This window comes from Streptomyces sp. NPDC017676 (assembly GCF_044329325.1).
Taxonomy (GTDB): Bacteria; Actinomycetota; Actinomycetes; order Streptomycetales; family Streptomycetaceae; genus Streptomyces.
Map to the genome: position 1 here is coordinate 68,045 of NZ_JBIRJA010000018.1, position 115,343 is coordinate 183,387.

General features: G+C 71.0%; 86 protein-coding genes and 15 pseudogenes. 39 read left to right on the forward strand and 62 right to left on the reverse strand.

The genetic code is table 11. The annotated features are described in order from the left end of the window. Positions 1–211: 211 nt before the first annotated feature. The 4 genes from ACH4LD_RS33020 to ACH4LD_RS33035 are packed head-to-tail and all read right to left on the reverse strand — an operon-like array spanning position 212 to position 15,227. On the reverse strand, positions 212–451 hold the full coding sequence (locus ACH4LD_RS33020; protein WP_398057878.1) for a hypothetical protein: 240 nt from the start codon (positions 449–451) through the stop codon (positions 212–214). 37 nt (positions 452–488) lie between these two features. Continuing rightward, complete coding sequence (locus ACH4LD_RS33025) at positions 489–7,784, reverse strand: amino acid adenylation domain-containing protein (RefSeq protein ID WP_398057877.1); 7,296 nt, start codon at positions 7,782–7,784, stop codon at positions 489–491. Next, a complete protein-coding gene (locus ACH4LD_RS33030) occupies positions 7,781–14,212 on the reverse strand; it encodes an amino acid adenylation domain-containing protein (protein ID WP_398057876.1) in 6,432 nt (2,143 codons plus the stop codon). Before ACH4LD_RS33030 ends, ACH4LD_RS33025 begins: the two co-directional genes overlap by 4 nt. Then, positions 14,199–15,227: a TauD/TfdA family dioxygenase gene (locus tag ACH4LD_RS33035; protein WP_398057875.1), complete on the reverse strand. Its 1,029-nt coding sequence runs from the start codon at positions 15,225–15,227 to the stop codon at positions 14,199–14,201. The genes ACH4LD_RS33030 and ACH4LD_RS33035 overlap by 14 nt, the downstream gene beginning before the upstream one ends. A gap of 191 nt (positions 15,228–15,418) precedes the next feature. Between ACH4LD_RS33035 and ACH4LD_RS33040 the strand changes: the two genes are divergently transcribed. The 4 genes from ACH4LD_RS33040 to sbnB all read left to right on the forward strand — a co-directional run bounded on the left by ACH4LD_RS33040 (position 15,419) and on the right by sbnB (position 19,157). Then, positions 15,419–15,637: an MbtH family protein gene (locus ACH4LD_RS33040; protein ID WP_398057874.1), complete on the forward strand. Its 219-nt coding sequence runs from the start codon at positions 15,419–15,421 to the stop codon at positions 15,635–15,637. 33 nt (positions 15,638–15,670) lie between these two features. Further along, a complete protein-coding gene (locus ACH4LD_RS33045) occupies positions 15,671–16,954 on the forward strand; it encodes an MFS transporter (RefSeq protein ID WP_398057873.1) in 1,284 nt (427 codons plus the stop codon). Between the two features lie 176 nt (positions 16,955–17,130). Continuing rightward, positions 17,131–18,150 carry a 2,3-diaminopropionate biosynthesis protein SbnA gene (sbnA, locus tag ACH4LD_RS33050; RefSeq protein WP_398057872.1) on the forward strand — a complete coding sequence of 340 codons (1,020 nt, stop codon included), beginning with the start codon at positions 17,131–17,133 and terminating at the stop codon, positions 18,148–18,150. Continuing rightward, positions 18,144–19,157, forward strand: a complete 1,014-nt coding sequence (gene sbnB, locus ACH4LD_RS33055) for a 2,3-diaminopropionate biosynthesis protein SbnB (RefSeq protein WP_398057871.1) — start codon at positions 18,144–18,146, stop codon at positions 19,155–19,157. Before sbnA ends, sbnB begins: the two co-directional genes overlap by 7 nt. Positions 19,158–19,900: 743 nt before the next feature. On the opposite strand, the gene ACH4LD_RS33060 is transcribed toward sbnB, so the two are convergent. Beyond that, positions 19,901–20,689, reverse strand: a complete 789-nt coding sequence (locus ACH4LD_RS33060) for an alpha/beta hydrolase (RefSeq protein WP_398057870.1) — start codon at positions 20,687–20,689, stop codon at positions 19,901–19,903. 12 nt (positions 20,690–20,701) lie between these two features. Here ACH4LD_RS33060 and ACH4LD_RS33065 point away from each other — a divergent pair, with 12 nt between their 5' ends. After that, positions 20,702–21,034, forward strand: coding sequence for a hypothetical protein (locus ACH4LD_RS33065; RefSeq protein WP_398057869.1), 333 nt, complete (start codon positions 20,702–20,704; stop codon positions 21,032–21,034). A gap of 147 nt (positions 21,035–21,181) precedes the next feature. Then, a pseudogene (locus ACH4LD_RS33070) lies at positions 21,182–21,329 on the forward strand (IS3 family transposase); the annotation flags it as partial. Positions 21,330–21,787: 458 nt separating this feature from the next. Here ACH4LD_RS33070 and ACH4LD_RS33075 read toward each other — a convergent pair. The 9 genes from ACH4LD_RS33075 to ACH4LD_RS33115 all read right to left on the reverse strand — a co-directional run bounded on the left by ACH4LD_RS33075 (position 21,788) and on the right by ACH4LD_RS33115 (position 31,444). Beyond that, a complete protein-coding gene (locus ACH4LD_RS33075) occupies positions 21,788–22,720 on the reverse strand; it encodes an SDR family oxidoreductase (protein WP_398057868.1) in 933 nt (310 codons plus the stop codon). 147 nt (positions 22,721–22,867) lie between these two features. Continuing rightward, complete coding sequence (locus tag ACH4LD_RS33080; RefSeq protein ID WP_398057867.1) at positions 22,868–23,701, reverse strand: amidohydrolase family protein; 834 nt, start codon at positions 23,699–23,701, stop codon at positions 22,868–22,870. A gap of 53 nt (positions 23,702–23,754) precedes the next feature. Next, positions 23,755–24,537: an SDR family NAD(P)-dependent oxidoreductase gene (locus ACH4LD_RS33085; RefSeq protein WP_398057866.1), complete on the reverse strand. Its 783-nt coding sequence runs from the start codon at positions 24,535–24,537 to the stop codon at positions 23,755–23,757. Between the two features lie 49 nt (positions 24,538–24,586). Then, positions 24,587–25,531, reverse strand: coding sequence for an aldo/keto reductase (locus tag ACH4LD_RS33090; protein WP_398057865.1), 945 nt, complete (start codon positions 25,529–25,531; stop codon positions 24,587–24,589). Beyond that, positions 25,507–26,316 carry a ribonuclease activity regulator RraA gene (locus tag ACH4LD_RS33095; RefSeq protein WP_398057864.1) on the reverse strand — a complete coding sequence of 270 codons (810 nt, stop codon included), beginning with the start codon at positions 26,314–26,316 and terminating at the stop codon, positions 25,507–25,509. Before ACH4LD_RS33095 ends, ACH4LD_RS33090 begins: the two co-directional genes overlap by 25 nt. Next, a complete protein-coding gene (locus tag ACH4LD_RS33100) occupies positions 26,316–28,280 on the reverse strand; it encodes a hypothetical protein (RefSeq protein ID WP_398057863.1) in 1,965 nt (654 codons plus the stop codon). The genes ACH4LD_RS33095 and ACH4LD_RS33100 overlap by 1 nt, the downstream gene beginning before the upstream one ends. Before the next feature lie 7 nt (positions 28,281–28,287). Continuing rightward, on the reverse strand, positions 28,288–29,238 hold the full coding sequence (locus ACH4LD_RS33105) for a carbohydrate ABC transporter permease (protein ID WP_398057862.1): 951 nt from the start codon (positions 29,236–29,238) through the stop codon (positions 28,288–28,290). 2 nt (positions 29,239–29,240) lie between these two features. Then, complete coding sequence (locus tag ACH4LD_RS33110; RefSeq protein WP_398057861.1) at positions 29,241–30,173, reverse strand: carbohydrate ABC transporter permease; 933 nt, start codon at positions 30,171–30,173, stop codon at positions 29,241–29,243. After that, positions 30,170–31,444, reverse strand: a complete 1,275-nt coding sequence (locus ACH4LD_RS33115) for an ABC transporter substrate-binding protein (RefSeq protein WP_398057860.1) — start codon at positions 31,442–31,444, stop codon at positions 30,170–30,172. The genes ACH4LD_RS33110 and ACH4LD_RS33115 overlap by 4 nt, the downstream gene beginning before the upstream one ends. 134 nt (positions 31,445–31,578) lie before the next feature. On the opposite strand from ACH4LD_RS33115, the gene ACH4LD_RS33120 reads away from it, so the two are divergent. Beyond that, entirely contained in the window at positions 31,579–32,235 is a 657-nt protein-coding gene (locus tag ACH4LD_RS33120) for a GntR family transcriptional regulator (protein WP_398057859.1), read from the forward strand. 201 nt (positions 32,236–32,436) lie between these two features. Here ACH4LD_RS33120 and ACH4LD_RS33125 read toward each other — a convergent pair. Continuing rightward, positions 32,437–33,208 (reverse strand): annotated as a pseudogene (locus ACH4LD_RS33125) (IS5 family transposase); the annotation flags it as partial. Positions 33,209–33,436: 228 nt separating this feature from the next. Here ACH4LD_RS33125 and ACH4LD_RS33130 point away from each other — a divergent pair. The 3 genes from ACH4LD_RS33130 (at position 33,437) to ACH4LD_RS33140 (ending at position 37,830) form a co-directional block, all read left to right on the forward strand. Further along, complete coding sequence (locus ACH4LD_RS33130; protein WP_398057858.1) at positions 33,437–33,613, forward strand: hypothetical protein; 177 nt, start codon at positions 33,437–33,439, stop codon at positions 33,611–33,613. A gap of 680 nt (positions 33,614–34,293) precedes the next feature. Beyond that, positions 34,294–36,651: a carbohydrate-binding protein gene (locus ACH4LD_RS33135; protein ID WP_398057857.1), complete on the forward strand. Its 2,358-nt coding sequence runs from the start codon at positions 34,294–34,296 to the stop codon at positions 36,649–36,651. A 471-nt stretch (positions 36,652–37,122) separates the two neighbouring features. Next, positions 37,123–37,830, forward strand: a complete 708-nt coding sequence (locus ACH4LD_RS33140; RefSeq protein WP_398057928.1) for a class I SAM-dependent methyltransferase — start codon at positions 37,123–37,125, stop codon at positions 37,828–37,830. Between the two features lie 1,749 nt (positions 37,831–39,579). Here the strand turns inward: ACH4LD_RS33140 and ACH4LD_RS33145 are convergent. Continuing rightward, positions 39,580–40,257 (reverse strand): alpha/beta fold hydrolase, encoded by a 678-nt coding sequence (locus ACH4LD_RS33145; protein WP_398057855.1) that lies wholly within the window; start codon positions 40,255–40,257, stop codon positions 39,580–39,582. A gap of 185 nt (positions 40,258–40,442) precedes the next feature. Here ACH4LD_RS33145 and ACH4LD_RS33150 point away from each other — a divergent pair. After that, positions 40,443–40,535: pseudogene (locus ACH4LD_RS33150) on the forward strand (IS5/IS1182 family transposase); the annotation flags it as partial. Between the two features lie 70 nt (positions 40,536–40,605). Here the strand turns inward: ACH4LD_RS33150 and ACH4LD_RS33155 are convergent. The 3 genes from ACH4LD_RS33155 to ACH4LD_RS33165 all read right to left on the reverse strand — a co-directional run bounded on the left by ACH4LD_RS33155 (position 40,606) and on the right by ACH4LD_RS33165 (position 43,841). Continuing rightward, complete coding sequence (locus tag ACH4LD_RS33155) at positions 40,606–41,529, reverse strand: RNA polymerase sigma-70 factor (protein ID WP_398057927.1); 924 nt, start codon at positions 41,527–41,529, stop codon at positions 40,606–40,608. A gap of 775 nt (positions 41,530–42,304) precedes the next feature. Next, a complete protein-coding gene (locus tag ACH4LD_RS33160) occupies positions 42,305–43,021 on the reverse strand; it encodes a hypothetical protein (protein WP_398057854.1) in 717 nt (238 codons plus the stop codon). Positions 43,022–43,472: 451 nt separating this feature from the next. Continuing rightward, positions 43,473–43,841, reverse strand: a complete 369-nt coding sequence (locus ACH4LD_RS33165) for a VOC family protein (RefSeq protein WP_398057853.1) — start codon at positions 43,839–43,841, stop codon at positions 43,473–43,475. Between the two features lie 700 nt (positions 43,842–44,541). Between ACH4LD_RS33165 and ACH4LD_RS33170 the strand changes: the two genes are divergently transcribed. After that, positions 44,542–45,081 carry a hypothetical protein gene (locus ACH4LD_RS33170; RefSeq protein ID WP_398057852.1) on the forward strand — a complete coding sequence of 180 codons (540 nt, stop codon included), beginning with the start codon at positions 44,542–44,544 and terminating at the stop codon, positions 45,079–45,081. Positions 45,082–45,293: 212 nt separating this feature from the next. Continuing rightward, positions 45,294–46,067, forward strand: coding sequence for an XRE family transcriptional regulator (locus ACH4LD_RS33175; protein ID WP_398057851.1), 774 nt, complete (start codon positions 45,294–45,296; stop codon positions 46,065–46,067). A gap of 107 nt (positions 46,068–46,174) precedes the next feature. Here ACH4LD_RS33175 and ACH4LD_RS33180 read toward each other — a convergent pair. Beyond that, a pseudogene (locus tag ACH4LD_RS33180) lies at positions 46,175–46,435 on the reverse strand (PIG-L family deacetylase); the annotation flags it as partial. Between the two features lie 157 nt (positions 46,436–46,592). Here ACH4LD_RS33180 and ACH4LD_RS33185 point away from each other — a divergent pair. Continuing rightward, a complete protein-coding gene (locus ACH4LD_RS33185; RefSeq protein WP_398057850.1) occupies positions 46,593–46,958 on the forward strand; it encodes a DUF1963 domain-containing protein in 366 nt (121 codons plus the stop codon). Positions 46,959–47,161: 203 nt separating this feature from the next. Here the strand turns inward: ACH4LD_RS33185 and ACH4LD_RS33190 are convergent, their stop codons facing one another. Beyond that, the gene (locus ACH4LD_RS33190; RefSeq protein WP_398057849.1) at positions 47,162–48,040 is read right to left on the reverse strand and encodes an alpha/beta fold hydrolase; all 879 of its coding nucleotides are present in this window, start codon (positions 48,038–48,040) and stop codon (positions 47,162–47,164) included. A 138-nt stretch (positions 48,041–48,178) separates the two neighbouring features. On the opposite strand from ACH4LD_RS33190, the gene ACH4LD_RS33195 reads away from it, so the two are divergent. The 3 genes from ACH4LD_RS33195 to ACH4LD_RS33205 all read left to right on the forward strand — a co-directional run bounded on the left by ACH4LD_RS33195 (position 48,179) and on the right by ACH4LD_RS33205 (position 52,110). Then, positions 48,179–50,116: a BTAD domain-containing putative transcriptional regulator gene (locus ACH4LD_RS33195; RefSeq protein WP_398057848.1), complete on the forward strand. Its 1,938-nt coding sequence runs from the start codon at positions 48,179–48,181 to the stop codon at positions 50,114–50,116. Beyond that, positions 50,113–51,003 carry a DUF4240 domain-containing protein gene (locus ACH4LD_RS33200; RefSeq protein WP_398057847.1) on the forward strand — a complete coding sequence of 297 codons (891 nt, stop codon included), beginning with the start codon at positions 50,113–50,115 and terminating at the stop codon, positions 51,001–51,003. Before ACH4LD_RS33195 ends, ACH4LD_RS33200 begins: the two co-directional genes overlap by 4 nt. 333 nt (positions 51,004–51,336) lie before the next feature. Continuing rightward, positions 51,337–52,110 (forward strand): hypothetical protein, encoded by a 774-nt coding sequence (locus tag ACH4LD_RS33205; protein WP_398106206.1) that lies wholly within the window; start codon positions 51,337–51,339, stop codon positions 52,108–52,110. Between the two features lie 100 nt (positions 52,111–52,210). Here ACH4LD_RS33205 and ACH4LD_RS33210 read toward each other — a convergent pair. The 7 genes and pseudogenes from ACH4LD_RS33210 to ACH4LD_RS33240 form a co-directional block, all read right to left on the reverse strand. Further along, positions 52,211–52,732 (reverse strand): annotated as a pseudogene (locus ACH4LD_RS33210) (lamin tail domain-containing protein). A 1,855-nt stretch (positions 52,733–54,587) separates the two neighbouring features. Continuing rightward, a complete protein-coding gene (locus ACH4LD_RS33215; RefSeq protein ID WP_398057845.1) occupies positions 54,588–55,154 on the reverse strand; it encodes a DUF305 domain-containing protein in 567 nt (188 codons plus the stop codon). A gap of 195 nt (positions 55,155–55,349) precedes the next feature. Then, positions 55,350–56,657 (reverse strand): LVIVD repeat-containing protein, encoded by a 1,308-nt coding sequence (locus ACH4LD_RS33220; RefSeq protein WP_398057844.1) that lies wholly within the window; start codon positions 56,655–56,657, stop codon positions 55,350–55,352. 390 nt (positions 56,658–57,047) lie between these two features. Next, positions 57,048–59,819, reverse strand: a complete 2,772-nt coding sequence (locus ACH4LD_RS33225) for an AAA family ATPase (RefSeq protein WP_398057843.1) — start codon at positions 59,817–59,819, stop codon at positions 57,048–57,050. Positions 59,820–60,557: 738 nt separating this feature from the next. Continuing rightward, positions 60,558–61,115, reverse strand: a complete 558-nt coding sequence (locus ACH4LD_RS33230; protein ID WP_398057842.1) for a hypothetical protein — start codon at positions 61,113–61,115, stop codon at positions 60,558–60,560. Between the two features lie 57 nt (positions 61,116–61,172). Continuing rightward, positions 61,173–62,144: an alpha/beta hydrolase gene (locus tag ACH4LD_RS33235; RefSeq protein ID WP_398057841.1), complete on the reverse strand. Its 972-nt coding sequence runs from the start codon at positions 62,142–62,144 to the stop codon at positions 61,173–61,175. 352 nt (positions 62,145–62,496) lie between these two features. Continuing rightward, positions 62,497–63,498 (reverse strand): LacI family DNA-binding transcriptional regulator, encoded by a 1,002-nt coding sequence (locus ACH4LD_RS33240; RefSeq protein WP_398057840.1) that lies wholly within the window; start codon positions 63,496–63,498, stop codon positions 62,497–62,499. A 264-nt stretch (positions 63,499–63,762) separates the two neighbouring features. On the opposite strand from ACH4LD_RS33240, the gene ACH4LD_RS33245 reads away from it, so the two are divergent. Next, a complete protein-coding gene (locus ACH4LD_RS33245) occupies positions 63,763–64,698 on the forward strand; it encodes a DUF1996 domain-containing protein (protein WP_398057839.1) in 936 nt (311 codons plus the stop codon). 85 nt (positions 64,699–64,783) lie between these two features. Continuing rightward, the gene (locus ACH4LD_RS33250) at positions 64,784–65,428 is read left to right on the forward strand and encodes a DUF305 domain-containing protein (protein WP_398057838.1); all 645 of its coding nucleotides are present in this window, start codon (positions 64,784–64,786) and stop codon (positions 65,426–65,428) included. A gap of 113 nt (positions 65,429–65,541) precedes the next feature. Here ACH4LD_RS33250 and ACH4LD_RS33255 read toward each other — a convergent pair whose 3' ends face one another. Both ACH4LD_RS33255 and ACH4LD_RS33260 read right to left on the reverse strand, forming a co-directional pair. Beyond that, positions 65,542–66,516 carry an NAD(P)H-quinone oxidoreductase gene (locus ACH4LD_RS33255; RefSeq protein ID WP_398057926.1) on the reverse strand — a complete coding sequence of 325 codons (975 nt, stop codon included), beginning with the start codon at positions 66,514–66,516 and terminating at the stop codon, positions 65,542–65,544. A gap of 270 nt (positions 66,517–66,786) precedes the next feature. After that, positions 66,787–67,155 (reverse strand): annotated as a pseudogene (locus tag ACH4LD_RS33260) (carotenoid oxygenase family protein); the annotation flags it as partial. Positions 67,156–67,582: 427 nt separating this feature from the next. Here ACH4LD_RS33260 and ACH4LD_RS33265 point away from each other — a divergent pair. Continuing rightward, entirely contained in the window at positions 67,583–68,350 is a 768-nt protein-coding gene (locus ACH4LD_RS33265; RefSeq protein WP_398057837.1) for an SAM-dependent methyltransferase, read from the forward strand. Between the two features lie 584 nt (positions 68,351–68,934). Further along, entirely contained in the window at positions 68,935–70,056 is a 1,122-nt protein-coding gene (locus ACH4LD_RS33270) for an epoxide hydrolase family protein (RefSeq protein WP_398057836.1), read from the forward strand. A 121-nt stretch (positions 70,057–70,177) separates the two neighbouring features. Here ACH4LD_RS33270 and ACH4LD_RS33275 read toward each other — a convergent pair whose 3' ends face one another. Together ACH4LD_RS33275 and ACH4LD_RS33280 are read right to left on the reverse strand one after the other, a co-directional pair. After that, on the reverse strand, positions 70,178–71,113 hold the full coding sequence (locus tag ACH4LD_RS33275; protein WP_398057835.1) for a M56 family metallopeptidase: 936 nt from the start codon (positions 71,111–71,113) through the stop codon (positions 70,178–70,180). A 6-nt stretch (positions 71,114–71,119) separates the two neighbouring features. After that, the gene (locus ACH4LD_RS33280) at positions 71,120–71,509 is read right to left on the reverse strand and encodes a BlaI/MecI/CopY family transcriptional regulator (protein ID WP_132788107.1); all 390 of its coding nucleotides are present in this window, start codon (positions 71,507–71,509) and stop codon (positions 71,120–71,122) included. Between the two features lie 184 nt (positions 71,510–71,693). Here ACH4LD_RS33280 and ACH4LD_RS33285 point away from each other — a divergent pair, with 184 nt between their 5' ends. Then, entirely contained in the window at positions 71,694–71,960 is a 267-nt protein-coding gene (locus ACH4LD_RS33285; protein ID WP_398057834.1) for a GlsB/YeaQ/YmgE family stress response membrane protein, read from the forward strand. Positions 71,961–72,001: 41 nt separating this feature from the next. On the opposite strand, the gene ACH4LD_RS33290 is transcribed toward ACH4LD_RS33285, so the two are convergent. Next, complete coding sequence (locus ACH4LD_RS33290) at positions 72,002–72,223, reverse strand: twin-arginine translocase TatA/TatE family subunit (protein WP_398057833.1); 222 nt, start codon at positions 72,221–72,223, stop codon at positions 72,002–72,004. Positions 72,224–72,385: 162 nt separating this feature from the next. Here ACH4LD_RS33290 and ACH4LD_RS33295 point away from each other — a divergent pair, with 162 nt between their 5' ends. Both ACH4LD_RS33295 and ACH4LD_RS33300 read left to right on the forward strand, forming a co-directional pair. Beyond that, the gene (locus tag ACH4LD_RS33295; protein WP_398057832.1) at positions 72,386–73,309 is read left to right on the forward strand and encodes an ion transporter; all 924 of its coding nucleotides are present in this window, start codon (positions 72,386–72,388) and stop codon (positions 73,307–73,309) included. Positions 73,310–73,428: 119 nt separating this feature from the next. Beyond that, positions 73,429–73,715: pseudogene (locus tag ACH4LD_RS33300) on the forward strand (transposase); the annotation flags it as partial. A 48-nt stretch (positions 73,716–73,763) separates the two neighbouring features. Here the strand turns inward: ACH4LD_RS33300 and ACH4LD_RS33305 are convergent. Continuing rightward, positions 73,764–73,958, reverse strand: a pseudogene (locus tag ACH4LD_RS33305) (transporter); the annotation flags it as partial. Positions 73,959–74,094: 136 nt separating this feature from the next. On the opposite strand from ACH4LD_RS33305, the gene ACH4LD_RS33310 reads away from it, so the two are divergent. Continuing rightward, complete coding sequence (locus ACH4LD_RS33310) at positions 74,095–74,946, forward strand: MarR family transcriptional regulator (RefSeq protein WP_398057831.1); 852 nt, start codon at positions 74,095–74,097, stop codon at positions 74,944–74,946. 798 nt (positions 74,947–75,744) lie between these two features. Here the strand turns inward: ACH4LD_RS33310 and ACH4LD_RS33315 are convergent. The 5 genes from ACH4LD_RS33315 to ACH4LD_RS33335 form a co-directional block, all read right to left on the reverse strand. Next, the gene (locus ACH4LD_RS33315; RefSeq protein ID WP_398057830.1) at positions 75,745–76,392 is read right to left on the reverse strand and encodes a hypothetical protein; all 648 of its coding nucleotides are present in this window, start codon (positions 76,390–76,392) and stop codon (positions 75,745–75,747) included. A 93-nt stretch (positions 76,393–76,485) separates the two neighbouring features. Continuing rightward, positions 76,486–78,045: a carboxylesterase/lipase family protein gene (locus ACH4LD_RS33320; protein ID WP_398057829.1), complete on the reverse strand. Its 1,560-nt coding sequence runs from the start codon at positions 78,043–78,045 to the stop codon at positions 76,486–76,488. 13 nt (positions 78,046–78,058) lie between these two features. After that, entirely contained in the window at positions 78,059–78,697 is a 639-nt protein-coding gene (locus ACH4LD_RS33325) for a GPP34 family phosphoprotein (protein WP_398057828.1), read from the reverse strand. 113 nt (positions 78,698–78,810) lie between these two features. Then, entirely contained in the window at positions 78,811–79,470 is a 660-nt protein-coding gene (locus ACH4LD_RS33330; RefSeq protein WP_398057827.1) for a response regulator, read from the reverse strand. A gap of 22 nt (positions 79,471–79,492) precedes the next feature. Further along, a complete protein-coding gene (locus tag ACH4LD_RS33335; protein WP_398057826.1) occupies positions 79,493–80,659 on the reverse strand; it encodes a sensor histidine kinase in 1,167 nt (388 codons plus the stop codon). 575 nt (positions 80,660–81,234) lie between these two features. On the opposite strand from ACH4LD_RS33335, the gene ACH4LD_RS33340 reads away from it, so the two are divergent. Further along, complete coding sequence (locus ACH4LD_RS33340) at positions 81,235–82,056, forward strand: DUF1963 domain-containing protein (RefSeq protein ID WP_398057825.1); 822 nt, start codon at positions 81,235–81,237, stop codon at positions 82,054–82,056. Positions 82,057–82,540: 484 nt separating this feature from the next. Here ACH4LD_RS33340 and ACH4LD_RS33345 read toward each other — a convergent pair. Beyond that, positions 82,541–82,880: pseudogene (locus ACH4LD_RS33345) on the reverse strand (transposase); the annotation flags it as partial. Between the two features lie 1,325 nt (positions 82,881–84,205). On the opposite strand from ACH4LD_RS33345, the gene ACH4LD_RS33350 reads away from it, so the two are divergent. After that, positions 84,206–84,892, forward strand: coding sequence for an esterase/lipase family protein (locus ACH4LD_RS33350; RefSeq protein ID WP_398106203.1), 687 nt, complete (start codon positions 84,206–84,208; stop codon positions 84,890–84,892). Between the two features lie 561 nt (positions 84,893–85,453). Here the strand turns inward: ACH4LD_RS33350 and ACH4LD_RS33355 are convergent. From ACH4LD_RS33355 to ACH4LD_RS33375, 5 genes and pseudogenes are all read right to left on the reverse strand, one after another. Continuing rightward, a complete protein-coding gene (locus tag ACH4LD_RS33355) occupies positions 85,454–85,738 on the reverse strand; it encodes a hypothetical protein (protein ID WP_398057823.1) in 285 nt (94 codons plus the stop codon). A 69-nt stretch (positions 85,739–85,807) separates the two neighbouring features. Beyond that, a pseudogene (locus ACH4LD_RS33360) lies at positions 85,808–85,915 on the reverse strand (IS481 family transposase); the annotation flags it as partial. Next, positions 85,912–87,090, reverse strand: coding sequence for a Cmx/CmrA family chloramphenicol efflux MFS transporter (locus tag ACH4LD_RS33365; RefSeq protein ID WP_398057822.1), 1,179 nt, complete (start codon positions 87,088–87,090; stop codon positions 85,912–85,914). The gene ACH4LD_RS33365 and the pseudogene ACH4LD_RS33360, both read right to left, overlap by 4 nt. Positions 87,091–87,547: 457 nt before the next feature. Beyond that, positions 87,548–88,213, reverse strand: a pseudogene (locus ACH4LD_RS33370) (2-phosphosulfolactate phosphatase); the annotation flags it as partial. A gap of 470 nt (positions 88,214–88,683) precedes the next feature. Then, positions 88,684–89,277, reverse strand: a complete 594-nt coding sequence (locus ACH4LD_RS33375) for an RICIN domain-containing protein (protein WP_398057821.1) — start codon at positions 89,275–89,277, stop codon at positions 88,684–88,686. A 387-nt stretch (positions 89,278–89,664) separates the two neighbouring features. Here ACH4LD_RS33375 and ACH4LD_RS33380 point away from each other — a divergent pair, with 387 nt between their 5' ends. Both ACH4LD_RS33380 and ACH4LD_RS33385 read left to right on the forward strand, forming a co-directional pair. Further along, on the forward strand, positions 89,665–90,882 hold the full coding sequence (locus ACH4LD_RS33380; protein ID WP_398057925.1) for an acyltransferase family protein: 1,218 nt from the start codon (positions 89,665–89,667) through the stop codon (positions 90,880–90,882). A 72-nt stretch (positions 90,883–90,954) separates the two neighbouring features. After that, positions 90,955–91,086 (forward strand): annotated as a pseudogene (locus ACH4LD_RS33385) (IS5/IS1182 family transposase); the annotation flags it as partial. 3 nt (positions 91,087–91,089) lie between these two features. Here ACH4LD_RS33385 and ACH4LD_RS33390 read toward each other — a convergent pair. Then, positions 91,090–91,344 carry an exonuclease domain-containing protein gene (locus ACH4LD_RS33390; protein ID WP_398057820.1) on the reverse strand — a complete coding sequence of 85 codons (255 nt, stop codon included), beginning with the start codon at positions 91,342–91,344 and terminating at the stop codon, positions 91,090–91,092. Positions 91,345–91,523: 179 nt separating this feature from the next. On the opposite strand from ACH4LD_RS33390, the gene ACH4LD_RS33395 reads away from it, so the two are divergent. Together ACH4LD_RS33395 and ACH4LD_RS33400 are read left to right on the forward strand one after the other, a co-directional pair. Continuing rightward, positions 91,524–91,817 (forward strand): DUF1778 domain-containing protein, encoded by a 294-nt coding sequence (locus ACH4LD_RS33395; protein ID WP_398057818.1) that lies wholly within the window; start codon positions 91,524–91,526, stop codon positions 91,815–91,817. Continuing rightward, positions 91,814–92,197 (forward strand): fic family toxin-antitoxin system, toxin component, encoded by a 384-nt coding sequence (locus tag ACH4LD_RS33400; RefSeq protein WP_398057817.1) that lies wholly within the window; start codon positions 91,814–91,816, stop codon positions 92,195–92,197. Before ACH4LD_RS33395 ends, ACH4LD_RS33400 begins: the two co-directional genes overlap by 4 nt. Before the next feature lie 198 nt (positions 92,198–92,395). Here ACH4LD_RS33400 and ACH4LD_RS33405 read toward each other — a convergent pair whose 3' ends face one another. Together ACH4LD_RS33405 and ACH4LD_RS33410 are read right to left on the reverse strand one after the other, a co-directional pair. Beyond that, entirely contained in the window at positions 92,396–92,929 is a 534-nt protein-coding gene (locus tag ACH4LD_RS33405) for an SMI1/KNR4 family protein (RefSeq protein WP_398057816.1), read from the reverse strand. A gap of 227 nt (positions 92,930–93,156) precedes the next feature. Further along, positions 93,157–96,312, reverse strand: coding sequence for an NACHT domain-containing protein (locus ACH4LD_RS33410; RefSeq protein ID WP_398057815.1), 3,156 nt, complete (start codon positions 96,310–96,312; stop codon positions 93,157–93,159). Between the two features lie 961 nt (positions 96,313–97,273). Here ACH4LD_RS33410 and ACH4LD_RS33415 point away from each other — a divergent pair. Then, a pseudogene (locus tag ACH4LD_RS33415) lies at positions 97,274–97,450 on the forward strand (transposase); the annotation flags it as partial. Positions 97,451–97,537: 87 nt separating this feature from the next. Here the strand turns inward: ACH4LD_RS33415 and coaD are convergent. Continuing rightward, the gene (coaD, locus tag ACH4LD_RS33420; RefSeq protein WP_398057814.1) at positions 97,538–97,945 is read right to left on the reverse strand and encodes a pantetheine-phosphate adenylyltransferase; all 408 of its coding nucleotides are present in this window, start codon (positions 97,943–97,945) and stop codon (positions 97,538–97,540) included. Between the two features lie 245 nt (positions 97,946–98,190). Between coaD and ACH4LD_RS33425 the strand changes: the two genes are divergently transcribed. Further along, positions 98,191–98,751: a DUF4240 domain-containing protein gene (locus ACH4LD_RS33425; protein WP_398057813.1), complete on the forward strand. Its 561-nt coding sequence runs from the start codon at positions 98,191–98,193 to the stop codon at positions 98,749–98,751. A gap of 357 nt (positions 98,752–99,108) precedes the next feature. On the opposite strand, the gene ACH4LD_RS33430 is transcribed toward ACH4LD_RS33425, so the two are convergent. Genes ACH4LD_RS33430 through ACH4LD_RS33440 form a run of 3 tightly spaced genes read right to left on the reverse strand, consistent with a single transcriptional unit; the run spans position 99,109 to position 101,904 of the window. Beyond that, a complete protein-coding gene (locus tag ACH4LD_RS33430; protein WP_398057812.1) occupies positions 99,109–100,131 on the reverse strand; it encodes an SDR family oxidoreductase in 1,023 nt (340 codons plus the stop codon). Positions 100,132–100,141: 10 nt separating this feature from the next. Continuing rightward, positions 100,142–100,858 carry a DUF998 domain-containing protein gene (locus ACH4LD_RS33435; RefSeq protein WP_398057811.1) on the reverse strand — a complete coding sequence of 239 codons (717 nt, stop codon included), beginning with the start codon at positions 100,856–100,858 and terminating at the stop codon, positions 100,142–100,144. Then, positions 100,855–101,904 (reverse strand): aldo/keto reductase, encoded by a 1,050-nt coding sequence (locus ACH4LD_RS33440; protein ID WP_398057810.1) that lies wholly within the window; start codon positions 101,902–101,904, stop codon positions 100,855–100,857. The genes ACH4LD_RS33435 and ACH4LD_RS33440 overlap by 4 nt, the downstream gene beginning before the upstream one ends. A 76-nt stretch (positions 101,905–101,980) precedes the next feature. Here ACH4LD_RS33440 and ACH4LD_RS33445 point away from each other — a divergent pair, with 76 nt between their 5' ends. After that, positions 101,981–102,523: a TetR/AcrR family transcriptional regulator gene (locus ACH4LD_RS33445; RefSeq protein ID WP_398057809.1), complete on the forward strand. Its 543-nt coding sequence runs from the start codon at positions 101,981–101,983 to the stop codon at positions 102,521–102,523. A gap of 328 nt (positions 102,524–102,851) precedes the next feature. Here ACH4LD_RS33445 and ACH4LD_RS33450 read toward each other — a convergent pair whose 3' ends face one another. Continuing rightward, entirely contained in the window at positions 102,852–102,974 is a 123-nt protein-coding gene (locus ACH4LD_RS33450) for a hypothetical protein (protein ID WP_398057808.1), read from the reverse strand. A gap of 16 nt (positions 102,975–102,990) precedes the next feature. Continuing rightward, positions 102,991–103,182, reverse strand: coding sequence for a hypothetical protein (locus ACH4LD_RS33455; protein ID WP_398057807.1), 192 nt, complete (start codon positions 103,180–103,182; stop codon positions 102,991–102,993). Between the two features lie 447 nt (positions 103,183–103,629). Between ACH4LD_RS33455 and ACH4LD_RS33460 the strand changes: the two genes are divergently transcribed. Together ACH4LD_RS33460 and ACH4LD_RS33465 are read left to right on the forward strand one after the other, a co-directional pair. Beyond that, complete coding sequence (locus tag ACH4LD_RS33460) at positions 103,630–103,857, forward strand: hypothetical protein (protein ID WP_398057806.1); 228 nt, start codon at positions 103,630–103,632, stop codon at positions 103,855–103,857. 39 nt (positions 103,858–103,896) lie between these two features. Beyond that, positions 103,897–104,142, forward strand: a pseudogene (locus ACH4LD_RS33465) (hypothetical protein); the annotation flags it as partial. Between the two features lie 64 nt (positions 104,143–104,206). Here the strand turns inward: ACH4LD_RS33465 and ACH4LD_RS33470 are convergent. Continuing rightward, on the reverse strand, positions 104,207–104,548 hold the full coding sequence (locus tag ACH4LD_RS33470) for a hypothetical protein (protein WP_398057805.1): 342 nt from the start codon (positions 104,546–104,548) through the stop codon (positions 104,207–104,209). A 595-nt stretch (positions 104,549–105,143) separates the two neighbouring features. Beyond that, complete coding sequence (locus tag ACH4LD_RS33475) at positions 105,144–105,305, reverse strand: hypothetical protein (protein ID WP_398057804.1); 162 nt, start codon at positions 105,303–105,305, stop codon at positions 105,144–105,146. A 54-nt stretch (positions 105,306–105,359) separates the two neighbouring features. Here ACH4LD_RS33475 and ACH4LD_RS33480 point away from each other — a divergent pair, with 54 nt between their 5' ends. Beyond that, positions 105,360–106,001 (forward strand): TetR/AcrR family transcriptional regulator, encoded by a 642-nt coding sequence (locus tag ACH4LD_RS33480; protein WP_398057803.1) that lies wholly within the window; start codon positions 105,360–105,362, stop codon positions 105,999–106,001. Positions 106,002–106,394: 393 nt separating this feature from the next. Beyond that, positions 106,395–107,414 carry a GlxA family transcriptional regulator gene (locus ACH4LD_RS33485; RefSeq protein WP_398057802.1) on the forward strand — a complete coding sequence of 340 codons (1,020 nt, stop codon included), beginning with the start codon at positions 106,395–106,397 and terminating at the stop codon, positions 107,412–107,414. Positions 107,415–107,485: 71 nt separating this feature from the next. On the opposite strand, the gene ACH4LD_RS33490 is transcribed toward ACH4LD_RS33485, so the two are convergent. The 4 genes and pseudogenes from ACH4LD_RS33490 to ACH4LD_RS33505 form a co-directional block, all read right to left on the reverse strand. After that, positions 107,486–109,009, reverse strand: coding sequence for a DUF488 family protein (locus ACH4LD_RS33490; RefSeq protein WP_398057801.1), 1,524 nt, complete (start codon positions 109,007–109,009; stop codon positions 107,486–107,488). A gap of 44 nt (positions 109,010–109,053) precedes the next feature. Next, positions 109,054–109,374, reverse strand: a complete 321-nt coding sequence (locus ACH4LD_RS33495; protein WP_398057800.1) for a transketolase C-terminal domain-containing protein — start codon at positions 109,372–109,374, stop codon at positions 109,054–109,056. A gap of 49 nt (positions 109,375–109,423) precedes the next feature. Further along, positions 109,424–109,735, reverse strand: a pseudogene (locus tag ACH4LD_RS33500) (1-deoxy-D-xylulose-5-phosphate synthase N-terminal domain-containing protein); the annotation flags it as partial. A gap of 441 nt (positions 109,736–110,176) precedes the next feature. Continuing rightward, positions 110,177–111,325, reverse strand: coding sequence for a hypothetical protein (locus ACH4LD_RS33505; protein WP_398057799.1), 1,149 nt, complete (start codon positions 111,323–111,325; stop codon positions 110,177–110,179). Positions 111,326–111,815: 490 nt separating this feature from the next. Between ACH4LD_RS33505 and ACH4LD_RS33510 the strand changes: the two genes are divergently transcribed. Continuing rightward, on the forward strand, positions 111,816–112,967 hold the full coding sequence (locus ACH4LD_RS33510; RefSeq protein ID WP_398057798.1) for a TDT family transporter: 1,152 nt from the start codon (positions 111,816–111,818) through the stop codon (positions 112,965–112,967). Between the two features lie 128 nt (positions 112,968–113,095). Here the strand turns inward: ACH4LD_RS33510 and ACH4LD_RS33515 are convergent, their stop codons facing one another. Continuing rightward, entirely contained in the window at positions 113,096–113,269 is a 174-nt protein-coding gene (locus ACH4LD_RS33515; protein ID WP_398057797.1) for a hypothetical protein, read from the reverse strand. Positions 113,270–113,731: 462 nt separating this feature from the next. Continuing rightward, the gene (locus ACH4LD_RS33520; RefSeq protein WP_398057796.1) at positions 113,732–114,151 is read right to left on the reverse strand and encodes an ester cyclase; all 420 of its coding nucleotides are present in this window, start codon (positions 114,149–114,151) and stop codon (positions 113,732–113,734) included. Positions 114,152–115,343: the final 1,192 nt, after the last annotated feature.

The following is a 115,343-nucleotide window of genomic DNA, read 5'->3' on the forward strand; positions in this document are numbered from 1 at the left end:
ACGGCACCGGGATGCGGTAGCCGCACCGTTCCACACGGTCGTGAGCAGGGCCTGAACCCCCTCCGGCCCGGCCATGAGGAGGCGCGCCGCGCGTCACACCGGCCCGGCACTCGCCTTACTCGCGGCCACCGGGCTGCCACAAGGTCGTACAGCTGTCCACCCTGCCCGACTTCACGGATGTCCCGTCCGCGTCCACAACGTCCCGGTGGGATCAGGCGCAGCTCCGCCGGCGGACGACCCTCCGGGCCTGCGGGACCGCGGCCGGATCGCCCGCGATCCGCCGGTGGGCGGTGTCGTCCGGGCCCTTCCCCCCCGGGGGCCGGCGGCGCAGGTGCCCGGGCCGCGCGGCGTCCTCGTCCAGGACCGCTCGGCCCGGTGGGGTGATGAGCACGGCGCGCGCCCCGGGGCCGGCGGCCGGCGCGGCCGACGACGGGAGGGCGGGGGCGCCCACGGCGCCCCCGCCCTCCCGGCCGTCCCGTCCGGCGCCGTCAGCCGGCGCCCCCGGCTTCGGCTTCGGCTTCGGCTTCGGCTTCGGCTTCGGCTTCGGCTTCGGCTTCGGCTTCGGCTTCGGCTTCGGCTTCGGCTTCGGCGAGGATGCCCGTGACGGTATCGGCGAGTCGGCCGAGGTGCGGCGGCTTCATCACGCCGAAGTGGTCACCGGGGATCCGGTGCAGTGTCACGTCCCCCGTGAGCTCGCGCCAGCGGGCGAGGTAGTCGGGGAACGACTGCCCGGAGGCCACCTCGTGCTTCCCGTCCGCCAGTTCGTCGCTGGCGATCAGGTGCAGCCGGCCGCCGTAGGGGCGGTGGCGGTAGGTCAGGCACATCTCCATGACCTCCCGCCACATCTTCGCGGAGGGCAGCCACACGTCGCCGGCGCCGTGTTCCGGCAGGGTGATCCCCACCTCCGGGTCGACGTCGTCCACGAGGTGTTCGAGCAGTGCCAGGGTCTGCGCCCGCAGCGCCGAGGTGTCCTCTTCGGGCGGCGCGGCGGCCAGCTCCGTCAGCTTGGCCACGCAGCTCTCGATCAGCCAGTACTCCCGCCACAGCTCGATCCGCTCGTGGTTGTCCAGGCCCGGGTCGAGGAGGATGAAGGTGACCTCCTCGCCGTCGGCGGCGAGCCTGTGCGCCATCTCGCTCGCGATGCCGCTGCCGCCGCACCAGCCGAACAGCCGGTAGGGGCCGTGCGGCGCCTCGGCCCGCAGCTCGGCCAGGTAGCGCTCCGCCATCTGTTCCGTCGAGGGCACGGGCCCGTGCTCGGCCTGGAGGCCGGGCCAGGCGAACGCCGCGACCGGCTGGTCGGGGTGGAGGTGCCGTACCAGCGGGCGGTACCAGTGGGCGCTGCCGCCTCCGGGGTGCACGCAGAACAGCGGCGGCCTGCCGCCCTCGCGCCGCAGCCACAGCAGGGACCGGGTCTGGGGCGCGCCGGCCTCGGCGACCGCGGCGAGCCCGGCTACGGTGGGGTGCTCCAGGAACGAGCGCACGGTCAGTTCGATGCCGTGCCGTTCGCGTAGCAGGGCGATGATCCGGAGGATGGCCAGGGAGTGACCGCCGAGGACGTGGAAGTCGTCGTCCACGCCGATGTCCTCCACACCGAGGACCTCGCCCCAGACCTCGGCCAGGGCGCGCTCGGCGGGGGTGCGCGGGGCCGTGTGGTCCGGTGCCGTGGCGGGCCGGGCGGGCTCGGGCAGCGCGGCCCGGTCGATCTTGCCGTTGCCGGTGAGCGGGAGGGCGGCCAGTTCCACCCAGGCGCCGGGCACCAGATGGTCGGGCACCCGCCGCCGGAGCTCGGCGCGCAGTGCGGCGACGTCGAGCGGGCCGTTCCCGGGTTCGAGGACGACGTAGCCGGTGAGCCGTTTGTGGCCGTCCGGCCCGGGGTGGACGGCGACCGCCGCGGCCCGGACGGACGGCAGGTCGCCGAGCGCGGCCTCCACCTCGGCCGGCTCCACCCGGTGGCCGCGGATCTTCACCTGGCCGTCGCGCCGGCCGAGGAAGGACAGCGTTCCGTCGGCGTCGCGGCGGGTGATGTCCCCGGTGCGGTACATGCGCGCCCCGGGGACGGTCCCGGAGGGGTCCGGCACGAAGCGGTCCGCGGTCAGGTCGGGACGCCCCAGGTAGCCGCGGGCGAGTCCGGGGCCGCCGATGAGGAGTTCGCCGGGCACCCCGACGGGCACGGGGTCGAGGTCCTCGTCGACGACCAGCACCCGGGTGTCGGTGATCGGCGTGCCGATCGGCACGCCCCGGTCGGCGTCGGCCTCGGTCACCCCGCGCAGCGCGGTGCTGAAGGTGGTGCACTCGGTGGGGCCGTAGCCGTTGGTCAGCGCCACGCCGTGCGCCAGGGCCGTGCGCACGTGCGAGGGTGAGAGCGCGTCGCCGCCGGCGAGCACCTGTCGTACGCCGGCCAGCGCCTCCGGGCGGGCCTCCACCATGTGCTGGAACAGTCCGGCGGTGAGCCACAGCAGTGTCACGCCGTGCCGGCGGACCACCTCGGCCAGTTCGTCGGCCGTGGTCGCCCCGGGCGGGCACACGGCGAGCCGGGCTCCGTTGGCCAGTGCTCCCCAGACCTCCAGGGTGGACGCGTCGAAGGCGAGCGGCGCGTGCAGCAGCAGGACCTGTTCCGGGTCGAGGTCGGCGTAGTTCGCGTCGTGCACCAGCCGGACGATCGCCCGGTGCGTGACCTGCACGCCCTTGGGCCGGCCGGTGGAGCCCGAGGTGTAGGTGACGTACGCCAGGTTGTCGGGGACCGTGCCCGCCCGCACCGGGGTGTCGGGCAGCCCGTCGAGTACGGCGCACCGTGCGTCCAGGGGCACGCCGCGGACGCCGGTGAACCCGGACAGGCGGGTGGTGTCCTGCGGGCGGCACAGCACCACGTCTGCGCCGACGTCGGCCAGGACGTAGCCGATGCGCGCGTCCGGGTAGGCGGGGTCGAGCGGCACGTAGTACCCGCCGGCCTTGAGGACGGCGAGCATGGCCACCACGGCTTCGGCACCGCGGTCCAGGCAGAGCCCGACCGGCTTCTCCGGGCCGGTGCCGAGCCCGCGCAGCAGGTGGGCCAGCTGGTTGGCGCGGGCGTCGAGTTCACGGTAGGTCATCCGCCGCGGCCCGTCCTCCAACGCGGTCGCGTCGGGGCGGGCGCGGGCGGCGAGCAGCTCGGGCACGCAGACCTCGGGCAGCGGCCGGGTGCCGGCCGGCGTCGCGCTCGTCTGCTCCAGGGCGCGGGCGCGGAACGCGCGCGGGTCCCCGTCGGCGTCGTCGGCCATGGCGGTGAGGATGTCCAGGAAGGTGTCCGCGATGGCCGACAGCCGGTCCTCGTCCGCCCAGCCGGGACGGCAGGTCATGCGCAGCTCGCCGGGGAAGGTCCACACGTCGAAGGTGAACTCGTTGGGGCTGTGGTCGTCGATCGTGCCGATGTCCGTGCGCTGCTCGTCGAGCACGTGGAAGTCCAGGTAGGCGAAGACCACCTCGACGAGGGGTTCGCCGCCGCCCCACTCGTGCTGCATGGCGGGCAGCGGGTAGCGCCGGTGGGGCCACAGGGCCAGTTCCTCGGCGAACACGGACCGCACCAGTTCGCGCCAGCTCGGCGCCCGCAGGTCGACGGCGAACGGCACCGTGTTGAGGTACATGCCGCGCACCCGGTCGCCGCCGGGCAGTTCGGGCCGGCCGTTGGTGACGGCGCCGGCGAGGAAGCGGTGCTGGCCGCTGAGGAGACCGAGCACCTTCAGGTGCGCGGTGTACAGGACGCTCTTGAGCGAGGTCTGGGTCTCGGCGGCGAGGCGCCGCAGCCGCGGTTCGAGGTCGCGCCAGGGCAGCCGTACCTCGGGGGCCGGCGAGCCGGCCGCGGCGGGGGCGCTGTCGGCGGGCAGCCGGAGCCGTTCGTGACCGGTGATCCGCTGCTGCCAGAACGCGCGGTCCGCCGGCGAGGCCAGGGCCTGCTTCTCCAGCCGGACGAAGTCGGCGTAGCGGACCCGTGGCGGGGCGGCGGGCGGGCTCACGGCGCCCCGGGACAGCTCGCGGTAGGCGGCCCGCAGTTCACCGATGACCGAGTGGTGGCTCCAGCCGTCCAGGATGGCGTGGCATTCGATGTGCGTCAGCAGCCACTCCCGGTCGCCGGTCAGGTGGGCGTGGTAGCGCAGCAGGGGCGCCCGGCCGATGTCGAACGGGGTGCGCTGGGCCGCGGCGCGGAATTCCCGTACGCGTGCCCGCTGTTCCTCGGCCGGCAGGCCGCGCAGGTCGGTGACGCCGATCTCCACCTCCAGGCCGTCCGGGGCGTGCACGAACTGGAGCGGTTCGGAGTAGCCGGTGAGGTGGAAGGAGGTGCGCAGGATCTCGTGCCGTTCGATCAGCAGGCGGACCGCGCCGGTGAACGCGTCCGCGGAGAACGGGCCGTCGTCCAGGATCTGGAAGGTGCTGACGTTCTGGTAGGTGTTGCGCCCGGGGTCGGCGAGCATCTCGTAGACCATGCCCGTCTGGACCTGCCCCATGGGGTAGGCGTCGGCCAGTCCTTCGGGGAGCCGGGCCCGGTCGTCCGGGGCCAGCAGCTCGAAGCGGCCGGCGAGGGTGGTCTCCTGCGGCTCGGCCGCCGGCCGGGCGGCCGCGAGGGGGGCCAGCTCGGCGACGGTCTGCCGGGCGAAGACGTCCTGCACGGTGAGGGACAGCCCCTGGTCGCGCAGTGCTCCGACGGCCCGGATGGCGCGCATGGAGTCCCCGCCGAGCTGGAAGAAGCCGTCGTGCACCCCGACCTTGTCGACGCCGAGGGCGGCGGCGAAGGCGTCCGCGAGGGTCCGCTCGGTGTCCGTGGTGGGGGCGACGAACGCGCCTACCAGGTCGGTCCGCCGTGTACGGTCGGGTGCGGGCAGCGCCGTGCGGTCGGTCTTGCCGCTGGGCGTCAGGGGCAGTGCCTCCAGCAGGGTCCAGTGCACGGGCCGCATGTGTTCCGGGAGCCGAGCGCGCAGGTGTTCCCGGGCGGCCTCCACATCGGCCGAGGGCGGTACCAGGTATCCCACGAGCTGTTCGTCGTGCACGGCGACGGCCGCGGCCGCGACACCGGGGGCCTCGGCCAGTACGGCCTCGATCTCGCCGAGCTCGACCCGCTGGCCGCGGATCTTCACCTGGTGGTCCAGCCGGCCCAGGTACTCGATCGTGCCGTCCGCCCGGTATCGTGCCAGGTCGCCGGTGCGGTACAGCCGCCCGCCGGGTTCGGCGGCGAAGGGGTCGGGCACGAAGCGGTCGGCGGTGAGCGCCGGGCGGTTCAGGTAGCCGCGGGCGAGCTGGACGCCCCCGAGGAGGAGTTCGCCGGGCACGCCGATCGGCACCGGCCGCAGGGCGGCGTCGAGGATGTAGGCGCGGGTGTTGGCGATCGGGCGGCCGATGGTGACGGGAAGGCCCGGCTCGCACCGGGTCGCGGTGACGTCGACCGCGGCCTCGGTCGGCCCGTACAGGTTGTGCAGCTCGCAGCCGATCCGTTCGTGCACAGCGGTGACGAGGTCGGCGGGGAGCGCCTCGCCGCTGCACACCATGCGGCGCAGCGAGGGCAGCGGCGGCAGCGGTTCGGCGAGGAAGGCCCGCAGCATCGACGGGACGAAGTGGACGGTCGTGATGGCCTCGGCGCCGATCAGCCCGGCCAGGTAGGCCGGGTCGCGGTGGCCGCCGGGGCGGGCGAGCACCAGGGTCGCGCCGGTGAGCAGGGGCCAGAAGAACTCCCACACCGAGACGTCGAAGCTGTAGGGCGTCTTCTGGAGCACCCGGTCGTCGGCGCCGAGTCCGTAGGCCTCCTGCATCCAGTGCAGCCGGTTGACGATGGCGCGGTGCTCGACGAGCACGCCCTTGGGGCGGCCGGTGGAGCCCGATGTGTAGATCAGGTAGGCCGGGTGCCCGGGGGCGGCCGCGACGGCCGGGGCGGTGTGCGTGCTGCCTTCGGGGACGCCCGCGGTGATGTCGACCAGGTGCGGCGCGCGGTCGCGCAGCAGGGGGGCCGGCCCGGGTTCGGTGATCACGGCGCGGGCGCCGGAGTCCTCCAGCATGAAGGCGAGCCGGTCGGCGGGGTAGTCCGGGTCGAGCGGCAGGTAGGCGCCGCCGGCCTTGAGGACCGCCAGCAGCGCCACCACGAGGTCGGTGCCGCGGTGCAGGCAGACCCCGACCACGGACTCGGGTCCGACGCCGAGGGTGCGCAGGTGGCGGGCGAGCAGGCCGGCCCGCTCGTTCAGCTCCCGGTAGCTGAGGGCGGCGCCCTCGAAGCGCACGGCGTCGGCGTCGGGGGTGCGGGCGGCCTGGGCCTCGAACAGCAGCGGGAGGGTGCCGGCCGGGTAGTGCCGTCCGGTCGCGTTCCAGTCGAGGAGCTGGCGGTCGCGTTCCGCCGCGGGCAGGATCTCCAGTTCGTCGACGGGGGTGTCGGGCGAGGCGACCGCGCTCAGGAGGAGGCGGGCGAACTGTGCGGCGAACCGCTCGGCCGTCGCGTGGTCGAACAGCGCCGTGGCGTAGTTGACGCCTCCGGACAGCGAACCGTCGGGCCGCGCGGCGAGGCCCACGGTGAGGTCGAACTTGGCGCTGCTCTCGCCGACCGGCAGTCGCTCGGCCGTCAGGGGGCCCATGGCCGTCGGCGCCGCCGAGCCGTCCGCGTCCTGCCACAGCAGCATGGAGGAGAACAGCGGCGTGCGGGACGGGTCCCGCTGCGGCGCCAGTTCCTCGACCAGCCGCTCGAAGGGGATCTCCTGGTGGGCGTATGCGTCGAGGGCGCGTTCGCGGACCTGTCGCAGCAGGTGCGCGAACGACGGCCCCCCGGACAGGTCGACCCGCAGCACCAGCGTGTTGAGGAAGAGGCCGACCACGTCGTCGAGTTCCGCGCGGTCGCGTCCGGCCACCGGGAAGCCGACGGCGACGTCGCGCCGTCCGCTCCAGCGGCCGAGCAGGACGGCGTGCGCGGCCAGCAGCGCCATGAAGGGGGTGGCGCCGTTCTCCCGGGCGAGCGCCGTGAGCCGCCGGGCGGTGCCGGCCGGCACGGTGAGCGGTGCGAGACCGCCCGCCGCGTCGCGCACGGCGGGGCGGGGCCGGTCGGTGGGCAGATCCAGGGGCGGCAGGCCGGCCAGCCGTTCGCGCCAGTGCTCCAGCGGGCCGCGTAGCGCCGCGCCGGAGAGCCGTTCGCGCTGCCACAGCGCGAAGTCGGCGTAGCGCACAGGCGGTTCGGGCGTGCGGGTGGGCCGTCCGGCGACCGCGTCCGCGTAGCGTTCCGCCAGTTCGCGGACGAGGATGTCCTCGGACCGTCCGTCGCAGGCGATGTGGTGGACGGTGAGCAGGAGGACGTGCTCGTGCGGTGCCAGCCGGGCCAGCACGGCGGCGAACACCGGGCCCTCGGCGAGGTCGACGGGCCGGCGCGCGACGGTGGTCAGGGCGGCGACGCGGGCGTCGGCGGCCGTGCGGTCGAGTGCGCTGAGGTCCTCCTCGTCGAGGGGGACGCTCCCCGGCTCGTCGACGAACTGCACGGGTTCGCCGTCGACCAGCGGGTAGCGGGTGCGCAGCACCTCGTGCCGGTGCTGCACGCCGTCCAGCGCGGTGCGCAGTGCGGCCCGGTCGAGAGGGCCGCGCAGTCGGAGCGCCACGGTCATCAGGTACTCGGTGGTGCCGGGCCGGAGCCGGTCGAGGATCCACAGGCGGCGCTGGGCGAAGGAGAGCGGGAGCGGGCCGCCGCGCGGCGCTCGGGCGATGCCCTCCGCCGGGGCGGGGGCGGCCCGGCCGGCGAGGCGCCGGCGGAGCAGTTCCTGCCTGAGCTGGTCGCGGTCCCTGGTGTCGGTCATCGCGGGCCTTCCTCGGCGAGCAGGCCCGCCACTTCTTGGTCGGAGAGGGCGGCGACGTCGGCCTCCACGGCCTCGGACACCGCTTCGGAGAGCCGGGCCACGGTGGTGGCCTCGAACAGCAGGCGCAGCGGCAGCTCGACGGCGAAGGCCTCGCGGAGCCGGGCCAGCACCCGGGTGGCCAGCAGTGAGTGGCCGCCGAGGGCGAAGAAGTCGTCCTGGGCGCCGATCCGCTCCACACCCAGGACCTCGGACCAGATTCCGGCGACGGCCTCCTCGACGGGATCGCGGGGGTCGAGGTGATCGCGGGCGGCGCCGGCCAGGGCGGCGGAGGCGTCCGGCAGGGCCTTGCGGTCGATCTTCTTGCTGGCCGTCAGCGGGAACGCGTCGAGCGGCACCCACACCGAGGGGATCATGTACTCGGGCAGGAGGGCGCCCAGGTGTGCGCGCAGTTCGGCCACGTCGGGCACCGGGCTGCCGGGGCGTGCCACCAGGTAGGCGGCGAGCCGTCGTTCGCCCGGGGCGGTCTCCGGGGCGGTGACGACCGCCTCCTGGAGGGCCGGGTGGCGGGCGAGCGCGGCCTCGATCTCGCCAAGTTCGATGCGCAGGCCGCGGACCTTGACCTGGTGGTCGATGCGGCCGAGGAACTCGATGGTGCCGTCCGGCCGGTGGCGGGTGAGGTCGCCGGTGCGGTAGAGGCGCCGGCCGGGCTCGGTGGCGAAGGGGTCGGGGACGAACCGCTCCGCGGTGAGGTCGGGCCGCCGGTGGTAGCCGCGGGCCAGCCGGACCCCGCCGAGGTAGAGCTCGCCGGGCACGCCGACCGGGACGGGGCGCAGGTCCGCGTCCAGGATGTGCGCCCGGGTGCCGGGGACGGGCCGGCCCAGCGGCAGGGCGCCGGCCGCGTCGCCCTCGGCGGGGGTGTCGGGGACGGGGTGCAGCAGGCAGGTGACGGTGGCCTCGGTCGGCCCGTAGTTGCACAGGAAGCGTGCGGGCAGGCCGGTCTCGGCCCAGCGTCGCGCGTCCAGGCCGGTGACCACGTCGCTGCCGACGTTCATCAGTTTCAGGGAGTCGAGCAGGGGGAGGTCGGGCGACTCCAGGACGGCCCGGTAGTAGGACGGGGTGATCTCCAGGACGGTGACGCCGTGCTCGGCGAGCCGGGCGGGCAGTTCCTCCGGGGTCCAGAACACCGGGTCGGCGACGACGACGGTGGCGCCGGCCACCAGGGTCGCCGCGATCTGGTCCATCGCCACGTCGAAGGTGAGCGCGGACAGCAGTGCCACGCGTTCGCCGGGGGCGATCCCGTAAGCGTCGGCGATGATACGGCAGTGGTGGGCGTAGGCACGGTGCTCGATCATCACGCCCTTGGGACGGCCGGTCGAGCCGGAGGTGTAGATGACGTAGGCGAGGTTCCCCGGCCGGGCCGGGACGGGCGCGGGCGCGCCGGTCGGGGCGCCCGTCTCCTCCTGGGCGTCGGCGTCGGCCAGGACCACCCGGTGCGCGCCGGTCAGCCGGCCGGCGAACGCGCGGGTGGTGACGACGAGTCCGGGGCCGGCGTCGGCGAGCATCAGCTCCAGCCGCTCGGCCGGGTGCCGGGGGTCGAACGGCACGTACACGCCGCCGGCCTTGAGCACGGCGAGCAGCACCACGACGGCCTCGACACCGCGTTCCAGGCAGGAGCCGACGACCGTCTCAGCGGTGACCCCGAGGGACCGCAGCCGGGCGGCGAACCGGTCGGACCGCGCGTCGAGTTCGGCGTAGCTGACCTGCTGGTCGCCGAAGACGACGGCGATCGCGTCCGGGGAGCGGCGCACCTGCCGGGCGAACAGTTCCGGTACGCACAGCCCGTGTTCCTCGGGCGGGTCGAGCACGCCGGCCCGTTCGGACTCCGGGTCCGCCCAGACGGTGAGGGCGCGGTGCCGCTCGTCCTCGGTGAGCATGGCGAGGTCGCCGATGCGCGCGCCGGGGGTGGCGGTGACGCTGCCGATGAGCGTCAGGTAGTGACCGGCCATCCGCTCGACGGTCTCGCGGTCGAAGAGCGCGGTCGCGTACTCGAACCAGCAGTACATGCGTCCGCCGCGTTCCTTGACGGTCACGGTGAGGTCGAACTTGGCGGTCTCCAGTCCGGCGCGGACCGGCTCCACGGCCACGGCACCGAGCCGGTCGGGAACGCCCGCCAGGTGCTGGTGCTCGAACATGATCTGGAACAGCGGGTTGCGGGAGAGGTCCCGCTCGGGCTGGAGCGCGTCGACCAGGTGCTCGAAGGGCACGTCCTGGTGGGCGAAGGCGTCGAGGACGGTGCCGCGGACCTGCTCCAGCAGATCGGTGAAGACGGGGTCGCCGCCGAGGTCGCTGCGGATGACCAGGCTGTTGGTGAAGAACCCGACCAGGTCCTCGGTCTCCTGGCGCGTGCGTCCGGCGACCGGGGTCCCCACCGCGAGGTCGTCGCGGCCGGTCCAGCGCCGCAGCAGCACCTGGAAGGCGGCGAGCATCACCATGAAGGGGGTCGCTCCGTGCCGGCCGGCCAGTTCGGCGACGGCGCGGGCCGTCTCCGGCGCCACCTCGACGACGACGTTGTCGCCCCGGGTGTCGCGGACGGCCGAGCGGACCCGGTCGGTGGGCAGTTCGACGGGAGTGAGGCCGGTCAGGCGGTCGCGCCAGTAGGCGAGCTGGTGGTCCAGCCGGCCGGCCCGCTGCTGGGCGCGCTGCCACACCGCGAAGTCGGCGTAGCGCACGGGCTGCGGTGCGTGCGGCACCGGTTCTCCCGCGGCGAGGGCCCGGTAGGCGAGGTCCAGGTCGCGCAGGTAGACGTTGGTCGACCAGGCGTCGAAGGCGATGTGGTGCAGGGCGAGGACGAGGAGATGCTGCTGCGGGGCGGTGCGGATCAGGGTCGCCCGCAGCGGGTGCTCGCGTTCGAGGTCGAACGGACGGCGGGCCAGCTCCTCCAGCAGGGTCCGGGCCCGGTCCTCGGTGTCCGGCGCGTCCGTCAGGTCGACGAGGACGAAGTCGACCGGCCCGGCGGGGTCGACGACCTGGGCGGGTTCGCCGTCCTCGGAGCGGTATCTGGTGCGCAGTACCTCGTGCCGTTCGGACAGGGCGTCCAGCGCGTGGCGCAGCGCCACGGTGTCGAGCGCTCCGGTGAGTCGCAGCGCCAGCGGGACGACGTACTCGTTCGTGCCGGGTTCGAGCTGATCGAGGAACCACATCCGCTGCTGACCGAAGGAGAGCGGCAGCGGGCGGCCCCGGCCCGCCGGCAGGATCGCGTCCGGGTCCGTGCCCGGGTCGGTCCGCGCGACCCGCGCGGCCAGGGCGGCGACCGTCCTGGCCTGGAACAGCTCGCCGACGGTCAGTTCGGTGCCGAAGGCGCGCCGCAGCCGCAGCACGAGCTTGATGGCGAGCAGGGAGTGCCCGCCGAGCAGGAAGAAGTCGTCTTCGGCGCCGACGTGTCCGACGCCGAGGATCTCGGCCATCAGCTCCGCCACGGTCTCCTCCGCGGCGGTGCGCGGTGCCCGCCGGACGCCGGCGGCGGGCCGGTCCGGTTCGGCGGGGGCCGGCAGCCGGCGGCGGTCCACCTTTCCGTTGGGTGTGAGCGGCAGCTCGGCGAGTTCGACGAGGGCGGCCGGCAGCATCGCCTCCGGGAGCGCGGCGGCCAGGTGGGCGCGCAGCGCCTCCGGGTCGAGCCGCTCCCCCGCGACGGGCACCGCGTAGCCGGTCAGCCGCGCGTCGCCGGTGCCGGAGCGGTGCACGGCCACCACGGCGGCGGCCACCGACGGGTGGGCCGCCAGCAGGACCTCGATCTCGCCGGGCTCGATCCGCACTCCGCCGATCTTGACCTGGTCGTCGACACGTCCGACGTACTCCAGCGCGCCGTCCGCGCGGCGCCGCACCAGGTCCCCGGTGCGGTAGCGGCGGGCGCCGGGCTCGGTCGCGTCCGGGTCGGGCACGAACCGGTCGGCGGTGAGGTCGCCCCGGCCGGCGTACCCGCGGGCGAGGCCGATGCCGCCGACATGCAGCTCGCCGGTCACCCCGAGGGGCACCTGCCGGCCCTCGGCGTCCACCACGTACGTGCGCGCGTTGGGCAGCGGCAGGCCGATCGGCACCAGGTCACCCGGCTCGTTCGGGTCGAACCGCCAGGCGGTGGAGTCCACGGCGCACTCGGTGGGGCCGTAGGTGTTGACCACCTCCGCGTCGAACGCGCGGCGCAGCCGGCCGGCCAGCTCGGCGGTCAGCGGCTCGCCCGCCGAGCACACGAGGCGCAGCGAGGCGCAGTCGGCGACGGCCGGCTCCTCCAGCAGCAGGCGCAGCATCGAGGGCACGCCCTGGAGCACGGTGACCCGGTGGTCGGCCACGGCGCGGAGCATCACCGCCGGGTCTCGGTGGGCGTCCTGCGGGCCGGTCACCACCGCGGCACCGCACACCAGCGGGGAGAGGAACTCCCACAGTGCGGCGTCGAAACCGATGGTGGTCTTCTGCAGCACCCGGTCGCCGGGGCCGAGGCCGAAGCGTTCCACCGACCACAGGACGCGGTTGCGGATGGCGGCCTCCGGTACGACGACGCCCTTGGGCCGGCCGGTCGAGCCGGAGGTGTACATCACGTAGGCGGCCCGCGTGCCAGGCGCGCCCGCGGGTTCCAGGGCCGGGGCCTCCTCGTCCGCCGCGGGCCGGACGGCGTCGAGGACGAGGGTGTTCGGGTGGGCCGGCAGCCGCCCCGCGAGGGACTGTTCGGTGACCAGCAGGGTCACTCGGGCGTCGGTGACCAGGTGGGCGAGCCGGTCCTCCGGGTGTTCCGGGGCGAGCGGCACGTACACGCCGCCGGCGGTGAGCACCGCGAGGACGGTGGCGACCAGGTCGGTCCCGCGGTGCAGCGCGACGCCCACCGCGTGCTCGGGGCCTACGCCGCGCGCACGCAGCACGCCGGCCAGACGCCGTACCCGGTCGGCGAGGTCGGCGTAGCGGGTCTCCTCCGTGCCGGACACCACGGCCACGGCGTCCGGGGTGGCCAGGGCCTGGGCGAAGAAGAGCTCGGCGAGCGACTGCCGCGGGCGCTCGGTCTCGGTGCGGTTCCAGCGCTGGAAAGCCGCCAGTTCCGCGTCGGGGACGGTCTCCAGCGTGTGCGCGGGGATGTCCGGGTGCTCGGCGATGCCGGCGAGCAGGCGCAAGTGGCTCGCCGCCATCCGTTCGATCCGCGCGCGGTCGAACAGCGCGGTGGGGAAGATGAGCCGGGCCGCCATCGAGCCGTCGGGGAGGTCGGACAGGTGCAGGGACAGGTCGAAGGCGGAGCGGTCGGTCGCGGGCGCGATCTTCGCGACGTCGAGTCCGGGCAGCCGCAGTGGGCGGCGTTCGGCGTTGTGCAGCGCGAAGCCCACCTGGAACACCGGGTTGCGGGAGGGGTCCCGTTCGGGCGCGAGGTCGGCCACCACCCAGCCGAAGGGGACGTCCTGGTGCTCGTAGGCGTCCAGGGTGGTGTCCCTGACCCGCGCGAGCAGGTCGAGGAACGAGTGGTGGCCGGACAGGTCGGTGCGCAGCACCACGGTGTTGAGGAACAGGCCGACGAGCGGCTCCAGTTCCACCTCGCCGCGGTCCGAGACGGACACGCCGACCGCCACGTCGGTCCGGCCGGACCAGCGGGCGAGCAGGAGCTGGAACGCTGCCAGGTGCACCATGAACGGGGTCGCGCCCGCGTCCCGGCCGAGCACCGCCAGCCGCTCGGCCAGCTCCGCCGGCACCGTGAACGCGACGCTGTCCCCGGCCGGGTCCCACTGCGACGGGCGACGGCGGTCGGCGGGCAGCTCCAGCGGCTCCAGGCCCGCCAGCCGCTCCCGCCAGTAGCCGCGCCGCCGCTCGGCCCGTGCGGGGGCGGTCGCCCAGGTGTCGCGCTGCCACTGCGCGAAGTCCGCGTACTGCACCGCCGGCGGTGCGAGCGGCGAGGGCCGGCCGGCCGTGAACGCGGTGTACAGCTCGTGCAGTTCCCGGGCCAGGACCCCCCAGGACCAGCCGTCGAAGGCGATGTGGTGGACCGTCACCAGCAGGGCGGCGTCGTCCTCGGCGAACCGGACCAGCGTCAGCCGCCAGGGCGCCCGGGCGCAGAGGTCGATCGGTGTGCGCAGCTCGGCCGCGTGGAGTTCGCGCACGCGCGCCTCGCGGTCCGCCGGCGCGGTGCCGGTCAGGTCCAGCCGGGCGAGCCGGACCGGGCCGGGCTCGTCCACGTACTGGACCCCGGCGCCCGCGGCGGTGCCGTAACGGGTGCGCAGTACCTCGTGCCGCGCCGAGATCTCGGTGAACGCCGCTTCCAGTGCCCGCGCGTCGAGCGGGCCGCCGATGCGGAACGCCTCGCACATCAGGTACTCGGTGGAAGCGCCGGAGCGGAGTTGGTCCAGGAACCACAGCTGTTCCTGGGCGAACGAGAGCGGCAGGCCGCTGTCACCGGCGGACATCGGTCACCTCCGCGGACGGGGCGGAGCGCCGCACGGCGGCCGAGAACGGCTCGGCCATGGCAACGGCGATCCGGCGCGGCCCGGTGAACGGCTCGCGGGCGTGCGCGGACAGCATGTTGTCGACGAGGAGCACGTCGTCGCGCTGCCAGTCGAAGCGCCGCTGTTCGGCGCGGTAGCAGGACCGCAGGTGCGCGACCACCTCGTCCGGGACGGGGCTGCCGTCGCCGTAGTAGGTGTTGGTCGGCAGCCGCGTGTCGTCGTACATCTCGCGCAGCGCGCCGCACACCTCCTCGGACAGCGTGGTCACGTGGAAGAAGGTGAGGTGGTTGAACCAGACCGTCTCGCCGGTCACCGGGTGGCGGTGCACCGCCCGGCGGCGCGCGCGGGTCCGCAGGCCGTCCGCGGTCCACTCCGTCTGGACACCGTTGCGGGCGCAGTACGCCTCCACCTCGCCGCGGTCGCCGGTGTTGAAGGCCTGCTGCCAGGGCACGCCGAAGCCGTCGGAGAAGTTGCGCACGACCATCCAGCCCCGGGCGGCGAACTCCTCCCGGACGGCGGGGTCGATCGCCTCGTACACCCGGCGGGTGTCGGCGAGCGGTGTGGCGCCGAGGGTGTCGGGCGGCTGCACGCAGTGGAAGAACAGGGTCAGCGGCCAGTCCGCCTGGTAGGAGTTCTCATTGTGGAGGAAGATCTCCTCGTCCGGCGGGTAATCGGTCGAGGTGTACACCTGTCCCTTGATGGTGCTGCGCGGCGAGGACCGCTCCGCGTAGGGCAGCGGCGCGCCGGAGACCGCCCGCACCGCGGCCTCGAAGCCGTCCACACCGCCGACATCGAAACCACGCAGCAGCACCGCACCGTGTTCGAGCAGCCGGGCCCGGACGAGCGGCCGGGCGTCCGACAGGTATGCGGACAGGGGCGTACCGGGCGACTCGGCCGACAGCGTCAGGGGCAGGGCGCGGCTCGCGTCGCGCTGCTGGGCGCGGCCGGCCGGCGCGAGGGAGGGGTTCGCAGTCATGCGCCTCAGCGTCGCCGCCGGGCCGTCGCCGCTCCGAGAGAACAACCGGCAGTCACACCGGCAGCATCGGCGCGGCGGTGACTGCGCCTCCTTCTCTGTGGGCGCGGGGTGCCGTTGCGGCAGGCTCTCCGGCGCCGCCACCGGTCACGTGAGGTTCGTGACGCGGCAGTTCACCCGAGGGAGGCCCCGCCGTGGCCGAGGAAGACATCGACGAGCGCACGTACCGCGTCGTCCTCAACGACGAGGAGCAGTACTCCGTCTGGCTCGCCGACCGCGAGCTGCCGCTCGGCTGGCGCGCCGAGGGCACCGAAGGCACCCGGGCCGAGTGCCTGGCCCACATCGGCGCCGTCTGGACCGACATGCGACCGCTCAGTCTGCGCCGGCAGATGGAGCAGGCGGCACGCGGCTAGCGTCCGGCCCCGGCCGGACTGGGAGTGTGACAGATGACGAGCCCCGACACGAGGGCGCCGGCCGATCCGCGCCCGCCCGAACCACCGGACCCGGCCGCCGCCGAACCGGTCGTGCCGCTGCACCGCAACCGCGACTTCCTGCTGCTGTGGGGCGGCTCGGCGGTCTCCCTGCTCGGATCCACGGCCACCACCATCGCCTACCCGCTGCTGGTCCTGGCGCTGACCGGCTCGCCGTTCGCCGCCGGGCTGGCCGGGTTCGTGGCGCTACTGCCCGGGTTGCTCCTCCCGCTGCCGGCGGGCGCCCTGGTGGACCGCTGGCCGCGCCGGCGACTGATGATCTGGTGCGACGGGCTGCGTGCGCTCGGCGCCGCGGCCATCGCGGTCGCCGCCGCCCTCGACGTCCTGGGCCTGCCGCTGGTGCTGGCCGTGGGATTCGCCGAGGGAGCGCTCACGGTGTTCCACGGGCTCGCCGCGCACGCGGCCGTCCCGAACGTCGTGCCGCGCGGCCAGCTCTCGCTGGCCCTGTCCCGCAACGAGGCGCGCGGGCGGGCCGCCGTGATGCTCGGCACGCCGCTCGGCGGTGCGCTGTTCGGTCTCGGCCGGGCCGTCCCGTTCCTGGCCGACGCGGTGAGCTACCTGGTCTCGCTGACCGGACTGCTCCTCATCCGCAAGGAGTTCGAGGCCGAGCGGTCCGACCGCCGCGACGGCATGGGCGCGCAGGTCCGGGAGGGTCTGGGGTGGCTGTGGCGCCAGCCCTTCCTGCGCACCACCGCCCTGCTGGTGGCCGGCAGCAACCTGATGTTCCGGGCGCTCTTCCTGGTCGCCATCGTGCTGGCGGGCGACCTCGGCGCCTCCTCGGCCGGGGTGGGCCTGATGGTGGGGGTCGCGGGGGGCGGCGGGCTCCTCGGCTCGCTGGCGGCGCCCTGGTTCGCCCGCCGGGTGGGACTGGGCGCCCTGGTGATCGGGGCGAACTGGGCGTGGGCGGTGCTGATGGCCGTGATAGCGCTCAGCCGCGATCCCTTCTCGCTCGCCGCCGCCTACGCCGCGATGTGGTTCGTCGGACCGCTGTGGAACGTGGCGGTCGGCGGCTACCAACTGGACATCACCCCTGACCGGTTGCGCGGCCGGGTGCTCGCGGCGACGAGCACCCTGTCCAGCGGGGCGCTGCCGATCGGCTCGCTGCTCGGCGGCCTGCTGCTCGACCGGGCCGGCGCGCGCACCGCCGCGCTGGCCCTGGCGGGCTGGATGGTGCTCGTCGCCGGCGCCGCGTCCCTTGCCCGCTCCGTTCGCACCACGCCCGGCCCGCCAACGCGGTGACCCGCCGCGGCCCGGCGGGTCACCGCCTGGCGACGGCGGCCGGGCCGTCCCCGGTCCAGTGCGGACAGTGCAGGCAGTGGAGTCCGTGCAGCCAGTACAGACAGTACAGACAGGAGGAACCAGCGTGTTCCGCACCATGCTCGGGCCGTGCCCCGATCCGACTGGGCGAGGCCGCCATGCCGGAACCTGACGACGGGCCCCCCGGTATTCTGGGCACGATCGGCGGCACTCCGCTGGTCGAACTCACCAAGCTGGCGCCGGGGCGGCGCTTCACCACCTACGCCAAGCTGGAGGCTTTCAACCCCGGCGGCAGCATGAAGGACCGCTCGGCCCTGGGGATGCTGCGCCGGCTCATCCGGTGCGGCGCCCTCGTACCCGGCCGCTCGGTGGTCGTCGAGTCCAGCTCCGGCAACCTCGGCATCGGGCTCGCGCAGGTGTGCGCCTACTACGGGCTCCGGTTCATCTGCGTGGTGGACCCCCGCACCAACCGGCAGAACGTCGCCGTCATGCGGGCCCTCGGAGCGGAGGTCGAGGTGGTGAACGAGCGCGACCCCGAGACCGGCGAGTACCTGCCCGTCCGGATCCGCCGCATCCAGGCGCTGGTCGACCGGATCCCGGGCGCCTACTGGCCCAACCAGTACGCCAATCCGCTCAACCCGCAGGCGCACCGGCGGACCATGCGGGAGGTGTGGGAGGCGGTGCCGGGCGGGGTCGACTACCTGTTCTGCGCGACGGGTTCGTGCGGCACCCTGCGCGGCTGCGCGGAGTACGTCCGCGAACGGCGACTGCCGGTGACCGTGGTCGCGGTGGACGCCCGGGGCAGCGCCATCTTCGGCGACGTCCCGATGCCCCGGCTGATCCCGGGCCACGGCGCGGCCGTGCGGCCGGCGCTCCACCGCGACGGGCTCGCCGACGAGGTGGTCCACGTGACGGACCTCGACTGCGTGGTGGGCTGCCGGCGGCTCGCCGCCCGGGAGGCCGTCCTCGCGGGCGGCTCCTCCGGGGCCCTGGTGGCGGCCGTCGAGCAGATGGCCGACCGCATCCCGGCGGGCGCGCGCTGCGCGATGGTGCTGCCCGACCGCGGGGAGCGCTACCTCGACACGATCTACGACGACGAATGGGTCGCCCGCCACTTCGGCGACGTGTCCCACCTGTGGAAAGAGCCGAAGCCGGCGATGAAGGAGGCACCATGCTGATCCTGGGAGCCGCAGAGGTCCACCAGGTCCTCGACGACGCCGAGGCCGAGATCGTCGCGGCGGTGCGCCGCGCGTACCTGCTGCACGACGAGGGCCGTACGGCCCTGCCCCACTCGGTCTTCCTCCGGTTCCCCGAAGATCCGCGCAACCGGATCATCGGGCTGCCGGCCTATCTCGGCGAGGACGAGCCGGTGGCGGGCATCAAGTGGATCGCCTCGTTCCCCGGCAACACCGCGCGCGGCCTGGAACGGGCCTCCGCCGCGGTGATCCTCAACTCGATGGTCACCGGGCAGCCGGAGGCGCTGCTGGAGGGCTCGGTGATCTCGGCCCGGCGTACCGCGGCGAGCGCCGCGCTCGCGGCGGCCACGCTGGCCCCGTCCGTCCCCGACACCGGCGTCTCCCTGGTCGGCTGCGGTGTGATCGGCTTCGAGATCCTCGCCTGCCTCAGGGCCGTTCTGCCCGACCTGGCCGCGGTCACCGTGTTCGACCTCGACGACGCCCGCGCGGAGGCCTTCGCCGCCCGTTGCCAGGAGCGCTGGCCCGATCTGAAGACCGAGGTCGCCCTGAGCGTCGAGGAGGCGCTCTCCGCGCACCGGCTGGTCTGTCTGGCGACCACCGCGTCCGCCCCGCACCTGACCACCGACGCCTGCCGGCGCGGCACCCTGGTCCTGCACGTGTCGCTGCGCGACCTCACGCCGGGGAGCATCCTGACCTCCGTCAACGTGGTCGACGACGCGGACCACGTGTGCCGCGAGTCGACTTCCCTGCACCTGGCCGAACAGCTCTGCGGCAACCGGGACTTCATCGCCACCTCGCTCGGTTCCGTGCTGCGCTCCGGGAAGCCGTTCAGACGCGCCGAGGACCGTGTCACGGTGTTCTCCCCGTTCGGCCTGGGCATCCTCGACCTCGCCCTCGCCGACCTCGTCCGCCGTCGTGCCGAATCCCTGGGGCTGGGCACGCGAGCACCGGACTTCCTGCCGGCCGCGGCCGACGCGGCGGCAGGCTGACCGGGGGCCGGGGGACCGTCCAGGCCGCGCGGGGGGCGGCCCGGACGGTCCGGACGCCCCGGCGGCAGCGAGCGCGCCCGTCACGGTGACCGCCGGAGTCCGCCCCGGAGGGCGAGATCACCGACCGCCTCGACCATGTCCACGATCACCGGCATGTCTCCACGGCTCGGCAGCCCGGGACAGGCCCGGGGGACCATGAAGCGCCGGCCCGGCCTGTCAAACGCCCTGGCGAACACGCCCCCACAGGCGGCAACCAGCAGCCCAAACGCGCGATGCTCCTCTCCGCGCTCGCCACCCCGCACGACCCCGTCTCCCGCACCCACTACGACCGATGCCGGGCCCGCGCAAGGACACACACCCAGGCACCCCTCCGCCCAACCCGACAACAGATCAACATACTGCTCGCGACGCCCCGCGACGGCACCTCCTACAAACCCAGAACCCCACACCTCACCTGACGAAAAACACAGAGGCACCCCCCACGAGCACATCGTCCGTGGCCGGCGTCCGGCCGACGTACGAGTCCGGTTGGACCTTCTACGCGGCATCCGTCACGGCGGCGCTTGTTTCGCCAAGCCGCGTGGCACAAGACCGAGTACTGGTGGGCCAAGGCGACCACCTGCATCCACGGCGCGACACACAACACCTGGCTGATGTTCTGCGAATTCTGAGGCCAGGACGTACGGCGTCGGCCGCTGTGGCGGTCGGCGCCACCTGTCTGGCGACCCGGCGCCGCGGGTGGATCAGGAGCCGTTGTGCAGGCTGTCGCACAGGAACTCGTTGACCTGCTTGATGGCGGCCTTGGCGGCGTTGGTGTTCGCCACCGGGTTGAGCATGAGGAAGTCGTGGATGGCGCCCTGGTAGCGGACGGTGGTGATGTCGTTGCCCGCCCCACGGAGCCTGGCGGCGTAGGCCTCGCCCTCGTCGCGCAGCACGTCACCCTCGTCGGTGATGAGCAGCGTCTTGGGCAGGCCCTTGATCTGCTTGTCGCTGGCCTGCAACGGGGACGCGTACGGGTTCTTGCGGTCCTTCTTGTTCGGGGCGTAGTTGTCCCAGAACCACTCCATGGCCGTACGCGTCAGCCAGGGGCCGTTGGCGAAGGTGTGGTAGGAGTCGGTGTTGAAGTCCGCGTTGGTGACGGGATACATCAGTACCTGCGCGTCGATCTGCGGGCCGCGCCGGTCCTTGGCCATGAGGGCGACGGCGGCGGTCATGTCGCCACCGACGCTGTCACCGGCGATGGCGAGGTGAGAAGAGTCGACGTTGATCTCGTCACCGTGCTCGGCCACCCACTTGGTGACGGAGTAGGCCTGCTCGACCGGGATGGGGAACTGTGCCTCGGGCGAGGGCGTGTAGTCGACGAAAATCACGGCGGCATGGGCGCCGTTCGCGATCTGACGCACCTCCCGGTCGTGGGTGTTCTCGCTGCCCAGGACCCAGCCGCCGCCGTGCGTGTACACGATGGCGGGGAGCTTGCTGTTGTCCCCGGCGGGGCGGACGATACGGATGTCGACCTTGCCGGTCGGACCCACGTTCAGGGTGCGGTGGCTGATGTCGGCCGGCAGCTTGTCGATCGGGCCGGACTGGACGTCTTCGAGGGCCTGGCGGGCGTCGGCGGGGGACAGCTTGTAGATGGGTGTGCCCTGGGCCGCGGCGTCGGCGAACGCCTTGGCGTCGGGCTCAAGGGTGAGCGGCCACTCGATGGCCTTGGTCTGGAGGGCGCGGCCAGTGCATTGGTGGCGGCAACGGTTCCCATGGCGAGGGTGAAGGCGGCGGCGACTGCGACCTTGCGGCTGAAACGGCGTTCAATGTTCGAAGACATGGTGATTTCTCCTTGTGCACGGATGACTCGGTGCGCCGATGGCGCCGCACCGTGATGACGGGTGGCTGCTCCCGGAATTCGACGGGATTCCGTGAGGGGGATACCGAATCGCAGGCAAAAGATGGGCGATTCGAAAGGCACAGGAGGTCGGAGAGCTGCATCGCGCTACAAGTGGCTGGCCGGCAGGCAGGCGAGGGCGGCGAGGCAGTGGGAGGACCAGTTCCTGGCCGAGCGGATCCGCCAGGTCCACGCGGATTCCGGTGGTGCCTACGGATCGCCGCGGGTGACCGCCGAACTTCGCGACGCCGGAGTGCTGGTCGACGAGAAGAGGGTCGCCCGCGTCATGCGCGAGAGCGCGATCGCCGGGGTCCGCTGCGCAGACGGGTCCGCACCACCCTGGCGGAACCGGTATCACCGTTGGTGCCGGACCTGTTCCAGCAGGACTGCACCGCCCCGGAGCCCGGACGACATCACATATCTGCCGCTTGCCGGAGGAGAGTTCCTGTATCTGGCGACCGTGCTGGACTGCTTCAGCCGCAAGGTCGTCGGCTGGTCCGTCACCGACCACATGCGCACCAATCGCACAGCGCCGCCACCTCCTCCCGGTGCAGCCCTCCGGTGCGCCGGCGGCGTCTCCTGTGGCAGACCCACGTCCTCCGCGGTTGCAGCGTCTTCCGGCACGCCCGTAGAAACGCCGCCGGCGCGGCGCGAAATCGCCTGTCTCCCCTGTCTGTCGTCCTTCTGTCTTTCCGTCCCTCATATGTGCTGTTCGCGCGCGAGCGGGTGCTCAGCCCGCGCGATGGGTGTCTCACACGGCCGGGAACGCCACGCCGGTCAGCTCCTCGCTCACCCGCCACATCCGGGCCGCCGTCGCCTCGTCGCGGGCCGACTTGTAGACCGCGAGCCGGGTGGGACCACCCGTGAACTGCCCCAGGCCGTCCGGGCCGTACAGTTGCCCGCCGCCCGCCTCCGGGCTGGTGGCCGCGTACAGCAGGGGCAGCAGCCCCGCGTCCACGGACTGCACCAGCAGACCCCAGCGGGCCAGCCGCCGCACGATCGCCTCGTGCGGCGAGGGCCGGGCCCGGCCCAGGTTGGGCCCGGACGCGTACAGGTTGGTGAGGGTCGTACCGGGGTGCGCGGCGTTGCTGACGATGCCCCAGCCACCCGCCGTACTACGGCGGTCCAGCTCCAGCGCGAACAGGAGGTTGGCCAGCTTCGACAGGTTGTACGCCCGTACCGGCGCATACCGCCGCTCGCCCTGGAGGTCGTCCCAGTCCGGCTTGCCGCTGCGCGCGGCGCTGCTGGTGACCGTGGTCACCCGGGCCCGCCCCTCCCGCAGCAGGGGCAGCAGCCGACCGGTGAGCGCCATGTGCCCGAGATGGTTGGTGCCGAACTGCAGCTCGAAGCCGTCCGCGGTGGTGTGCCGGGTCGGCGGTGCCATCACCCCCGCGTTGTTGATCAGGATGTGGACGGGCCGGCCCTCCGCCTCCAGGGTGGCGGCGAGCTTCTCGACCGAGGCCAGCGACGCCAGGTCCAGGGCGCGGGTGGACACCTCGGCGTCCGGCTCCGCCGCCCGGATCCGCTCCACGGCGGCAGCGCCCTTGGCCTCATTGCGCACCGGCAGGACCAGCTCCGCGCCGGCGGCGGCCAGCCGCCGGGCCAGGCCGAGACCGACGCCGTCGCTCGCGCCGGTCACGACGACGCGTTTGCCTCGTACGCCGGTCACGGTCACTTCCTTCATCACGGGCTCCCTGTTGTGCGGTGGACTGTGCGAACCTCAAGGGTCGCCGTCCCCGGCGCGTGGATCCATGTCATGTCGGACCATGGATCCGCGCCGGTGAGGTCGATGGTGTCCTGGACACCAGCTGACCGGCCGTAGCCGCTTGGCTCACGGAGCGATGTCGTACCAGCGCAGGGCCGTTCCACCGAACACCGCTTCGTGTTCGGTGGTGCCCAGGCCCTCGGTGAGGGCCTCGGCGACCGCCAGCACCTCGTCGTATCCGGCGGCCGTCAGACACACCGGCCAGTCCGAGCCGTACATGAGGCGATGCGGTCCGAAGGCCGACATCAGTACCTGGGTGTACGGACGCAGCGCGGCAACCGGGGGTTCGATGGTCCGGGTGACCAGGCCGGACAGTTTGACGGCGACATTGGGACACGCGGCCAGCTCCGTCATCGACCGCGTCCAGACGCGCAGGCCGTCCGCGTCGATCACGGGATTGCCGGCGTGGTCCAGGACGAAGCGGAGTTCGGGCAACGCGCGCACGGTCCGGACCGTGGCGGGCAACTGGTCCGGACCGACGAGCAGGTCGTAGACCAAACCTGCCTCGGCAACCGCCCGCAGGCCACGGCGGACCTCGGACCGCGACAGCCACTCGGGGTCCGCCTCCCCCTGCACGCCGTGCCGGATGCCGACGAGCGCGGCGCCTGCGGCGCCGTCGCGCAGTCGTGCGAGGTGGTCGGCGACGGCGGCGTCGGTGAGGTCGGTCCAGCCGACGACGGCCGCCACGTGCGGGTCCCCGGCGGCCAGGGCGAGCAGCTCCGCGGTCTCCGCCGAAGAGGCGGTCGTCTGCACGACGACGGTGGCGTCGATCCCGTTCCTGCACAACGCCGGCCGCAGCTCGTCGGCTGTGAAGGTGCGGTTCAGGGCGGGGATGCCATAGGTCCACGGCTGGTCCCGCTCAGCGAGGTCCCACACGTGGTGATGGGCGTCCAGTCGCACGATCGATCCCTCGGGTCATGGGGGTGGCGGAGTCCGTTTGCCGTTCCGGGCGGTCAGCCCTCCTTGCGCAGCCGCAGGCCCTCCATGCCACCATCCACCGCGAGGCACGATCCGGTGGTCGACCCGGCGGCGGGCGAGGCCAGATGGGCGATCGCGGCGGCGACCTCGTCGGCGCCGACCAGGCGGCCGTGCGGCTGGCGCGCCGCCAGTGCCGCGTACTCGGCTGCCGGATCCGGCGTGCGGTCGAGGAGCCGGCCGATCCAGGGGGTGTCCGCGGTGCCGGGGTTCACCGCGTTGACCCGGATGCCGTCGCGGAGCAGGTCCGCGGCCATGGCCCGGGTCATGGCCAGCACCGCGCCCTTGCTGGCCGAGTACAGCACCCGCTGCGGCAGCCCGGCCGTGGCGGCGATCGAGCCGACGTTGACGATCGCCGCGTGCGCAGAGGCCCGCAGGGCCGGCAGGGCCGCCCTGGTGACCCGGACCATGCCGACGACGTTTGTGTCCAGGACCCGGTGCCACTCCTCGTCGGTGTTGTCGGGCACTCCACCCTGTGCCCCGATTCCGGCGTTGTTGACCAGGACGTCGAGACCGCCGAGCGCCGAGACCGCCTCTTCGACGGCGGTCACGACCGAGGCGTCGTCGCGGATGTCCGCGCGGAGGTGGGCGGCGAACTCCGTGGAGTCCTGTCCGGCCAGGTCGAGTACGGCCACACGTGCCCCTTCGGCAGTGAGCAGGCGGGCGGTGGCCAGGCCGATGCCGGAAGCTCCGCCGGTGACCAGCGCGGTGAGGCCGTCGAAGGGGCCCCGGTCGGCTCGTGCGGAACCGGTGGTTGTCATGTCACCTGTCTCCCTTGCTCCTGTGCCGTCAGTGCCCGGACGAACCGTCTCATGGCACGGGGACGTCCTGCGGCAACAGTCCCGCGCCGCGCAGCTCCGCCCACATGCCGTCCGGGATGGGGTGACGGGCCAGTTCCACGTTGTCCGTCACCTCCTCGGGCGATACGGCGCCCACCACGACGGAGACCACGGCCGGGTGTCCGAACGGGAACTGCTGGGCCGCGGCCCGCAGCGGCACGTCGTATCGTGCGCACACCTCCCGGACGGCGAGCGCCCGCCGCAGTACGGCGTCCGGGACGGGCTGGTAGTCGTACGGCGCGCCGGGCCGCGGGTCCGCCAGCAGCCCGGAGTTGAAGACACCGCCGGCGATGACTCCGACGCCCCGGTCGGCGCACAGGGGCAGCAGGTCCGCCAGTGCCGACTGCTCCAGCAGCGTGTACCGTCCGGCGACCAGTACCACGTCCAGGTCGGTGCGCCGCACCAGCTCCGCGAGCGGCCGGCTGTGGTTCATCCCGGCGCCGACTGCCCCGACGACGCCTTCGTCCCGCAGCCGCAGCAGCGCGGGCACGGCGTGCCGTACCGCGTCGTCGAGGTGCTCGTCGGGGTCGTGCACGTGGACGACGTCGAACCGGTCGACGCCCAGGCGTTCCATGCTGGCGTCGAGGCTGCGCAGGACGTCGTCGCGGCCGAACGCGGGCCGGGGGGCGGTCCCCTCCGCGACCAGCCACCCGACCTTGGTCGACAACTGGACGCGGGTGCGGTCCACGGTCGCCAGCGCCCGCCCGACCCGCTGCTCGGACAGACCGTCGCCGTACAGCGGGGCAGTGTCCAGCAGCGTCGCGCCGTGTTCGACGGCGGCGTGGACGGTGGCCACGGCGGTGTCCGGGTCCACGGCGCCGTACAGGTCCCCGATCGGGGCGCAGCCGAGTCCGAAGCGGGGCAGCGTGATTCCGCGGGCCCCGCCGGTGCTCAGTTCTCCCTCGTGGCGCGCCACCGCTCGAACTCCTCTCTGCTGTCCGGGCTCAGGGGGTAGTAGTCCGACAGCCGTGCCCCCTGGTCGATGCGCATGCGGCTGAACTCCTCCCACTGTTCGTGGTCGGAGGCGCTGTCGACGATCTGCTGGGCCTTGGACACCGGGACCACCACGGCGCCGTCGTCGTCGGCCACGACCAGGTCACCCGGCAGGGTGAGCACCCCGCCGGCGGCCACGGGCACGTCGTAGGCCCACGGGAACAGTTCGGACTGCGACGCGTAGTGCGGGGTGGTTCCGGTGCACCAGATCGGGACGCCGAGCCGACGGACGCGGGGAGCGTCGCGGATGCGTCCGTCGACGACGATGCCGGCACCGCCCTTGCGCTTGAAGTAGCGCACCAGCATGTCGCCGAGGCATCCGGTGAAGGCGCTGCCGTAGGCCTGCACGACGAGGATGTCGCCGGGCTGGACGGTTTCGAGGACCGCCCACAGGGCCGTGCTGCGTTCGACGTACTCCTGGGCCAGGCCACTGGCCACGTCCTCGCGCTGTGGCATGAACTGGAGGGTGAGGGCCGGGCCGGTGACCTTGTTGCCGGATTCCAGGGCGGTGGGTCCGGACATGTAGGTGCGCCGGATGCCGAGTTCGTGGAGCTTGGCGCAGGCGGTGGCCGAGCTCACCCGGTGGAGGCCCCGGACCAGTTCGTCGTCGGGCCGTTCCCAGCCACCGCCGTGCACCGGGAGGTCCCACACGGGCGGGGTGTCCTGGCGGGCCTCGGGGCCGGAGGGGTCGGGGAGGGTGGCGGTCATCAAAGTCTCCGTGACGTGGTGGGGGAAGAGTGGTGTGTGGCAGGACGGGCGTGGAGCCGCATGTCCAGTCGGAGCCGGACGCGGCGCCCGGGCGGCAGGGTGATGTGGAGGTTGTTGTCGTCCACGCGGGCCGAGTTGTCGGTCTCCTCACCGGCGGGAAGGTGGTGGTCGTGGGAGTCGCCCGGGTACCGGCCGCCGCCACTGTTCCAGTGCACCGATGTGATCAGGTGTTCGCCGAAGCCGCCGGCGAGCAGGCGCAGCCGTCGGGTGTGCACCGTGCTGAGGTTGACCAGACTCACCGTGGTACTTTCCGCGTCGAGGTGTTCGACGAGGGCGGCGACGTCGGGCGGCAGGCCGGGCCGGGCGGCGTCCAGGTCGTCGTAGCGGACCCGGGCCAAGGGAAGACCGCCGTTGTACAGGGTCTGGGGTGCGCCGGTGGTGAGCTGGGTGAGCACTTCGGTGACCACCGGGTTGACCCGCTGCCATTTGTGCAGGTCCAGGTCGTCGGTGCCGGATGTGTCGGCCGTCATCAGGGCCATGCGGTGCGCCACCTGGGCCAGGGCCACCCGCAGTGCCCGCTCGGGGTAGTCGGGGTTGTCGCCGTCGAGGTGGGCGAGCCACGGGGCTTCGTGTCCGGCCTCCTCCTTGTCGCGGAAGGTGTGCACCTCGCGCCAGTCGTAGCCGCAGTGGACGCGGATCTCCTCCAGCCGGCCGCGGTCCTGCTCCTGCATGCCGAACCACCACAGCCATGTCCAGTACGCCACCTGTGCGGGCTGGTGGTCGAACCATCCGTCCGGGCCCAGGCGGGTGGGCAGCGCGTTGACGATGCTCCCTTCGCCCAGGCCCAGGGCATGGGCCCAGCCGGGGCGGCGGGTGGCGCCGGTGTCGTAGGGCATGCCGGTACGGCGCTGTTCCCAGACCTGGTCCAGCGGTCGCCGGGCAAGGTCCAGTCGTTCGGTTCCCCCGCCCACCACGCCGGCGCTGATCGCGCCCACCAGGGCGGCGGCGCCGATCGAATGCACCCCGTGCGGCCAGGTCCAGCCGTAGTGGCCGCCGTACCAGCGGCCGTCGTGGTACTCGCCGACAGCGCCGGAGAGCCCGACGTTGTCGGGCATGGCACCGAGGACGGCCGCTCGTTCGCGCCAGGCGTCGACGTACTCCAGCACCCACGCCGCCAGGCGCGGATCGTGGTCGTAGAGCCAGGCGTTGGCGACCAGGGCGGTGACGGCGAGGTTGACGGCGGTGTCCCCGCGTCCGAGCCGGTCGCGCATCCGGTGGCCCATCCGGACGGCGTTGTCCTCGTCGGCCAGATCGTCCCACGTCCGGATGCCGGGGACATCGTGCAGGGGCAGGCCGTAGGGCCGCATGTTCTCCTGCTCGTGGCCGAACCGGTCGTCCCACTGGGGGCCGAGGCCCGGCCGCGGGCCGTCCGAGCCGTTGTGCGGGGCCCGCAGGGCGCGGATGGCGGGGTCGTAGTTGTGGGTGGCGCTTCCGGCGAGGTACTGCTCCGCGAAGCGGACGGCCCGTTCCTGGAACTTCCCGTCCGCGGGATCGGCGGCGCAGATCCCGTAGAACATCAGCAGTGCCTCACCCTGATGGAACCAGTCGTATCCGCGTTCGAACTCGTCGCGGTACAAGCCGAGTTCGGTCAACTGGCGCGTGACGCCCTCCCAGTGGCGCTTGACGGTCGGAAGCAGGTCGGCGGCGCCGCCCAGGCGGTACAGCGCGGGCCAGTTGAAGAACGCCTCGTAGAAGTCGTCCGCGCCGTCACGGTCGACAAGGGTGCCGCTGAACCGCAGTCGGCCGTCGGGCTCGGTGTAGCGGTCGCTGAACAGCCGCCAGGCAGCGTCGAGTTCGTCGAAGAGACGGCGCTGCAGCACGGCCCACACCGGCGGTGGGCCGGTGGGAACGGAGGCGGTGATCTCGGTGGGGCCGGGAGTGTTGCCCGCGGCGTCGTGGAACACGGTCAGGTCAGCCCTTCAGAGCACCGGAGGTCAGGCCGCTGATGATGTGACGCTGCATGATCGCGAAGAAGACGAGGGCCGGCGCCACGGCCAGGAGCAGGTTGGGGAAGACCACCGCATAGTGCGTCGAATACTTGCCGACGGCCGCGTAGACGCCGGTGGTGACGGTGTACAGTCCGCTCCCGGGCCCCAGGATGATCTGCGGGTTGGCGAAGTCGTTCCACACGCTGAGGCTGTGCAGGATCACCGCGGTCGCCACCATCGGCCGCATCAGTGGGAGTACGACGAGCTGGAAAGTCCGCAGCCTGCCCAGTCCGTCCACGGCCGCGGCCTGGTCGAGCTCACGGGGGATGGTCCGGATGTAGGCGCTGTACAGGAACACTGACAGCGGAAGTGTCAGGGCGGTCTCGAACAGGACGAAGCCGGTGATGGTGCCCATCAGCCCCAGGTACTTCAGGACGTAGACGACCGGGATCAACAGGACCTGGCTGGGCACGAAGGTCCCGGCCACGAAGAGCAGCAGCAGCGCGGTGTGCCGGCGGGTCGTCCCACGGGCGATCACGTACGACACCGGCGCGGAGACCGCCAGGGAGAGGACGTTGACCAGCAGCACGAAGAGAAGGGTGATGCCGTAGGCCCGCAGGACCTCGAAGTCCGGGTTGGAGAAGGCCTCGCGCAGTGGGTCCAGGGTCAGACGGGTCAGCGGCAGACCGAAGGGGGCGCTGCGGATGTCCTGCTCGGACTTGAAGGCGTTGACCACCAGCAGCCACAGCGGGATCACCATGAAGGAGGCGGACACGATGAGCAGCGGCATCCGACACAGGGAGGTGCCCGGCGCGGAGCCGTGGGCGCGGAGCCGGTGCGCGGTCGCGGGCCGCGGCCGGTCCGAGACCGGGGTGATGGCGGACGCCTCGGCGGAAGGGGTCGGGGGCAGGCCCGTGGTGGGTTCGGTGGCCATGGTCAGGCACTCGCTCTCTCATCGGCGCGGCGCCGCAGAAATGTGATCACCAGCGCGGCGATGCCGGTCACGAGCGTCAGGACCATCGACTGGGCGGAGCCGTAGCCCAGGGCGTTGTTCTGGAACGACTGGGCCAGGATCAGGTAGGCGGCGGTCTGAGTGGAGCCCGCGGGTCCACCTCCCGTCAGGGAGAGCACCAGATCGTAGGAGCGCAGCAGGGTCACCAGGGTGAGGACGACGTTGACGGTGACGACCGGCGCGATCATCGGCAAGGTCACGCTGCGCAGGGTCCGCCAGCGGCCGGCGCCGTCGATCCGAGCGGCTTCGAGCAGGGACTCGGGGACGGTGTGCAGCCCGGCGATGTAGAGGACCAGCGTGAACCCGAAGCCGGACCAGACCACGACACCGATCAGACTCGCCAGTGCCCACCCCGGCTGGGAGAGGAACGGCAGCCCGGCGTGTCCGGCGGAGCGCAGCACGTTGTTGACCGCTCCGTTCGTGGACAGCAGGGCCGACCACAGGAAGCCGATGATCAGCGCGCTGATGACGTACGGGTAGAAGAACACGGTCCGCAGCACGGTGTTGGTGCGGCTCGGCGCGGAGATGGCGAGGGCCAGCGCGAGTCCCACGGCGTTCACGGCGAGGGTGCCGATCACCGCCAGGAGTACGGTGATCCAGGCGGCCTGACGGACCTCGGGATCCTCCAGGAGGGTCCGGTAGTGGTCCAGGCCGACCATCGCCGGGTGCGCCGTGTAGCCGTCCCAGTCGGTCAGACTGAGGTACCCCGACAGCGCCAGCGGGACAATCATCATGACGGCGAAGAGCACGACCGCCGGAGCGCCCATGAGCAGCCCCGTGAGGCGGTCCCGGCCGCGGGCGGTGGCGAACAGGTCGCGTACGGCCCGGGCCGGCCGGGAGGTGGTCGGCAGGCTCATCCCGTGTGCGCCTTCAGCCAGATGTCCAGGTTCTTCAGCCCGGTCGCCGCGTCACCTCCGGTGTAGAGGCTCTGCACCTGCTTGTTCTGCTCGGCCTCGAAACCGGCGGGCATCTGGTACTCGCCGCCGCCGGCGATGGCCTGACGGCCGGTGGACTCGTCGACGAGCGCCTGCACCAAGTCGGCCAGCGGGGAGAGCTTGTAGGGGTATCCGGTGCGGAACGAGGAGTCCTGCTTGAGCTGGCCGACCACCGCGGTGCGGTCCGTGGTCAGGAACCGGACGAGCTTCTCCGACGCCTTCTGGTGCTTGCCCGCCTTGAAGATGCGGTAGTTGGCGCCCGGCGTCACCGCGAGCCGCGGTGCGGACGCGTCGTTCAGCTGGGGCGAGGGGAAGACGCCCACTTCGAAGTCCTTCTTCGCCTGCGCCTCCGCGGCGACGAACCAGCAGCCCATGGGGTACATCGCCGCTTCGCCGGACAGGAAGTCGGTCTCGGCGTCGGCGTACTTGGTCCCCAGTGCCTGCTTGTCGAGGTATCCCTTGTCCAGCCACGACTCGTACAGATCCATGGACGGACCGAGGTCGGCGTCCAGGGAGCGCTCGCCGGCGGCGGCCTGCTTGAACCACTCCGGTTCCGACGTGGTCACCGTCGGCGCGAAGAGCATCATCACCTGGGCCTGGGTGACCCACTCCCCCGCCGTCTGCATGGGCAGGTATCCGGCGGCCTTGAGCTTCTTCATCGCCGCCGTGAGTTCCCGCATGGTGGCGGGCGGTTCGGTGATGCCCGCCTTCGCGAACGCCTTCTTGTTGTAGAAGATGAGGGACTGCACCTGCTGCCCGATCGCGGCGTCGTACAGGTGCCCGTCCAGACGCTGCGCGTCCGCCATCGGCCCTCCCGCGGCCCAGGGCAGGTCCGACAGGTCCCTCAGGTACGGGACGACCTTGTCGTTGTGGGAGCCTTCGACGACATCGGGCGCGTTCCCGGCCGCCAGCTGCTGCTGCAGCGTACTGTCCACGGAGCCGTCCGCGGCCGTGGGCGAGTCGATCTGCACCTTGATGCCGGGGTTCGCCTTCTCGAAGGGGGCGACGAGGTCGCGCCAGTACGCCTTGGTCAGGTTGGGCGTGATGTTCACCAGCATCCGCACGGTTCCGGTGGCGCCCGAGCCCGGGTCACCGGCCGAGTCCGCCTCGAACCCTCCGCCTCCGCACGCTGTCGTCAGACTCAGGCCCAGAAGGACGCCTACCGCGACGTTGATGGATCTTCTTCGGGCCACATCGGCCTCCTATCGATTATCTATTATCGATAGCCGCTATGATGGTCAGCGTGAGGCGGTTGTCAAGAGGTGCTGACCATGACGCACGATCATCGATACGATGCGAAGAAGTTCTGGGATCCGAGGGGGCTGTCATGACGGGCATCGGTGAGCCGCTGACGCGGGCCCTGCTGTCCGATCAGGTGTACACCCGCGTCCGGAGCCTGATCGTCAGCGGGGACCTGCGGGCCGGGGACCGACTGGTCGAGGCGGAGATCGCGCGCGACCTCGGCGTCAGCCAGGCCCCTGTCCGGGAAGCGGTCAAGCGGCTGGTGCACGAAGGACTGGCCGACCACATCCCGCGGCGCGGCAGCTTCGTCGCCGACGTGTCCTCGCAGGACGCGGACGCCGCACGTGCCGTACGCGTCATCATCGAGGAGTTCGCGGCGCGCGCCGTCGCCGAGCACCCCACGGCCGAGGCCCTCGAAGCTCTCCGCGCCCAGGTGCACGCCATGCGCGAGGCCGCCGGCGCCGGTGACATCGGACGCTTCAGAGACGCCGACATCGCCTTCCACCGGGTGCTGTGCGAGGCGAGCGGCAACCCCTTCCTGTCGCGAATCTGGAGCCTGATGGAACCGAGCCTCCGCGCCCTGCGGGTGGTCTCCGACCCTCTGTTCACCGGCGACTGGGCCGAGATGGCGGAGCATCACGGCGTGCTATTGGGGATCCTCGAGTCGGCGGACGCCGACGGTGCCGCCGCGGCGTTCGCGGCCCACGCCCGCGGTGACGACGGCATCCTCGACCACCACTGAGCCCGCCCGGCGGCGCCGACGGAAACCCGATCGTCCACAGTGCCGCCCCTTCTCCACACGGTGCGGCACTCTGAGGCCCCTCGCACGGAGGGCTTCCGCGAGGGCTCGCGAGACCCCTGGAATGTGAGGGCGGGACGGGTCGGCCGGGCAGGCGTAGCGCTGGAGGTTGTAGCCGCCGACGATGCCGATCAGGGTGAAGTCGGCGAGTTCGTCGGTTCGCGTGGCCAGGCCGCGCCACTGCTTGAGCCGGTTGACGCACCGCTCGACGGTGTTCCGCTGCTTGTGGACCTCGCGGTCGAAGCCGGGTGGGCGGCCGCCTTGTCGGCGCCGCCGCGGGCGGTGGCCGAACTGGTCGGAAGGCTGCGGGATCACCGCCCGGACTCCCCGGCGCCGAAGGCGGCTGCGGATGACGCGGGAGGAGCAGGCCCGGTCGGCCGGCACCGCAGACGCCGGGTCCGTGGCCTTCCCGGGCCGCTGCGCGGAACGCGGATGCGAGACATCACGGTCTCGAAGGCAGGTGCGCCACCGGCCTGACCAGCGGTGATGGTGAAGGCCAGAGGCCGCGCCCCGCCGTCCGCGGCCAGGTGGTCCTTCGCGCTCAGCCCGCCGCGGGAGCGTCCGAGAGCGTGGTCGCCGGGCTCATCGAAGCGGGCCGCCCCCTTGTACGTGCGCCGACGGCGTGCTGATGGGCCCGGATGACCGTGGAGTCAACCGACACCGTCCAGACGATGTCGTCGTCGGCGTCCGCCGCCGACAGGACAGCGGCGAGGATCATCTCCCACGTGCCGTCGACGGCCCACCTGGATCAGCCGTTTGTGGGCGGTCTGGAACGGGCCGGGCTCGCCGGGGAGGTCCCGCCAGGGCGAGTTGGTGCGGTACTTCCACGCGATGGCCTCCAGAGTGCGCCGGTGGTCGGCCCACGCCGTCCACGGACCGGATCGGCCGGCATCAGCGGCTCGACCCGGTCCCACATCGCATCAGTGATCACCACAGGACCTGGAGGAGGTCCGCGTCGGGCGGGCACGGTAAGGGGAGGTCAGGGGCGTAGAGCGGGGCGACAGGGAGGAGGGCGATCGGGCCGTCCACCACGGGCGGCCCGCGCTGCACCGCTGCGGGGTTGCCAGTTCCTCGGGGGTCCACTGGGCGCGCCCCGGGGTCGAGGCACAGGACCGCTGCGGCACGGACGCGGCGGAGGAGCCGTATGTCGTCCCGTAAGCCGACCACCGGCGCCACCCGGAGGTCGTACGGCTCGTCGCAGTACGACGACGGCTCGTCGGCGGGTCACAGCAGCGCCCCCGCGACGGAGCTGCCCTGCACGGTCGGCGCCCCGGGGCACGGGTGCGGCCTGGTCGCTGTGCGTGCCGGCGAGGCCGGTTGAGGGAAGGGCACCTCACGCCGACCGGCTGCGGCGGGATGGTACGGGGGTGGCGTTCATGGTGGTGATGCCGCCGGCTGCGTCTGACCGTGGACGTGCGCGCAGATGGCCGCGGCCTTCTCGTAGCGTCCGGCGGTGCCGCGTCACTGCTTCAGACGGTTGACGCAGCGTTCGCACGTCGGCGGTGTCCCGCCCCGGCTGCCGCGACCGAGGCCGTTGGCCACGTTGATCTGCCGGCACGGGGACCGCTGCTCGGATGCCGCGCTTGCTCAGGTGGTCGTGGATCGCGCCCGCCTGGCCGCCGGTCACGACGAACGCGAGAGACCGACAGCGGCAGTCGGCGGCGATCAGCTTCGTCGCAGGTCCCCGCGCGTCCGCCCGGTGGCGTCGTCGTGCGGCGCGGCCGTTGGGGTCTCCCTTTCTTCGCAGGCGCCGGCGGCGTGCTGATGAGCACGCGCAAGCGTGGAGTCCCACCGAGACGACCTGGGCCCCGCCAGTTCTCGTGACTCCTCCGGCAGTTGGACCAGTGTGTTCCCGTCGACCACCGGCCGCTGTCCCTGCCTGCCTGGCAGCGTGCCGATGCGCGTACCGGTCGTCTCTCACTGCTTACGCGTTCCCGTCACAGGGTCCTATATTGGTCGCCGATTCGCGATTATCGATAGGCGATAGGCGATAGGAGAGCCATGCACTGGAGACGTCGCGCGCTGGCCCTGACAACCGTGGCAGCGACCGTGCTGACCGCGTTCACGACCGCCCTCCCGGCATCGGCCAAGGCGGGCACCACCCGATACGTGAGCCCTACGGGCTCCGACACGAACCCCGGCACCGCACGGTCCCCGTACCGCACGGTGCAGAAGTGCGCCACCGTCGCCGTACCCGGCGACACCTGTCTGATCGGAACAGGCACGTACCGGGAGACCATCACCCCCGCCCGCAGCGGAACCGCGTCCGCCCGAATCACCTACCGCGCCGCGCCCGGTGCGGATGTCGTGATCGACGGAAGCGACCCGGTCACCGGATGGTCCCCGGTCACCGCATCGGATCTGTCGGAGCTCCAGGACGCGGACCCGACACTGGCCGGCTCGGACTTCGCCTCGGCCGTGTCCGCCGGCTACATCCACCGGACCGACATCGTCCTCAACCTCTCGCTGCCGGGCAACCAACTGTTCGTCGACGGCACCATGCTCGGCGAGGCGCAGTGGCCCTACCCGGGCACCGACCCGACGCGCCCCGTCTACAACTCCGCAGACGCCGGCACCGATGACACTCTGTACGACGACGCCTTGACGCAGCCCGCCGGCTACTGGGACGGAGCAAGGCTGACGTCGCACAATTGGTTCGTCAGCCAGACCGGCACCGTCACCTCATCCGGCGTCGGCTCGGTGACCGCGACGGGACTGTCCACCGCGTGCGTGGGTCTCAGCCCCAATCAGCAGAACCTGTACTCCCTCACCGGCAAACTCCAATCGTTCAGCCATGCCGGCCAGTGGTTCTACGACAAGGCCGCGCACCGGCTGTACCTGTGGATGCCGGACGACGGCAGCCCGGCCACGCACACCATCGAGGCCAAGCAGCGCAATGTGGCCTTCGATCTGTCGGGACGTTCCCACATCTCCGTCATCGGCATGGGCATCAGGGCCGCGACGGCCCAGACCTCCTCGACGTCGACCCACAACGTGCTGGACGGCATCGAGGCCACCTACGTGTCCCACTACATGGACCTCACGGTGGACCCCGGCAAGGTGACGCCCACCGACCCGTGCGATGTACTGACCGCGGGTGAGACGACCAGCGGCATCCTCCTTCGCGGCACGGCCAACGCACTGCGCAACAGCCGGATCGACTACAGCGCGGGCAACGGCGTCCTGGTCTCGGGCTCCCACAACACGGTCACCAACAACCTCATCACACGCGTCGACTACCGAGGCAGCTACGCCGCGGGGATCAACCTGCTCGGCAGCGACCACGACGTCACGCACAACACCGTCGCCAACAGCGGCCGGAGCGACATCAACATCGACGACAAGGTCGCCGGAGCCACGGCCTCCGGCCACCACATCGCCTACAACGACCTCTCGGACTACGGGAACCTGGTCGTCGACGTCGGGGCGATCTACATCTGCTGCCGGGTGAACCTGACGGGAACGGAGATCCACCACAACCTCCTGCACGACGCCGCGCTCTTCGCGGCCAGCGCCCCGGCACCCGGTGTGTACCTGGACCTGTCGACCTACAACGCCACCGTGTACGACAACGTCGCGTGGAACCGCACGACATACGGTGTCGTACTGATCAACCCCAACGGCAGCAGCACCTCCGGCAACCGCGTCCACAACAACACCAGCGGCACCGACCGCAAGTCGGTCAGCCTCTTCGGCGGCACCTACTCGGACACCGAGGTGGCCAACAACATCGGCGACGCCGACACCATGGAGGGCGTGTCGTCGACCAACAACCTGCCCCAGTCGGCCGGGCCGCAGTTCGTGGACCCCGCGGTCCACGACTACACCCTCAAGTCGACCTCTCCCGCCCGCAACTACGCGCTGGTGCGGCCCCCGGCCACCGACGGGTACACGGATCCGCAGCCCAGCGCCGGTGCCTACCAGTACGGCGCGACTGCCTGGAAGGCAGGCGTGGCCGCAGAGACCACGAAGGTCGAGGCCGAGTCGTACGCGGAGGGCAGTGGGGTCGCCACCCACAGCGCCGGCACCGGCACCGTGCTCGGCAGCTTCGACGGTGGTGACTGGGTCCGCTACGAGGACGTCGACTTCGGAGACGGACGGAACCTCCTCATCGCGAGCATCGGCAGTGAACGACCATACTCCGGGGGCCGGTTCGAGATCCGCGTCGACTCCGCGACCGGCCCTGTCATCGGTACGGTCACAGTGGAGAGCACCGGCGCGTGGGACACCTACCTGGACCAGACGTTCACGATCGTCCCCGCCAGCGGCAGCCATGACGTCTACATCAAGGCCCTCGGCAGCGCGCCCGGCGTCGGCAACATCGACCACTTCTCGATGGCGAGGATGACCCCCCGGTAGGGAAAGACCGACACCTGGTGGTGGCCGCACGGCTGGGTGTGGCCACCACGCAGTCCGCCCGGAACCCGTTGCGCGCTCCCCTGAGTGCCGGCAGCAGCGCCTCACGCAGGCGGGCCGCCTGGTCGACGAACGCGCTCGTAGACAGGCGCCTCGCGGACACCTCGCCGTACCGGCCGAGGTGATCGAACACCTCATGGTCGTCCTACGCGGCACGGTCACTCGAAGCTGATCTTCAACGAACAGCAGGTGACGAAAAGACTGATCACATCCCGCAGGTGGCAAGAATCCTGAGCAGACAGTGCCAACCGTCGTGCTCCGCCCTACGGAGACGCCCAGGCAGACGCGCAACCCCGTGACAGGAAACGCGCTCCGGCACATGTGGTGTGGCCGAGCGCTTCAGTGGCCGCTCCGCGTGTCACAGTCGGCCACGTCCCGTGCCCTCAGCCAGCAGGAGTGTGCTTGGTGAACTCGATGGTGCAGCCGGACGGAGTCGCGGGCGGGTGGCGGGATCGAGTGGCCGCCGTACGCCGCGAGCTCGCCGAGCACGGCCCTCCCCGGAGCCCCGATGGCGCTCCGGACTTCGCCACCGTCACGCTGCCGGAGCGCGACTGTGATCAGGTACGGGACCTCCTGGTCGATGAGCGGGTCGCCACGGTCGTCGAGATCGGGCTCGCCTATGCCAGCTCGGCGCTGGCGATCGGTGAGGCGCTCCTGCGCACCGGTTCACGCAACCCGCGGCACGTGGTGATCGACCCGTACCAGTACGCGGCGTACGACGGCGTCGGGTGGGAGCTGCTGCGCAGCGCCGGCCTGCACGACATCGCCGAGCTGGTGACCGAACCATCGCAGCGGTTCCTTGCCCGGTTGGCCGACGCGGGTTTCGCCGCGGACGCGGCGTTCGTCGACGGCAGCCACCACTTCCACAACGTGTTCGTCGATCTCCACTTCCTGGGCGAGATCGTCCGGCCTGGCGGCGTCGTGCTGCTCGACGATGTCTGGTGGCCATCCGTCAGCGCCGCCGTGGCGTACTTCGAGACCAATCTGGGGTGGTGTTCGATACCGGGCGTTCTGGCCGACGGGACCGCCGGCCCGGCCAGCGGCCGGCCCCGGATCGGCGCCTACCGGCTGCCCGATCCACGCCCGACGCCGGACTTCAAGGAGTTCCGACCGTTCTGCTGATTCGGGTGGGCTCGCGAGGCCCACCCGAACCGGACCGTCGCCGTCAGTCACAGCGATGGCACGCGTTGAGCTTGGAGTGCCCAACTCGGGTGCTCACTGGCCAGCTGAAGTGCTCGGACCACATGTGGTCGGGGTCGCCCCCGGGCGGGGTCGGCCTCATGGCCGGGCCTGTGTTCGGTCCCACCACGGCGTCCGGTCCGGGGCGGGCAGCGCCGCCCGACCCCCGTAGACCGGCGATGCGCTCCCTCGGCATCGATGACCAGCGAAGGGACCGCCGTCACCCAACGGCCGGCCGCGAGGCGAAACAGGCGGCAGGCACAGCATCCGTCCGGCACGTCAGGCGGGCGGGGCTGTACTCGTGAGCGGGACCACCGCGCCACTCCACCCACTGCGGGTCGTCCAGGAACGCATCGGGGGTCGGCGACGCCGGCGATTTCGAGGAACACCACCGGGCCGGGCCGTGGTCGCTGTAGGCGGTGCCGAGGAACTCGTCCTGGCCGTGGCGGTGCACGGTGACCCTCCGGCCGCCCGACAGGGAGGGCCGGTGCACGACGACCGGCGCCCGGGTCACGCCACCCAGCCTGCGCCGAGCCGGTCGAGCAGCAGGCCTTTCAGCAGACCGCCGGTCAGTTCCGTCTAGCGCCTGTCGGGTCGCGGGCCCGGCTGGTCGTTGCCGCTGCCCGCCGAACCGGTATTCGGGACCGGGACGGGGGCGAGCGGGGACGGGAGGAGACCGGCGCTCCAGCGGGACCACGACACCGGCGCGCAGCAAGGACCACAGGGGACCGGCACAGCCCGACGGCCGGACGGCGGGGACCGGCAGGGGGGACGAGCGGGACGGCGCGGGGAGGCGGCGGCCCCCGGCGCGGGGCGGCACGGACCACGGGCAGCGGACCGGATGCGACGAAGCCCGGCTGGACCAGCTCGGGATGCGCTGCTGGCTCGATGACCGGCGAGGGTACGTCCGTGCCTTCCGCGCGCGGCCTCTGTACCGACCGCTTCTCAGCCGGTGGAGCGCTCACGGGCGCGCCGGCTGAGAGCCTGTTCGTCTCGTCCCGCCCGCAGTGCTGTGAGCTGGGCGTTCAGTTCCGCCAGCCATCTGGCGGCATGGGCTCCCACGAGACGCGCTCCCCATCCCCCGCGGGACCCGGTACGTGCCATGTGTAGACCCGTTGCTCCGGTTCCCGTTCGTCGTCGTCGAGGATCCGGACGGTGTTGCCCGGGTAGGCACTGGGTGGGTTGGTGATCGGGGGTGACGAGATGGCGGGCGAAGAGGTCGCGGATGCGCTTGTGCCACCGTGCAAGGGAGTCCTGGGGTGAGTTGTGCCCGGGGCGTCTTGGGAAAGGGCGACGGCGTCCATGGCGCCCGAGCGTCTGATGGTCTCCGAGATGTCGTGATGTGCCTTCGTCGGGCGGGGACGGCGGGCCGGCTTTGTGTTCCGCTGCGGTACGGGCCGGGCGGGCAGGTGTGCTTCTTGGCCCGGACAATCCTGCATCCCCCTACGCGGCAGGCGGTGCGAAGACGCCGGGTCCACGATCGTGCCCCGTCCGGGGTGTCGCCGAGTTCGCGGAGCCCGGGGCAGACATCGCACAGGCGCAGGACGATGCCGGCGCGGTCGCGTATGTGGGGTCGGGCCACCAGGACCGCAGTTCGGCGGAGGTGCGGCCGTTCTCGGCGAGGTTCGCCCACTACACCTCGCCGCACCAGGTGCACGGCACCGTGACCCCGCAGGAGCGGGTGGCTGGGCGTCAGGCGGGGCCGGGCGGCAACGCGCCGAGAAGGGCAGCGAGGCTATGCGGGTCTCGGCGGGCGATGTTGTGACCGACGGGGATCTCGTGAACCCGCCAGCCTGGGTCGTTGCGCAACCGTTCGGTCAGGGCCGCGAACGGGCTACCCGACCACGCGCCACCACTGATGAACGTTCGTTTGAGGGCGCGGCCGGTATTGTCTTCCAGCCTGATCGACTGGACGAAACTCGCCAGGGGGTGCGGTCGCGCGCGAGGGTCGAGTCCTTCGGGGACTGCGACCCATCGACCGTCGGCGCGTGCGCCAGCTATGAACAACTCCCGGAAAGTGTCGCTGGTCAAAGACCAACACGAATCCCCGTCGTCCGGGACATAGGCGTCGATGAAGACGAGCTGATCGAGGCGGTCGCCGAGCCGATCCGCGACACCGGCGATCACCATCCCGCCGTAGCTGTGCCCGCACAACGCGACGGGCGTTCCGTCGCCACGGCCGATGATGTCGGCCACCTGGGCAATATGAGTGTCGAGGTTCGGCGGACAGTCCACATCGACCGGACCGTCCGATTCCAACCCCGACAGGGTCACCGCCTCGACGTCGTGACCGGCTCGGCGCAGTTCAGCAGCCACCGAGTCGAAAACCCATCCGCCTTGCCAACCGCCGGGCACCATCACGAACTTCACCGCGTCATCGTAGGTCAAGCGGAACCGGGCGAGTACGACCGGTGAGCACACGCCTCGCCAACGCTCAAGGCCGGCGACAGCGAGCCGTGAGGCGAGTCCGTACGCGGCGGCCGACTTCGGCGATGAAGCCCAACAGGACCTCACTGCCGCGGTTCCGACGAACGGCCATTGCGTGAGCAAGATCAAAACGGCTGCGCGACTGCCGACAGCGCGGCGACGGCGTCCCACACGCAATACGAGGGATCGCCCGCCTGCACGACCTCGACCTCGCCGGATGAACGAACCGGCCCGCCCCTGCACGCTGCCATGAGCCGCCGGTGAACGAGTCGGTCCATGCCGGTCCCGAGGTCACTTCATCCGCCCGCGGGCCTGCTTCACCTCGCGGTCAACGGCCCAGGCGTCGGCGACCGGCCCGAGGTGGCCGAGCTTGTCGGGATTGATCACTGAGCGAATGATCTGGATCTGCCCGTCGAGCACCTCCAGGGCGAGAATGTGGAGCACCTTGCCCTCCCGGTCGCGGAAGATCGCGCCAGGCTGCCCGTTGATCTCATGCGGCTCGAACGTCACGTCGATCCGAGCCATCAGGGGGAACACGGAGGCGAGCAGCCTGGCCACGTTCTCGTTGCCGCTGACGGCCTTGGCAAGCTGCGGGGCCTTGCCGCCGCCATCCCCAACCAGCTGGACGCCGGCGGCCAGCAGATCTCGCAGCCCGCCCACGTCACCGTCCTTCAGTGCGTCGAAGAACCGCGTCGCCAGCTCCCGCCGCTCCTGACGGCCCGCTTCGAACCGTGGCCGCCCGGCCTGCATGTGCCGCCGTGCCCGTACCAGCAGCTGTCGGCACGCCGCCTCCGACCGCCCCACCGCCGCGGCGACCTCGTCGAACCCGAAGCCGAAGACCTCACGCAGGACGAACACCGACCGCTCCAGAGGGCTGAGCCGCTCCAGGAGGAGCAGCGCCGCCATCGACACCGAGTCGGCCAGCTCCGCCGAGCGCGCCGGATCCTGATACGGATCGCTGAGCAGCGGCTCGGGGAACCGCGGGCCCACGTACTGCTCCCGCCTCACTCGCGCGGAGCGCAGCACGTCGATCGAGATCCGCGTCACCGTGGCCGACAAGAACGCCTTGGCCGACGCGATCCGGGTCGCCGAGCCGTCGAAGCGCAGCCACGTCTCCTGCACCGCGTCCTCGGCCTCGCCCACGCTGCCCAGGATCCGGTAGGCGATCGAGAACAGCAGCGGCCGCAGCTCCTCGAACTCCTCGACCTTGTTCACGACGAAACCCCTCCCCGTGCGCCTTCCCGCCCAACCGCACTCGCCGGCGCAGACATCTTCCGTGATCACCCGGACCACCGGTGGTCACGCCAACGCCACTGAGCCCGGGCCCGGAGCCCGTCCCAGTGGCTGCACGTACGTGAACAAAAACTCGATACGGCGCCCCAGCCGCTCCGCCTCAGGGTCCGTCGGCCGCTCCTCCGCCTCCGCCGCGTCCTCGCCGCTCGGCTCGCCCACCTGCATCGCACCTACGTCACGGACCCGCTCGCCTCTCGCCGGTATCCTTCCCTCTCCTGGAGCCACGGAGCATCCGGCCCTCCCCCTGGAGGCTGCCGCCGGCGACGGGCTCGGCGAACTCGCCGGACTCGGGTCGTACTTCCCGTACGTGCGGGGGTGGCGGGTCGGTCCACAGCCGTCTGTGTCGTCCTGCGTCGGGCCAGACCGTCCACTCGCCGGCCGTGAGGAGCCAAGTCGAGAGGCCGGCGCCGCTGTTCCCCAGCCCGTGCAGTAGACGCAGCTGATCAGGGAGACGAACCACTCGCGTGGCTTGCTGTCCGGCTTGCGAGCGTGCCAGTCGAAGACGGCACCGCGCGTCGGCTCCCTGATGGTGTCGTGGGCGGCCGGTTGCGCCCGGTACCCGGCGGCAGCGTGGACCACAAGCACGCTCGCCCAGGGCGCGCAGTGCCTCGCCCAGCTCGGTCACTTTCTCGGTCATGCGGTGTTGGCCTCTTGGCCCCGCCGCCTCGTGAGGAAGAGGCCTGAGCCACGCGGCCGGTCAGTGCAGGATGCTGACGGCTCGGGCGATCACGAGGAGCGAGGTGCACAGGGCGGAGACGCTCTGGATGCTCATCAGGAGCTTGGCGCGGGTCGACAGCGGCATCGTGTCGGTCGGGCTGAACGCCGTGGAGTTCGTGACGGACACGTAGAGGTAGTCCGCGAGGGTGGGGACCCAGTCCGACCTGCCGCTGGCGCCGTCGGCCACTTCCTGGACGGCGTCGTCGTTCTCGTCCTGCGAGAAACGGAAATCCGCCAGGGGCAGGGCCGAGCGGGGCGCCTGCGTGCGGCTGACCGGGCCGCCGCGGTCCAGCTCCCAGTAGGCCAGGCCGAATACGATGATGTTGGTGAGCCACACCTGCAGCGCCGCCACCAGCAAGGACCGGCCGTCCTTCACCCCGGCGTACACCAGCTCGTGGATCAGGATGACCAGCGCCACCAGATTGCTGACGGCGATGACCGCCACGAGCGTGAGGGAAAGCACCCGGAACGCCTTCGTCTGCCGGGTCAAACGCTTCGGGTTGATCGCGATCAGCGGAACGAGCAGAAGGCACTCCAGGGCGGGCAGTACATAGCGCGGAGCGACCAGCAGCCGTTGCGGCAGGAACAGGTACAGGGCGATCGCGGCGAGCGTCGCGACGACCGCAGGCAGTCGTACTTCGCCCCTGCGTTCGTGCCGGGGATGCCTGGTGCTCGCCTCCGCACGCGTACGTGCCATACCGACTGGTCCTTCCGGTCGCGCCACTGACAGCGCCACGCCGCCTGCGTACTTCAGCGGTGCAGGCTACCGGGCACCTCCACCATCTACCCCGAGTACGGCTCTCCCCCGCCTGCCTGGCCCGGCGCGCGGGGCCGGCGGGACTTGTGTCAGCGCGGGAGGACAGCACGCGCCCGTCCCGCTGGCCCGCGAACAGACCACTCCGTGGGCACAGCTCCACCCCCACCAACCAACCGAACGCTGATTTCCTGTCGCAGTGTGTCGCCGGGACGACCGTCTCGGCGCCGGTCGGGGCATCCATCGACGCACGGAAGACTGTCAGACCCAGACCTCGTGTTCCTCGGTGAAGTACGGCCAGGGCCGGCAGCCGGGCCCTCAGCAGGTCTGGCGTGAACCGGCTCCTACGAGGCGAGTTCGTCAGGCCGACGCACGCCGTCGACGTCAGCGTCCATCAGCCTCTGACCAGGCAGAAGGGGTGCCCGGCCGGATCGGTGAGGACCCGCCACCTGTCCTCGTTCGGCTGATGATCGGGCTTGCTCGCCCCCAGCTCAAGCAGCCGGGCCTCGGCTTCGTCCAGGTCATCGACCGCGAAGTCGAGGTGGAACTGCTGGGGAACAGTTTGGTCAGGCCAGCGGGGAGCCCGGTAGTCGTCGACCCGTTGGAAGCCGATGAAGAGTCCGTCCTCACGATTGAGACCGGCGAAGTCAACGTCGGATTTCGGGTGAGGTTCGAGGCCGGTGGCCTGCTGATAGAACGCTGCCAGAGCCAGCGGATCAGAGCAGTCGAGTGTTATCGCGCACAGCTTCATCTGCAGGGGCATGACATCTCCGGATCGATCGGTGGACGTTCGCGAGGCACACCATAGAGGCGGTCACCCACTGCCTTCGCGATCATTTCCACGGCAGAGCCGCACCCGAACGAGTCGCCTCCCACCAGAACACCGCCCCCGGACGGGAGGTGGCACGTGGCCAGATCAAGATCGGGGTGCGGTTGGCCTGGCTCAGTGAGCAGCGTGCGCTGGAGGTTCATCGCCGTGTCGCGCACCTGCGCGTCGGCGCGGGCATGCCGGAGATGGACGGCGGCCAGAGCCGGCGAGCTGGATACCGGGAATGCAGAAACGGATCCTCCCAGCCCATCCACCTCAGCCTCGCCGAGATACGACGGCTGATCACCCACCTCGCCGACCGCCGACCCACACCCGTCGAGCACCTCCTGCGCTGGTCGACCCGGCGCCGACGACGACAACACCAAGCCCGCACCAGCCACTGCGAACGACGCGCACACATGAACTGGCCATCAGTCACGGCACGTACCGTTGCAGTACCAGGACGCCGTCGCCGGGGCGGCGCGCCGGGGCGGCTCGGCACCGCCGGTGCCCCGTCCCCCGCGCCCCGCCCGTTCCCGGGGACGTCCCCGGTGTCCCACGGGACGTGGGAACGGCATTCTGACAGCTCGTCACGGAAACGCTGGCTGTCGTGATCACGGTGCGTGGTCACGAGAACGACAGCCCGGAGGTTTCCATGATCCGACGGACCCTGCAGAGCGGCCTGCTGGCCGCGGTCGCGGTGCTCGCCATCCTGCCCACGGCGGCCGGTGCCGCCCCGGCGGGCGGCACCACCCCGTACCCCACGCCCGCCGCCGGCGTACGGCACACCCTCCCCTCGCTGCTGCCCGCTCCGACCCGGCACCAGTCGGCGAAGCACCACACCGCCCGCCACCACCGCAGCGTCCACCGCGTGCACCACGCCGGGCGCCGCCTCCACTCGGCGCACCGCACCCACCGGCTCGGCCGCGTCATCGTGCAGACCGCGTCGTACCGGCGTGGCGTCCCCGCCGTGGGCCGCGTGGTCACGCACCGCCTCGCGCTGAACGTCCGCTCCGGCCCGGGCACCGGTTACCGGGTGGTCGGCCACCGGCACCACCACCGGCTCGTGGCCCTGACCTGCAAGCGCTACGGCACCGGGGTGTTCGGCAACCACACGTGGTACCGGCTGTCCCACCACAGGGGCTATGTCTCCGCCCGGTACGTCAGGGTCAACGCCGCGCTCCCGTGGTGCTGACGGTCCCCCACCGCCGTACCCCCTGAACCACCGCCCACCCCGACCGTCGCGGCCTGTTCGAGGACCACGCATCCCCGAACAGGCCTTCGACGTGCTCATGTGCCTCACCCTCCTCACACCTCACTGAGTGTTGCAACCGCCTTCCCCTCGGGAAGCCATTCCGGCATCAAGGGCGAAGCGCCCATAGTGGATGAGGAGTCGAGGGACGCACCATGCCCCACCCCGAAAAACCGACCGCGCCCGACGAACCGTTGCTGGTCAGACTGCGGGAACTGAAGGACGGTACGGGGCTGAGCCTGGCGGCGCTGGCAGCGCGCACCCCGTACAGCAAGTCCGCCTGGCACCGCTACCTGACCGGTGCACAGCGGCCACCGCGGCCGGCCGTGGAGGCGCTCACCCGGCTGGCCCGCGTCGATCCCGACGCGGTACTGGCCCTGTGGGAAGCCACCGAGCACACCGCCGACGGGCCATCGCCCGCGAGCACCCCGGATGGGACCGGACCCCGGCGCTCGGGCGGGCGGCGGTGGCTGCCACTGTGCGTGCTCGCGCTGGCGGGGGTGACGGCCGTGGTGGCCGCCGTCGCCGCGCACGACCAGGGCGGTTCGACCGGTACGCCGGTCGTGTTGGCGGTCCCGCACTGTCACAGGCCTTCCTGCCGGGGCGAGTTGCCCGACGCGACGGCCTGCGCACGCGACGCGCGGACCACCAGCACCGTCGCCGACCCCGCCTACACCGTCCGGCTGCGCTTCTCCCCGGCCTGCGGTACCGCCTGGTCGGAGGTGCGGGTGCGCTCCCCGCACGCCCGCGAGGTCTCGGTACGCGCGGGCCGGGACGTCCTCTCCACGACCTACCCGGCCGACGACACCACCGGCTACACGAGCCCGATGCTCTCCGTACGCTCCCCCCGGGGCGTCGAGGCCTGCGCGGAGGTGGCCGAACAACTGGCCTGCACCGGCATGGACGTACAGGATCCGGACGAGGGCTGATCCCCTGCCCGGGGGCGGGCCGCGGTCCGCCCGCCGAGCCGTTGGCCGGGACCGCCCGAGGACGGCAGGCGGCGGGCGACCGGAGTACGGCAGGTGGCGGGCGGCCGGAGTACGGCAGGGGCGCTGAGCGGGTAGTCGTCGGCGCCGAAGAAGCGGACCGGGGCGCCGAGGGTGGCGGCGGCCTGCTCCGCCTCCTCGCGGCGTACCGCCTTGATCTCCGCCGTCGTCCTGCCCTCGCGCCACGCCTTGGCGGACTCGCCGCGCTCGCCGAAGGTCAGGGAGGCGATGGTGACCTTTCGCCCCGGGAGGCGGCCAAGGGCGATCGCTTCGCCCGCCCGCCATACGGAGTCCCCGGCGTGCGCGGCCACGACAGGGTGGCCCGGTGACCGACGCGAGCGTGGACAGGATGAACCGCTTCCGTGCCGAGGCGGTATCCGGCCGGTCCCAAGCCCTCTCGAACACAGCCGGCCCGAGCCGTACCGGCCCCGTGAAATCCGCACCGTCTGGCACCAGCCGAGCCCGCAGATGCCGGAGAGCTTCGCCCTCGACAGATGGGGCGAGTTCCCCGAGGACGAACAGTTCGAACTCGCCGACGCCTGGGCGGACATGGGCGGCTACCGTCCTTCCTGGGCCTTGCAGATCGGCGGCCACCCGGTCTCGCCCCAGAACGACCCCGTCCACCACGCCCGTGGTCCCGAGGAGGCCGGCTCCCCCGAGCAGGGCGGTACGGCCCACGGAGAGGGCGCCGACGACTGGGCTCTCCTGGCCACCTGGAGGTGCGGCGACGACGTCACGGAACTGGACTCCGGCGTGGCCCACTGGGTGGTCCGCCGCCGGGACGTGGCGGCCCGGCGCTTCGACCGGGTCCACCGCTACGTCGAAATGGCATGACCGTGTGGGACGGGGACGGCCGGTTTCCCCGGGCGCTCGTCGGTCGCCCTCCCCGCCCACGCCCACCCGCTCCGTGCCGCCACCGTTGCTGAACGTCGCTCGGTGTTCCCCCGGGCCGCGGCAGTGGCCGTAGACACGCGGGCCGGTCAGTGGTCGCCGGTTCGCGGGGCTCGCCCGCCACCGCCCGTGGCCGGGTGGAGGGCTCAGCGGAGCAGCAGGTCGCGGATCGCCTGCGTGATCTCTTCGGGCGCCTCCTCGGCCATGAAATGCCCCGCGCCGGTCAGCCGGTGGTCCAGGTCCGGTGCCCACGCGTGCCAGAGGGCGGCGGCGTCGTAGCCCAGCCGCGCGCCCCAGTCCTGCTGGACGACCGTCACGGGCATGGCCAGCTGGGAACCGGCGTCCCGGTCCGCCTGGTCGTGCGTGACGTCGATGCCCGCCGAGGCCCGGTAGTCCGCGACGATGGACGGCACGGCCGCGGCGCTCGCCCGCAGGTACGCGGCCCGGACCGGTTGCGGCATGGCGGCCGGATCGCCGGCCCAGGCGTCGAGGAAGGAGCCGAAGTAGGCGTCCGCGCTGTTGGCGATCATCGTCTCCGGCAGTCCCGGCGGCTGCGCCATGAGGAACAGGTGGTAGCCGACCGCCGCGGGGACACCGTGCAGGACGTTCCACATGTCCAGCGTCGGCAGGACATCGAGGATGCCGAGGTGTGTGAGGGTTTCGGGATGGTCCAGTCCCGCCCGGAAGGCGACCAGGGCGCCCCGGTCGTGGCCGACCAGGGCGAAACGCTCATGGCCGAGCGCCGCCGCCAGGGCGACGACATCGGCGGCCATGGTGCGCTTGGAGTACACCTCGGGGCCGGTGGCCGCCGGCTTGTCGCTGGCGCCGTAGCCACGCAGGTCGGGACAGATCACCGTGTGCTCGCCGGCCAGCCGCTCTGCGACGTGCCGCCACATCAGGTGGGTCTGCGGAAAGCCGTGCAGGAGCACGACCGGGCTGCCGCTGCCGCCGACGGCGGCAGCCAGCTCCACTCCGTCGGCGCCGGGCAGACGGACGTGGTCGAAACCGGGCATGGCGAGCGTCATGAAAAAGTCCCTTCCTGGGGTCGGTGGACCGACGAAAGCCTTGGTCCGAGGGCTGACGGGATCAGCGTGGGCGTCGGCGATCAGCAGCTGATCAGTGCGCTTCGACGCCGCGGACCCGCGGCACGGAAGATGGAGGGCATGCGAATCGACGTACTCGGTGCGGTGCGGGCCCTCCGCGACGACGGCACACCGGTCGGCCTGGGCGGACCCCGCCACCGCGAGGTGCTCGCCCGGCTCGTCGCCGCCGAGGGCCGGATGGTCGCCACGGACACCCTCGTGGACGACCTGTGGGCCGAGCCGCCGGTGCGCGCCGTGGGTGCGTTGCGCACGTTCGTCGCCGCGCTGCGCCGCGCCATCGAACCCGACCGGCCGCCCCGCACCCCGCCGCGCATCCTCGTCACGGAAGGCCCCGGCTACGCGCTGCGCCTCCCGCGCGACAACGTGGACGTCCACAGGTTCGAGGACGCCCTGGCCCGCGCCCGGCGTACACCCGTTGCGCTGACCGACCTCGACGCGGCCCTCGCGGCCTGGCGCGGCCTCGCCTACGCCGACGTGACCGGCTCCACCTGGGCCCAGCGCGAGCGGACCCGGTTGGAGGAGCTGAGGCTGGAGGGGGTGGAGCTGCGCGCCCGCCTCCTCCTCGACTCCGGTGCAGGAGCCGAACTGGTCGCCGAACTGGGCGCCCACGTCACCGAACACCCCTGGCGCGAGCCGGCCTGGGGGCTGCTGGCCCGCGCACTGCACCGGGCGGGTCGTCAGGCGGACGCGCTGGCCACCCTCCGCCGCGCCCGCACGATACTCGTGGACCAGCTCGGGCTCGACCCCGGTGCCGACCTGCGGCGCCTGGAGATGGACATCCTCCACGGAGCTTCGACGCTCCAGCCCGCGCGTACCGTGTGGACCGCCGGAGTGCGGCTCGGCCCGCGCACCACGGTCGAGCTGGCCCGCACCCTGGCCCTGGCCGGTGGTGACGCCCTCGTCCACTCGCGGCGCGACCGCCTCGCCGCCGTCCAGGCAGCGGAGCGCACCGGAGACATCGCCCTGACCGCCCGGGTCATCGGCGCCTACGACGTGCCTGCCCTGTGGAGCCGGGCCGACGATCCCGAGCAGTCCCGCGCCGTCGTCGCGGCGGCCGAGCGGACACTCACCGCGCTCGGCACCGACGGTTCCGCCGAACTGCGCGCCCGCCTGCTGGCCACCGTCGCGGTCGAGAGCCGCAGCGCCGATCTGTCCGGCACCGCACCGATGCGCGCAGGACAGGCGGCGCGCGAGGCCGAGGCGCTGGCCCGGGAGCTGGGCGATCCCGCCCTGCTGATGTTCGCCCTCAACGGCGTGTTCCTCCAGTCCTTCACCCGGCCCGGCCTCGCGGCGGCGCGGGACGTGATCGGCGCCGAGATGCTCGACCTGGCCACCCGGCACGAGCTGCCGAACTTCGCCGTGCTCGGCCGGCTCATCCGTCTTCAGTCCGCCTCCGCTCTCGGCGACCTCGCCGCCGCGACCGCACACGCCGAGGCCGCCGAGCAGCTCGCCATCAGCACCGAGGCCTCCCTCGTCCCCGTACTCACCGCCTGGTTCCGGGCCCGGGTCACGGCCGCCCGCAGCGCCGCACCGGGCGGGCCGGCCGCCGCCACGGCCGCGGCGCACTACCGCGCCGCCGAGGACGCCCTCGCCGAAAGTGCGGGCATGCCGGGGCTGCACCGGGGCCTGTTCGCCCTCGCCCTCCTGGGCCTTCGTCTCCTGCACGACCGTCCCGCGCCCACCGATCCCGCCCTCGACTGGGGCCCGTACCACCCCTGGACGCAGCCCTTGGTGCTGCTCGCCCAGAACCGGGCCGAGGAGGCCCGTGCCGCCCTGGCCACAGCACCCGAGCCACCTCTTGATCACATGCAGGAGGCACTGTGGTGCCTGTCCGCCCACGCCGCCGCCCGCCTCGGCGAGCGCCCGGTCGCCGCCCGCGCCGCGGTGGCCCTGCGCCCCGCCCGCACCGAACACGCGGGCGGAGCGAGCGGGATGCTGACACTGGGGCCGGTGGCGCGGTACCTGGCGGAGGCGGAGGCATGCGCTGACGGGAGATGACCGACATCGTCCGCGGACCCGCTCCCACGCGGCTGCGGACCCGCGCCGCCCCGGGGCACCAGCTCGGACATCGGCTCGACCTGATCAGCAACAGGCAACTGACGGAACGGATCACCGAGCTGACCGAAGCCAATCGTCGGCTCGAACAGGAAATCTCCACCCTCAGAAGCCTGCAACCGCGTCGAGTAGTTGGAAAAGGATCTGTCGGCGGCCCGAACCTGTCCCCGACAGATGATCCGGGACGAGAGCCGCCGCTGACGGGAGAAACCTCCGGGCTGCCGTTGAGGAAGCTGTCCTTGGGCACTGGCAGACTGCCCGCCATGGATACCGACGCGTTCTGGCGCGTGCTCGACGCCGCAGGGGACAGTGACGGGTCGCTCGATGTCGCCGTCGCCGCCCTTTTGTCGGGACGGACCGCGGAAGAGGTCCTCGCGTTCGAATATCGCTTCGCCCGACTGCGCAGCGATGTCCATCGCTGGGACGTATGGGCTGCTGCCTACCTCATCGGCGGCGGTTGCTCTGACGACCGGTTCAACGACTTCGCGGCGGGTCTGGTGGCGCTCGGGCGCGAGTGGTACGAACGGGCGGCTACCTGCCCGGACGCGCTCGCAGAGCATCCCACCGTGCGTGCCGCAGCAGCCACTGGAGACCAGGACGTCGTATTCGCCGAAGAGTTCAATTTCGTATCCTCCCGCGCCTACGAGCGGCTGACCGATGACGAGGACGCCTTCTGGGAGGCCTGGGAGGCCTACAGCGACGCTCGCGCCACGACCGACGAAGCCAGCGGCGATGGCATGGGTGAGTCATTTGACTTCGACGATGCCCTGCAGATGCGCCGACGTCTGCCCCAACTGGCCGAGCTCTGTCTCGGCCCCGCACTGGGCTGACCCGCGCGGGGCCCGTGGCTCGCGTTGACCCTCATCGTTGACGCCCGCTACCTAACGTCCCTCGTTGAGGAGAGTGCTCCTGACCTGCAATCGCGGACGACATCTAGATGAACACCGTGACCAGCCCGAAGGTGATCACGCCTGTCCAGATCGCCCGCACCATGATCGTGCTCCGCCTCTTCCGCCCCGGCATGCACAGGTGCCGGGGTCACGCCCTGTTGTCTTCACGCGTCGCACCGCTGTCCGTGCCCGCTGGGCCGCCGGTGCAGGCACCCGAACGGCGGGCGGCCGGGGTGGAAGGCATCGGACATGACGTGGACGCTGCCCGAGCCGATGCTCGCCGCCCCCGTGCCGGACCCGGCTCTGCCTGCGGGCTGGGCGGCAGAGGTGAAGTGGGACGGATGGCGGGCCGCGGTATCGGTGGAGGCGGCCCACATCGTGCTGCGCTCGCGCCGGGGAACCAACTTGCTGCCGGCGTTCCCGGAAGTGCGGGCCGGGTGCGAGCAGCTGCCGGACGCGACCGCGCTGGACGGCGAGTTGGTCGTGTGGGAGGCCGGGCGGCTGGCGTTCGAGCGGCTCCAGGGCCGCTTGCGGGCCCGTGGGGCCGGTGCGGCCCGGCTCGCCGGTGAGTGGCCGGCGCACTTCGTCGCCTTCGACGGACGCCTTCAGTACACCGGTCGCACGACGAAGCCCCCCAGGCTGCCGCACGCAGTGTCGCCGTTCTCCTGGCCCCGTGCAGAGGCGAGCACCCGTGGACGGGCTGGACCTTCTCCGCCGGATGGGGCAGCCGGGAAGTCCTGGACGTCACCCTGGTACGACCGGAGCTCGTCGTGGAAGTCGGGGTCGACGTCGCCCGCGACAGCGCCGGCCGGTGGCGGCACCCGGCACGATGGCATCGCCCGCGCCCCGACCTCTCTCCCGGCGATGTCGCACCCTTCGGCAACGCTGGATAGGCCGGCGCGTCGGTCAGGGGCTGTCGCCGGACCAGTCGAAGCGGCCGCGGTCGCCCGGGGGCGGGCCGTACCGCGCCCAGCCGCCCGGCCGGAATTGCCCGAAGTCCGTCGCGCGCGTTTGAACGGGCCGAAGCGGTTACCGCACTCCGGCTGACCACGCTACGTGCGTACGGAAGGTGGGCCGCCCCCGCACGAGGCGAGCCACCCTGGACACCTCCCGCTCATGGACCGGCGTCATCGACCTCCGCGTGAGATCAGTCGCCGTGTCCTTCGCGGTGGTCACCGCCATGACGCCAGTCGTCGCCGCGGTGGTCACCACGGTGATCGCGGTGATCGCGGTGATCGCGGTGATCGCGGTGATCGCGGTCGTAGCCCCAGGACACCTCGTCGGCGAACCGGCCACGGTGGTTACGCAGGGTCGCGGTGTCGGAGTGGTTGTCCCGCACGTACGCCCGCCGGTCCTGGTACAGGTCCGTCCTGGTGTCGCGGCCGATGCCGGTGTGGACGCGAACCGTGGCCCGGCCGTTGAGCCCGCAGTGGTCGATGGTGTGGGTGTGGCCGTCCTCGTCGGAGAGGGGCCAGCCGTCCAGGTTCACCGCCCGCCGGGAGACGTTGGTGATCTCCACCCACTCGGCGTTCAGCGAGCGGTTGGAGCGGTCGTCCCGGCCCGGGGGAGTCGTGCTGCACGTCGCTGATGCACACCATCGGGCGGTACTGGCGGTGGTGGTGGCGGCCGACGCCGGCAGCGCCACCGCCCCCACCACCGCAACGGCCACACCGGCGACGGCGGTCAGACGACGGACGGAAGAAGAAACGGACACGAAGGTCCCCCGTCAGGTGCGCACACCCGGCCGAACCCGCGACATCAAGACCGCAGCCCAGCCAGGCGCGTTGCGCTCTTGCGCAGCCGGTCGGCAGCACACCCACACCTTCTAGCAGTAAGCTTCCAGGCAAGTGGTATTCGAGCAATGACAGGATGAGCCGCGTCGACGTGACTGTTTCGGAAATCTGCGGTCTTTACGTCAGGGCCTATTCCACGTGCGACCACGACTCGACCAGGGATTGCCCCTGGGACAACGGTCGGACGAAGAAGCTGACCCCCAGCAAGTACGTCCCGGGCGCCTGAATCGGGATTCGAACTACTTGTCAGTTCAGGATCACATTGAATGGAATTCCGGCAGGGTGGAAAACTTCACGGTACGCATGTCCGGGTGATCGCCGACAACGCTGCCGTGTGCCACTACGCGACCGGCCGGACGCTGTGGCTTCGGCGCGCCGCTTTTACCCTCGCGATGTGAACCTGTCGCGCTTCTGGCACGCGGCCACTGATCACCAGACAAGACAACAAGACCCAGATGTCTGACCTGGGCCTTCAGTATGAAGGGAGTGACAAGAACCGAACTCGCGCTCTCGGCTTGGGAAGTTGCCGTTCCGGGCGCTGATTCGAAGAATGCGACCGGCCGGTCTGGCCCTGATGTCGAGGGCCTCGCGGCGCCCCGTGCCGCTCGGCTTGCGGCCGGGCCGGTGTCCTTGATCGGCGACGCGTTCCTGTACACGCGTGCGGATGTCGTCGCCGACGGCCGCGAAGCTCGTCCAGGGGTAGTTCCTCGTCGTGCAGGCACTGCTGGAGGAGGCCCACTGGCGTCTTCGTCCACCCCGGGCTCGGCCTAGCTGTGGTGGGGGGACCGTCAGCGGAGTGCGTGTCCTTGACTTGCTGTCCGAAGGAGGAAGTCGCGCGTCTCGTAGCGGGTGGCCCGGCCACGAGTCAACGGTCGGTGTGGTGCTGCGCGGCTTCGTCCAGGCGCTGGCCGAGGGCGGCACGATGCTGGACAGTCGACGGCGGCGTTCACGCGGTGGAGGCCCAGGCTGTACGGCCGCGAGTGCCGGGGATAGGGGCTGCTCGGCGTCGGGCGCGGGCGGGAGAGGACCAGCGGACGGAGGACCGAAGCAGCGGTGCGTGCCGCGGATGGCGTGCCACCGTGCGGGCGAGGTGCCGTTCAGTACCCGCCAGATGCTCGTCACGTTCGGGGAGGATGCCGTGCGCGATGAGGAGGCTGCCGCGGTACTCCGTGCTGCGCGCCGCCCCGTCCCGTTGTGATGGCGAGGTTGTCGGGGTCGGCATGGGTGAGGCGGGGTTCAAGCTGGGCTCCGGCCGAGCACACCCATCCCCATGCTTCCGGAAGGTGCGGGGCCGCGAAACGCCAAAGCCGCGGTCCCGGCATACTCACGGCTGCACGTCCGGCCGACGTGGTTCTGCGGCCATACACGACACCACACACGGCGTTCGAAGCGGCCGGGCCTGGCTATTCGAACCTGTTCTCCCCTGCGGAAGCACAGGCCGCACCACCTTGTGAGGTGTTCCGTCGAACGGGCTGCTGTCGAGACGGTGGGCAGCAATGACCCCGCGGCATCACAAGGCGGCGGCACCCCCACGGAACGAATGCCGCCGCTTCATGATCGCGTGTGCCGTTGACGCGAAAGGCCCAACACCCATCGTCGAAGTCGCCGCGCACCCAGCCCTTGACGCCCTTGTTCGGCCCAGACGTGACCTTGATGTAGTCCCAGGGGGTATTGGTGGGGGATGCTCCGATAGCAGTAGACGTAGGTGCACGTGCTCTTGGCGAGCAGGACCTACGTCTTGTCGTCCAGCATCCGCTGCATCATCTGGACCTGGGCGTACTGAGTGGCCAGCATGTCGGTCGCCCACGTCTGCATGGTCTCGTCTGTGCCGTTGGTGAGCACCTCCGTCAGCATGCCGATCGCGCCGTTGTGGTGTTTGATCATCAGTCGCAGGAACTGCACGTCGAAGGCGTTGCCGGTCGCCGCGCTCAACTGGTCCAGCTCCTCGGGGGTGGCCATCCCCATCGCCTCGACCATCATCGGATCCCGCAGCATCTCCTCGTACGACTGCTGGGGGTCCGTCTTCTCTAGGCCGTTCCACTCCTGCCATGACTGCATCATGTAGATCTCAAGGCCCTGCTCGACGTCGATCCGGTCGGCGAGCGCACGCAGCTCGCTGTCGCCGGACCTCGACGTGGCCAGCCGGCTCAGGATGAGCGCCTGCTGATGATGCGGGATCATCATGGCGACGAAGTCCGCATCGGCGTTGTTCGACTCGACCTGCGGATTCGTCGACGCCGGGGCGGGGTCGGCCGCCGCGGCCGGGGGCGTCCGCCCAGCCTCCGCGCTGGCGGACACAGTTGCGACGCCGAGCAGGCAGGCTGCTGTCAGCAGCGCACTTGCAACTCTGCGGTACCTCACTGTGCGCCTGTTCCCTTCTGCCTCGCCACGCGGCACCCTGGGAGCCACGCACGCGGCGGGCTGAACTTGTGGCTTGCTGCATGTGTGGGTGCGGCCCCGGCGGACGTGTCGCCCGCCGGGCCATGGGCAGGATCAGGGCTTGTAGCTGTACTGGGTCTGCGTGTTCAAGAAGTCCAGCCGGACCCGGTTGGCGCTGTTCGGCGCTCCGGTGAGCTGGAGCACGTCCAGGCCCTTAGTGATGTCGCTGGAGTAGATGCGACCGTTGTACCAGTACGCCGACCAGGAGCCGCCGAGCTGCAAGGTCTCTTTGGACAGCGGGCCGCGCTCGAAGTAGCCGATCTCCCTGGGATGGTCGGGGTCGGTGAAGTCGATGACCGACACGCCGCCCTGGTACCAGGACTGCACCATCATGTCGCGGTGCTTGGCCGGTATCAGCGAGCCGTTGTGGGCGACGCAGTTCTCCGTCTGCTGCTGCATGCGCGGAATCTTGAAGTAGCTGCGGAACACCAGCTCGCGGTTGTCGCCCTTCCCCTTGATGTCGTAGATGGCGTCGGCGCCGCGGTTCGGCCCGATCTGCTCGTTGCAGGTCGGCGCGCTGCCGCCCCCGAGCTCATCGGTGAAGACCACGCGGTTCCCGTCGTTGGTGAACGTCGCCGAGTGCCAGAAGGCGAAGTTCGCGTCGGTGGCGCTCGTGATCACGTACGGCTTGGTGGGATCCGAGATGTCGATCAGAGCACCCTCGCCCATGCAGGCGCCGGCGGCCAGATCCTTCTCGGGGAAGACGGTGATGTCGTGGCAGCCCGCGGTGGCGCCCGCGCCGCCGTCGGGGAAGAGCACGGGCGTGGCGACCACGGACGCGGAGTCCGGGTCGTCCAGGGGAACCTTCACGATCGAGATCGAGTCGTGCGGAGGCTGGCAGTGCGGGAACGCCGGGGACGGGCCGTATGAGGAGATGTAGAGGTAGGCCGTGTCCCCGCCGTCAGCGGGAACGTACGTGTGCGTGTGGGAACCGCAGTCGGTCCGCACCGACTTCAGGTACGTGGGGTTCTGTTTGTCGCTGATGTCGAAGATGCGGATGCCTTCCCAGGCATCCGGGTTGGCCGCATTGGAGTTCGTGCTCGCACAGGACGGATTCGACTGCGGACCGTCGACCGACACGAACAGCAGCTTCCCGTCCTCGGAGACGGTGGGGTCGCCCTGGCTGCCGTTGCACGCCATCTGGGAGACGATCTTCGGCTTCGCAGGGTTCTGGATGTTGTAGATCGTGAACCCGGCGTAGCTGCCCTGGATGGCGTAGTTGCCGTAGAACGCCAGGTCGCTGTGGGTGGCATTGGCGAGCGGGCCCTGCCTCGGGACGTTCGCCAGGGGCTTGATGTTCGCACTGTGTGATATCTCGTCGACGCCGAGGTCACCGTCGTGAGCGGTGGACGGGCCGACCATTCCGAACGACGTGACTACGAGTACGCCGGCGAGTAGGGCCGCCTCAAGTGCGCGGCGCGCTCTTCGCGCGAGTGTCGAGCCTTGCAACGCGGGGCCTCCTGTCAGAGGGGCGTTACGGACTCACGCAATATAGAGAGCTTGTCATGATCACATCTAGCCATGGTCATGACATTTTCAAAATGACACGAGCGCCAGGGTGGACCCGGCCCCGCGGTCGGTCGGCGGGCAGGTCCGGCGCCACGGCCGCTTTTCATGAGCGGTGGCGTCGGACCAGCCCGCGCGGAGCAGGCCGGACCAGTCGGCGTAGCGGCCAGCTTGTGCGCCGGTCGGGGTGGGCAGGCAGACATGCGCGGTCATCCGCACGGGCACCGGCTGTGGCGCGTTGGGGTGTTACCGGGGCTCACCGCTGCCGATCGCGTCCCGCAGCGCCGCCCGCTTGGTGATGCCCAGCTTGGGGAAGACATGGGACAAGTGACTGCTCACCGTTCTGGGTGAGACGAACAGCCGCTCGGCAATCTCCTTGTTCGTCATGCCGGAGGCGGCCAGTCGAGCGACTTCGAGTTCCTGGGGTGTCAGGGCTGCTGCTCCCCGCGCTCCGGAGGAGTTTCTCGTGGCTTGGCCAGCTGCCCTCAATTCCCGTTCGGCGCGGACGGTCCAGGGAACGGCCCCCAACTTCTCGAACGCTGTGAGCGCGGATTTCAATTGGGCCTTCGCCTCGGTCGTGGCCCTTGTCCGGCGCAGCCGTTCGCCGTACAGCAGCCGGACATGGGCCGTGTCGAACGGCCACTCGTCGACCGTCGGCAGGCTCAGCGCCCTGTCGAAATGCCGCACTGCCTCGCGGTCCTGTGCGACGAGCCCCTCGCACGCCGCCTCCATGAGCATCAGCCGCGGAGAGAGCGCGGCCACGCCCGCCTCGCGCAGGACGAGCGCGTGTCGCTCCGCCTCGGCCGTCCGGCCGGTGCGCACCGCGGCCTCCACGAGATCGAGGGCCACCCACAGACTGTGCGGCATGTGCGAGGGGAGCGTCCCCGCGGGACTGATCGCCGTCGCGTGCCGGTAGGCCTCCTCGTAGTCACCCTCTCCTGCGGCTGCCAGCGCCAGGGCCTGCCGGGCATAGGCCCGGGCCATGCCCAGGCCCCGCGGGCCACCCCAGCCGATGATCTGGTTGGCCAGCGCTCTGCTGGTCTCGAAACTGCCCTGGACGGCAGCCAAGAGGGCCTGGACGTAACGGAAGCACCAGCCGAATGATGTGGCAGCGAATTCCTCACAGACGCTGAGTCCCTCGGCAGCCAGTTCCGCCGCCTCCGCCCATTCGCCCCGGTGGAAGTCGTCGATGCAGACGTTCATCAGGGCGACGATCCGCTGCCTGCCGGGTCCGCCGGCGCGTCCGTCCTGAATGATCCGCCACAGCGGCTCACGCACTTCGACGATGCGGTCGGCATACATCGCGCTCGACGCCAGGGCCTGCACTCTCGTCAGGTCGGTCTCATGGTGCGCGTCGGCCAGAGCGGCATCCAGGCGGGGCAGCGCGGCCACCCCCGTGCGAGCGGTGTCCGCCGACATGTCCACGCACAGCACGAGCAGCTCGGGCAACGAGGTGAGTCGAGACGCTTCCTCGTAGAAGGCTGTCCACAGCTCAGCCCGGCCACCGATGAAGCACAGCATCACGAGGGTCCGCAGTGCGTGCAGCAGTTCCTGCTCGTCACCGTCCGCGGAGCGGACATGGTTGCGCATGGCGCCGGTCAGAAGCTGGTGAGCGATGTCGATCTGCCCGTCGGAGTCGAGCAGCAGCAGCGCGGCGGCCGAGGCGTAGTGCAGGGAGGCGTGCGCGTGCCGCCCCTCCTGGCGGACGCCCTCAAGCAGCCCCGCCGTGTGGTGCGTTGTCGCCAGGCCCTCCGCGCCCATGTACGCGGCGGCGGCCATGCGCCGGCTGCGAGCCGCAGCTGAGGGGCTAAGATCGGCGGCCCGGCACAGCAGGGAGATCACCGCCTGGTAGTCCCCCCGCCTCGCGACGTCGTGCGCCGCCGTCTCCAGCAGCGCCGCGACCGCCTCGTCGGGTTCCACGGTGGCCTCCCCCAGATGCCATGCCTGGCGCTCGGGGTCCGCTGCGAGGGCCTCCGCCAGGGTCTGGTGCACCCGTCGGCGCTCTGCGGACGTCGATTCAGCGACGACGGCGGAGCGGATCAACGGGTGCCGGAACATCACCTGGTGCGAGTCCGTGTCGACCCGCACGAGCCGGTCCTGCTCGGCGGGGGCGAGGTCGTCCAGGTGGTAGCCGAGTCCCGCCGCCGTGCTCAGCAACCTGAGATCACAGGTGCTCTCCAGCGCAGCTGTCAGCAGCAGAGTCCTGGTGCGCGCCGGCAGGGCCCGCACCTGGGAGGCGAACAACCGTTGCAGGCGTGTGCCAAGTGGCAGGATCCGTGGCACGGACTGCGGGGGTCCGCGCCATCCCGCGTGCAACGCCTGTGGCAGTTCCAGCAGGGCGAGGGGGTTGCCCTGGGCAGTGGCCAGCACCCGTGCGCGCACTTCCGGATCGAGACGGGGGAACCTGTCCGCGAGCAGCCGGGCGGCGGCCCCGTCGTCCAGAGCGGAGATCGCTCTTTCAGGTAGCCCGGAGGTGTCGAAAAAGCCCACCTCGCCGGTGCGGCACGCGGCCAGCATTCCAGCCCTGCTGCCGACGAGCCGGCGCGCGACGAAGCTCAGTACTCCGGCGCTGGCCCGGTCGAGCCACTGGAGATCGTCGATGATCAGCAGCAGCGGGGTGCGGGCGGCTGCCTTGCGGAGCAGCAAGGTGGCGGCGCTGGCGAGGAGCAACCGGTCCGGCGCGGCACCGGATTCGCACCCCAGCGCCACGCTGAGTGCCCTGGCATGTTCGTCACCGAGTTCGCCGAAATCGTCGATCAGGGGCAACAGCGCCTGGTTGAGTGCGCCGAAGCTGACCTGGGCCTCGAATTCCGTGCCGATGACACGGAGAACGGTCATCTCGGCAGGATGCGCAAATTCGGCGGTCGCTTCCAAGAGGGCCGACTTACCGACGCCTGGGTCACCGGACAGCAGTAATGCGCCGCCGTTCACACCGATGTGACGGACGAAGTGCTGAAGGAATCTGAGTTCCTCCAGGCGTCCCACGAGGGTTTCGGCTTCGGCACCTGGCTCGATCACCCACGAAGTTTCCCTCACTGGGTCAGTGGCAGCAAGACGATCGATTCACTTGGGGCCACCGAGTCTGACTCCCAGGGAAAGTCTTTGCGGTTGCCGGCTCGTCCGGTGCGATGTGAGTCCGCGTAGGCGGCCTCGTGCGGCGTCAGGAAATCGACAACGCCAGGTACCGACATGGCATGAGGCCCATCGCGGTGGCGGCCGGGGTGAACGTCAACCCAGCCTCCCGCGCACCTGAGTAGGAACACGGGAGCGACCCACCGCCGTTGCCGTTGCCGCTGCCGCTGCCGCTGCCGCAAGGAGACGTGTTCGGTGATCGTCTTGACGCGTCCTTCTCGTTCCTGCCCGCGTGATGATTCGCGTACCTCATGGCTCAGGGACCGGCAACCTCCCTGTCCGGTGTCACGGATACCGAAGCCGCCGGGGCCGCCGCGTGCGTGGCCGGTGCCACGGGGTGGGTGATGACGTGCGGTTCGGTGAAGTCCAGCCGGCCGTCCGGTCCCATGTCACGGCCCACGCCGCTCTGGCGGAACCCGCCGAAGGGGGCCGGTCGTCACACGCGGCGGCGTTCGCCCGGTTGAGCCAGGTGGTCCCGGTGCGCAGCCGGCGGGCGACGACGTCGGCTCGCTCGGGGGCCGCCGACCACACCGACGAATACAGTCCGGACCATTCGCACATGTGGCGGTGGGCGGGCCTGGACAGTGGACACCGTCCGGGCCCGCCCACCGTGTAGGCACCGCGTCACGGTCGGCTCTTGGCCCGGGCGTGGCGTGCGATGCTCGCCGCGTACAGCGGTGTCTCGCGCCGGCAGTGGTCACCGGAGGCGGCCTGCCGTGCGGCGGCGGCCTCCTCGAAGGTGGTGCCGTTCTTCTCGATGAAGTCCATGAACTCCTGGGTGGGGTGGCTGGTGACCTGGTTGGTGTAGGTGAGGGTGCCGTCGCCGTTGTCCTTGACCGACAGGTCCCAGATCACCTGGACGGTCGTCCAGCCGTTCGGGGTGAGCACATCGGAGAGGGACACCATGTGGCAGTGGTGCTTCTCGGCGATCTCGGCGACGTAGTGCTGGATCACCAGCCCGGTGCCGATCATCTCCACGTTGATCGACATCGGCCTGCCGTCGTCGGTCGTGGTGTAACCCGCCGCCTTGTGATCGGGCGGGGCACACCGCTGGTACTCCTTGTCCGGCAGGTTCAGCAGCCAGTCGGCGATGTCGATCGCGTCCCAGGGCGCGTCGACCGGCGCGTGCTCGGTCGAGGTGGACAGCACCAGATCGGACAGGACCTTCTTCGAGTCACTCATGGTTTGTCCTCTGGAGGGGGCGGTGGGCCGGCGTCAGGTGGCCGCAGGCCGGTTGGATCAGGCGGTGCCGAGTGCGGTGCGCAGTGCGGCGACGGCCTGGCTGATGGCGCCTTCGGCGGCGTGGGTGCCGCGCAGGGCGTTGAGCATCACGAAGTCGTGGATGATGCCCTGGTAGCGGACGGCGGTGACGGGCACGCCGGCCTCGCGGAGCTTGTTGGCGTAGGCCTCGCCCTCGTCGCGCAGCACGTCGGCCTCGCCGGTGATGACCAGCGCGGGGGGCAGGCCGGTGAGCTGTTCGGTGGTGGCGCGCAGCGGGGAGGCGGTGATCCGGGCGCGCTCGGTTTCGTCGGTGGTGTACTGGTCCCAGAACCACTGCATGGCGTCGCGGCGCAGGAAGTAGCCGGTGGCGAACTGGTGGTAGGACGGGGTGTCGAAGTTGGCGTCGGTGACCGGGTAGAACAGGACCTGGAACGTCACCGGTACGTCGCCGCGCTCCTTGGCCATCAGGGTCAGCGCGGCGGTCATGTTGCCGCCGACGGAGTCGCCGGCGACGGCCAGCCGGGAGCCGTCCAGACCCTTGGCGGCACCCTCCTGGACGACCCACTGGGCGACCGCGTAGTTCTGCTCGATGGCCACCGGGTAACGGGCCTCGGGGGAGAGGTCGTACTCGGGGAAGACGACCGCGGCCTGCGCGCCGACGGCGAGTTCGCGCACGAGGCGGTCGTGGGTGTGGGCGTTGCCGAAGACCCAGCCCGCGCCGTGGATGTAGACGATCACCGGCAGGGTGCCTGCGGTGCCGGCGGGCTTGACGATGCGTGTCCGGACGCTGCCCGTGGGACCGCCGTGGACGGTGATCCACTCCTCGTCGACAGCCGGCTTGTCGATCTCGCCCGACTGCACCTCGTCGACCGTCTTGCGGCCCTCGGCCGGGCCCAGATCGAACAGGTACGGCGGATTCGCGGTTGCCTCGGCGAACGCCGCGGCAGCCGGCTCAAGAACGGGGGTGACGTGCGCGGACGTCTCGGGCATCGCTGGTCTCCATCGCAAGCGGGTGACGGCGGCGGGCCGCCTCAGATGCTCCAGTCTGCTCAGCGGCGGCCAAGGTCGCTGTCGAGCGGACCCCAAGGCACCTGTGGGGCCGGACCGGAGGCTGGTTGTGGGGTTTGCCCCACGGCCGCTCCTGTCAGGGCCATGGAACCGGAAGCCTGCGTCGCGCCCACAGACGGTCCGTAGCAGATCAGTGACTGAAGGCTTCCGCCACCGGAAATCCGGCCCGGTTGCTCACGGCGGGGGGCCGCCTACCGGCCCCGCGAGGGAACAGCCCTCATCGGCTGCTTCCCGGCGACGACCGAACCGCCCGCGGCCGTTCAGCGGGTGGCGGTCAGCTGTTCACCGTGGACTGGCGGATGACGACCGACGTCGGAAGTTCAGCGACAGGATCGGGGCCCTTCGTGTCCGTCAGGCGGGCGAGAAGCATGCGTGCCGCCACCTCGCCCATCTCCCGCATCGGCTGCCGGATCGTCGTGAGCGGGGGCTGGGTCAGGCGGGCCATCGGGATGTCGTCGAAACCGACGACGGCGACGTCCTCCGGCACGCGCAGTCCCGTGGTGCGCAGGGCGGCCATGACACCCATGGCCGCGAGGTCGTTGTGGGCGAAGACGGCGTCGAAGTCCCGGCCCTCGGCCAGCAGTCGGCGTACCGCCTCGCGTCCGCCCGCCTCCGTGAAGTCGCTCTCGACGACGAGCGCGGGTTCGAGCGGGTGGCCGCTCTCGGTGAAGGCCGCGCGGAAGCCGTCGAGTCGGTCGCGCACGCAGCCGAAGCGCAGCGGTCCCGCGAGGACGAGCGGCCTGCGCCGCCCCACGGCCAGCAGATGGCGGGCAGCCGAGGCGCCTCCCTCCCGGTTCGCGGCGGTGACGTGGGGGAACTCGGGATGACGGCCGCGGTCGTCGATCAGTACGACCGGGAGGCCTCTACGGTGGAGAGCCGTCAGCATCGCCAGGGTGTTCTCCGGCTCCACGACCAGCAGTCCGTCGAAGGCTCCCGCGAAGACCTGGCTGGTGAACCGTTCGACCGAGTCGGCGCCCCGATTGCAGGTGAACAGCAACAGCCCGAACTCCGCCGCCTCCACCGTATCGACGACACCTTGGACGACTTCACCCATCCACGGCCAGGTCAGCGACGGCACCAGCATGCCGACCGTGCGGCTCTGTCCGCGGGCCAGACCCACCGCACCCGAACTGGGCACGTACCCCAGCCGGTCGATGACCTCGCGGACGCGGGCGGCGGTCGAACGATCCACTTCACCCCGGGTGTTGAGGACCCGGGAGACGGTCGTCTTGCTCACACCGGCCGCTCGGGCCACATCCGCGATGGTGATACGCACCGCACCCCTCCGCCGCGCGGGACCCGACGCCGTGACTGAAACCAGGATGACCCGTGACCCCGAGTGAAGCAGCGGCGTTCCCAGGACGTCAACACCCGGACGGAGCCGCGAACTCTTGAAGGCACCGAAGCTCGTCGGATCCCGGATCGCGCGAAGTATTGACGGCAGCATGACACGTCGCTTCACTCACGGTGAGGGCCGGGACCGGTTCCGGAACCGGTCCCGGGACAGAGCACCCCCACCATTTCCCCCAGGAGGAATGCCGTGCTCGACCGTTCTCCCCGCCCGCCCACAGCGCGTTCCCGCGCACGACGCGCCTGCCTGACCGCCCTGGCGGCACTCGGCCTGATCCTCGCCACCTGGTACAGCGGATCCGCATCCACCGCCACCGGACCGAAGACCACCGAGCTCGACGCCGCTCCCCAGGGCGCCCAGGTCGTCCGTGTCGCAGAGTTCCTCGCGGAGTGCCCGTACAGTCACCGGCTTCCGGACGACCCGATCGTCTTTCCCGGCCTGCCTGGCGCTTCCCACATGCACAGCTTCTTCGGCAGTCATGTGACGAACGCGCACACCGAGGTGACCGATCTGCTGGGCTCCTCCTCCACCTGCAACCCGGCTACCGACTCGTCGTCGTACTGGGTCCCGACGATGTACCGCAACGATCAGCCGGTCGAGCCCACCGGCACCACCTTCTACTACCTCGGCGAGGGGGTCCGGGACGACGTCATCCAGCGCATCCGGCCGTTCCCGCAGGGGCTGCGGATCGTGGCCGGCAACGCCAAGGCCACGGGCGTCGACGACCCCACGTCGGTGGCTCGGTGGTCCTGCCTGCACCACGGCGAGGTCAACCCCTCCAAGGACTTCGTCACCTGTCCCGCGAGCTCGATGCTGGAGTCGTACCTCGACTTCCCGCAGTGCTGGAACGGCAAGGACCTCGACTCCGCCGACCACAAGAGCCACATGGCCTATCCGGTGAACGGCGCGTGCCCGGCCAGCCACCCGGTGCCCGTGCCCAAGCTCCGCCAGGTCCTGCGCTATCCCGTTTCCGGAAGCACCCAAGGCCTGCGACTGGCGTCCGGCCCCGGCTACACCATGCACGGTGACTTCTTCAACGCCTGGCCCGAGAACGAACTCGCCCGCAGGGTCACCAACTGCATCAACGCCATCGTCAAGTGCGGAGCGGACGGCAATCCGTCCTGATCGCGGATCGCACACCGCACACCGCACACCGCACACCGCACACCGCACCGAACGTCCGACACAATGACGAGGTCAAGGAGCAGACATGGCGGATGCCGCGGCCGGCGCACCGAAGGCGACTTTGCTTGCCGCGGCTCTGCTGTGCGCCCTGACCGTGCCGGGATGCGCCGGCTCGCCAAGGCCGTCCGTTCCGCCCGAGAGCGCGACGACGACCACCGCACCGCACGCCTCCGCTCACGGTGGCGGGGAGAACCAGAGCGGCACCGCCACCGCGAACGGCGGCCTCAACGCCACGGACATCGGCTGGATCCAGCTGATGATCGCCATGGACGACCAGGCGCACCACATCCTACGGCTGACACGGGGCCGGACCGCCGACAAGGGCCTGCTGGACTGGGCGGCCGACGTCGCTGATGGCCATCGCGCCGAACTCGCCGCTCTGCGGGCCCTGTTGGCCGACGCCGGCATACCCGACGACAACCCCCACGCGGGTCACGAGATGCCGGGCATGGTCAGCACACGCGAGCTGCGGGCCCTGGAGGCCGCCCGTGGCTCGCAGTTCGACCGCCTTCTACGATCCGCGCTGAGTGAGCACTTCAGGCAGAAACGGATGCTCGCGGCGAGTGTGCGGAAGGCAGATGCCGATCCGGAGGTGAAGAGGGTCGCGCTGCGTGTGGGGATCTCCGCGTCCGACGCCCAGCGCCGCATGCCCTCCGCTCCCGGCGAGTGACCAGCGGTACATGACGGTCGCTGCCTTCCTTCCCAGGGCTTCCCTGTGCTCGCGACGTCCGCACGAATCCGCTCTCGTCATCTGCCGGGTCCCGAGGTGACGGCTTCGCAAGGTCAGACGGTCATGACCACTTTGCCCACCGCGCGTCCCTCTTCGAGGATCCGGTGGGCGCGGGTAGCGTCCGTGATCGGCACGACGCTGTCGACGACGGGGCGGACGAGTCCCCTCTCCACCATGGGCCACACCTCCGCCCGTACGGCACGGACGATGTTCGCCTTCTGCTCGTGACCGCGGGCGCGCAGTGTGGTCGCCGACACACTGCCACGTCGCGCCATCAATGCCGCGATGTCCAGCCTGGCCGGGGACACGTCGCCCCCGATCATGACGATGCGCCCGTCATCGGCGAGACAGCGGATGTTGCGGTCGAGATAGGGGGCGCCGACGATGTCGAGAATGACGTCCGCACCGTGGCCCCGCGTGGCCGCGAGCACACCGGTCACGAAGTCGTCCTGACGGTAGTTGATGGCCACATCCGCGCCGAGGCCAGCCGCTCTGGCCACCTTCTCGGGCGTTCCCGCGGTGGTGAGGACGCGGGCCCCCAGGGCTCTGGCCCACTGGATGGCGAAGGTGCCGATCCCACTGGTGCCGCCGTGGACGAGAAACGTGTCACCGGACCGGAGGCGGGCTCCCATGCCGATGTTCGACACCACCGTGCACGCGGCCTCCGGCAGCGCCGCGGCCTCTTCGAAGGTGAGACCGGCCGGTTTGGGCAGCACTTGGGCAGCGGACACAGCGACTGCCTCGGCGTAGCCGCCACCGTTGAGCAGCGCGCACACCTCGTCACCGACGGCCCAGTCGGTCACACCCTCACCGAGCGCCCGGACGATCCCCGAGCACTCCAGCCCCAGCAGGGGTGAGTCGTGGGAGGGCACGGGATAGGCGCCCTGCCTCTGCAGTATGTCCGCGTTGTTCACCCCGCTGGCCCTGACCTCTACGAGAACCTCGCCCGGACCCGGGACGGGCACGTCGGTCTCGGCCCAGCGCATCGCCCCGGCAAAGCCCGGAGCCTCTACGATGATCGCTTTCATTCGCTCAGTCATCTTGCTCCTCTTCATGGACGGGCGGCCGACGACGACGTTCGCCTTGAGTCGTTCACCGCCGACTTTGTTCCAGGACGCGGCCGGGGACCTGGTCCAGTCTCGGGCACCTCCAGCCGTACGACACATCGCACACTTGAGCTATCCGGTGCCACGACGTGAGCCGACGCCCTGGCGTTCACGAAGCGGACGGCGGCCACGGACGGACTCACTGCGCGGACCGCAGGGGATCCGGGTGGGGGACGCGGCGCTACGACCGCGTCACTCCTCGGTGGGCAACCAGGTGCCGTGCAGGCCGAGCGGGACGGGGATGCGGACGCGGGCGACCGACCCCTGAGCGGGGTCCTCCGCCGACAGGATGAGGAGCCAACTGGTGTCGTCGGTCCGATCGGTGGCGAAGGTCAACCAGTAGCCGCGCTCGCCGCCACGCGGCACCGGCGCGAAGACGGGCTCGCCGACGGACAGGACACCGGCGTGCCAGGTCTGCGCAGCGACTCCGGTCCCACGGACGTCGTACCAGCGCAGCGCGTCGTACTCGCCGGGCAGCAGACCGTCGACGCGACCGCTGTCCGCGGCGACGGCGAGCCCCTCATGGGGGCCGGTCAGAGCGCGGTCGTCGATGCGGGGCAACCCACCCGTGCCTCATCCGCTCCTGCCGGTTCGGAGTGGAATGACTGCATGGACACATTGGGAGCTTCGTCGTCGGCTTGCTCCCTCCCCGTTTCCACGATGCCGTGGATGCTCTCGGGATCACCGCAAATGCCCTTGCTCGCGAACTCGTCACGCGGGTCGGCAAACACCGCCCGTGATCCGGCGTCTTCGGCGGTTCCCTTCATCTCGGTCGTGCGGGTGTTCCGCAGCGTGACAACCCATACAGACTCAAGAGGGAGTGGGCGCCGGACATCGTAGGTGTGCAGCCGTGGCTGGTGTCGGACGGCTGGACTGAGGATCAAGGGGAGTGTGTGTAACATCCCCTGGACGGTGGTTGCCGGTGCGGCGTTCCGGCTCTGAAGGGAAACCAGGTGCGTGCCACCTCACCTCATGTCAGGCTCCACCGGTGAACCGTGAACAGATCTCCAGGCTCGCCCATGCGGATCATCCGATCGCGGCTCCGCTCGACGACGACTCGGTGCGCCGACTGCTGGAACGCGGCATCCCATGCGGCGACGAGCGCGTACTCGACCTCGGCTGCGGCGGCGGGGAGTGGCTCGTGCGTGCCCTGACCACGTATCCGCAGCTGCGGGCCGAGGGCGTCGATGTCTCCGAGAGCTCGCTGACGCATGCTCGTACGACCGCGCGCACCCTCGGCGTTCATGAGCGCCTCGTCCTCCACCACGAGGACGCCGTGGACTTCGCCGCCGTGCACGCGTTCGACCTGGTGCTCAGCGTCGGGGCCACGCACGCCTTCGGTGGCCTGCTCGCCACCCTGACGGCGGCGCGAAAGCACCTGGCTCCCGGGGGCCGCGTCCTGATCGGTGACGGATTCTGGGCCGGTGAGCCCTCCCCCGAGGCCGTCGAGATGCTCGGCGACCTCGCTGACCTCCCGACCACTGTGAACCGCGTCATCGCCGATGGGTGGACACCCGTCTACGGGCACATCAGCACACGCGGCGAGCTTGACGACTACGAATGGGCCTGGACGGGGGCACTGGCCTCATGGGCCCTGAACCACCCCGACGATCCGGACAGTTCCCAAGCGCTCGCAACAGCCACTACGCACCGCGACCAATGGCTGCGCGTCTACCGGGACGTCTTCGGCTTCGTCTGCCTGATCCTGCGTCGGACGTCCGCTGAACCGGAGTGGACCGCCCCGCCACCTCAGTGAGCCTCATCCGGTTCTGCAGCAGTCGTTCGTGATACACAGCCAGGTCAGTGGTCGTTGGCGGCGGTGACGATCATCTCGTGCCGGCCGCCGCTGTGCACGGTGATCCTCCGCCCCGAGAGGGAGGGCAGATTCGCGGCGATCGGTGGGCTGGTCATGCCTCCCAGCCCTGCCGCGAGCCGGTGTGATGGGCGGGTCGGCCAGGACGGCCATAGCAGAGGTCGTGCCGGCCAGATCCGATACTCGACGCCGGTCCGGTGCGGCTGTGCCAGGTCCCGGACCGACCTGTGTTCCGGCGCCGTAGGCCGTAGCCGCCCGGCGGTGATGACACAGCGGCGGCGGTTGTGAACGGCGGGACCTGCCCGATTGTCTGGACCGCGGGCGCTGGGGAATGGGGAATGCGGAGATGGACCAGTCGCGGGAGAGATCGCCCGCACGGCGCGGCGCGTCACAACGCCCCCGTCCACGCCTGGGTGGTCAGTCGTCGCCGTAACCCCTCCGGGGCAGACACCCCTCAGAGGGCGTTCTGGGCATCGCCAGGACGCGGACATGAGACACGTTGCGAGCGAACGAGAGGACGACCGAGCATGATCAGCAGGGAACCCGCCGCTGCCCCCGTCGTTGCGCAGTCGGTGCTCGACGACCTGCGCCTGCGCCTGCGCGGCTACCGCCGAGTCGACGTCCCCACCGGGTTCGGATGGGCGCGCGGTGTCGACGGCGACTACCTCGCGGACCTCATCTCCTACTGGGCCCGCTCTTACGACTGGCGTCAGCACGAAGCCCGGATCCGTACCCTGCCCTGGGCCCTGGCCGGCCTGGCCGACGCACCGGTGCGGGCGATCCATCTGCGAGCGGCGCGCACCGACGCCGTGGCGGTGGTGCTCCTCCACGGGTGGCCCGACTCCGTCCTGCGGTTCGAGAAGGTCTGGCCGCTGCTGTGCGACCTCCATGTGGTCATCCCGGCCCTGCCTGGCTTCCCGTTCGCCGCCCCTGTCGCCCGCCGTGGCATGTCGTCCCGGGACATGGCCGAAGCGATCGCGAACGCGATGGCCGGACTCGGCTACGAGCGCTACGTCGTGTCCGCCGGAGATGTGGGCTGCGACGTGGCCGAGGCACTGGCCGCTGCTCACCCCGACCGCGTCGTCGCCCTGCACCTGACCGACGTGTCGCAGTACCGCTTCCTGGTGGACGCGCCGCGGGACCTGTCCGACGCGGAGCGGGCGTATGTCCGGCACGGTCGTCACTGGCAGGCCACGGAGGGCGGTTACATGCACGAGCAGGCCACCAAGCCGCACACGTTGGCGGTGGCACTCGGTGACTCGCCCGCGGGCTTGGCCGCCTGGATCCTGGAGAAACTGCGGGCGTGGACCGACTGCGGCGGCGATGTGGAAACGGTGTTCACCCGGGACGAGTTGCTCACGTGGATCACCGCGTACTGGGTGAGCGGCGCCATCGGCACCTCTTTCACTCCCTACGCCGAGAGCGCGGCGAAGCCGACCGGACGCATCGACGTCCCCACGGCGTTCACGATCTTCCCGATGGACCTCGTCAACGCGCCCCGCGAGTTCGCGGCACGCTTCTTCGACGTCCGCTCCTGGACGGAGGAACCCGCCGGCGGTCACTTCGCGGCCTGGGAGCGCCCGTCGGAGTACGCCGCCGGTGTCCGCACGGCAGTTGACCTGGCGAGGCTGGGTCCGGCGATCCCGTGATCGTCAGGAGCTTGATATCGGCCGCACCCGCAGCTCGCCGCCGGCCACGAGTTCGACCTGTTATCACCGAACAGCCACGGAGCGTGGGCCGTGCCGCCGGTCGCGGCACGGCCCACGCGTGCTACAGCGGGGTCGCCGCCTTCAGCACGAAGAACAGCGTGACGGCCGAATTCGCCGACGACAGCGCGGACATCATGGTGCCCGCGGCGGCGGTCCACGCCGCCAAGCCCACCGCGGTGAAGACCGGCGGCCACACGCTCACGGCGGGAGCAGGGCCGAGCAGGGCGGCCACCCGGCGCGGAACCGGCCCGGCCGAGGCGAAGCCGGCGAGTGTCGCCGCCGGAGCGCCCCGGGAGACCAGTGCCGCCTTGCCGACCGCCGAAGCCATCGTCCGGCGGCTTCCGATCGCCTGTGCCGCTTCCTCATCCGCCCATCGCTCGACGGTGTAGGTCACCGCTGTGCGCAGAGGTCGCAGGAACGGATTCGCCTGCGCGGCCAGCCGCACCACCAGCAGGAACCGGTGATGGCGGCTGGCCAGGTGCACCCGCTCGTGGGCGAACAGCGCCCGCCGTTCCCGCCCGTTCAGGCAGGAGAGCATGGCGGTGGACACCATCACCACCCCGCCGCGCCGGCCCGGGGGCAGCGCGAAGGCATACGGCACCTCGTCGGGCAGTACCGCCACCGACTTCCTGGGCAGCCCGGCCAATGCGTCTTCGGCTCCCCGCCTGATGCGGCGGTGTCGCCACAGCACTCGCGAGCAGGCCACCATCACGGCGAGCAGGGCGGGAATGGCGGCCTTGCCCGCGATCTCGTCGTACGGGACGGCCTCGCGCACCTCCTCGTCCGACCAGCCGTCCGGCAGCGGATTGCCCGGCAGTTGGGCGGTGCCGACCACCATCAGCAGCGCCAGGCACACCGTGCTGCACACCGCCAGAACCCCGGCTGCCAGGGACAACAGCCACGTCGCTGTCCGCGGGTGCAGATGCTGCTCGGCCAGACGCGCCACCGGCCACGCCGTCAACGGCAGCACCAGCGGCAGGAAGACGAACACCCCCATCAGGCTTCAGTCATTCCCTTCCGGGCCGAACCGGCCCAGCAGCTGCCGCAGCAGACGTTCGTCATCCGGGTCCAGGGAGGTGACGAAGCGGGCCAGCACCGCCTCCCGGTCGCTCTCACCATCGAGCAGCTTGCGCATCTTGCGCGCAGCGAGCCCGGCCTGGTCCGACACCGGCGTCCACACGAAGGAGCGGCCCGCGCGCTCCCGGGTCACCGCTCCCTTGCCCAGCAACCGGGTCAGGATGGTGACCACGGTCGTATAGGCGAGGTCCCCGCCCAGGCGTTCTTGCACCCAGCCCGCCGGCGCGGGGTCGGGCGCCTCGCGCAGGGCTGACAGGACCAGCCCCTCCAGCTCACCCTGCCCCCGTCGCCGGGGCCGCTGCCGCTGGTCGCTCACGCCCTCTCCCTTCCGCCGGTCACAACGTCACAAGCGGCACATCGTAGAGGCGCCCGTACCGAACTGGCGTTGGGGATTCGTGCGGCGGGACCTGGCCACCGCACACCTTCTACACGGCTGTAGAAGCTATGCTGCCCGCGACGCACTTCCGTCCCCTGCCCAGGGGCCGACGAAGGGAAGCAATGTGGGTGTCATCGCGTGGCTGGTTCTGGGTCTTCTCGCCGGGGCGATCGCCAAGGCCGTCCTGCCCGGACGCGACCCCGGCGGGTGCATCGGCACCACCGCCATCGGCATCGCCGGCGCGTTCCTGGGCGGCTGGCTGTCGGCGGCCTTCCTCGGCCGTCCCGTCCAGCGGGAGTTCTTCGACCTCGCCACGTGGGGCTCGGCCATCGGCGGTGCGCTCGTCCTGCTGATCGGTTACCGCCTGCTCTTCGGCAAGTCGCGGGACTGACGTTCCGCACCCGCCGACCCCATCCGTCCAGCAGCGCGGTGTCAGACGCGCGGGGGCCCGTCGTCGCGCTGCCGGACGGTGGCTTCCACGACCGGTCCGGAAGGCGGCGGCCCGGCGGGCTCGTGCTCCTTCAGCGCCTTGGCCTCGCTCTTGAAGATCCGTGCCGCCTTGCCCGCGGACCGCGTCAGCTCGGGCAGCTTCTTGATGCCGAGGACGACGACCACCACGAGGAGGATCAGCGCCAGCTCACTCAGGCCGAACATCAGAGTGCTCCCTCTCCACGGACGGCGGCCGGACCAAGCACCCGGCACCCCGCCGACATCTACATTGCTGTAGAAGTTTGCCGTAGAGCATGATCGCTCAACAAGCCCGCCTTCCAGCCCGGATGGCCGGGAACAGTGTGCTGCGCGAAGGAACACAGCAGGATGACGGACAGCGTCCCCACGGTCCGGCACGCCCCGGCGCGGGCTTCGATGGCACGATGGTGCCGGGCCATCACCGAGACCCGGTGGTTCGCGGTCACCGTCTTCTGCCTGATCCTCGCCAATGCCGCGCTGCTGGGCGCAGAGACCTACTCAGGCGTGGTCAGCGACTGGCACAACTGGTCGAGCCTGGCCGAGCACGCATGTGTGGCCGCCTTCACCGTGGAGATCCTGCTGCGGCTGGGCGCCCACGCCGACCGCCCCCGGCACTTCTTCCGCGACCCGTGGAACCTCTTCGACCTCGCCGTCGTACTGAGCACCTTCCTGCCCGTCGTCCGGGAGAACACCACCGTCCTGCGGCTGCTGCGACTGGCACGCGTCCTGCGCACCGCCCGGTTCCTGCCGCAACTGCGCATCGTCCTCGTCGCCGTCGCCCGCAGCCTGCCCGGCACCCTCAGCTTCCTCCTGGTCGGCATCCTGCTGCTGTACGTGTACGCGATGGTCGGCTGGGTCTTCTTCGCCCACCACGACCCACAGCACTACGGCTCCGTCGGCCGCGCCGCCCTCACCCTCTTCCTGCTCATGACCCTCGACGGCATCGGCGACGCCGTCCACTCCGGCCTCGAAATCTCCCGCCTCAGCCTCCTCTACTACGCCTCCTACGTCCTGCTCGCCTCCTTCGTCCTCGTCAACGTCCTCATCGGCGTCGTCCTGACCTCCCTGGAGGAAGCCCGAGACATGGAACAGGCCCCGTCAGCACCAGCGCCCCGCCCGGCACCCGCCCCGGCCGAGCAGCAGGCACTCCTCGACCGCATCGCCACAGCACGACGCGCCCTGGACGACCTCGAACTCGAACTCACTCACGCGTCAGCGCCACCGGCCGTCGAAGCGGAACGGACTGCCTCTACCGCCAGCGGGCGCGCGTGACCGCGGACAGGAGCGACTCACAGCGGCTGACACAACGAGGTGAGGTGGTGTGGTGGGCCGTGTCCGTGCGGCCGATCGAGCGGCTGCTGCCGAGGAGGGAGCGCAGGTTCCGGTGTCCGGGCCGGGCCGGCCCCAGACACCATCTGATCACCGACGGCCACGGCACCCCGCTCGCCGTCAGCCTGACCGGTGGGGATCGTGGGCGACGTCACCCGGCTTCTGCCTCTGCTGGACGCCGTCCCGCCCGTCCGCGGCCGGGTCGGCCGACCGCGTCGCAGAGCGGTGACGCTCTACGCCGAGCGCGGCTACGACCACGACCGCCACCGCAACGAGGTCCGCCCGCGGCATCGTGACCGCCATCGCACGGCGCGGCACCGGGCACGGCATCGGACGTGGCCTCACTCGACCGCAACGAAACCTGACCCCGCCCACCGGGTTACGGGACAAGCTTTGGCCCGAGCGAGTCGATCCGGCCCCCATGCACCGGTCCGGTGCCATACTCACTCGCCAGGAACCGGACGCCCAGCAGCGTCTCCCTATGCGCCTCGACGAGACCCTGCACATCGGCCTCGACCTCAGCAAGACGCGGCACGACCTCGGTCATGCCGCCATTCGTCGTATCCGTGCGGGACAGCTTCAGGCCCGACACCTTCGCCTCCCGGAGCCCGCTCTCGCACACACAGCCACGCAGGCGCCAACGCATCCGCACTGCTTCCCTTCGATCGCCGATGAGTTTCGGTGTGCCGGACGGTCCAAGTCGGCACACCGACCAAAGGGAGAACCCGATGGGCAAGACGCGCCTGCACCCGATGACCCACATCGCCCGTCGCATGTTCGAGCTCCTGGAGCCGATCTGCCTGGTCACCTACTTCGCCGACGAGTGCAACGAGGAACTGGCCGCACTCGGCCACCGCACCTACTGGGACGGCTACTTCGCCAGCCGCGCCGCACCACTGGGACGGGTGCCGGCCCAAGTCGTGCACGCAGCCTTCTACAACTTCGCCGACGGGGAAGCCGCACGGCACATCCCCAGCGCCTGGGAGACGATCCCGCCCGAGGCCTCCATCGCCGCGCGGGAGCGGGGCAGCGCGGCCTCCCTACGGCGCATCCTCGGCGGCGAGCTGGCAGACTCCCCGGGCCTGGTGCGCGCCGCGGACCTGACCACCAAGGCCGCGACGAGCGCCCCCACCGAAGGCCGGATGATGTACGCCGGCATGCGCACCCTTGAGATTCCCAGCGACCCCGTCGCCCGGCTGTGGCATTCCGCGACCATGCTGCGCGAGCACCGCGGCGACGGGCACATCGCCGCTCTCGTCGGCGCGCGCGTCGGCGGCACGGAGGCCCACGTGCTCTCCGCTCTGGACCAGGGCATCCACCCCCCAGAGTCGTTCGGACGCATCCATCACCTGCCGAAAGAGCGCCTGGCCGCGGTCATGGACGGCATGCGCGACCGCGGACTCATCGACACCGACGGCCACTTCACCGACGCCGGCCGCGCGACCAAACAACGCATCGAAACCCTCACCGACGAACTCGCCACCCCGCCCTACGAGGCCCTGTCCCCCACCGAACTCGACGAACTGATCACCGAGCTCGCACCCATCACCGCGACCCTGGTAGCCACAGGCTCACGGTGACGCCGAGCGCAGAAGATCGCCCGCTCGCTGCCTCCGTCTCAGGCCGGGGGACCGTGCGTGCTGCGTTCGAAGGGATGGTCGAGGCCTTGCGTGAGATCCGCCGGACCGATGCCGGCCGCCTGGCCGGGCGTTCCCGGTGACCTCTCCTCGCCCACCGCCGGACCGGACGACCCTCCGGCCACACCCGTCCGGCGCTCCCGACGGGCCACGCAGCGACTCCAGCGCCGAGGCTCGGGCCGGCAACGCTGAATCCGATCGAAGGGCGAAGGGTCGCTGCCGCCGCGACACGGCGTTGCGAACGGCACCGGCGGCACGGCGGCACAGCGGCAACCGCCGGGTTGCCAGGTCGAGGCGGGTGCTTGGATGCCGCGGTGACCCAGGACTCGCGGGCTCCCGGCGCCAGGCGCCAGGCGCATGGACAAGTACGGCGCCTCCGGTGCCGTCTGGGATCGCGGGTACGGTGGAGCAGTCCCGGACACGCCCCGGCGCCGCTGCCGGGTCGAAGGGGAACTGCGGTCAGTGCATGTCGGCCGCGTCGTCGATCTCGCACACGGCGCGTCGCGCATCTCGCTCCGGCCCGGCCTCTGCCGCATGGGACCCGCACTCGGCCCGTGATGAGGCGCAGCCAGTTCAGCAGGTCGTGTGCCTCATGAAACGTGAGCAGCGGCAGTCGCTCGCCCGCTGTCTCGATCAGTGCGAAGTCGATCTCGTCCAGGTTCAGGTCCAGGTCCTCGTAGCCGTCCATGACCGTGGCACCGAGCATCGCCGCGCAGGCGCCCACGGGCGTCGCGGAGCCGGTCAGCCGGCGGGTGTGCCTGCTGCCCCGCTGCGGTAGGTGGTGATGCCCAGGGCGAGCAGCCAGTAGCTGAACAGCGCGCCCATCAGGGCGGTCGTACCCCAGCCGTTCGCCGCGTAGAAGTGGGCGGGGGTGTGGCCGAAGAACATGGACGGCACGAAGGCGAGGTTGATCCCTGCCAGGACGAAGGCGGAGCGGCCGGTCCAGCGCGGCAGCAACCTCGTCCGCCGGAGTGCGCATCCCACGGCGGTCAGGAGGAGCGCGAGCGTGAGGCGGCCGATCGACCCGTAGAGGAGGTAGGTGGCGTGGACCGTGATGGTGGGGTCGATCGGGTGGACGGCCGCGATGGCCGCGCCGCCCTCCAGTCCGCTGGAGACCAGGGTGATCGTCGCGTAGACCAGTCCGGCGGCGAAGGCGAGGTTGCCGAGCCACTCGCTTGCGGGATCCGTGCTCTTGACCAGCTCACGGAAGACTGTGACGAACACGATCAGGAGCGCCAGCGCGAGGATCCCGATCAGGAGCCTGGCCAGCACGTTGGAGTCCGGTGGCGGGCCGGAGTAGAGGAAGTACAGGGGTACTTCGATGATGAAGGCGGCTGCGGTGGCGATGCCGGCCAGGCCCGTCAGACGCCTGGCTACGGTTTCGTTCATGGCTGTCCCCCTGGAGTTCGTGTGGTGGGTTCCCCGTCGGTTCGTGGGCCACGGCGTACGTGCGACGGGTTCGTGGGAGCGTCGTTTCCGGGATCACCCGAGGCCGTTCCAGAACGCGCAGTGGTGGCGGGGCGGTGTCGTGCGGGTGGCGACGATGCGGTCCGGCGCCAGCGACAGCACCGCCCGCCGGGGCCAGTGCGGTGAGGACGGGCCGTTCGGGTCGGCGCCGCGCGCGAAGCGTGTCCAGTAGTCGATCATGGTGTCGGCCAGCCGGTGCTGCGCCGCGGTCAGGGCGCGGGGGCGGCCGCCCAGGTCGAAGAGGTACGGCAGTTCGCTCGCGTGCGGTGCGCCGAGCGGGAAGGGCGGCGTGCCGGGGGTGAGCGGCGGGGCGTGTTCGTCGGCGAACTCGTAGCGCCACACGGGCACCCGGGCGGCGAGCAGGCGGCCGGTGCGTGCCGTCGGGCAGGCGAAATTCGCGTCGCCGATGACCGCGCCGAACACCGGGCCGCCGTCGGTGCGGTGCACCGGGTACTCGCGGACGATCGCCCTCGCCTGTCCCGGTGGGAAGAAGGAGGCCACGACGTCGGGCCAGGTCTGCGGGGTGACGGGATGGCCGGCCCGGATGATCCCTGCGGCCCATCCGTTGCCCTCGTCACGGGTGTGGCCGCTCAGCACGGGGACGCGGTGGAAGTGGCCGTCGGCGATGGCCGCCGCGGGGTCGCGGGGCAGCAACGGGGTGCCGTTCGCGGGCTGCTGGTCCGCGCTCTGGGCGGCGAGCAGACGGGAGACCTTCACGCGGCGCAGGCAGGTCAGGACGTCGTGTGCGGAACCGCAGCCGGCTTTCGCCGCGAAGTCCGCGCCCGCCGCGCGCGCCGCGGGCAAGGGGACGGAGGAGGGGGCGAACGGTCGCTCGGGACGCCCTGTGCAGGGGCCGCTCTGGACGATCGCCCGGTCGAAGAGTCCCGCCGCGGCGGGTGAGGTCAGCTGGGCGCAGACGCTGTAGCCGCCTGCTGACTCGCCGGCCAGGGTCACGTGGTGCGCGTCGCCGCCGAAGGCGCCGATCTCGGCGCGCACCCAGCGCAGCGCCGCCTGCTGGTCGGCCAGGCCGAAGGTGCCGGAGCCGGGCAGCCCGCTGTGTGCGAGGAAACCGAGGGCACCGAGGCGGTAGTTGACGGTGACGACGACCACGTCACCGCGGACGGCCATGCGATGCGCGTCGTATGAGCTGCCCGCTCCGGTGGTGAACCCGCCGCCGTGCAGCCACACGACGACCGGCCGGGGGTGTGCCGGTCCGGCGCCGTCGGGCGTCGTGACGTTCAGGTGGAGGCAGTCCTCGTCGGTGCTGCCGGCGGGCACCTCGCCGGCCGCTTGCGGGCAGGCGCTCCGGGGGCGGGTCGCGTCCCGTGTCCCGGACCAGGCCGCCGCGGGCGCGGGTGGCGCCCAGCGCAGGATGCCGACGGGAGGCGCCGCGTAGGGGATGCCCGCGAAGGTGCGGTAGCCGTCGCGGTGGACACCCCGCACCAGGCCGTGGTGGGTGCGGACCACTGTGGCGGCGTCCGGGGCGGGCGGCGCCGGCGGCGCCGGGGACCAGGCCGTCGTGAGGACGGCGGCCAGGGCGCAGCCCAGGGCGGTCAGGACGCGGTGCATGGTCATCGTCTCCCCTCGGTCAGCTGCCGCCCATGCCGCCCTGCGCGGCGACCATGGTCGTCGGAAGGGCGCGTACCGCCTTCTCCAGTCCCGGCGCGAGGGTGGCGAGAGACCCCGTGCAGGTGTCGATGCGGGCCCGGAAGACGTTCTGGTCCTGCCGGGACACCACGGAACGAACCCGACCCGCGGCGGCCAGCGCCAGCAGCGCGGCGTCCGCGGCGGGAACGTCCCGCACCGGGCCGTCCCCGTGCAGGACCGCGGACACGCGGGCGCGGAGCGCGGCGGGCACCGCGCGGTCCGTCACGCTCAGACGGCGCGTGCCCAGGCGGGTGCGGGGCGCCTTCGCGCTGAGGAGTCCCGCCGCGATGAGCCGGTCCTCCGCGTCCGTCAGGGTCTGTGCGCGGTGCAGGCGCACGAGGCGCTTCCAACTGTGGCCGTCGCCGGCGTCGCGCAGGACACGGTCCAGGACGGGGTCGCCGGTCGGTTCCGTGCCGCAGACGGTGACCGTGCCGCCGTGCTCCTCCAGTCGGCCGCGCAGCGCGAGGTCGATCAGGGCGGCGGCACGGACCAGCAGAGCCGCGCGGGAACGGTCGTAGGGACCTTCGGCTGCTTCGTCGTGGACCAGCAGATACAGGGTGCAGGGCAGGTCGTCGATCACAGCTCGACGGTAGGACCGGCACCTTTGGACACACATCGGCCGCGGGAGCGGAGCGGCACTGGGAGCACGGGAGGAGCGCGGCCCGGTTCTCCTCCCTGAGGAGGAGGCGGCTGTCAGGGGTGTCGTGGCCGTACGAGGCCGTGGTCGTAGGCGGCGACGACGGCCTGGACGCGATCGCGCAGGTTCAGTTTGCGCAGCACCGCGGTCACGTGGTTCTTGACGGTGGCCTCCGACAGGCCCAGCCGCTCGGCGATCTCCGCGTTCGGCAGGGCCTGCCCGATCAGGGTGAGCACCTCCCGTTCGCGGACGGAGAGGTCCTTCAGGGACGGCGGCGGCGCCGGGTCGGGGGTCGTGCGCAGGAACCGGTCGAGGACACGGCTGAGGACGCTGGGGGCCAGCAGCGCGTCGCCCCGCGCGGTGACGCGGATGGCGTCGACGAGTTCTCCCGGGCGGATGTCCTTCAGCAGGAAGCCGCTCGCCCCTGCCCGCAGAGCGGCAACCACATGCGCGTCCACGTCCCAGGTGGTCAGCACGAGGACCCGGGCCCGGCTTCCGCTCGCCGCGATCTGCCGGGTCGCCTGGATGCCGTCCAGGACGGGCATGCGTACGTCCATCAGGACCACGTCGGGCGCAAGTTCACGGGTCAGCCGCACCGCCTCCCGGCCGTCCGCCGCCTCACCGACCACCTCCAGGTCCTCACGGGCGTCGATGATCAGGCGGAATCCGGTACGAACCAGGGCCTGGTCGTCGGCCACCACCACCCGCAGTGTCATCAGGTGCGCTCCACCGGCGTCATCAGGCACGCTCCACCGGCAATCGCGCCGCCACTTCGAACCCGCCGCCGGGCCGTGGACCGGCGCGCAGGCTGCCGCCCACGAGCCGTGCCCGCTCCTCCATCCCCACCAGCCCGCGCCCCCCTCCGGCCCCGGCCGAACGTCCCTGAGCCGTACGCCCGTTGTCAATCACCGTGACCTTCACGCAATGCCCTTCGTCCGTCACACGCACGCTGACCTCATCGGCGCCGGCCGCGTGGCGCAGCGTGTTGGTGAGGGCCTCCTGAATGATCCGGTACGCCGCCAGGTCCACCGCGGCCGGCAGCCCGTCAGTGGCTCCCTCGCGGTGCACGTGCACGGTCATCCCCGTCGCGCGCACCGAGTCGGCGAGTTCGCCCAGGCGCGCGAGCGAGGGCCCCGGCCTTCGCGGCTCCCCTGTCGAGCCCTCGTCCGCTTCGGGCCGGAACGCCCGCAAGGTCAGGCGCAGTTCAGCCAGCGCCGAGCGGGCGGCCGTCTCGACGGCCCGCAGCGCCTGGCGGGCCTGGTCCGGCCGTTCGGTGAACACGTCGTCCGCGGCGCCGGCCTGAATGACGATCACCGACAAGGTGTGCGCCACCACGTCGTGCACGTCACGCGCGATCCGCGCACGCTCCTCCGCCACGGCCCGGTGCGTCTCCGCCCTCATCCGTTCCTGCTGCGCCCTGCGCCACTGCCCCAGGGTCCACGCCAGGACCACCGTCAGCACATAGACCGCCGGGCCCGCACCGCCGCCCGCCCCGAACTCCAGCGCGACCGGCAGGCACATCGCCGCGAGCGCCCCCAACGACACCCGCCGTGGCCTGGTGGCCGACAGCACGCACAACGTGACCTGCGCCGCGAGCAGCGCCCCCGTCAACGTCACCGCGGGCAGCAGCGCCCACACCGCGATCCCCGCCACCGTGGTGACGGCCAGTACGGGGAACGGGACGCGCACCTGCCACCACAGGGCACAGACTTGTACGAGGACCAGGGCCGCGGCCGCGAGCAGCCGCCGGCCGTCCTCCGCACCGGCGACGGACACCGGAATGCCCAAGGCGACGATCACCAGGCCTGCCGACCCGCACCACAGCGCCCGGGCCGTCCGGGGCGACAGCTCACCCCGCGCTTCCCTGGCGAACACATCGCTCTGCCGTCCTGTGCTGGCGTCCACATGCCGACCATATCCAGCGGCACGGCGATCCCAGCACTTCTCCTCAGCGCGAGCGTCTCGCGGACGCCGGGGGCTGCACTGGTGTCCGGGCGCCTCTTGCAGCGGCTCACACTCATCTGGTCGGCCAGGTGATCCTGAAGAAACGGCTTCCCTGGGCAGGAAACAGCCCCGGTCGGCGTGGCCGCCGGCCGGGGCTGAACCCGTGACGCGTGTGGTCGTGAAGGGTGGTCGCCTACGCGACGAAAGGCTCTGCGGGGCTTCAGCCGAACGATCGTCCCCGCAGGCAATGAGTGAGGCCCGGGGACACTGTCCCCTTCACCTTGGATGCGTCGCAGTGCGCGAACTCGGGGAAGGCCACCCGGTACTCGTCCTTGTCCAGCAGACGGTACTTCGATAACGCCTGCCGTTCGGGCGTCAGCCCGCGCCTTGCGGGTATCTCACATGACCGGCAGACCGCACCGATCACACATCGTCAGCCCCGATCGCGTTCCTGAGGTCAGGAGCGCCAAATCGTCTTGCACTCAGGCGAGTTCGGTCCTGCCGATGTCCGCCCATGACCCCGTTAGGGTGGCCCGGTGACCGACGCGAGCGTGGACAGAATGAACCGCTTCCGGGCCGAGGCGGCATCCCGGGATCTGCCGACGGAGGAGGTGGAGGAATGGATACGTGTCGCCCGCCCGGCGGTGTACTTGGCGGAGGGCGGTGACGGCCCCCTCGTAGCCCGGGTCGGCGGCGACCCCCTGCTGCCGCACGACGCGCCGAGGCCGTCCGATCCCTTCGTGGCCTGCGTCGACCTCGCGGCTCTCCCGCCGGGCGCCACCGGCCTCCCGCTCCCCGCCGACGGCCACCTGCTCCTCTTCTCCGGCACCGATGTCCACGGCACCGAGGGACAGGTGTCCGACGCGGTGCTGTACGTCCCCGCCGGGACCCCGACGGCCCCGAGCCCACTCGAACACAGCCGGCGCGAGCCGTACCGGCCCCGTGAGCTCCGCACCGTCTGGCACCAGCCGAGCGCGCCGATGCCGGAGAGCTTCGCCCTCGACAGATGGGGCGAGTTCCCCGAGGACGAACAGTTCGAACTCGCCGACGAACTCGCCGACGCCTGGGCAGACGTGGGCGGCTACCGTCCTTCCTGGACCTTGCAGATCGGCGGCCACCCGGTCTCGCCCCAGAACGACCCCGTCCACCACGCCCGTGATCCCGAGGAGGCCGGCCTCCCCGAGCAGGGCAGTACGGCCCACGGAGAGGACGCCGACGACTGGGCTCTCCTGGCCACCTGGAGGTGCGGCGACGACGTCACGGAACTGGACTCCGGCGTGGCCCACTGGGTGGTCCGCCGCCGGGACGTGGCAGCCAGGCGCTTCGACCGGGTCCACCGCTACGTCGAAATGGCATGACCGTGTGGGACGGGGACGGCCGGTTTCCCCGGCGCTCATCAGCGGCCCTCCCCGCCCACACCCACCCGCTCCGTGCCGCCACCGTGACGACCGGTCTGCCTGGAACGGGTGCCGCCCCCTCGCTGCAGAGTCTCCGGGCATGAGCTACAACCTGGCTGTCTGGGAAGGCGAGCGTCCGGCGAATCACAAGATCGCCGCCCGGGTCTCCGACGACCTGAACGACCGCTGTCTCGACGGTGAGACCCAGGAGCCTCCGTCCGAGCGCATCGCGGCCTACGTCACCGCACTTCTTGAGCGGTGGTGTGACATCACCGAGGACAAGGAGGGGACCTCGCCCTGGTCGGTCGGACCGCTGATCGACTGTGCCAGTGGTCCGCTCATCTACTTCTGGATGGGCTGGAGCAGGGCCGAGGAAGCCTCGGCCTACGCCGCAGACCTGGCGGATGCGAGGGGGCTGGTCTGCTTCGACTGCAGCAAAACCAGCTCAGGCCCTGAGCAGGGTGGCCGATCGGCGGTAGCCGATGAGGCATGCGGCGATGGCAACAAAGGCGAGGGAGTGTTCGGCCTTGTGTTCGTTAGCGGCGGTGCAGGCGTCGGCTGCAGGCGAGCCAGGAGAGCGTTCTCTCGACGACCCAGCGGTGGCGGCCCAGCCGCTGCGAGGACTCGACGCCTTGGCGGGCGATGCGGTGGCGGATGCCTCTTTTGCTCAGCCATCGGCGCAGGTGGTCGTAGCCGTATCCCTTGTCGGCATGGAGCTTGACCGGACGCCGACGACGCGGACCGCGTCGTGAGCGGATGGGCGGGATCCCTTGCACCAACGCTTCGGGCCGAGGCCGTCATGGACGTTGGCGCCGGGGTTGCACACAGCTGCCTCGGGTGGAAGCACAGAACGCGCGCCAGGGGGTGATCAGGCTGATCCGGCACCACTTCCACACGGCATGAGGGCGCTGCGGGCCCAACGCCCGCACGTCGTCTTCCCGATTGTCATCAGATAAGCGACTATGCGCAGCGCGACGAGGGAGGGACGGACAGCTACCGCCCGCCCCTCCCCCTTGCCTGCCCGCAGCAGCCACCCATCGCCAACCGCACCGGGCCCCTACGGCCTTCAGGTCCGGCCCGATCCGAAAACCGAACGCCGACGAGTTCTGACCCAGGGCCCTGACGCGGCAGCGCCGAGACCGGATTACCCGGTCTCGGCGCTGCCCACGCTCGCTCGCCTGACACGTGCCCGGCCTTCTCACAAGATCACCGCATGGCGATGGTTATGGCGACAAAGCACCGCAGAGGACCGAGCCTTGCGCAGCCAAGCGTCAAGCTCGCGGGTGGGCCTGACACCAGTCGCTGACACAAACAGCTACTGGCCGGTCCCCGCCGCCTTCACCCAGCCATGATCCACCGTCCGACTCTGAGATGGTTGTGCTGAGGGGTTGTCCTCGGGTTCACCAGGAGTGAGCTCGTCCTCGATCACGGCCGAGAAGCCCACGGATCAGCAAGAAAGTGCCCACGGCAATCAGGGCCGCCCCCGTAAGGATCAAGGCCACCCCGACAGTGATCAGAAACGTCCCGATAAGGATCAGAAGAGCCCCAATCAGGACCAAGAGTGTTCCGATAATGAGGAGAAAGATCGCGAGGACGGTCACGGTTGTCTCCTGTCCTCCCTCCCGCTCTGCCTCCTTCCCCGCCTCCACGGGAACACACTGCTTGACGATCGATGGTCCGTCCGAGGCCGACCGACGGCGACCGACAGTGACAGACGGGCGGACGGGTGGCGGGGGTCCGGGCGCTGCCCGGCGGGACGATGGGCGGAGCGGCGGGCCGGGGGTCCGGCAGGGACGGTGAGATGCACATCGGCCTGCGTTCCGGGTCGGTGACGAGGTGACGACCTGGACGTTCACGCCGTGGCGTCGGTGCTTGTGGGAGAAGTCTGCACTCGGTACAGACGACCCTTCTTACCGCGTCACTCAGCGGGTGCCCGGCGTGCAGCTGCTTCTCCACCGCGTATCCGCCCGCCTGCTGCGCCGTGCACGCCGGACCGCCCGGAGGCTCTGGACATGGGGAAACGTTCCTGGGGTGAAGCAGACGGGCCGGTCGGGTGATCGACGGCGCGCACCCCGGGTCGGCCTAGCTCGTCGGCGTTACAACGCTGCCTGTGAAATCGAGCATCCGATATGCGTGCCGCGTGATCGCCATTGCTTCCCTCGCACTGCTGCCCCCGACCGCGGCTGCGCCGGCGGTATCGGCCCACGCGGCGGCCGTGCCCGATCCAGTCATCTTCGTGCACGGCTGGAACAGCAACGGCTCGACCTGGAACACCATGGCCGACCAGTTCCGCGCCGACGGTTGGCCGGTCGGCCGCCTCGATCGGTGGACCTACCCCACCAGCCAGTCCAACGCGACGACCGCCTCCCAGCTGGCCCGGGAGATCGACCGCGTACTCGCTGCCACCGGCGCCTCCAAGGTGGACCTCGTCACCCACTCCATGGGCGGCCTTTCCTCCCGCTACTACCTCAAGAACCTTGCAGGGCACGCCAAGGTAGACGCTTGGGTGTCCTTGGCAGGTCCCAACCACGGCACACCCGCCGCCTACTGGTGCGGCGGCGTTTCCTGCACCGAGATGCGACCCGGATCAACGTTCCTCAACCAGCTCAACGCCAAGGACGAGACACCGGGAACCACCCGATACGCCACCTGGCGCTCTCCGTGCGACATCGTCGTCACTCCCGACGACACCGTGCCCCTCACCGGAGCGCGCAACACGAAGACGGCATGTCTGCAGCACACCGCTCTCCCCGCCAACGCGGCCGTCTACCGGCAAGTCAGGGACTTCATCCGGTAGCGGACCTGGAACAAGGAGGCAAACGCCAGCGCCGGCCCAGCGGGTGCGCAGAACGGCGCCCCACGGACTCGCTGTGGAGCGGGTGAGCCTCCACCTGGCGGCGGCCCGACCGCCCCGGCGGTCCGCTTTCGACCTGCACGCCGACGGTCCGACGGCCCTGACCGACCGGCTCGACGGCACTGGGAGCGGGCTCGGCTGACCGGGCCGGCGCTGTGCCACCGTCGCCGCCCCCGGCCGCGGCCGGATGGGGCCGCGGCCTCGCTCACGCCGCGACCGTCCGGGGCCGGGCTGGGGGGCGGTGCAGGGAGTCCTCGGGCCGCGTGACCGTCACCTGCACCGGTTACCGGCTGTCCGCCGACCCGGCCGCCTGGCCGCACACCGCCAACGGCACCGTGCCCATCGGCACCGCCCATCCCGGCGCCGAGACGCTCGTCGTCGACAAGCGGATGCGCCCCGCCGACCAGGGCGAACTCCTCGTACGCGGCCCGCAGCGGTTCCCCGGCTACCTGGACCCGGCGGACGACGCGGTCCGGTTCGCCACCGGCGGGCCGGACACGGGACTCAGCCCCTACGACGGCTCCGCTGACCGGCTCCCACTGGTACCGGACCGGAGACCGGGTGTGCCGCGACGGCGGCGACGCCCTCGTCCATCTCGGCCGCCTCGACAACCAGGTCAAGATCAGCGGCTACCACGTCGAACTGGGCGAGGTCGAGGAGGCCCTGCGCCCGTGCCCCGGTGTCGCCGACGCCGTGGTCGTGGCCCGCACCGAGCGGTCCACCCCCGTCCTGGAGGCCGTCTACACCGGGGAGGCTCCCGAGCCGGCGCCGCTGCTCGCCGCCCTGCACGGGCGGCTGCCCTCCTACACCCGTTTCGCCGTAGGTGTCGTATCAGCTCTTCCGCTTGAACAGGTAGGCGCGGGAGACGCCGGCCTCGGCGGCGACGTGCGCAATCGGACGAGTGCGGCAGCGTTCGACGAGCCTCAGGCGTCCCGCGATGGTCAAGGGGGCGTTCGCATGCGTCACCGGAGCACCTCCGTACTCCGCCCGGCCGTGACCGCTGTGCGCAGGGGGAACGCGATGAGCAGCGCGACGGCAACGAGAAGCCCGCTCACCCACAGCGGCCCGAGGTCCCCGACCGCAGTGGTCAGGGTGGTCGCGGCAATGAGCGGTCCGACGGCGGCGCCGATGTTGAGTGCGGCGGTCGCGTAGGAGCCGGCCATGGTGGGGGCCTCGGCCGCCTCGTAGAGGATCCGTGTGATCAGGGTGCTGCCCAGCGCGAACGACAGCGCACCCTGGACGAACCCGAGGACGAGCAGTGCGACCGGCCGGTCAGCCAGCACCGCCAAGGCGGGCCAGCCGATGAGCAGCAGCGGACCGCCGACGGCGAGGATCAGGCCGGGGCGCTGGTCGGACAGCCGTCCGGCGACGGTGACGCCGACGAAGGAACCGGCGCCGAAGAGCACCAGGACGACGGAGATCCACAGCTCGCCCAGCCCGGCGGTGCCGGTCACGACCGGGGCGAGGAACGTGATGCCGGCGAAGGTAGCCGCGTTCACCAGCGCGCCGAGCAACACGACCACGAGCAACCGCCAACTCCCGAGCTGTGCGAGCTCCGCTCGCAGGGTCGGCCCCTCAGCCGCGTCCTTCTGCCCACGGCGCGCCGGGATGCCGGTGAGGATGCCGATGGCTGCGGGCAGGCAGAGCGCGGCGACGCCCCAGAACGTGGCCCGCCAGCCGAGCAGGGTACCGAGCACCGATCCCCCAGGGACGCCGACAACCATGGCCACCGTGGTGCCCGACAGCAGCACGGCGAGCGCGCGCCCCTTCCGGTCGGCAGGGACCAGCGTGGCGGCGGTCGTCAGGGCGACGGCGAGGAACCCGGCGTTCGCGAGCGCTGCGACCACCCGGGTCGCGAACAGGACCGGGAAGCTCGCGGTGGCGGCGCCCAAGGCGTGGGCTGCCAGGAACACGAGGACGAACCCGAGCAGGCTCGATCGTCCGGGCCGCTTCCGGGCAAGTGCGGCCATGAGTGGGGCACCGACGATCATGCCGATCGCGTATGCCGAGGTGAGCGTGCCCGCTGTCCCGACGATGACGCCGAGGCCTGAGGCGATGTCCGGCAGGAGGCCGGCGAGCATGAACTCTGATGTGCCCATGGCGAAGACCGCCAGGGCAAGTAGGTACAACGGGAGAGGCATCGAGTGGGCTCCGAGGTGAGGAGAGGCACGAGAAAGTCATCTCGTCACCGCGGCCAGCCCCCAAGGCGCACGTCGTCCGACCGCGGAACGCGATGCGACGACAGGCTGCGAGCTCAGTGGTTCAGGGGCTGACGGCGTGACCGAAAGCCCCCACCCTGTCTGACTCAGGACTCGACATGACCCGCACGCTACCCGACCGACGCCCGCCGAGACACCCCGGTTCCACCGGCATTGACCGATGCCACCAACGTCATGTCTGGCAACATTCAGGCGCTGGACCCTTGACTCCAGCCCGCGCGCGTCCTGCTCGGATGACGCGAACCTGGCCGGTCGCTCGCGGCGAGGCCGAGTCATCACGTCGCGAACCGTCCGCCATGACCGACGTGGCGGGCGCGAAGCGGCACCGGAAGCCTTGCGGGGCTCGGTCTGCTTTAGGCGCAGGTCAGCCGCATGCTGGTCACCAGCTTTGGAAGGCTCCGTCGGTCAGAATGGGGACGACCGAGGCAGTGTCCAGCTCGGTCGCGATCGCGACGCCATCGGCGAATCCGTCCTGGGCGAGTTCCCGGCCGGAGAAGCTGTCCGCCACTGCCTCTGCAACATCGGCGGTGCCGTAGAAGGAGCTGCGTACGGCGGCGGCCTCTGGTGACAGAAAGCCGGCGCACCGTTCGGACAGTTCGGCGATGATGGCACCGGCTCCGTACGCGTCTTCCAGTGCAGGGCGCAGGCTTCCGTCAGGCCAGCGCTCGCCTGCGGCGATCACGCCGACCGGTCGTTCGGGGACTCCGTAGCCGTGGGAGGCGAGCCATCGGGCCACGACCGTCGCGTTGCGCAGGCAGCCGGCGACCACGGTGGCGGCACCGGCCGCGGCGGCGATGGCGGATCCGTTGGGCGACGGCAGGACCAGCCGCGGGGTGGAGGGAGCCCTGCGGAGGGCCGCCGGTGACAGCGACCAGGGGGAGACCGGTGTCGTCTTCCGTCGCCCCACCACCAGTTCCGCGGCTTGGTCGCGGGCAAAGGCGAGCGCGGTGTCGTCGCGCCAGGCGTAGGGGAAGACCCGGGTGCCCGATTCCACGGCCACCGTCACCGATGTCGTGCATGACAGGACGTCGACTACCACCAGGCAGGCGACGTCCGGTGCAAGCCGTTGAGCACCGGTGGGGCCCCATTCGAAACGGCTTGGCGTCGACGAAGGAGCCCAGCGCGAGTTGGTCGGCCTGGGACAGGTCCGGGGCCGACAACAGTCGGGTCATGAGCCAGCCGGACTTGTTCGCCCTGGCGAGAGACCCGAGCCCTCGGCGGCGGTTCCGTCCACAGTTCGCCGGCTCGGGAACAAACCGTGGTACCCAGACCAGGGAGGGCCGGGCACCACGGCGGCGCATGCCCGGAACCGCTCACGCCAGGGCCAGGAGCGCCTCAGCCGGGAACACGCCGAAGCATTCGGGTGCCCGCCGTACCGCTGGGGGTGCTCGCGCCTGTGGTGGCGAGGCGCAGGTCTCTTGCTTTCACCGGGGAGGTCCACTCCACTGGAGTGAGCCGACTGGTCCACACGACTGGACAGCGTCGGCAAAGCCCCATGGCGGTCGGCTCACTACGTCACCAGAGCCAGCCCTGGTTGGCCGACCCGTCACACTTGAACTGGGCAGCCTGTGCGCCGTTGGCGGTGCTGGCGCCGGAAATGCCCAGGCACAGACCGCTCTTGCGGTTCTTCAGTGCGAAGTAGTCCCCGTCGTAGACGGTCCAGTCCACTGCCCAGTCCTGGTTGAGGTCGCTGGAGCCGTTTGCGATGATGGCCGCGGCCCCAGCCGACGTACTGGCACCGTCGACGCCGAGGTTTCTGCCGGCGGCGACGTTCTCGAACGTGTAGTAGCCGTCGAACGTGTAGATGTCCCACTGCTGCAGGGTGCTGGGACCGTCATACGTCTGCTGGGTGACCTTGGCACCGTTGGCGGTGCTCGCGGCCTGCAGATACTTGCCGGATTTGAGATTCTTCAGGTGCGAATACCCGGTCTTGATCTCAGGCGACTTCGGCTCACTCCCCTGCGACGACGACTGTGCGTGAGCGACCACGGGACTGGCCACCGCCAGCAGCGCGCCGGTGAGGATGACGGTCAGTGCCCTTTTATGCTTGTTGTGCGCATGACAGGTTTCCTTACGTTGGATTGTGTTGGCGTCACTGGAAGTACTCAACCAATGCTGAGTGACGGTTTGCTAGATCCCTCGGGCAGTAGGGCTGAAAGTAACTACTCGACGAGGTACGCCGGTTGTGTCTCGCGGAGGTATAGATGCTGATCACCGCTCGACGGGCGGACCGGATCCGAGGGGCGTTCCCCCTGGCTTGTTCTTGTGGTCCGGATGGAAACCCCTCCGCACGAGCGCAGGTCCGCCCTGCGACACGAGGACATGTCGGCTTGGCTTTTGAACTGCCCGGCCGGACGTTACGTACCAGTCACCGCGGGCGGCACCGTGCCGCCTGGCGTACTGCCAGGGAAACGGGTCGGCGGGCACGCGCCGGTCGCGGGTACGCATCGTGCGCTCGACCGCCGGGACGCTGGTGGCGTGCGGTACACGGTGCCCATGAGAAGGGGTCGAACGATTTCAGTGGATTCGAGCCGTCCAGTCAGCAGTGCTCTCGATGGAGCCGCTCCAGCGGGACGGGAGGAGAGAACGAGCCGGGCAAGCGTCCGTCGGCAAGTACCGGGCCTGGATGGCCTCCGCGGACTGGCGGCGTTGTATGTGGTGCTGTTCCACTGCTGGTTGTACACCTTCCCGGGCTATCCCAACAGTTCGGCGCCTGCGTGGCTGGACGGGCTCAAGTTCGGGCGCCTCGCCGTCGTCTTCTTCCTGGTGCTGTCCGGTTTCTCCCTGGCGATCTCCCCGGCGCTTCACGACTGGCGGTCGGGTGGCGTCGGCGAGTTCCTGCGCCGGAGGGCCTGGCGGATCCTGCCTCCGTATTGGGCAGCACTGGCCATGAGCCTGATCATTTCCTGGTTCGTGGTGTCGCCTTCGCATTACGGACGACCGACCGGCGCGTCGATCCTGGTGTACAGCCTCGTTGCTCAGGACGTGTTCACCGCCCCCACACCGAACGGCGCCTTCTGGTCGATCGGAGTGGAGGCCGAACTGTATCTCCTCTTCCCGCTTTTCCTGTTCGTGCGGCGGCGGCTGAGCGCGACGGCGCTGATCGCCTGCGTGACACTACCGGTGATCGCTCGCGGGCTGATGGCGGCTGACGCATCTCCGGTGGAGGGCAACAACTGGCTCGCTCCACATCTCGCTCCCGTGTTCGTTGCCGGCATGATCGGCGCAGGAGTCGTCGTTGCGTCGGAACGTGTTCGACGCCTGCCGTGGGGATGGTTCGCCGGACTCGCTGCCCTCCCCGTCCTGGCTCTCGGCCTCATCCAGGGTTCCGTTTGGACCGTGAACCACTACTTCTGGGTGGATCTCGCCATCGCTCCCGCCATGACGATGCTGCTTGCCGCGATCGCCACCGGCAGGCCCGCGCCCCTTCTTCAGCTCCTGACCGCGCGCCCCATTCAGAGTCTCGGTAGCTTCTCCTACAGTCTCTACTTGATCCATCTACCGATCGTCATGGCCGTGATTCGCCGAGTAGCCCCTCATTTCGTGTCTCCCGGTCTGCCCACATTCTGGTTCACGCTTGCCCTGGCCCTCCCGGTTTCGGTGCTCGGGGCGTGGCTCTTCTCCCAAATCTTCGAGATGCCCTTCAAGCAGAACAGATCCTGGAAATCTCTGATCGCGCGAGGTCGGAGGCGCTGGTCCGGTAGGAGTGCGTGACAACGGCTAACAGATGACGTGAGGTGGCGCCGCCGGCCGTGTCCGTGCGGTGGGTCAAGCCCTTGCAGGTGCGTGGGGACATCACCGTGGATTGTGTCGGATGAGTTGTGGGCTCGGATCGAGCCGCTGTTGCCGAGGCGGGAGCGCCGGTTCCGGTATCCGAGCCGGAAGCCGTTGCCGGACCGGCGGGTGTTGTGCGGGATCCGGTCAGGTGCGCGCCGACGAAGCGTCGCCGTGGTGCCGCAGCAGTTCCCGGGCCAGGACGCCGTAGTCGAAGCGGACGTTGCAGGCGACACAGCGCCGCCCCGCCACTCCACCGGTCAGCTCCGGCAGAAGGTCGGCGAAACAGGGAGCGCGGACAACGTGAGCGCGGGTGATGCCGTGCAGGTCGCTGGCCCCCGCTGTGATCGGCTCACGCGGATCGAGCAGCTCGTTCACCAGCACGCGGCCCCTGCCGTCCATCGCCGTCATCGGAAAGGGCGGAGAGGGTGAAGTAGCCGACGGCGGCAAGGAAGCCTGCGCCAGGTGCCGCATTCGGGGCCGTCAGTGCCGGGCTGTCGTCAAGCATCGCGGCCCGTCGGATAGCAGTCCCTGGGCGTGAGGGCTGTCCAGGCAATGGTACCGGCGATACCATCGGTACCATGACGAAGGCCATGAACTTGCGTTTCCCCGATCCAGCGCAGCGTGCCGCGATCGAGGCCGCTGCGAAGCAGGAGGGCGTCAGCCTGCAGGAATACATCCTTTCGGCTGCCTACGCCCGGGCCACCGCCGTGGAGGAGCGCTTCCTTGAGGCGTTCAGGGCGTCGATGTCGCACAGCGGTGACGCGTTCGCCGAGGAGGCCGGCGCAGCCGGTTCCGGTGGGCAGCAGCGTGAGGCGGAGCTTCACGCACGACGTGAGCTTGACAAGCAGCAGGAGCGGGGTCACGCCGCGTGACGTCGAGCGAACCGCTCCACCCGCTGGACGTCGCCTTCCTGCTGCACGCCGCAGAGCTGCTGCCCGGTGATCCTCAGGTGGACGACTACGGGCCGCTCTACGCAGCGGCCGGCCGGGTCAACGCCAGGGCGATGGAACGCGACATCTACGGCTCGGTGTATCTCAAGGCAGCCGCGCTGCTCCAGACACTGGCGAGACTGCCATGCCTGGAGCACTCCAACGAGGCGTTCGCCTGGCACTCCACCGAGGCCTACCTGGCCCTGAACGGGCACCGGCTCGGCTACCCGCCCAAAGAGGCCGTCTCACTCGTGCGCGATGCGGCATCCGGCAGCCTGGGAGTCGGCCTGATCGGCCGCCAACTGCGATCCTGGACCGCCTGACCCCTTTCGGCTTCGCGGTTGCTCGTCGGGGCGGGCCCGGCTCGGCGGCGCGAAACCGGCAGCGTTTACAGAACTCCTTGCCCGAGCATTCCGCGAACAAGGCCGTGACGTCGAAGCCGAGCACCTGCACGTCCACTTCCCCCGCGTGCAGAAGACGGCCGCCTCGTGATCGATTCCTTGACCTGGAGGACGCCGTGGTCAACAAGTTGTTGGTACGGGGCCCCCAGGAAAGTCGTCACCATAGGTGCCGCCCGCAGTGAGGCCCTCGACGAACGAGCGGAAATCATCAGCCAGGACGAGCTCCGTGTCGAGGTCGGTCTCGAAACACGTGACCGAGGGCTCGCCATCCCGCCCGCAGGTGCGGTAGTCGAGCGCAATCCAGCAGTGGCCATCGCCGGAGAGCAACACAAGGGGTGTCGGCAGACCCCACTCCTCAACCAAGCACGGAGTGTCGAGCAACGAGGTCATCCCATCGCGACGCCCGATGCCCATCAGGCCGTCGAAGGGAACGTGGTCTTCGCTCCACGAGGTCGGTCGGCTGGTGGGGAACGCGTCATGATCAGCCTTCACGACGCCACCGTTCTGAACCCGCAGAAGATCAAGCAGGGCCGAAGGCAGCGTCACACCGAGCACACGCTCGGCCTCTCGCACCATCTCGTCCGTCAGCGGCTGCTGGACGCCGTGATCGCCCTCATCCCAGAACGTCGCCATGACCTCATCAAATCGCGCCATGGCACGCAGCCTACGGATCAGCCACGCCGGTCTCAGCCACAAGATCATTGCTTAGTCCGGAGAAGGGCATCCGGACTCACCGAACTCCTTGCCCGCGAACTGCGCGCCCGCGGCCGCCAGGTCGACGTCGAACGCCTTCACGTCCATCTCCCGCGCGTCCTGAAGGCGGCCGACACCGACAGTGAGTACCGCGCACGCCGAACACCCGGTCGGGGTTCTCCGATGAGTCAGTACCGGGACTCCGGTGGCTGGTGCACTGGTGCCTGGTGGACACGATCCGCGTTCACCAGGCGCACCGTGCCCAGGGCCTCCACGGAACGGAGAGGACCGATCTCGCGCAGCGGAGTGACGTCCACAGTCGCCGGCCGTTTGCTCGCCGAGAGAACCAGTTCTTCGAGTCCTGGGAAGGCGGTGGCCACCTCCGCCAGATCCTGGCCGTCCTCGGTATCCATGAGCCGGAGCAACTTGACGCGAGGAAACGGAGTACCTGCGACGGCGAAGGCACGTAGCAGACGGGCACTGACCACCAGCGTGGTCAACGACGGCATGTCGGCCAGTGTCCTCAGCCCGCGGGGCGGCGGTGGCGGTGGAACGTCGTCCGACTCAAGGAGGCGCAAGGCGGTCAGTCCTGGCCAGACATCCCGAAGCGGCGTGAGGTCGGTGACGGTGCTGGGAATGCCCAGGTCCTCGATAGGTACCTCGGTGGGCAGTTCGTCGAGGTCACGACAGATCATTCCGTCGCCCACGTAGAGGTCACGAAGACCGGTGAGCGCGTTCAGACAACGGTAGTCGCTCACCCCGGGCAATTTTCGCAGGAGCAGCTCGTGGATGGGCAATTCCGCCACGGGGGAAAGGTCGGTCACCATGGGCCCCTCGATAAGGGCGAGGCGGTCCAGGTGGCGGTACCGCCTGAGAAAGTCGAGGTGGTCGAGGCGCTCGCAACTCAGGGAAAGTTCCTTGATGTGCTTGTCGCGCAGCGCCTGTGTGATCTCTACGTCCGTGAAGGGTCCGAACAGGGCCAGGTAGGGATGGGGCGGGAATTGGGATAGAGCCGTCAGTTCGGTATGCGTGCGCACCTGGAGGTGCGGTCTGTCCTCCAGCGACAGGCCGGACAGGATGGCCTTCTGGTACCTGGTGTGGTCGAAGTCGCCCCATCCGCTGAGGATCAGGTTGCTGACGCTCGGGGAGGGGTGGTCGCGGAATTCGGCCAGCTTCGGCAGGGCGGCGTCGCTTCCCACCAGGGTGGCCGTGTAGACGACGGCCGATGCCTCGCGGGCGGTCAACCCCTCTGGGCCCGGTAAGAGTTCCAGCGCCACGTGCCCCACCTCGGCCAGCACCTTCGCCTCGTCGTAGGTCCTGGGCGGCAAAAGAGCTGCCGCGCGCAGTTCCACCTCCTGGCGCACTTCCGGATCCAGTTCGGTGGCGTGCTCCAGGCAGGCAGCGGCGAGAAGGTGCAACCTGACACGGTGTCGGCGTACCTTGTCGCCGCGCTTGATCAACTGGGTGAGTAGGCGCCTGCGTTCATGGGGCCTACCGTGTGCCACGGCCATGCGGACGACGTCCTCCCACTGGTCCAGGTGGGCGTTGCGGACCAAGAGGGAGAAGTCGCGGTGTTCGATGACGGCCCTTGCCGCGAGATAGTCCTGGAAGGTGCGGTGCACGAAGTCGACCACACCCTCGGCGGGCTCACGGAGCAGACCCGAACGGGTCAGCAGACGCCGATAGACCTCCTCGGCGGAGGCAGAGGTGACCACGTCACGGTTCATAGCAGGCAGAACCTGGTCGATGAGGGCGACGGCGTCCTCCCGGTCCATCTGGGAGTGGCCGTTGCGAATCAGCCAGTAAGCCAGCCTTTCCAGAAGCAGGACTTGTGACCTGTAGTCCATCCACATGCCGTCGTCGATGCTCCGCTGCAGGTCGCGCCGTTCCAGCAGCATGCGTAGACCCGCCTCGTACAACTCCTCGCGGCCCCGGGGCAGGAAGCCCCGGCTGGTTCGGTGCAGGGCGCAGATCAGGCCGCACATCAAGGGGTTGCTCGCCAGTCTTGAGAGATCCTGCCTGCTGCGGACGGCCGTGATCAGAAGGTCGGCCTCCTCCTGATCGCTCCCGGCCGCGACGTGCCAGCGCTTGATGAAGGTGGTGACGTCCTCACCGTTCATCGGCGCTAGTGACAGTTCGTGGAACTCGTCTGCCTCCAGCCAGTTCTCCCGGACCGCCGAGGGCCGTGCGGTCACCAGCCAGACGTTGCCCGGGAACTCGCGGAGCAGGTTCCGCAACCATCGGCGTGTGCCGTCTCGCTGCGATTCCGGTACCTCGTCGATGCCGTCCACCAGGAGCAGGGCGCGCCCGGCGGTGAGGACCCGTTCGGTCCAGCCAGTCGGTGCCGTGTGCGGGCATCCGACCACCGTCAGGAAGTCGGACGGAACGGGGAGTTCGCGTCCCGCACGGGTGAGGGAGCGCAAGGGCAGGACGAACGGGACGCGTCCGAAGAGGTGGGCCAGGTTTCTGCTCGGACGACATTCAGCGGTGGTAACGGCTAGCCACTGCACCAAGGTGGTCTTGCCGGCCCCGGCGACACCGCGCAGCAACACCCTTCCCCGGCCCGCGAGGGCCCGCTCGGCCCGCTCTGGTCGGGCGGCCGGGCGGCCATGTTCGCCCGCGGCCTCGATGTTCGCCTGCTGCGCCTTGCCGTCCACGGTCTCCAGGCTCAAGTAGGCGTCGTCCAGGGGCCATTCGTCGTCGACCTCGATGCCGAAGATGGTGAGGCGCCCGTGCCGGTGGACGAGGTGCCGCCGGTAGCGCTCCTCGAAGTCGGCGTCCTCGGTGCGCTGGGTGGGGAGACGTTGAATGAGCGAGTCGACGGCCTCGACCAAGCGTCGGGTCTGCCGGGCCTCCTCCACCAGGGTGCGGGCCACGAATGTGGAACGCCTGGTGAAGAAGTCGATGATGTGCAGGCAGGCGACCTGGAGTAGCTGGTCGTGGAGCTGTTCGGCATCATAGGACAGCAGGTTGTGCGGCCTTGCGCTCAGAGCGGCCGCCAGCTTCTCGGGTCCCAGTGCTACGGCCTGGACGTCGTCCATCTCCAGATCACCGAGCCGGTACAGGGAGAGTGCCAGGGACCGGACCACGGCCTCGTGTTCGCCGACCGCGGGAGTGTCATGAGGTCCGGCGGCTGAGACGGCTCGCTCCAGCAGCCGCCGCACCAGCTTCTCCAGATCGCCGATGGTCAGCGAACGCTTCTCACCCCGGAAGGAGACCAGCGACCCGATGCGCACCGGTTCGGCAACCAGGCCCGCACCGGGCTGATCATTGCGGAACAGTTTCCTCACCAGCGGCGTCATCGCCGCCGATCCCAACCGCAGAGCTACCGTCCCGGCATCCACATCTGCACCTCCGGCCAGAGCGTAGTCGAGTCGACCCCGCGTGTCCCATCAACTGCATTGGATGAAGCCTCCGTTCGCGGCATCGCTGACCCCGCTCCGGGCCCCTCCCGGCGACCGAGGGTGCTGCGTGGGGGGTCTTTCACGTGGGGATACTCCCGGGCGGAGCTGAGGCAGCCGCAGTGGGGAGGGCGGCGGTGTTGCGCCGGGGGGGCTGCGGGAAGGGATGGGTGGTGGCCGCCCGGGGCGCCATGCCGGCTTCGGGCAACCTGGGGGCGGTGTTGTCGCCGGTGGGCACCGGGGGCGGCGCCCACTTCCTCCGAGTCGATCCCCGCCGGATCGTCAGCGTCGGGGGCCTGCGGCGCTGCCGGGCAGGCGCCGGAGGGCAGAGGCTACTCCAGCAGACGTGTCCGGCCGGGGCGCGTGCGACTGCGCACCCGGACGGGTTCTGGCACCCGTCCTGCTCGGCGTACGGCGTGGATACTGCTCACCGTCAGTACGGCGGGGCGGTGGCAGCCGGACGCAGGAGCGTCTGAGCGCATGGTCGGCCGGTTCGCCAGAGCGGGCCGCCCTCTTCTGCTGCTCTGACGGCCTGCTGATGGGCCCGGACGACGGTGGAGTCCACCGACGCGGTCCAGTCGATGTCGTCGTTTTTCATCCGCCGATGCCATGACGGCGGCGAGATGACAGGCGCCCCTGGATACGCCAGTAGCTCCCGCATCAGTGATGCGGCGGGCTGGGCGCACCATCTGCCGCGGACCGCTACGGAAATAGTGCATGGATCGAATACTGCCTCTTCACCGCTCCCGGGACCGAGCCCCGAGCGGTCCGATCACTGCAAGGCGACACCCCGCAGCACGGGCGGCCGCCGCTGGCATTCCAGGTCCCGGTGAAGGCACACCCGCGAGATGGTCAGCCGTGACATCTGGCTGAGCACCGCGCAAGCCCGCGTTCCCCGCTCTCCCAGGGCGTCGAGTCATCGCAACGGCTCGGACGGCGCCGGTGGGTGATCGAGGGGACGATGTCCTGGCTGACCGGCTATCGCCGTCCCAACCGCCGCTACGAACGCCATTCCCGCAACTACCTGGCATTCCTCGGCCTCGTTGCAGCCCTCTCGTGCTACAAACGGCTCGTCCGCCTCCCCAGGCAGGACACGTCTTGGGAACCCTCGCTGCCGCCCCCCACCTGTTGGAAGAAGCTCGCTCGAATGATCAATCGGGACCCGCTCCTATTGACTCATCGTGGTGACGAGGGTGGAGGAGATGTGGGCCAGGGTGGGGTCTGCGGCGATGAAGAACGTTTCGACTCCGGCCAGTTCGTGGTTCATCCGGGCCATCGGCATTTCGTAGTCCAGGTCGCGAACGCCGCGGACTCCGCGGATGACGACATCGATTCCTACCCGGCGGCAGTAGTCGACCAAGAGGCCGCCGGTGTGGGAATCGACCGTGATGTTCTTCAAATCGGTTGCTGCCGCGCGGAGCCGGTCCAGCCGTTCCGTGATGGGCAAGCGGCCGGTCTTGTTCGGATTGAACATCACGCACACGACGACCTCGTCGAACAGCAGGGCAGCACGCCGGAGTACATCCTGGTGCCCTTGAGTGACCGGGTCGAAGGATCCTGGGAACAGGGCTCGCATGATCGGGAAGAGTAACAAGCGGCCGTCCCCGGTGGCGAAGTGCCAGGGCTGCCAACCACCAAGATCAAGCGTGACAGGGAGAACGCTGGATCCGCTCGGGATACGCGGTAACCGGACCGCCGCCGCCCTGTGCTGCACATCCCAGTCGCCCAACAGCGCAGCCTCGCGGGACGTCGCTTGCCACGGCAGAGCGAAGGACGATGGAAAGGCGGCAATGTCAGAGCCTCATGGCACAGTCACCGGCCATGGACACCGAGACGTTCTGGCAGCTCATCGAGACCGCGCGTACGGCCGAGGCACCGTTGCACGAAGCCCTGATCCGGCTGCTGGCCGCGCGGGGCACGGAAGACGTACTCGCCTTCCATGCCTGTTACAACCAGCTCGACACGGTCGTGGACCGGTGGGACGTCTGGGCGGCCGCCTACCTCATCGGCGGCGGTTGCTCGGACGACAGGTTCATGGACTTCAAAGCGGGCCTGATCGCTCTGGGCCGCTCGTGGTACGAACGCGTTGCGCTCTGCCCCGACGCCCTGGCCGAGCACCCCGACGTGCGGCGGGCCATGGCAAGCGGCGTCGAGGAGGCCGTTTTCTACGAGGAGATGGGGTTCATAGGGCCGCCGGTGTATGGGCGGATCACCGGGAGCGAGGACGGTTTCTATCCGTCCTTCGACCACTACCTCAGCCGACTCAGCGGGCTGGGTAACGAGCAGCACGACATGGGTGAAGACTTCGACTTCGACGATGCCCAGGAGATGCGTCGGCGGCTCCCCCGACTGGCTGCCCTCTGCCTCAAGGAGACGTCGTAGCCTGCCGCCCGCCACTGCCCTGCTTCCCGTGCCGTCGCTGGTCCTCAGCAGGAGACAGTAGGCTAGGGCGGCACGGATGACTTGCGCGGTTCCAGCCGAGGCCCCTTGGGCGGGCAGGATGCCGCCAGGGTGGGGCTCCCGGGCCGAGGGCTGTTCGAGTGTCCTGGCGCCGCGGGCGGTGGCCGATGCGGTGTCGGCCGCCGCCCGCGGGAAGAGATGCCGGTTCGGCCGGCTGGAGCGTGTCGAGGTGTCAGGCGGTCGGGCTGCCCGCGACCCACTGCTTCCACGGCATGTTCCCGTCGCTGAGGCCGTTGTCCGGGCTCCTCACCCCTTGCGCGCTGTCCAACTACGAGCCGGTCATTCCCCGATGCCGTGGGCGAGGAGGCTTTCGGCGGTCTCGGCGATGGTGTCCTCTATGGGACGTGCCCGCCACCCCAGGAGGCGTTCCGCCTTGGCGCTTGTGGCGTCGAGATCCCGGCCGAGCTGGTGCCGCAGCAGTCGCAGTTCGGGGTTCACGACGCCCAGCGCGCGAGTGAGCCACACGGGCAGTTCACGGGTCGGGGCCTTCGCGGCGCGCTCGCCCAGGCGGTCACGGAGAATGCGCGCGACGTCGACGAGGCGCAGGCTGTGCCCGGCGACGGCGAGGAAGCGCTCGCCGGCGGCTGCCGGGTGGGTCATCGCGCGCAGATGCAGGTCCGCCACGTCGCGCACGTCGACGTAGCCCATTCCGAAGGGAGGGCACGCAGGAATCCGTCCTTCGAGCATTCTGCGCACAAGGCGCAGGGAGGGTGGGTCGTCCGGGCCGAGCAGTGGTCCGAAGACACCCACGGGATGAACTGCCGCCAGTTCCAGGCCGCCGCCTTCGTCTTCGATGAACTGCCAGGCGGCGCGCTCGGCGAGCGTTTTGGACCGCTGGTAGGGCGGGATGTCGTTGTCGATGTCGGTCCAGTCCTCCTCGGTGAACGGGGTCGAGCGCGGGGGATGCCCGATCCCGACGGCTCCGAAGGCGCTCGTCAGGACGACGCGGCGCACGCCGGCGTCGCGAGCGGCGCGCAGCACCCGCAGGACGCCTTCGCGCGCTGGGACCACCATCTCGTCGTCGTTCGCCGGTTTACTGCGCAGGGTCGGCGAGGCGACGTGGAGGACGGCATCGCAGTCGGCGACGGCCTCGTCCCAGCCCTCGGGGTGCTTGAGGTCGGCGCGTACGACCGTGAGGCGGTCGTCTTCGAACGCCTGGGCTGCGTGAAGCCAGGAGCGCAGAGCCGGCTCGCGCCGCGGGTCGCGGACCGTGGTGCGTACGGTGTGCCCGGCGTCGAGCAGGGTGAGGACGCACCAGCTGCCGATGAATCCTGTGCCTCCGGTGACCAGTACCGGTGTCATGTGTGTCTCCTCAGTTCGAGACTTGTGCTTCGAGCGGTGCCTGCCGGCACGTCGCATGACGTCGCTGGGCGGCCAGGCTGCTTCCGAGGAGGGCGTGGCCGATCATGATCGGGTAGATGACGGCGCGCTCGAACATGCCGATGTTCCGCATCCAGCCCGTGAACACGTCGGCCATGAAGAGGGGGAACGCGATCAGCCCGACGGTGCCGAGTGCGATGCTCGCGATCGACCGGCTCCTCGGGAGGCCGATGCGGGCTCCGCCGGCTCCGACGGCGATCGCCATGATGTTGCCGGCGAGCATGACTCCCTGAGCGCCGAGGGTGTGGAAGACGATCAGGCCGTTGTCGACATTGGTGCGGGAACCCTGGAAGACGCCGACGAGCGAGACCCCGACGCCGGCGAGGACGGCGAGGATCAGGATGCTGATCGGGCGGGTTCCCTTGCGTGGGTCGAACACGAGGAACGCGCCGATGATCAGGAAGATGCCGTAGATCACCCAGCCGGTGTCCATGACGGCGCCGAGGGGGGAGTCGGCGACCTGTCCGAACGCGATCTGGCGCGGGCCGGTCAGGCCGAGGTGGCTGACCCAGTCGTGGAAGGGCGAGTACGGCGGGTCCCGCCAGGCCGCGGCGGTGATGAACTCGGCGAGCCAGGACAGGAGCGGGCCGAGCAGGATGAGGAGGGCTCCGGCGCGGGCAGCCGGGCCGGTGCGGACGATGCGGTTCACGAAAGGGCCATGCCGGGGACGCGCCGGCGGATGGCCTCCAGTTCGGCCTCGTCCGAGACGCCCTGCCAGTCGTACCGCGGCGTGTACGGCGACTCCAGGGCGCGCACCTCGTCGTCGGTGAGCTCAAGGTCGAGGGAGGCCACGGCCTCGTCGATCTGCCGGATCGAGCCGGCGCCGACCAGCGGCGCGGTGACGACCGGCCGGCGGCGCAGCCAGGCGAGCGCGACCTGTGCACGGCTGACGCCGTGAGCGTCCGCCACCTGGCCGACCGCGTCGATGATCGCGCGGTTGGACGCCTCCTGCTCGGGCGAGTAGAGCAGGTCCGCGTAGGCGCCGTCCGTCTCCGAGCGCGCCGTCGAGCGGGCGTCGTCCCACGCCCGGGCGAGGCGGCCACGGGCCAACGGGGACCAGATGATGGTGCCGACGCCCTCGTCCAGGCACAGCGGGATCATCTCCCGCTCCTCCTCACGGGCGAGCAGGTTGTAGTGGTTCTGCATCGACACGAATCGCGCCCAGCCGTGCTGCTTCTGCAGGTGCAGCGCCTTCGCGAACTCCCAGGCGTGCATGGAGGAGGCGCCGAGGTAGCGGACCTTGCCGCACTTCACGAGGTCGCTGAATGCCTCCAGCGTCTCCTCCCACGGGGTCGCGTGGTCGTTGCGGTGAATCTGGTAGAGGTCGATGTAGTCGGTACCGAGGCGGCGCAGCGAATGGTCGACCTCGGTCATGATCGCCTTACGCGACAGCCCCCGTCCGTTCGGTCCCCACCGCATCGGATGGCGCAGCTTCGTGGCGATCACCACGGCGTCGCGGTCGGCGAAGTCCTTGAGCGCGCGGCCCAGGATCTCCTCGCTGGACCCGTTCGAGTACATGTTCGCGGTGTCGAAGAAGTTGATCCCCGCCTCCACCGCGTGCTTGATGAGCGGGCGCGCCTCCTCCTCGCCCATCGACCAGACGGGGTGGCCCCGGTCGGGCTCGCCGTAGGTCATCGCGCCGATCGCGATCGGCGACACGTCCAGGCCGGTGGTGCCCAGCTTGATGTACCGCATGATGCTCCTCTAAAGTAAGTGGAGAGGTCTCCACATAACGTAGTGGAGAACTCTCCGCTTAGCAAGGTGAGGTCCCGTGGTCCGTTCAGACGCTCGCGAGAACAGGGCGCGCATCCTCCAGGCCGCCCGCGAAGCGCTCGCGGAGGACGGCAGCGCGTCGATGAACCAGATCGCCCAGCGCGCCGGTGTCGGCCCGGGCACCCTGTACCGCAACTTCCCCACCCGCGAAGCACTCGCCCTCGCCGTCTACCAGGACGAGGTCACCCGCATCGTCGGCAGCGTGCCGGGGCTGCTCGCCGAGATGCCGCCCCTCGAAGCGCTCCGCCACTGGACGACCGACCTAGTCGAAGCGATGCGCCGGAAGCACGGCCTCGGCGACGCGCTCAGCCCCGGCGCGCACCAGGCGATCAGCGAGCAGAGCTACGAGCCGGTCATCGCCGCGATCACCGAGCTCCTCGACGCCGGCAAGAAGGACGGAAGCATCCGCACGGACGCCGACCCCGGCGACTTCCTCCAGCTCACCGGCGCACTGTGGCGCGCCGCGTCCGGTCCCGAGGACCGGTCACCCCGCATGCTCGCGCTCATCCTCGACGGGCTGCGCACACCACCGCGGCGGTGACGGCCTCCGCACACAGCCGCAGCGGTAGAGGTCGCGTACCGGAACTCCGCTGACGGTTTCAGATCCGGGCGAGCATCAGGCAAGGGCGCCCGCGGTGTCGGCCGGTGGGTCCTCCTCAGCGGGCGGTGGGTCCTCTCAGTGGGGGGTGGGTCCTCCTCAGGGACCGGTGGGTCCTCTCGGCGGGCGGGTGCGAGCAGTTCCTGCGACAGGGTCCACAGGCGTCGGGCGTCGTCCGGGTCGATGGCGTACCGGACGCCCCATGCAGGGTGCAGGAGCAGCGGTGCTCGACGACCTCGGAGCACAGGACGACGACCCTGGTGAAGCCCGATCAGGAGGCGTGCGGCATCTGGTACTCGCAGGCCCGCATGAGATCGGTGGCCGTTCTCCACCTGTCCGCGGCTACGACGACCTCGTCCACGGCGTCGCAGGTGTTGCTCGCGTCAGCCGGCACTGATCTCAAGGGTCGATCAGTGGGCGAGTCGATCGGCGGACAGCAGCCACCGCCGGCGCCGACGCTCGGTGACCAGGGTGACGGCGGCCAGAAGGGTCACACAGACCGCGGGCCCAGGCGGCCACGCCACCCACGAGGAGACCACGGCCGCGACCAACTGGAGCAGCACCAGCAGGATCGTGGCCCAGCCCGGCACCGGGATGATCACGTTGGCCTTGTCCCCGGGGTCGAGAAAATCGTAGGGAGGCCGATCAGAACGACCACGGACGCGACGGCGAGCAGCCATGAGTGGTCGGCCAAGGCCCAGGGGGTGGCCACCCACGCCAGGAGTTCCGTCGCGAAGCGCAGGGCGGACGTAACTCGGCCTCCGGTCGTTGAGAGGTCGTTGCCGCACGAGTGTCGTCGGTCACTCGCGGACCATCTCACATCGCGCCGTCAGGGTCCCAGTGGTTGGTGAGTTGCCGTCAACTTCCAACGCCTGACGTTGTCTCGGTGGAGTATCCGTGGCGTCACACCGTCAACTGTCCCTGTCGGCCTCGTCGACGGGCGGGGCGCGGATCCGCGCTGACGAGGTGGCCGTATGGTTCGAAGCGAACCCACCTCAGCAGGGCGAACGGACAGACCTGCCTCTCTCCCCCGAGACGAAGGATCGGCTATGCCACATGCGACCGAAGAGCCCGCACACATCTCGGTGTCACCACCGGACCACCTGTGCACCGAGCAGTGGGCTGGCCTGTCCCTCGCCGTTCTGCAAGGCGTTGTCGAGGGCGTGGACCGGGCCGGCCTCCGGGGCGCGTGGGCATCCGATCTCGGGGTGGCCGCGGTGAAAGGGCTGCGGGACCGGCTGGACGAGCTGATGGCGGAGGAACATGACGGTGAATGAGCCGGTGCGGTAGCTCGGCGAGCATGTGCTGAATGACGTGTTCAGCTGACCGGTGGCGACCGCAACGACGTCACCCGGCTGATGCCGCTGCTGGACAAGGTCCCAGCCGTGGCCCGTGCCGTCGGCCGGCCCAGACGCGACGCCGTCCGCCCAACCGGTGCCGGGAAGACGCGACATGCTGTTCGCGGACCACGGTTACGACACGACGGATACCGGCTGCGACTGCTCTGGCGGCGGGGCATCCGCCCTGTGATCGCCGCACGCTCTCAGCGGCAGGAAGCGGCCCGGACACCTGCCGCTGGTCCGCGCCCAGACGACCGTGACGGTCCGTCTGGGCGCTGCTCACGTCTCAGTAGCTGTAGAACGCCGCATCCGAGGCGTACAGCTCGTCGGCCACCGTGGCCAACAGATCATCGCTGGAACCCCGGTCGCACATCTCGCCCAGCGCCTGCTCGAACGCCTCGATGCTGCTCGTCGCCGGGGAACGGTCGCCGTCGGTGCCGTCGATGCCCTTGGCCTGAATCAGCAGCTCCTCGGCCGCGTCCCAGCGCTCACCGTCGCTCAGGCGCCCCACATAGTCCGAGCACGTCTGCGCCCCGTACGGCACGCCCCCGCCCTTGTCGTCGTCGGAGTCGCTACCGCATCCGGCAACGGCGACCAACAGAACCGCGCCGGCCAGCAACTGGCCCACCCTGCGCATCATGCAGCCCCTCCCCTTCGCCCGGACCCTCCCCGGCCCGCGCGCCGCAGGCCATTGAAGCACCAGCCGGTCCCGCCCCGAGCCCCCGGCCCAGGCGGCCGCGCGGCCCGCAGCGGGAGCACGTGTGCTGAGGAGGCTGTAGATGTCGGCCTGCTGACGTCTCGGCGTCGCCATGATGGGGCCGCACCGGGTGTGACGGTCCGGGCCACGACCCTGCGGGGAGGGGACGCTTGCGGGTGTCTCGACGCCCCACCACTCTGGCATTTCCTCTTCAGGGACACGGACGACTGGCGGGGCCGGACTCCTCCCGGCGTTGTCGCCAAGACAGCGAGCAGCCCGAGCAGTTGATCGCGGCGGCGCCGTGCGCTGGTTGCGGACACGTCGTTGCCGCCGGCCATGTCGGCCGGCCAGGCGCTGGTCGCGCCGCAGTACGGCCAGGACGATGGTCGCGATCCTCCCGGGCGGCAGCGCCCGCCACCTCGACCGTATCGCTTTGCCGCCACCGCCCAGGTGGCGTTGACGGTTCGCAGTGGCCGCACTCTTACGGCCTTGGGGGCCCCGGCTTCCGGCTCGCGTCGGACCTGGACTACTGATCGACCGTGAAGATCGCCGCGCGGCCGTTCCGTGCTGCCGTGCGGTAGAAGTTCTTCAGCCCGGGCAGGAATGTCTGGGTGTAGCCGATGTCCTCCGTGTCGCCGGCCCGGGCACCGAGCACGTGGTGGGGCGTTCGGCCCCGCTCGCCCTCCACGCTCTGCCGTCATCTCGTGAGCACGGTTAGGCGACCGGTCGTATAGTTGCGCTCATGGAGAGTGCCGGTGATTCCCGAGAGAAGATCCTGCGCGCTGCCCACTCGCTGCTCGATCAGCGTGGCTACTTCACCCTGGGTTTGGCGGAGATCTGCCGGAAGGCCGGAGTGCCCAAGGGGCGTTTCCACTTCTTCTTCGCGTCCGAAGAGGCACTCACGCTGAGCGTGATCGACGAACATGGGGACGCGCAGTGGCGGACATGGCGTTGCCTTCTCGATCCTGGCACGGCGCCCCTGGTGCGGCTGCGGACGCTGTTCGAGGCCACCACGGTCCGACAGCGCGAGGGGCAGCGGGTCTGCGGCACGGTCTCCGGCTCCCTGTTCGCCAACGCCGCGGTGGCCACGGGCGGTTCGACCGATGCCGTCCGCGTACGCCTGCGGGAGGTGTTCGAAGCACAGCTGGCCGTGGTCGAGTCGGTGGTTGCCGATGCCCGGCAGCGGGGCCGGGTGCACGTCTCGGACACCCGCGTGGCCGCCCGATCGGTGATGGCACAGCTTGAGGGCCGGGTACTGTTCGCCAAGCTCCACAACGACACGGCGCAGCTCGGTCCGCTCTGGGCCGACTGCCTTGCACCGCTGGGTGCCCACTCCCAGGGAGCCCCGGCCCGGACCGCCTCTGCCGTCCGGGCGAGCCGGTGAGGCGGTGAGGCGGTGAGGCGGTGAGGCGGTGAGGCGGTGAGGCGGTGAGGCGGTGAGGCGGCCAAGGATCCAGGCGCTGGAGGAGGGCCGCTTTGACCTTGCTGACCGACTCCGGCGAGTGCGCTCTGCGCAGTGCGGTCAGCAGCCCCTGTGTGCGGAGGCACAGGAGGTCCGGGCTGTCTGGGAGGTACGGCCTACCACCAGGGAGCAAGCAGGTCGTGGCATCGGTGTGCGGGGCGGGCGCAGGATTGCGGGCGGAAGACCGGGGAGCGACAGTCCCGCAAGATCGATGACGGGGGTTCCCCGTCAGGAACAGCCGTCGTCCGCCGGTCGGCGGCTCGTCTCGCGTCGCGTCGTCCAGAGTCCGCGGGGCGCACAGCCGGGAGGTACCCCATGTATCGGAAGCACCCTGGAGCGGGTCCGCTCACGGTGACGGTGTTCGTCTTCCCGGGGGTACGGCTGCTCGACGTGACGGGCCCCATCGAGGTCTTCGCCTCTGCGAACGACTGGGGTGGGGAATACCGGGTTCAGGTCGTGTCCGAGGACGGGGCGGATGTGGTCACCGCCGCCGGGACGCGTCTCGCCGCCGACCTGTCGGTCGACGACGTGCACGAGATCTGCGACGTCCTGGTGATCCCGGGTGGCCCGGAATGGGAGACGCTGGTCAAGGACGACGCGTTGCTGGACGCTGTACGGGGACTGAGCGGCAGGGCCCGATGCACGGCGTCGGTGTGCACGGGAGCCTTCCTGCTGGCCGCGGCGGGGCTCCTGGACGGCCGGCGGGCGGCGACCCACTGGCGGCAGACGCGTGAACTGGGCCGGCGGTACCCGTCGGTGCGCGTCGAGCCGGACGCCATTTTCGTGCGCGACGGGAAGATGATGACGTCCGCCGGTGTCACCGCCGGGATCGACCTGTCCCTGGCCCTCGTCGAGGAGCACTACGGGGCGGAGGTCGCCCGCGCGGTCGCCAAGGACATGGTCGTCTTCATGCAGCGACCCGGTGGCCAGTCGCAGTTCAGTGCCCGCTGCCGGGTTCCGAACCCGCGCCATGAGACGCTCCGCGAGGTCTTGGACTCGGTCGCGGAGGACCCCGGAGCCAATCACTCCGTGACGGCGGTGGCCCGCAGGGCGGGCGTCAGCGTCCGGCACATCACGCGCCTGTTCCACGAAGAGGTCGGCACCAGTCCCGGCCGGTACGTGGAGCAGGTCAGGCTGGAGGCCGCCCAGGCGATGCTGGAGACCGGTGACGACCCCATGGCGGTCGTCGCGCGGCGCACGGGTTTCGGCTCGCCCGAGTCGCTCCGCAGGGCCTTCGTACGCCACCTGGGCGTGACACCGGCCGCGTTCCGGGCCGGTTTCCGGACGACCGGCCTGGGCGCCGGCGACCGCACCTCCGCGGCGGACCCGGCGTAGTCCAGGCGTCCGTGCACGGACGGCGTCGGGGCTGTCCGACTGGAACCCGCGAGACCACCTCGTCTCACGGTCTACGGCAGCGTCCGGGACCGCGTCGAATCCGTGTCCTGCGGGTGGGCCGCCTGCCCCTGGGCGCGATCGCGTACGGTCGCGCGGCGGAGCCAGAGCTTGGCGCCCACCATGGCGGCGAACACGACGGCCCAGAACGCGGCGGCGATCCAGACCTCCCAGCGGCCCACACCCGTCATCCACGAGGTTCCCGTGGCACGTCCCAACTCGTGCGTGGCGACCGCGTACATGCCGACCGGGAAGACGAGGTTCCACCAGCCGAGCTCGTAGCGCAGCGGAATGCGGCGCAGGGCGTGCCGCCATACGCCCAGGGCCAGCAGGAGAGGGATGAGCCAGCTGGAGAACGACCACAGGACGACGGACGACCCGACGAGGAGCGGGCGCGACAGCACGGCGCCGCCGGGCGGGAGCGCGATCAGCCGCACCGCGGCGAGCACGGCGATCGCCGCCGCCCCCATGAAGATCCAGACGGACGTCATCAGGCCTTCTGGCTGGACCGGCCGGGCCAGCAGCCGGGCCAGGACGATCGCGGCGGTCAAGAGGTACTGCATCAGGCCGACGGACCAGCACACCGCCGCCAGCACGGGCAGTACGTGGCCCGGGGTCACCCGAGCCAGCGAGGCCGCCGCGACCGCCACCGACTCCGATCCCACCGCCCACAGGAACCAGGTACCGTTCACCTGGTCGAACGAGGGCCCCCGTTTCAGGGTGGTGATGAGCGCGATCGGAATGCCGTAGTCCAGCACCACCCACGCCAGCGTCCCGAACGCCAGGAAGGCACCGGCGACCGCGGTGTGGCCGTCCGGCACGAGGCGCGCGGCCAGCACGTTGGAGGAGATGGCCAGGGTGAGGAACGCGAAGGCGCGCGGCCCGAGGAGATCCGCGACGAACCGCTCCCGCCTCCGCAGCAGCCGCCAGCCGTAGGCCGGCACGAGTACGGCGAATCCGGCCAGCGCCACCCACAGCAGTGCCGCGGAGGCGGTGCCGGCGCCGATGACGTACAGGGCCGTGGAGACGATGCCGGTGCCCATGACGAATGCGAGCGCACCCGCGTTGAGGTCGGCCACCGCGGCGGAGAAGCCCGCGCGCCAACCGGTCGGCCGGAGACCGGACCCGGTACCTCGGGGCGTGGGAGGCTCGGCATCCGGACGCCGTTCATCGCGGGGGCCGGAGCCGGTGAGCCATTCGGCGAGGACCGCGGCATGGCTGTGGGCTGTGTCCTGGGCGGCGGTCAGCAGGGTGAGGCCGCCGCGTTCGGCCAGGTCCCCCAGTCGGGCAGCCGCGTGCTGGTGCCGTTGGTCGCCCAGTTCGGTCAGGTAGCGGCGGCGGAACTCACCGAATTGCAGGGGGTTACGGCCGTACCAGCGCTGCAGTTCGACGGACGGTGCGACGTCCGGCACCCACGCGTCGAGCGGCGCGCCATCCCGGCGCGCGCCCTGCGGCCAGACCAGGTCGACAAGCACACGCACGCCGTCCTCGGACGGCGTCTGCTCGTCGATTCCACGGCAGATGATCTTGGCTGTCACGCATCCTCCGCCTCTATGGCAGAACATTTTACGATATGTACATTTCATTGTCTTTCGGGCGCTGAGACGGTTCGGGCACCGTCCGGCACCGCCGCGGCAGCAGCCCCCGCGAGGACCTGAGTGATGGTGTGCGCAACGGCCTGGGCTGCCAGACCCGCCTCCGCGAGAATCTCGGCACGGCCGGCCTGCCGGGGAAACCCGTCGGCCACGCCCAGGGCACGCACCGGAGTGCGAACGCCGGCCTCCTGCAGGGCCTGGCCCACGGCGGTACCCCCTCCCCCGTGGCGCAGGCCGTCCTCGACCGTGACGACCAGCGCGTGACCGGCGGCGAGGACGGTCAGTTCACCGGGAAGCGGCTGACCCACAGCGGGTCCACCACGGTGACCTCGACCCCGTCCTGGGCACACAGCCCCGAGCCTCCCAGGCCAGCCTGCCGGTCAGGGCTCCGTCGCCCACCACGGCGACGATGTGCCGGTCCGTCTCTCCCGCGAACGCTCCGGCTTTGGCCATGCCGTCGGCGTAGGACAGGGCAGCCGACGCGTGGGAGTGCTCGATGTGGTCGTGCGCGGACTCCTCCCGGCTGGGGTATCCGGACAGACTGCCGCGCCGCCGCGGGCCGGTGAACTCACCGGCCCGCCCCGTCACGATCCTGTGGACGTACGCCTGGTGCCCGACGTCCCACAGCAACCGGTCACGCGGGGAGTCGAAGACCCGGTGCAGTGCCAGGGGATTGCACCGCGCCGAGGCGTCCACCGATCTGGAGAATCTGCCGTCGCGACGGGTGCTGCGCCGCAACGGGTTCAGCCCGTACGGCATCGGGCGCTCCTTGATCCTTCTTGACGGGAGCCGGCAGGACGGGCTGTTGTGGGAGCGGGTCCTGGGCGACTGACTTACCGTTTCCCGGCGAGGGCCTCATGCCCGCGGTTTCCGCGGGATCCCGCCAGACGACACCAATCCGCAGCGCACACATGACCAAGACCAACGCGTGCACGCGGACACCGGCGTGGTGCCCCTCCTCACCCCTGAAGACGACAGCGCAGGATCCCAGCACTCAGCGGCTCCCAGGCCGCCCCCGCGAGGGCCCGCCTGCGGGACCACCTTTGCGCCACGTCCCCGCCCCGGTGCGGACGGAAGCCCACACGATCCACCGGGGCGGGCCGGGGGCCGTCAGCGGAAGGCTGCCTCCACGAGCTCCTTCTGCTCGGCGGCATGCCGCCTGCTGGAGCCCACCGCGGGGGCCGAGGCGGACGGTCGGCCCACCAGTTCCAGGGAGCGGTCCGCACACCGCTCCACGTGCGGCCTCACGAAGGACCACGCGCCCTGGTCGCCGGCCTCCTCCTGCACCCACCGCACCTCGGTGTCACGAGGGAAGCGGGCGAGTTCCGCGGCGAGTTCGGCGTCCGGGAAGGAGTACAGGCGCTCAAGCCGGACGATCGCAGTGTCCCGCAGGCCGGCGTTCCGCCGGTACGCATCCAGGTCGTAGAAGACCTTCCCCGAGCACAGCAGCACGCACCGGACCCCGGCGCCGTCGACCGCTCCGTCGGGCAGGACCGGACGGAAGGAGCCCCCGGTGAAGTCCGTCAGCCCGGACGTGGCCTCCTTCAGCCGCAGCATCGACTTGGGGGTGAACACCACCAGCGGCCTCCTGCGCCCGGTGAGCGCCTGCTGCCTGAGCAGGTGGAAGCAGTTGCCGGGCAGCGTCGGGACGGCGACGGTCATGTTCCCCTGCGCGCACAGCTGGAGGAACCGCTCGATCCTGCCCGAGGAGTGGTCCGGACCCTGCCCCTCCAGGCCGTGGGGCAGCAGCGTGATCCCGGAACGTTCTCCCCACTTCTGTTCCGACGACGCGATGTACTCGTCGACGACGCTCTGCGCGCCGTTGGCGAAGTCGCCGAACTGGGCCTCCCACAGCACCAGGGCGTCGGGCCGCTCCAGCGAATAGCCGTACTCGAAGGCCAGGGCCGCCAGCTCGGACAGCATCGAGTCGTAGGGGGTGAAGTCCGCGGTGCCCGCGCCGAGCCCGTTCAGCGGGGTGTGCTCCGCTCCGGTGCGGCGGTCGGTGAGCACCGCGTGGCGCTGGCCGAAGGTGCCGCGACGGGAGTCCTGACCGGCCGGCCGCACCGGAACCCCCTCCATCAGCAGCGAGCCGATAGCCAGGATCTCCGCGGTGGCCCAGTCGACGGTTCCGGTGTCCAGCATCGTGGTGCGCCTGCGGAGCTGCGGCAGGACGCGCGGGTGGACGGTGAAGTCCGCGGGCTGCCCGGTCTGGGAGGCGATGACGTGCCGGGCGGTGGCCTCCGTGATCGCCGTCGGCACGCGCGCGGCGGTGCCGTCCTCGCAGCCCGTGGGGGTGGCGGGCCTGGGGGGAACCGGCCGCCGGCAGGGCCCGGGTCTCGGCGAAGGCCCGTTCCAGGCGCTCCCGGTAGTCCCGCAGGGCGTCCTCCGCCTGCCGCTCGTCGATGGCCCATGGGGTGCGCGCATCGCTGACCGTGTGGCACCACCGACGCTACGGCAGCGCCGGAACGGCGCCGGGGCCCAAGAATGCCGGGGAGGCGTCACATCGGGACGTGCCCCTGGGCCGTGCCGTGCCGGTGGACGCGGCGTCCGCCGGGAGCGGGGGCCGGATGTCCTGATGTGAGGGTGCCATGGCACGCGGAGTGGTGCGGCGGCGGGCGCACGTCACCGTAACGTCGTAGGGCCAGCGAGCCGACGGCTGCGGCCGCGGCCCGTGTGGTGTCGGGCCGGGGTGCCGGTGTGCCGATCGCCGACGGTGATTCCCGATCAGAGGAAAGAAGCGTTCTCCGCCGTGACATCCCATCCCAGCGACACCCCGTCCCTCCTGCCCCGGAGCGGCTCGGGGGCCCCGCAGACCACCCACGCACCGTCCCGGCTGCCGGCGGCCGGCGGGACGCGACGCCCGCACCTGGGCCCCAGCTGGTTCGCCGCGGTCATGGGCACCGGCATCGTCGCCAACGCCGCGGTCACGTTGCCGCGGAGCGCTCCCTGGCTGCATGACGCGGCCACGGTGGTCTGGGCGGGGGCCGCGGTGCTGCTGGTCGTCCTCGCGGCCCAGTACCTCGGGCAGCGGGCGCTGCGGGCGCACGTCACCGATCCGGTGCTGGCGCCGTTCCTCGGGGCCCCGCCGATGGCACTGCTCACGGTGGGCTCGGGCGCGCTGCTGTTCGGCGGACCGGTGATCGGGGCGCGGACGGCCCTGACCGTCGACTGGGTGCTGTGGTCACTGGGCACCGCACTCGGCCTGGCCGCGGCCTGCGTGGTGCCGTACGTGATGGTCACCCGGCACCGCTTCGGGCCGGACGCGGCGTTCGGCGGCTGGCTGATGCCGGTGGTGCCGCCCCTGGTCTCCGCCGCGACGGGCGCACTGCTCGTCCCGCACGCACCCACCGGCCAGCCGCGGCTGGCGCTGCTGCTCGGCTGCTATGCGATGCTCGGGCTCGGCCTGGTGGCGGTGCTGCTGGTACTGGCCATGGTCTTCAGCCGCCTGGTCCACCACGACGCACCCACGGGAGCGGTGGTGCCCACGGTGTGGATCGGTCTGGGCGCCGTCGACCAGGCGGTGACGGCGATGGGCACCCTCGCCGCGGCGGCGCCGAGCGCGTTGTCCGGGTCGTACGCACGGGGCGCGGCGGCCTTCGCACTGCTCGGGGGGCTCGGGCTGTGGGGCTTCGCGATGCTGTGGCTGGTGCTCGCCACGGCGCTGACCGTACGGCAGTTGCGCTCGGGACTTCCCTTCGCGCCGACCTGGTGGGCCTTCATCTTCCCACTGGGCGCCTGCGTCACCGGCACGAGCGCGTTGGCCACCCGCACCGGGTCGCAGCCCCTCGTCTGGACAGCGGTCGTGCTTTACGTCCTGCTCGCGGCGGCCTGGACGGTGGTGGCGTGGCGTTCGCTGCACCACGCCGCCGGACACACCGGCCGCAGGAAAGCCCGGACGTGAACGCCGCCGCCCGCCGCCGCCCGGCGATCCCTGCTCGTTCGCCCGCGACGAGATCACTCCCTGCGCCGCCGCAATGCCCCCCATCGCCAGGTCCGTTTCCGGCGGGGTGCCGTCGAGCGGCGGGTTGGTCACAGCCCGTCGGCCCGGGACACCGTCGTGAGCGCGCCCCGGACCCGTATGACGTTGTGGTCGGTGTAGGCGTGCACCAGCCGGTGGACGTCGGCCGGCAGCGGCCCTGCGGGGAGCTGGTCGAGGTACTGCTCGGCCTGCGTCCGGCTGGTGCGGGAGGGCCCCTCCCACACGCGCTGTCCGGCCAGTACTCGCAGGTAGCGGTACGGGAAGCCGGGTGGTGGGGCATGATGCCCGTCCCGTGCACCGTTTCGGGATCCTCCTGCGCGCAGGACCTGAGCGGCCAGTACGACACCGACGGTGTGTCCACCGCGGACGCCAAGCAGCAGGGGAACCTGGACGGCAAAGGCTGGAGCTTCCCGGCCGGCCAGTTGCCGGCGCCCGGACTCACCTCGGTTGCCACGTCAGCGGGTCGGCGGACGGGCGGACCGTGCGGATCTGGCACGGTGCCCTGTCCGTCGACCGAAGCGGACGGCGGAGTCGGTCTCCTCGACGGGCGGTGAGCAACGCGAAGGTCTTCGCCCTGAGCGGCCGGGCCTGATCACCGGGCCCCGGCACGCCGTGGCACCGACGGCCTCCCGGGGCCCGCCGCGGCGGCGTGGGCGGCTTCCGGCGCGGCGTGTTCCTCCGCGGTGTCACCCGGTCCCGGTGAGACCCAGTTGCCGCAGCATGCCGAGTTCGTCACTGCTGCCCCAGCGTTCGACGAGCCTCCCGTCACTGTCGAAGCGGCTGATCTGCATGCCCCGGTAGCTCACCTTCCTGCCGGTGGGCGGGTGCCCCATCAGCGGTCCGAGGTGTGTTCCGCTGATGGTGTAGGCGAAGGCCAGCTCGTCATCGGTGGCCACGAGGTGTTCCACCGCCACGTTCACGTCCGGGAAGGCGGCGCGGAGTTCGCCGAACATCGCCTTGTACCCCGCGGGCCCGGGCCCCTGGCCGGGGGCGGGGTCGTGGTCGATCGAACCGGGCGCCACGACGCTGTCCAGGGCGTCGAGGTTCCCGGACATGACGGCCTCTGCGAAGGCGGTCTGGGCGGCGATGTTCGTCTGTCTCGACATAGCGCTCCTCCTGCGCCGAGTAGGCCACCGGTCCAAAGCGGCCGGACTTCGCCGGGCACCCGCGGGTGCGGGAAGGCGGGGTGGCGGGGAGGCGGGGTCCGTCGGTCCGCGTACTCGCCGGGCGACTGCCGCGTACTCGCCGGGCGCCTGCCGCGCGTCCCACCGCAATGGCCCAGCCCGCTCCCCGGCCGACCGGGGCCGCAGCAGAGACCCGGGCCCGGCACACGTATGCCACCGGCGCAGCGACCCTGTGCCACGGTCTCTCCAGTCTCCCCCTGTGGCCACGCGAGGGCACTCCGGCAGGCGATGAGTAGCAGTGCGCTGCCGTGGCATGTGCTCGATCGAGCGACGACCCTTCTTCCTCAGGGCTCGCGCGCTCACGGCCACGGCCTGCCGCGACGGCGGTCCGGCGCGCGCGAAGTCGAGGTACCCGGCGGGCGTGTCGAAGTGGGCGGCGTACGACGTGAGCACGGGGCTCGTCCTTCCGGGCCGGTGGCGGTGCGGTGCGATGTAATGGGCGCGACGGGTGAGGACCGTAGGCGTGCCGTGGACCGCCTGCTCGTCGCCCACCATCACGCGTGTCGCCACCCGCCTCGCAACGTACGGCGCTTCACGGCGCGCGGGCGCTCCCGGGGTGCCGGTCCGCGTGGGGATCTCCGTCATTCCGCCCTGCGACCCGCCACGCGCATCATCCGCGCGAGGGACGCGCCGAACCGCAGCACGCCGCTTCCGGCGGGCGAGCTGATCCGGACGCGCGGGGCGCCTCGTCCCGCCTCCAGCAGGTTCGCCGAGCGGTTCTTGCGGTGGAGTCGCCGAGGCGGCTCGACCTCTCCGGTGGCGGGTGAAACGGGCGTGGCCGCCGTACCGGACGGGCCCCAGAGGTGGTTCGCCGGACCGGCCGTCGCCGGGGACGCCCGTCGGGTTCGCGGACGCGGGCGGCATGGTGATCCTCGGCTGCCCGCATTCGTTCAGCGCCAGGCAGAGGGCAGGCCGCATGAACCTCGGCGTCGGGCGCCCGGCCGCGGCTCGCGCGACGGTCGTCGCCGGGCACCGGTGGCGGGCGGGCCGATCGTGCCGCGGCCGCACCGGACGGCGACCGACGGGGCTGATCCTCTGCCCCCCTGACCCCCTGCCCACAGCACCGAACGGGACTGGAAACCTTCTGCGGCGGCGCGGCGGAACCGCACCGGGC

Excerpts from the sequence above, each read along its gene's own strand:
- ACH4LD_RS33485 (WP_398057802.1), top strand. The coding sequence starts at position 106,395 with ATGTATCGGAAGCACCCTGGAGCGGGTCCGCTCACGGTGACGGTGTTC.
- ACH4LD_RS33120 (WP_398057859.1), top strand. The coding sequence starts at position 31,579 with ATGACGGGCATCGGTGAGCCGCTGACGCGGGCCCTGCTGTCCGATCAG.
- ACH4LD_RS33175 (WP_398057851.1), top strand. The coding sequence starts at position 45,294 with ATGCCCCACCCCGAAAAACCGACCGCGCCCGACGAACCGTTGCTGGTC.
- ACH4LD_RS33030 (WP_398057876.1), bottom strand. The coding sequence starts at position 14,212 with ATGTCCGCCGGTGACAGCGGCCTGCCGCTCTCGTTCGCCCAGGAACAG.
- ACH4LD_RS33160 (WP_398057854.1), bottom strand. The coding sequence starts at position 43,021 with ATGGCACGTACGCGTGCGGAGGCGAGCACCAGGCATCCCCGGCACGAA.
- ACH4LD_RS33135 (WP_398057857.1), top strand. The coding sequence starts at position 34,294 with ATGCACTGGAGACGTCGCGCGCTGGCCCTGACAACCGTGGCAGCGACC.
- ACH4LD_RS33195 (WP_398057848.1), top strand. The coding sequence starts at position 48,179 with ATGCGAATCGACGTACTCGGTGCGGTGCGGGCCCTCCGCGACGACGGC.
- ACH4LD_RS33230 (WP_398057842.1), bottom strand. The coding sequence starts at position 61,115 with ATGAGTGACTCGAAGAAGGTCCTGTCCGATCTGGTGCTGTCCACCTCG.
- ACH4LD_RS33185 (WP_398057850.1), top strand. The coding sequence starts at position 46,593 with ATGCCGGAGAGCTTCGCCCTCGACAGATGGGGCGAGTTCCCCGAGGAC.
- ACH4LD_RS33405 (WP_398057816.1), bottom strand. The coding sequence starts at position 92,929 with ATGGCGCGATTTGATGAGGTCATGGCGACGTTCTGGGATGAGGGCGAT.
- ACH4LD_RS33390 (WP_398057820.1), bottom strand. The coding sequence starts at position 91,344 with ATGGACGGCAGGGGCCGCGTGCTGGTGAACGAGCTGCTCGATCCGCGT.
- coaD (WP_398057814.1), bottom strand. The coding sequence starts at position 97,945 with ATGCGAGCCCTGTTCCCAGGATCCTTCGACCCGGTCACTCAAGGGCAC.
- ACH4LD_RS33320 (WP_398057829.1), bottom strand. The coding sequence starts at position 78,045 with ATGACCATGCACCGCGTCCTGACCGCCCTGGGCTGCGCCCTGGCCGCC.
- sbnB (WP_398057871.1), top strand. The coding sequence starts at position 18,144 with ATGCTGATCCTGGGAGCCGCAGAGGTCCACCAGGTCCTCGACGACGCC.
- ACH4LD_RS33105 (WP_398057862.1), bottom strand. The coding sequence starts at position 29,238 with ATGGCCACCGAACCCACCACGGGCCTGCCCCCGACCCCTTCCGCCGAG.
- ACH4LD_RS33330 (WP_398057827.1), bottom strand. The coding sequence starts at position 79,470 with ATGACACTGCGGGTGGTGGTGGCCGACGACCAGGCCCTGGTTCGTACC.
- ACH4LD_RS33430 (WP_398057812.1), bottom strand. The coding sequence starts at position 100,131 with ATGACACCGGTACTGGTCACCGGAGGCACAGGATTCATCGGCAGCTGG.
- ACH4LD_RS33520 (WP_398057796.1), bottom strand. The coding sequence starts at position 114,151 with ATGTCGAGACAGACGAACATCGCCGCCCAGACCGCCTTCGCAGAGGCC.
- ACH4LD_RS33170 (WP_398057852.1), top strand. The coding sequence starts at position 44,542 with ATGATCCGACGGACCCTGCAGAGCGGCCTGCTGGCCGCGGTCGCGGTG.
- sbnA (WP_398057872.1), top strand. The coding sequence starts at position 17,131 with ATGCCGGAACCTGACGACGGGCCCCCCGGTATTCTGGGCACGATCGGC.
- ACH4LD_RS33085 (WP_398057866.1), bottom strand. The coding sequence starts at position 24,537 with ATGACAACCACCGGTTCCGCACGAGCCGACCGGGGCCCCTTCGACGGC.
- ACH4LD_RS33110 (WP_398057861.1), bottom strand. The coding sequence starts at position 30,173 with ATGAGCCTGCCGACCACCTCCCGGCCGGCCCGGGCCGTACGCGACCTG.
- ACH4LD_RS33190 (WP_398057849.1), bottom strand. The coding sequence starts at position 48,040 with ATGACGCTCGCCATGCCCGGTTTCGACCACGTCCGTCTGCCCGGCGCC.
- ACH4LD_RS33275 (WP_398057835.1), bottom strand. The coding sequence starts at position 71,113 with ATGGGGGTGTTCGTCTTCCTGCCGCTGGTGCTGCCGTTGACGGCGTGG.
- ACH4LD_RS33440 (WP_398057810.1), bottom strand. The coding sequence starts at position 101,904 with ATGCGGTACATCAAGCTGGGCACCACCGGCCTGGACGTGTCGCCGATC.
- ACH4LD_RS33255 (WP_398057926.1), bottom strand. The coding sequence starts at position 66,516 with ATGAAAGCGATCATCGTAGAGGCTCCGGGCTTTGCCGGGGCGATGCGC.
- ACH4LD_RS33365 (WP_398057822.1), bottom strand. The coding sequence starts at position 87,090 with ATGCCTCTCCCGTTGTACCTACTTGCCCTGGCGGTCTTCGCCATGGGC.
- ACH4LD_RS33045 (WP_398057873.1), top strand. The coding sequence starts at position 15,671 with ATGACGAGCCCCGACACGAGGGCGCCGGCCGATCCGCGCCCGCCCGAA.
- ACH4LD_RS33270 (WP_398057836.1), top strand. The coding sequence starts at position 68,935 with ATGATCAGCAGGGAACCCGCCGCTGCCCCCGTCGTTGCGCAGTCGGTG.
- ACH4LD_RS33315 (WP_398057830.1), bottom strand. The coding sequence starts at position 76,392 with ATGAACGAAACCGTAGCCAGGCGTCTGACGGGCCTGGCCGGCATCGCC.
- ACH4LD_RS33130 (WP_398057858.1), top strand. The coding sequence starts at position 33,437 with ATGTCGTCCCGTAAGCCGACCACCGGCGCCACCCGGAGGTCGTACGGC.
- ACH4LD_RS33250 (WP_398057838.1), top strand. The coding sequence starts at position 64,784 with ATGGCGGATGCCGCGGCCGGCGCACCGAAGGCGACTTTGCTTGCCGCG.
- ACH4LD_RS33200 (WP_398057847.1), top strand. The coding sequence starts at position 50,113 with ATGACCGACATCGTCCGCGGACCCGCTCCCACGCGGCTGCGGACCCGC.
- ACH4LD_RS33220 (WP_398057844.1), bottom strand. The coding sequence starts at position 56,657 with ATGGTCGGCCCGTCCACCGCTCACGACGGTGACCTCGGCGTCGACGAG.
- ACH4LD_RS33460 (WP_398057806.1), top strand. The coding sequence starts at position 103,630 with ATGCCACATGCGACCGAAGAGCCCGCACACATCTCGGTGTCACCACCG.
- ACH4LD_RS33205 (WP_398106206.1), top strand. The coding sequence starts at position 51,337 with ATGCTCGCCGCCCCCGTGCCGGACCCGGCTCTGCCTGCGGGCTGGGCG.
- ACH4LD_RS33235 (WP_398057841.1), bottom strand. The coding sequence starts at position 62,144 with ATGCCCGAGACGTCCGCGCACGTCACCCCCGTTCTTGAGCCGGCTGCC.
- ACH4LD_RS33480 (WP_398057803.1), top strand. The coding sequence starts at position 105,360 with ATGGAGAGTGCCGGTGATTCCCGAGAGAAGATCCTGCGCGCTGCCCAC.
- ACH4LD_RS33140 (WP_398057928.1), top strand. The coding sequence starts at position 37,123 with ATGGTGCAGCCGGACGGAGTCGCGGGCGGGTGGCGGGATCGAGTGGCC.
- ACH4LD_RS33395 (WP_398057818.1), top strand. The coding sequence starts at position 91,524 with ATGACGAAGGCCATGAACTTGCGTTTCCCCGATCCAGCGCAGCGTGCC.
- ACH4LD_RS33310 (WP_398057831.1), top strand. The coding sequence starts at position 74,095 with ATGGGCAAGACGCGCCTGCACCCGATGACCCACATCGCCCGTCGCATG.
- ACH4LD_RS33075 (WP_398057868.1), bottom strand. The coding sequence starts at position 22,720 with ATGAAGGAAGTGACCGTGACCGGCGTACGAGGCAAACGCGTCGTCGTG.
- ACH4LD_RS33035 (WP_398057875.1), bottom strand. The coding sequence starts at position 15,227 with ATGACTGCGAACCCCTCCCTCGCGCCGGCCGGCCGCGCCCAGCAGCGC.
- ACH4LD_RS33290 (WP_398057833.1), bottom strand. The coding sequence starts at position 72,223 with ATGTTCGGCCTGAGTGAGCTGGCGCTGATCCTCCTCGTGGTGGTCGTC.
- ACH4LD_RS33380 (WP_398057925.1), top strand. The coding sequence starts at position 89,665 with ATGAGAAGGGGTCGAACGATTTCAGTGGATTCGAGCCGTCCAGTCAGC.
- ACH4LD_RS33425 (WP_398057813.1), top strand. The coding sequence starts at position 98,191 with ATGGACACCGAGACGTTCTGGCAGCTCATCGAGACCGCGCGTACGGCC.
- ACH4LD_RS33295 (WP_398057832.1), top strand. The coding sequence starts at position 72,386 with ATGACGGACAGCGTCCCCACGGTCCGGCACGCCCCGGCGCGGGCTTCG.
- ACH4LD_RS33095 (WP_398057864.1), bottom strand. The coding sequence starts at position 26,316 with ATGACCGCCACCCTCCCCGACCCCTCCGGCCCCGAGGCCCGCCAGGAC.
- ACH4LD_RS33165 (WP_398057853.1), bottom strand. The coding sequence starts at position 43,841 with ATGCCCCTGCAGATGAAGCTGTGCGCGATAACACTCGACTGCTCTGAT.
- ACH4LD_RS33025 (WP_398057877.1), bottom strand. The coding sequence starts at position 7,784 with ATGACCGACACCAGGGACCGCGACCAGCTCAGGCAGGAACTGCTCCGC.